The sequence below is a fragment of the Robertmurraya kyonggiensis genome (genome assembly GCF_005116465.1).
GTDB classification, from domain to species: Bacteria; Bacillota; Bacilli; order Bacillales; family Cytobacillaceae; genus Robertmurraya; species Robertmurraya kyonggiensis.
The window spans coordinates 115,343-230,685 of the sequence record NZ_SWBM01000003.1 but is presented as its reverse complement, the minus strand read 5'-3'; the positions used below and the strand labels follow the sequence as shown (position 1 = coordinate 230,685).

120 protein-coding genes, 1 pseudogene, 3 riboswitches and 1 other annotated feature (2 of these 125 running past the window's edge) are annotated in these 115,343 nt (G+C 39.7%); of the genes and pseudogenes, 97 read left to right on the top strand and 24 right to left on the bottom strand.

The annotated features are described in order from the left end of the window. Positions 1 to 307 carry the end of an IS1595 family transposase gene (locus FA727_RS14890; RefSeq protein ID WP_048717987.1) on the top strand. Its footprint begins 722 nt before the window's first position, so 307 of the gene's 1,029 nt are visible here — the last part of the coding sequence; the start codon falls outside the window, past its left edge; the stop codon is at positions 305 to 307. Between the two features lie 193 nt (positions 308 to 500). Here the strand turns inward: FA727_RS14890 and FA727_RS14885 are convergent, their stop codons facing one another. From FA727_RS14885 to FA727_RS14870, 4 genes are all read right to left on the bottom strand, one after another. Beyond that, the gene (locus FA727_RS14885) at positions 501 to 815 is read right to left on the bottom strand and encodes a DMT family transporter (protein ID WP_281280905.1); all 315 of its coding nucleotides are present in this window, start codon (positions 813 to 815) and stop codon (positions 501 to 503) included. A 42-nt stretch (positions 816 to 857) separates the two neighbouring features. After that, complete coding sequence (locus FA727_RS14880; protein ID WP_048717989.1) at positions 858 to 1,172, bottom strand: DMT family transporter; 315 nt, start codon at positions 1,170 to 1,172, stop codon at positions 858 to 860. Between the two features lie 4 nt (positions 1,173 to 1,176). After that, entirely contained in the window at positions 1,177 to 1,707 is a 531-nt protein-coding gene (locus FA727_RS14875) for a TetR/AcrR family transcriptional regulator (protein ID WP_048717991.1), read from the bottom strand. Positions 1,708 to 2,163: 456 nt separating this feature from the next. Then, complete coding sequence (locus FA727_RS14870) at positions 2,164 to 2,763, bottom strand: TetR/AcrR family transcriptional regulator (protein WP_015926218.1); 600 nt, start codon at positions 2,761 to 2,763, stop codon at positions 2,164 to 2,166. A 103-nt stretch (positions 2,764 to 2,866) separates the two neighbouring features. Between FA727_RS14870 and FA727_RS14865 the strand changes: the two genes are divergently transcribed. From FA727_RS14865 to FA727_RS14630, 49 genes are all read left to right on the top strand, one after another. After that, complete coding sequence (locus tag FA727_RS14865; RefSeq protein WP_048717993.1) at positions 2,867 to 3,580, top strand: GAP family protein; 714 nt, start codon at positions 2,867 to 2,869, stop codon at positions 3,578 to 3,580. Between the two features lie 25 nt (positions 3,581 to 3,605). Continuing rightward, positions 3,606 to 3,824 (top strand): hypothetical protein, encoded by a 219-nt coding sequence (locus tag FA727_RS14860; protein WP_000658732.1) that lies wholly within the window; start codon positions 3,606 to 3,608, stop codon positions 3,822 to 3,824. Between the two features lie 385 nt (positions 3,825 to 4,209). Beyond that, on the top strand, positions 4,210 to 4,962 hold the full coding sequence (locus FA727_RS14855; RefSeq protein ID WP_136832120.1) for a phage antirepressor KilAC domain-containing protein: 753 nt from the start codon (positions 4,210 to 4,212) through the stop codon (positions 4,960 to 4,962). Continuing rightward, entirely contained in the window at positions 4,962 to 5,396 is a 435-nt protein-coding gene (locus FA727_RS14850; protein WP_048717998.1) for a DUF7768 domain-containing protein, read from the top strand. The genes FA727_RS14855 and FA727_RS14850 overlap by 1 nt, the downstream gene beginning before the upstream one ends. Beyond that, positions 5,393 to 7,759: a virulence-associated E family protein gene (locus tag FA727_RS14845; protein WP_136832117.1), complete on the top strand. Its 2,367-nt coding sequence runs from the start codon at positions 5,393 to 5,395 to the stop codon at positions 7,757 to 7,759. The genes FA727_RS14850 and FA727_RS14845 overlap by 4 nt, the downstream gene beginning before the upstream one ends. A gap of 218 nt (positions 7,760 to 7,977) precedes the next feature. Beyond that, positions 7,978 to 8,259 carry a VRR-NUC domain-containing protein gene (locus FA727_RS14840; protein ID WP_012103000.1) on the top strand — a complete coding sequence of 94 codons (282 nt, stop codon included), beginning with the start codon at positions 7,978 to 7,980 and terminating at the stop codon, positions 8,257 to 8,259. Beyond that, positions 8,240 to 9,601 carry a DEAD/DEAH box helicase gene (locus FA727_RS14835; protein ID WP_220096740.1) on the top strand — a complete coding sequence of 454 codons (1,362 nt, stop codon included), beginning with the start codon at positions 8,240 to 8,242 and terminating at the stop codon, positions 9,599 to 9,601. The genes FA727_RS14840 and FA727_RS14835 overlap by 20 nt, the downstream gene beginning before the upstream one ends. Next, entirely contained in the window at positions 9,601 to 9,819 is a 219-nt protein-coding gene (locus FA727_RS14830) for a hypothetical protein (RefSeq protein ID WP_000338537.1), read from the top strand. The genes FA727_RS14835 and FA727_RS14830 overlap by 1 nt, the downstream gene beginning before the upstream one ends. Beyond that, a complete protein-coding gene (locus tag FA727_RS14825) occupies positions 9,816 to 10,229 on the top strand; it encodes a DUF1492 domain-containing protein (protein WP_136832115.1) in 414 nt (137 codons plus the stop codon). The genes FA727_RS14830 and FA727_RS14825 overlap by 4 nt, the downstream gene beginning before the upstream one ends. 155 nt (positions 10,230 to 10,384) lie before the next feature. Further along, entirely contained in the window at positions 10,385 to 10,744 is a 360-nt protein-coding gene (locus tag FA727_RS14820) for an HNH endonuclease (protein WP_044037701.1), read from the top strand. Positions 10,745 to 10,855: 111 nt separating this feature from the next. After that, on the top strand, positions 10,856 to 11,407 hold the full coding sequence (locus FA727_RS14815; RefSeq protein ID WP_012102995.1) for a P27 family phage terminase small subunit: 552 nt from the start codon (positions 10,856 to 10,858) through the stop codon (positions 11,405 to 11,407). Positions 11,408 to 11,427: 20 nt separating this feature from the next. After that, positions 11,428 to 12,594, top strand: coding sequence for a methionine adenosyltransferase (gene metK, locus FA727_RS14810; protein ID WP_136832113.1), 1,167 nt, complete (start codon positions 11,428 to 11,430; stop codon positions 12,592 to 12,594). Next, a complete protein-coding gene (locus tag FA727_RS14805) occupies positions 12,584 to 13,825 on the top strand; it encodes a site-specific DNA-methyltransferase (RefSeq protein ID WP_055742204.1) in 1,242 nt (413 codons plus the stop codon). Before metK ends, FA727_RS14805 begins: the two co-directional genes overlap by 11 nt. Then, positions 13,818 to 15,977 carry a DNA cytosine methyltransferase gene (locus FA727_RS14800; protein WP_136832111.1) on the top strand — a complete coding sequence of 720 codons (2,160 nt, stop codon included), beginning with the start codon at positions 13,818 to 13,820 and terminating at the stop codon, positions 15,975 to 15,977. The genes FA727_RS14805 and FA727_RS14800 overlap by 8 nt, the downstream gene beginning before the upstream one ends. Before the next feature lie 100 nt (positions 15,978 to 16,077). Further along, positions 16,078 to 16,770, top strand: a complete 693-nt coding sequence (locus FA727_RS14795) for a hypothetical protein (protein ID WP_055742202.1) — start codon at positions 16,078 to 16,080, stop codon at positions 16,768 to 16,770. Beyond that, positions 16,767 to 16,994: a DUF4314 domain-containing protein gene (locus FA727_RS14790; RefSeq protein ID WP_055742201.1), complete on the top strand. Its 228-nt coding sequence runs from the start codon at positions 16,767 to 16,769 to the stop codon at positions 16,992 to 16,994. Before FA727_RS14795 ends, FA727_RS14790 begins: the two co-directional genes overlap by 4 nt. Positions 16,995 to 17,017: 23 nt before the next feature. Then, positions 17,018 to 17,206 (top strand): DUF5049 domain-containing protein, encoded by a 189-nt coding sequence (locus FA727_RS14785; protein WP_136832108.1) that lies wholly within the window; start codon positions 17,018 to 17,020, stop codon positions 17,204 to 17,206. 88 nt (positions 17,207 to 17,294) lie between these two features. Further along, positions 17,295 to 18,899, top strand: a complete 1,605-nt coding sequence (locus FA727_RS14780; protein ID WP_136832106.1) for a terminase large subunit — start codon at positions 17,295 to 17,297, stop codon at positions 18,897 to 18,899. Between the two features lie 43 nt (positions 18,900 to 18,942). After that, positions 18,943 to 20,187: a phage portal protein gene (locus FA727_RS14775; RefSeq protein ID WP_001048933.1), complete on the top strand. Its 1,245-nt coding sequence runs from the start codon at positions 18,943 to 18,945 to the stop codon at positions 20,185 to 20,187. Next, on the top strand, positions 20,188 to 20,877 hold the full coding sequence (locus FA727_RS14770) for a head maturation protease, ClpP-related (RefSeq protein ID WP_136832104.1): 690 nt from the start codon (positions 20,188 to 20,190) through the stop codon (positions 20,875 to 20,877). Positions 20,878 to 20,897: 20 nt separating this feature from the next. Next, complete coding sequence (locus tag FA727_RS14765) at positions 20,898 to 22,091, top strand: phage major capsid protein (RefSeq protein ID WP_055742198.1); 1,194 nt, start codon at positions 20,898 to 20,900, stop codon at positions 22,089 to 22,091. Positions 22,092 to 22,103: 12 nt separating this feature from the next. Further along, the gene (locus FA727_RS14760; protein ID WP_000121277.1) at positions 22,104 to 22,316 is read left to right on the top strand and encodes a head fiber protein; all 213 of its coding nucleotides are present in this window, start codon (positions 22,104 to 22,106) and stop codon (positions 22,314 to 22,316) included. A 26-nt stretch (positions 22,317 to 22,342) separates the two neighbouring features. Then, a complete protein-coding gene (locus FA727_RS14755) occupies positions 22,343 to 22,663 on the top strand; it encodes a head-tail connector protein (RefSeq protein WP_063442158.1) in 321 nt (106 codons plus the stop codon). Position 22,664: 1 nt separating this feature from the next. Further along, positions 22,665 to 23,000, top strand: coding sequence for a head-tail adaptor protein (locus FA727_RS14750; RefSeq protein ID WP_136832102.1), 336 nt, complete (start codon positions 22,665 to 22,667; stop codon positions 22,998 to 23,000). A 5-nt stretch (positions 23,001 to 23,005) separates the two neighbouring features. Further along, positions 23,006 to 23,437, top strand: coding sequence for an HK97-gp10 family putative phage morphogenesis protein (locus FA727_RS14745; RefSeq protein WP_136832100.1), 432 nt, complete (start codon positions 23,006 to 23,008; stop codon positions 23,435 to 23,437). Then, complete coding sequence (locus tag FA727_RS14740; RefSeq protein WP_028988110.1) at positions 23,434 to 23,775, top strand: hypothetical protein; 342 nt, start codon at positions 23,434 to 23,436, stop codon at positions 23,773 to 23,775. The genes FA727_RS14745 and FA727_RS14740 overlap by 4 nt, the downstream gene beginning before the upstream one ends. Before the next feature lie 3 nt (positions 23,776 to 23,778). Then, complete coding sequence (locus tag FA727_RS14735; RefSeq protein ID WP_136832098.1) at positions 23,779 to 24,369, top strand: major tail protein; 591 nt, start codon at positions 23,779 to 23,781, stop codon at positions 24,367 to 24,369. A gap of 11 nt (positions 24,370 to 24,380) precedes the next feature. After that, a complete protein-coding gene (locus FA727_RS14730; RefSeq protein ID WP_136832095.1) occupies positions 24,381 to 24,767 on the top strand; it encodes a hypothetical protein in 387 nt (128 codons plus the stop codon). 47 nt (positions 24,768 to 24,814) lie between these two features. Then, entirely contained in the window at positions 24,815 to 24,955 is a 141-nt protein-coding gene (locus tag FA727_RS24425; protein WP_170209274.1) for a hypothetical protein, read from the top strand. 120 nt (positions 24,956 to 25,075) lie between these two features. Continuing rightward, positions 25,076 to 25,507 carry a hypothetical protein gene (locus FA727_RS14725; protein ID WP_206663843.1) on the top strand — a complete coding sequence of 144 codons (432 nt, stop codon included), beginning with the start codon at positions 25,076 to 25,078 and terminating at the stop codon, positions 25,505 to 25,507. Positions 25,508 to 25,575: 68 nt separating this feature from the next. Continuing rightward, positions 25,576 to 28,104: a phage tail protein gene (locus tag FA727_RS14720; RefSeq protein ID WP_246041905.1), complete on the top strand. Its 2,529-nt coding sequence runs from the start codon at positions 25,576 to 25,578 to the stop codon at positions 28,102 to 28,104. Beyond that, positions 28,094 to 28,969 (top strand): phage tail family protein, encoded by an 876-nt coding sequence (locus FA727_RS14715; RefSeq protein ID WP_246041903.1) that lies wholly within the window; start codon positions 28,094 to 28,096, stop codon positions 28,967 to 28,969. The genes FA727_RS14720 and FA727_RS14715 overlap by 11 nt, the downstream gene beginning before the upstream one ends. A 2-nt stretch (positions 28,970 to 28,971) precedes the next feature. Then, a complete protein-coding gene (locus FA727_RS14710; RefSeq protein ID WP_000424787.1) occupies positions 28,972 to 30,909 on the top strand; it encodes a siphovirus ReqiPepy6 Gp37-like family protein in 1,938 nt (645 codons plus the stop codon). Positions 30,910 to 30,926: 17 nt separating this feature from the next. Then, positions 30,927 to 31,430, top strand: coding sequence for a hypothetical protein (locus tag FA727_RS14705; protein WP_000415659.1), 504 nt, complete (start codon positions 30,927 to 30,929; stop codon positions 31,428 to 31,430). Between the two features lie 16 nt (positions 31,431 to 31,446). Continuing rightward, the gene (locus FA727_RS14700; RefSeq protein WP_041184639.1) at positions 31,447 to 33,801 is read left to right on the top strand and encodes a hypothetical protein; all 2,355 of its coding nucleotides are present in this window, start codon (positions 31,447 to 31,449) and stop codon (positions 33,799 to 33,801) included. 76 nt (positions 33,802 to 33,877) lie between these two features. After that, complete coding sequence (locus FA727_RS14695) at positions 33,878 to 34,318, top strand: phage holin family protein (protein ID WP_000659472.1); 441 nt, start codon at positions 33,878 to 33,880, stop codon at positions 34,316 to 34,318. A 31-nt stretch (positions 34,319 to 34,349) separates the two neighbouring features. Then, positions 34,350 to 35,051, top strand: coding sequence for an N-acetylmuramoyl-L-alanine amidase (locus FA727_RS14690; protein WP_000776688.1), 702 nt, complete (start codon positions 34,350 to 34,352; stop codon positions 35,049 to 35,051). 178 nt (positions 35,052 to 35,229) lie between these two features. Then, a complete protein-coding gene (locus FA727_RS14685; protein WP_001071508.1) occupies positions 35,230 to 35,469 on the top strand; it encodes an SHOCT domain-containing protein in 240 nt (79 codons plus the stop codon). 61 nt (positions 35,470 to 35,530) lie between these two features. After that, the gene (locus tag FA727_RS14680; RefSeq protein ID WP_136832089.1) at positions 35,531 to 37,093 is read left to right on the top strand and encodes a recombinase family protein; all 1,563 of its coding nucleotides are present in this window, start codon (positions 35,531 to 35,533) and stop codon (positions 37,091 to 37,093) included. Beyond that, complete coding sequence (locus FA727_RS14675; RefSeq protein WP_000267062.1) at positions 37,057 to 37,506, top strand: recombinase family protein; 450 nt, start codon at positions 37,057 to 37,059, stop codon at positions 37,504 to 37,506. Before FA727_RS14680 ends, FA727_RS14675 begins: the two co-directional genes overlap by 37 nt. A 3-nt stretch (positions 37,507 to 37,509) precedes the next feature. Then, a complete protein-coding gene (locus tag FA727_RS14670) occupies positions 37,510 to 39,081 on the top strand; it encodes a recombinase family protein (RefSeq protein ID WP_000301253.1) in 1,572 nt (523 codons plus the stop codon). A gap of 150 nt (positions 39,082 to 39,231) precedes the next feature. Beyond that, positions 39,232 to 40,008 carry a MerR family transcriptional regulator gene (locus FA727_RS14665; RefSeq protein ID WP_000062149.1) on the top strand — a complete coding sequence of 259 codons (777 nt, stop codon included), beginning with the start codon at positions 39,232 to 39,234 and terminating at the stop codon, positions 40,006 to 40,008. After that, positions 39,992 to 40,888, top strand: a complete 897-nt coding sequence (locus FA727_RS14660) for a DUF2268 domain-containing putative Zn-dependent protease (protein ID WP_001167590.1) — start codon at positions 39,992 to 39,994, stop codon at positions 40,886 to 40,888. The genes FA727_RS14665 and FA727_RS14660 overlap by 17 nt, the downstream gene beginning before the upstream one ends. 140 nt (positions 40,889 to 41,028) lie before the next feature. Then, positions 41,029 to 41,268, top strand: coding sequence for a single-stranded DNA-binding protein (locus tag FA727_RS14655; protein ID WP_000567890.1), 240 nt, complete (start codon positions 41,029 to 41,031; stop codon positions 41,266 to 41,268). A 59-nt stretch (positions 41,269 to 41,327) separates the two neighbouring features. Continuing rightward, positions 41,328 to 42,152: a hypothetical protein gene (locus FA727_RS14650; RefSeq protein ID WP_136832087.1), complete on the top strand. Its 825-nt coding sequence runs from the start codon at positions 41,328 to 41,330 to the stop codon at positions 42,150 to 42,152. A gap of 38 nt (positions 42,153 to 42,190) precedes the next feature. Beyond that, a complete protein-coding gene (locus FA727_RS14645; RefSeq protein ID WP_000998178.1) occupies positions 42,191 to 43,105 on the top strand; it encodes a hypothetical protein in 915 nt (304 codons plus the stop codon). A 27-nt stretch (positions 43,106 to 43,132) separates the two neighbouring features. Next, positions 43,133 to 43,711, top strand: coding sequence for a hypothetical protein (locus FA727_RS14640; protein WP_001286136.1), 579 nt, complete (start codon positions 43,133 to 43,135; stop codon positions 43,709 to 43,711). A 100-nt stretch (positions 43,712 to 43,811) separates the two neighbouring features. Then, positions 43,812 to 44,306, top strand: coding sequence for a nucleotidyltransferase domain-containing protein (locus FA727_RS14635; protein WP_000253894.1), 495 nt, complete (start codon positions 43,812 to 43,814; stop codon positions 44,304 to 44,306). 191 nt (positions 44,307 to 44,497) lie between these two features. Next, positions 44,498 to 45,493: a tRNA dihydrouridine synthase gene (locus tag FA727_RS14630; protein WP_136832085.1), complete on the top strand. Its 996-nt coding sequence runs from the start codon at positions 44,498 to 44,500 to the stop codon at positions 45,491 to 45,493. A gap of 388 nt (positions 45,494 to 45,881) precedes the next feature. Here FA727_RS14630 and FA727_RS14625 read toward each other — a convergent pair whose 3' ends face one another. Continuing rightward, complete coding sequence (locus FA727_RS14625; RefSeq protein WP_136832083.1) at positions 45,882 to 47,057, bottom strand: SH3 domain-containing protein; 1,176 nt, start codon at positions 47,055 to 47,057, stop codon at positions 45,882 to 45,884. A gap of 301 nt (positions 47,058 to 47,358) precedes the next feature. Between FA727_RS14625 and FA727_RS14620 the strand changes: the two genes are divergently transcribed. The 5 genes from FA727_RS14620 to FA727_RS14600 all read left to right on the top strand — a co-directional run bounded on the left by FA727_RS14620 (position 47,359) and on the right by FA727_RS14600 (position 52,339). Then, a complete protein-coding gene (locus FA727_RS14620; protein WP_136832081.1) occupies positions 47,359 to 47,760 on the top strand; it encodes a transcriptional regulator in 402 nt (133 codons plus the stop codon). A 123-nt stretch (positions 47,761 to 47,883) separates the two neighbouring features. Continuing rightward, positions 47,884 to 48,029, top strand: a riboswitch (cyclic di-AMP (ydaO/yuaA leader). Between the two features lie 307 nt (positions 48,030 to 48,336). Next, entirely contained in the window at positions 48,337 to 48,957 is a 621-nt protein-coding gene (locus FA727_RS14615) for a TetR/AcrR family transcriptional regulator (RefSeq protein WP_136832079.1), read from the top strand. Between the two features lie 12 nt (positions 48,958 to 48,969). After that, a complete protein-coding gene (locus tag FA727_RS14610) occupies positions 48,970 to 49,878 on the top strand; it encodes an ABC transporter ATP-binding protein (protein ID WP_136832077.1) in 909 nt (302 codons plus the stop codon). Further along, complete coding sequence (locus FA727_RS14605; protein ID WP_136832075.1) at positions 49,878 to 51,479, top strand: ABC transporter permease; 1,602 nt, start codon at positions 49,878 to 49,880, stop codon at positions 51,477 to 51,479. Before FA727_RS14610 ends, FA727_RS14605 begins: the two co-directional genes overlap by 1 nt. A gap of 224 nt (positions 51,480 to 51,703) precedes the next feature. Beyond that, the gene (locus FA727_RS14600) at positions 51,704 to 52,339 is read left to right on the top strand and encodes a hypothetical protein (RefSeq protein ID WP_136832073.1); all 636 of its coding nucleotides are present in this window, start codon (positions 51,704 to 51,706) and stop codon (positions 52,337 to 52,339) included. A 406-nt stretch (positions 52,340 to 52,745) separates the two neighbouring features. Here FA727_RS14600 and katG read toward each other — a convergent pair whose 3' ends face one another. From katG to FA727_RS14575, 5 genes are all read right to left on the bottom strand, one after another. Beyond that, complete coding sequence (gene katG / locus FA727_RS14595; RefSeq protein ID WP_136832071.1) at positions 52,746 to 54,947, bottom strand: catalase/peroxidase HPI; 2,202 nt, start codon at positions 54,945 to 54,947, stop codon at positions 52,746 to 52,748. A 519-nt stretch (positions 54,948 to 55,466) separates the two neighbouring features. After that, complete coding sequence (locus tag FA727_RS14590) at positions 55,467 to 56,189, bottom strand: amino acid ABC transporter ATP-binding protein (protein WP_170972170.1); 723 nt, start codon at positions 56,187 to 56,189, stop codon at positions 55,467 to 55,469. A gap of 70 nt (positions 56,190 to 56,259) precedes the next feature. Then, entirely contained in the window at positions 56,260 to 57,462 is a 1,203-nt protein-coding gene (locus FA727_RS14585; protein ID WP_136832069.1) for an amino acid ABC transporter permease, read from the bottom strand. A gap of 10 nt (positions 57,463 to 57,472) precedes the next feature. Then, positions 57,473 to 58,639 carry an amino acid ABC transporter permease gene (locus FA727_RS14580; protein ID WP_136832067.1) on the bottom strand — a complete coding sequence of 389 codons (1,167 nt, stop codon included), beginning with the start codon at positions 58,637 to 58,639 and terminating at the stop codon, positions 57,473 to 57,475. Positions 58,640 to 58,899: 260 nt separating this feature from the next. After that, the gene (locus FA727_RS14575; protein ID WP_136832065.1) at positions 58,900 to 59,997 is read right to left on the bottom strand and encodes an amino acid ABC transporter substrate-binding protein; all 1,098 of its coding nucleotides are present in this window, start codon (positions 59,995 to 59,997) and stop codon (positions 58,900 to 58,902) included. Between the two features lie 271 nt (positions 59,998 to 60,268). On the opposite strand from FA727_RS14575, the gene FA727_RS14570 reads away from it, so the two are divergent. From FA727_RS14570 to FA727_RS14545, 6 genes are all read left to right on the top strand, one after another. Next, the gene (locus FA727_RS14570; RefSeq protein WP_136832063.1) at positions 60,269 to 60,604 is read left to right on the top strand and encodes a hypothetical protein; all 336 of its coding nucleotides are present in this window, start codon (positions 60,269 to 60,271) and stop codon (positions 60,602 to 60,604) included. Further along, on the top strand, positions 60,601 to 61,110 hold the full coding sequence (locus tag FA727_RS14565) for a hypothetical protein (protein ID WP_246041901.1): 510 nt from the start codon (positions 60,601 to 60,603) through the stop codon (positions 61,108 to 61,110). The genes FA727_RS14570 and FA727_RS14565 overlap by 4 nt, the downstream gene beginning before the upstream one ends. A 94-nt stretch (positions 61,111 to 61,204) precedes the next feature. Then, complete coding sequence (locus tag FA727_RS14560) at positions 61,205 to 61,795, top strand: TetR/AcrR family transcriptional regulator (RefSeq protein ID WP_136832059.1); 591 nt, start codon at positions 61,205 to 61,207, stop codon at positions 61,793 to 61,795. Positions 61,796 to 61,809: 14 nt separating this feature from the next. Next, on the top strand, positions 61,810 to 62,715 hold the full coding sequence (locus FA727_RS14555; RefSeq protein ID WP_136832057.1) for a macrolide 2'-phosphotransferase: 906 nt from the start codon (positions 61,810 to 61,812) through the stop codon (positions 62,713 to 62,715). 30 nt (positions 62,716 to 62,745) lie between these two features. Continuing rightward, a complete protein-coding gene (gene mle / locus FA727_RS14550) occupies positions 62,746 to 63,600 on the top strand; it encodes an alpha/beta fold macrolide esterase (RefSeq protein ID WP_136832055.1) in 855 nt (284 codons plus the stop codon). A 154-nt stretch (positions 63,601 to 63,754) separates the two neighbouring features. After that, positions 63,755 to 65,392 (top strand): SWIM zinc finger family protein, encoded by a 1,638-nt coding sequence (locus tag FA727_RS14545; RefSeq protein ID WP_136832053.1) that lies wholly within the window; start codon positions 63,755 to 63,757, stop codon positions 65,390 to 65,392. 38 nt (positions 65,393 to 65,430) lie between these two features. On the opposite strand, the gene FA727_RS14540 is transcribed toward FA727_RS14545, so the two are convergent. The 6 genes from FA727_RS14540 to FA727_RS14515 all read right to left on the bottom strand — a co-directional run bounded on the left by FA727_RS14540 (position 65,431) and on the right by FA727_RS14515 (position 70,071). After that, positions 65,431 to 65,745 carry a DMT family transporter gene (locus tag FA727_RS14540; RefSeq protein ID WP_136832051.1) on the bottom strand — a complete coding sequence of 105 codons (315 nt, stop codon included), beginning with the start codon at positions 65,743 to 65,745 and terminating at the stop codon, positions 65,431 to 65,433. After that, positions 65,745 to 66,086: a DMT family transporter gene (locus FA727_RS14535; RefSeq protein WP_136832049.1), complete on the bottom strand. Its 342-nt coding sequence runs from the start codon at positions 66,084 to 66,086 to the stop codon at positions 65,745 to 65,747. Before FA727_RS14535 ends, FA727_RS14540 begins: the two co-directional genes overlap by 1 nt. Before the next feature lie 60 nt (positions 66,087 to 66,146). After that, positions 66,147 to 66,246, bottom strand: a riboswitch (guanidine-I (ykkC/yxkD leader). A 54-nt stretch (positions 66,247 to 66,300) separates the two neighbouring features. Next, entirely contained in the window at positions 66,301 to 67,494 is a 1,194-nt protein-coding gene (locus tag FA727_RS14530) for a M20 family metallopeptidase (RefSeq protein ID WP_246041899.1), read from the bottom strand. 60 nt (positions 67,495 to 67,554) lie between these two features. Then, positions 67,555 to 68,382, bottom strand: a complete 828-nt coding sequence (locus tag FA727_RS14525; RefSeq protein ID WP_136832045.1) for a MetQ/NlpA family ABC transporter substrate-binding protein — start codon at positions 68,380 to 68,382, stop codon at positions 67,555 to 67,557. Positions 68,383 to 68,399: 17 nt separating this feature from the next. Continuing rightward, positions 68,400 to 69,050, bottom strand: a complete 651-nt coding sequence (locus FA727_RS14520) for a methionine ABC transporter permease (RefSeq protein WP_136832043.1) — start codon at positions 69,048 to 69,050, stop codon at positions 68,400 to 68,402. Next, entirely contained in the window at positions 69,040 to 70,071 is a 1,032-nt protein-coding gene (locus tag FA727_RS14515; protein WP_136832041.1) for a methionine ABC transporter ATP-binding protein, read from the bottom strand. The genes FA727_RS14520 and FA727_RS14515 overlap by 11 nt, the downstream gene beginning before the upstream one ends. Positions 70,072 to 70,161: 90 nt before the next feature. Continuing rightward, positions 70,162 to 70,267, bottom strand: a riboswitch (SAM riboswitch). Between the two features lie 308 nt (positions 70,268 to 70,575). Here FA727_RS14515 and FA727_RS14510 point away from each other — a divergent pair. From FA727_RS14510 to FA727_RS14500, 3 genes and pseudogenes are all read left to right on the top strand, one after another. Next, positions 70,576 to 71,403 (top strand): DUF1835 domain-containing protein, encoded by an 828-nt coding sequence (locus tag FA727_RS14510; protein ID WP_136832039.1) that lies wholly within the window; start codon positions 70,576 to 70,578, stop codon positions 71,401 to 71,403. Positions 71,404 to 71,415: 12 nt separating this feature from the next. After that, positions 71,416 to 71,742: pseudogene (locus tag FA727_RS14505) on the top strand (YnfA family protein). A gap of 59 nt (positions 71,743 to 71,801) precedes the next feature. Next, positions 71,802 to 72,467, top strand: a complete 666-nt coding sequence (locus tag FA727_RS14500; RefSeq protein WP_136832037.1) for an HAD family hydrolase — start codon at positions 71,802 to 71,804, stop codon at positions 72,465 to 72,467. A gap of 56 nt (positions 72,468 to 72,523) precedes the next feature. Here the strand turns inward: FA727_RS14500 and FA727_RS24790 are convergent, their stop codons facing one another. The 3 genes from FA727_RS24790 to FA727_RS14490 form a co-directional block, all read right to left on the bottom strand. Next, the gene (locus tag FA727_RS24790) at positions 72,524 to 73,351 is read right to left on the bottom strand and encodes an MFS transporter (protein ID WP_246041897.1); all 828 of its coding nucleotides are present in this window, start codon (positions 73,349 to 73,351) and stop codon (positions 72,524 to 72,526) included. Positions 73,352 to 73,404: 53 nt separating this feature from the next. Beyond that, positions 73,405 to 73,968 carry an MFS transporter gene (locus FA727_RS24785; protein WP_246041895.1) on the bottom strand — a complete coding sequence of 188 codons (564 nt, stop codon included), beginning with the start codon at positions 73,966 to 73,968 and terminating at the stop codon, positions 73,405 to 73,407. 145 nt (positions 73,969 to 74,113) lie between these two features. Then, a complete protein-coding gene (locus FA727_RS14490; protein ID WP_136832035.1) occupies positions 74,114 to 74,503 on the bottom strand; it encodes a MarR family winged helix-turn-helix transcriptional regulator in 390 nt (129 codons plus the stop codon). A 157-nt stretch (positions 74,504 to 74,660) separates the two neighbouring features. On the opposite strand from FA727_RS14490, the gene nirB reads away from it, so the two are divergent. From nirB to FA727_RS14465, 5 genes are read left to right on the top strand one after another with little or no spacing between them, the layout of a single operon-like run. Further along, positions 74,661 to 77,069, top strand: a complete 2,409-nt coding sequence (gene nirB, locus FA727_RS14485; protein ID WP_136832033.1) for a nitrite reductase large subunit NirB — start codon at positions 74,661 to 74,663, stop codon at positions 77,067 to 77,069. Between the two features lie 16 nt (positions 77,070 to 77,085). Continuing rightward, on the top strand, positions 77,086 to 77,400 hold the full coding sequence (gene nirD, locus FA727_RS14480) for a nitrite reductase small subunit NirD (protein WP_136832031.1): 315 nt from the start codon (positions 77,086 to 77,088) through the stop codon (positions 77,398 to 77,400). Between the two features lie 15 nt (positions 77,401 to 77,415). After that, on the top strand, positions 77,416 to 79,590 hold the full coding sequence (nasC, locus tag FA727_RS14475) for an assimilatory nitrate reductase catalytic subunit NasC (RefSeq protein WP_136832029.1): 2,175 nt from the start codon (positions 77,416 to 77,418) through the stop codon (positions 79,588 to 79,590). Next, positions 79,590 to 80,378 (top strand): uroporphyrinogen-III C-methyltransferase, encoded by a 789-nt coding sequence (gene cobA, locus FA727_RS14470; RefSeq protein ID WP_136832027.1) that lies wholly within the window; start codon positions 79,590 to 79,592, stop codon positions 80,376 to 80,378. The genes nasC and cobA overlap by 1 nt, the downstream gene beginning before the upstream one ends. A gap of 47 nt (positions 80,379 to 80,425) precedes the next feature. Continuing rightward, on the top strand, positions 80,426 to 81,235 hold the full coding sequence (locus tag FA727_RS14465; protein ID WP_136832025.1) for a uroporphyrinogen-III synthase: 810 nt from the start codon (positions 80,426 to 80,428) through the stop codon (positions 81,233 to 81,235). 95 nt (positions 81,236 to 81,330) lie between these two features. On the opposite strand, the gene FA727_RS14460 is transcribed toward FA727_RS14465, so the two are convergent. Beyond that, the gene (locus FA727_RS14460) at positions 81,331 to 81,747 is read right to left on the bottom strand and encodes an RrF2 family transcriptional regulator (protein ID WP_136832023.1); all 417 of its coding nucleotides are present in this window, start codon (positions 81,745 to 81,747) and stop codon (positions 81,331 to 81,333) included. Positions 81,748 to 81,888: 141 nt separating this feature from the next. Between FA727_RS14460 and FA727_RS14455 the strand changes: the two genes are divergently transcribed. Next, a complete protein-coding gene (locus FA727_RS14455) occupies positions 81,889 to 82,647 on the top strand; it encodes an SDR family NAD(P)-dependent oxidoreductase (RefSeq protein WP_136832021.1) in 759 nt (252 codons plus the stop codon). A gap of 47 nt (positions 82,648 to 82,694) precedes the next feature. Here FA727_RS14455 and FA727_RS14450 read toward each other — a convergent pair whose 3' ends face one another. Continuing rightward, positions 82,695 to 84,368, bottom strand: a complete 1,674-nt coding sequence (locus FA727_RS14450; RefSeq protein WP_136832019.1) for an FAD-dependent oxidoreductase — start codon at positions 84,366 to 84,368, stop codon at positions 82,695 to 82,697. A 177-nt stretch (positions 84,369 to 84,545) separates the two neighbouring features. Between FA727_RS14450 and FA727_RS14445 the strand changes: the two genes are divergently transcribed. The 23 genes from FA727_RS14445 (at position 84,546) to FA727_RS14340 (ending at position 107,530) form a co-directional block, all read left to right on the top strand. Then, positions 84,546 to 85,109 (top strand): TetR/AcrR family transcriptional regulator, encoded by a 564-nt coding sequence (locus FA727_RS14445; protein WP_158318880.1) that lies wholly within the window; start codon positions 84,546 to 84,548, stop codon positions 85,107 to 85,109. A gap of 10 nt (positions 85,110 to 85,119) precedes the next feature. Continuing rightward, positions 85,120 to 86,064 (top strand): Gfo/Idh/MocA family protein, encoded by a 945-nt coding sequence (locus tag FA727_RS14440; RefSeq protein ID WP_136832015.1) that lies wholly within the window; start codon positions 85,120 to 85,122, stop codon positions 86,062 to 86,064. A 104-nt stretch (positions 86,065 to 86,168) separates the two neighbouring features. Then, positions 86,169 to 86,732 (top strand): hypothetical protein, encoded by a 564-nt coding sequence (locus tag FA727_RS14435; RefSeq protein ID WP_136832013.1) that lies wholly within the window; start codon positions 86,169 to 86,171, stop codon positions 86,730 to 86,732. Positions 86,733 to 86,908: 176 nt separating this feature from the next. Then, positions 86,909 to 88,228 (top strand): peptidoglycan-binding domain-containing protein, encoded by a 1,320-nt coding sequence (locus tag FA727_RS14430; RefSeq protein WP_136832012.1) that lies wholly within the window; start codon positions 86,909 to 86,911, stop codon positions 88,226 to 88,228. 109 nt (positions 88,229 to 88,337) lie between these two features. Then, positions 88,338 to 88,610: a binding site (T-box leader), on the top strand. A 136-nt stretch (positions 88,611 to 88,746) separates the two neighbouring features. Further along, on the top strand, positions 88,747 to 89,604 hold the full coding sequence (locus FA727_RS14425; RefSeq protein WP_136832011.1) for an SAM hydrolase/SAM-dependent halogenase family protein: 858 nt from the start codon (positions 88,747 to 88,749) through the stop codon (positions 89,602 to 89,604). 39 nt (positions 89,605 to 89,643) lie between these two features. Then, the gene (locus tag FA727_RS14420; protein WP_136832009.1) at positions 89,644 to 90,201 is read left to right on the top strand and encodes an ECF-type riboflavin transporter substrate-binding protein; all 558 of its coding nucleotides are present in this window, start codon (positions 89,644 to 89,646) and stop codon (positions 90,199 to 90,201) included. Positions 90,202 to 90,218: 17 nt separating this feature from the next. After that, complete coding sequence (locus tag FA727_RS14415; protein WP_136832007.1) at positions 90,219 to 91,925, top strand: ABC transporter ATP-binding protein; 1,707 nt, start codon at positions 90,219 to 90,221, stop codon at positions 91,923 to 91,925. Next, a complete protein-coding gene (locus FA727_RS14410) occupies positions 91,916 to 92,746 on the top strand; it encodes an energy-coupling factor transporter transmembrane component T family protein (RefSeq protein WP_136832005.1) in 831 nt (276 codons plus the stop codon). The genes FA727_RS14415 and FA727_RS14410 overlap by 10 nt, the downstream gene beginning before the upstream one ends. Before the next feature lie 191 nt (positions 92,747 to 92,937). Further along, the gene (gene rlmD, locus FA727_RS14405) at positions 92,938 to 94,332 is read left to right on the top strand and encodes a 23S rRNA (uracil(1939)-C(5))-methyltransferase RlmD (protein WP_136832004.1); all 1,395 of its coding nucleotides are present in this window, start codon (positions 92,938 to 92,940) and stop codon (positions 94,330 to 94,332) included. 169 nt (positions 94,333 to 94,501) lie between these two features. After that, a complete protein-coding gene (locus tag FA727_RS14400) occupies positions 94,502 to 95,041 on the top strand; it encodes a sigma-70 family RNA polymerase sigma factor (protein WP_136832002.1) in 540 nt (179 codons plus the stop codon). Then, on the top strand, positions 95,034 to 96,437 hold the full coding sequence (locus tag FA727_RS14395; protein WP_136832000.1) for a DUF4179 domain-containing protein: 1,404 nt from the start codon (positions 95,034 to 95,036) through the stop codon (positions 96,435 to 96,437). Before FA727_RS14400 ends, FA727_RS14395 begins: the two co-directional genes overlap by 8 nt. A gap of 404 nt (positions 96,438 to 96,841) precedes the next feature. Then, the gene (locus FA727_RS14390) at positions 96,842 to 97,174 is read left to right on the top strand and encodes a hypothetical protein (RefSeq protein WP_136831998.1); all 333 of its coding nucleotides are present in this window, start codon (positions 96,842 to 96,844) and stop codon (positions 97,172 to 97,174) included. 138 nt (positions 97,175 to 97,312) lie between these two features. Next, complete coding sequence (locus FA727_RS14385) at positions 97,313 to 97,597, top strand: type II toxin-antitoxin system Phd/YefM family antitoxin (protein ID WP_136831996.1); 285 nt, start codon at positions 97,313 to 97,315, stop codon at positions 97,595 to 97,597. Positions 97,598 to 97,738: 141 nt separating this feature from the next. After that, positions 97,739 to 98,443, top strand: coding sequence for a response regulator transcription factor (locus tag FA727_RS14380; protein ID WP_136831994.1), 705 nt, complete (start codon positions 97,739 to 97,741; stop codon positions 98,441 to 98,443). After that, positions 98,440 to 99,438 carry a sensor histidine kinase gene (locus FA727_RS14375; protein ID WP_136831992.1) on the top strand — a complete coding sequence of 333 codons (999 nt, stop codon included), beginning with the start codon at positions 98,440 to 98,442 and terminating at the stop codon, positions 99,436 to 99,438. Before FA727_RS14380 ends, FA727_RS14375 begins: the two co-directional genes overlap by 4 nt. Before the next feature lie 85 nt (positions 99,439 to 99,523). Beyond that, positions 99,524 to 100,288 (top strand): ABC transporter ATP-binding protein, encoded by a 765-nt coding sequence (locus FA727_RS14370; protein WP_136831990.1) that lies wholly within the window; start codon positions 99,524 to 99,526, stop codon positions 100,286 to 100,288. Then, positions 100,263 to 102,122: an ABC transporter permease gene (locus tag FA727_RS14365; protein ID WP_136831988.1), complete on the top strand. Its 1,860-nt coding sequence runs from the start codon at positions 100,263 to 100,265 to the stop codon at positions 102,120 to 102,122. Before FA727_RS14370 ends, FA727_RS14365 begins: the two co-directional genes overlap by 26 nt. Positions 102,123 to 102,335: 213 nt before the next feature. Next, positions 102,336 to 102,479 carry a hypothetical protein gene (locus FA727_RS24075; RefSeq protein WP_158318879.1) on the top strand — a complete coding sequence of 48 codons (144 nt, stop codon included), beginning with the start codon at positions 102,336 to 102,338 and terminating at the stop codon, positions 102,477 to 102,479. 7 nt (positions 102,480 to 102,486) lie between these two features. Then, positions 102,487 to 102,954 (top strand): cytochrome c oxidase subunit II, encoded by a 468-nt coding sequence (locus tag FA727_RS14360; protein WP_136831986.1) that lies wholly within the window; start codon positions 102,487 to 102,489, stop codon positions 102,952 to 102,954. A gap of 14 nt (positions 102,955 to 102,968) precedes the next feature. Next, the gene (locus FA727_RS14355; protein WP_136831984.1) at positions 102,969 to 104,666 is read left to right on the top strand and encodes a cbb3-type cytochrome c oxidase subunit I; all 1,698 of its coding nucleotides are present in this window, start codon (positions 102,969 to 102,971) and stop codon (positions 104,664 to 104,666) included. A 126-nt stretch (positions 104,667 to 104,792) separates the two neighbouring features. Continuing rightward, complete coding sequence (locus FA727_RS14350; protein ID WP_136831982.1) at positions 104,793 to 105,428, top strand: SCO family protein; 636 nt, start codon at positions 104,793 to 104,795, stop codon at positions 105,426 to 105,428. Next, complete coding sequence (locus FA727_RS14345) at positions 105,425 to 105,985, top strand: hypothetical protein (protein WP_136831980.1); 561 nt, start codon at positions 105,425 to 105,427, stop codon at positions 105,983 to 105,985. Before FA727_RS14350 ends, FA727_RS14345 begins: the two co-directional genes overlap by 4 nt. 84 nt (positions 105,986 to 106,069) lie before the next feature. Continuing rightward, positions 106,070 to 107,530 carry a protein adenylyltransferase SelO gene (locus FA727_RS14340; protein WP_136831978.1) on the top strand — a complete coding sequence of 487 codons (1,461 nt, stop codon included), beginning with the start codon at positions 106,070 to 106,072 and terminating at the stop codon, positions 107,528 to 107,530. Between the two features lie 259 nt (positions 107,531 to 107,789). Here FA727_RS14340 and FA727_RS14335 read toward each other — a convergent pair whose 3' ends face one another. Continuing rightward, positions 107,790 to 108,626, bottom strand: coding sequence for a MurR/RpiR family transcriptional regulator (locus FA727_RS14335; RefSeq protein ID WP_246041924.1), 837 nt, complete (start codon positions 108,624 to 108,626; stop codon positions 107,790 to 107,792). Between the two features lie 163 nt (positions 108,627 to 108,789). Between FA727_RS14335 and FA727_RS14330 the strand changes: the two genes are divergently transcribed. From FA727_RS14330 to FA727_RS14315, 4 genes are read left to right on the top strand one after another with little or no spacing between them, the layout of a single operon-like run. Then, positions 108,790 to 109,662, top strand: a complete 873-nt coding sequence (locus FA727_RS14330) for a DUF8171 family membrane protein (RefSeq protein WP_136831974.1) — start codon at positions 108,790 to 108,792, stop codon at positions 109,660 to 109,662. A 4-nt stretch (positions 109,663 to 109,666) separates the two neighbouring features. Continuing rightward, complete coding sequence (locus FA727_RS14325) at positions 109,667 to 111,358, top strand: ABC transporter ATP-binding protein (protein WP_246041893.1); 1,692 nt, start codon at positions 109,667 to 109,669, stop codon at positions 111,356 to 111,358. Continuing rightward, positions 111,348 to 112,166 (top strand): energy-coupling factor transporter transmembrane component T family protein, encoded by an 819-nt coding sequence (locus FA727_RS14320; RefSeq protein ID WP_136831970.1) that lies wholly within the window; start codon positions 111,348 to 111,350, stop codon positions 112,164 to 112,166. The genes FA727_RS14325 and FA727_RS14320 overlap by 11 nt, the downstream gene beginning before the upstream one ends. A 12-nt stretch (positions 112,167 to 112,178) precedes the next feature. Continuing rightward, the gene (locus FA727_RS14315; RefSeq protein ID WP_136831967.1) at positions 112,179 to 112,949 is read left to right on the top strand and encodes a PHP-associated domain-containing protein; all 771 of its coding nucleotides are present in this window, start codon (positions 112,179 to 112,181) and stop codon (positions 112,947 to 112,949) included. A gap of 757 nt (positions 112,950 to 113,706) precedes the next feature. On the opposite strand, the gene nagB is transcribed toward FA727_RS14315, so the two are convergent. Continuing rightward, complete coding sequence (gene nagB / locus FA727_RS14310; protein ID WP_136831965.1) at positions 113,707 to 114,438, bottom strand: glucosamine-6-phosphate deaminase; 732 nt, start codon at positions 114,436 to 114,438, stop codon at positions 113,707 to 113,709. Between the two features lie 5 nt (positions 114,439 to 114,443). Next, positions 114,444 to 115,343: the 3' portion of an N-acetylglucosamine-6-phosphate deacetylase gene (gene nagA / locus FA727_RS14305; protein WP_136831963.1), read on the bottom strand. It continues 264 nt past the right edge of the window; 900 of the gene's 1,164 nt are visible here — the last part of the coding sequence; its start codon lies off the right edge, out of view; it ends in the stop codon at positions 114,444 to 114,446.

The following is a 115,343-nucleotide window of genomic DNA, read 5'->3' as shown; positions in this document are numbered from 1 at the left end:
AACCTATGCAGATGAAAGAGGGATAGAACATTATCGCATTAAGTCTGACGATGGAAAACACGTTATTAAAGGCTTATACCATATCCAAAATGTAAATGGACTCCATTCACGTTTAAAACATTGGATACATCGTTTTAAAGGTGTTGCTTCTAAATACCTTGATAATTACCTTGCTTGGTTTTTATTAGTAGATAGTCATAGCAATGAAAGTACAAAACACAATATCAAAGAATTACTTTTGACATCCTTTGTTTTTGAAATGACAGAAACCTATCGAAGTTTAAGGCTATCGAAATTCAATATGTAATGCTTATTTGACTGTTAGGGTGACTAAATCAAAATAGAGTTCTGGCAAATTTTTGCGGATTTACAACGTTAAACAATAAAGTTTACAAACGACACTTTGGGAATATTTTTGAAGGTGTTTTAGTAATGCATCGAGAAAAAAATATCACAATAGCTCTCAATTTCAAAAGGTAGAGTGCTACTGTGATTTTTATTTAACTTGATTTTACAACTGGTTCCTCTTGATTTGAAAAGTTTAAAATCACAACGCCCACGATAATTAGTAGAATCGCAGACACCTTTAACAATCCTAATGGTTCATCCCAAATAAGGAATCCAACAAAGGCTGTAAGAGCTGTACCTACACCCGCCCACACCGAGTAAGCAACGCTTAGCGACATTCCTCGTAAGGTTAACCCTAAAAATGTGAATGATAATAAATAACCAGCAACTGAGCCTATTGATGGTAATAAGACTGTAAATCCTTCTGAATATTTCATCATTGTTGTGCCAAATACCTCTGTAACAATCGCTCATACTAAATATATATATTTTGCCACGAATACAACCCCTTACTTACTTAAATTTAGCAGTACAACACCTAAAATGATGATTGCAATACCAATTAGTTTTTTTCTGTCAAATCCTTCTTTAAATATGACGACACCTATCGTAGCAGCTAAAGTTGTACCGACCCCTGACCAAATGGCATATGCTACACCAATCTCAAGTTCTTTTAAAGTTAAAGATAGAAAATAAAACGCTGCTGCATAGCCAACTGCAACACCAATGTATGGACCATAGTTCTTTGTCATACTTGTCACTTTTAACATCGCACTTCCAAAGGCTTCAAAAAGAATTGCAATACCTAATAAAACATATGTCATTTCCTTATTCTCCTTCTGCTAAACGGTATAATTTTTGCTTGATTTCATCCATTTCGACCGCTGTTAAGGGTGCGATTGTTGAAAATTTGTTGTAATAAACACCATCGATTGTTAGACGAATTAAATTGATTGTTGTCTCATCTAATTCATCTTTTTTCAAATGTTCTAGGATGTTTTGGTAAATGTCCTGCACCTGTTTATTTTCTAAAAATGGTACCTCCATCGAACCAACATATAAGTCGCTGTGTTTACTTAAATCATTGAAGCATAACTCAATGAATGCTTTTGTATAACGATTTCTTGTTTCTTTTTCAACTAGAATAAAGAATTCCTCCGAAAACTTTTCGTAAATATCTTGCACTATGCCTTCAATCAATGCTTGTTTATTTGGAAAATGATACAGTAGCCCACCCTTACTTGTGTTCGCTTTTTTTGCAACAGCATCAAGTGTTAGAGCATTTACACCTTCTTCTTGCAATAATTGAATTGCACTATTTATTAGTGTTTCGCGTTTTTCTTTTGCTTTTTGACTCATACAAAACCTCCTTCTCCAATCTCTATAATACCGTCTGGACGGTCTTTTTTCAAGCCTTTTAAATCATCCGTATTCAAAATAACGTTCCCAAATCAAAGTTTAGGGACAGTTTAAAAAGGCACGAACGTTGATTTAACATCGTTTCGTGCCTTTTCTTGTGAACATTGTTTATACCGTATTTTATACAGATGGCTCAAATTGTTGATGCAACTGTATTTGTACTTGATGGGTATTTTCGCTATCTTGCATAAAATTGTGTATATTCCTTATTGTTGTAAATACATATTTCTCTTACTATACCTAAAATGGGGGAACCACAATAAATCAAGTTCCCCCAATTATTTATTTAAAAAACAACAATTAAATTTAACAGAGCCAAGTTAATAATAAATCAAGGGGTAAGACTAAATCTATTAAAAACAAATGGGACAATAATTGATACATCGACCGATTAGCTTAATTGATTTTATTGCAGAGTGTCTCTAAATGATAACGAATAACTTCCTTCACCTTTTCTGGAGAGTATACATCAGGTCTTAATAAAGCATGAATCGACAATCCCTCTATTAATGCCGTTAACCTACTCTTTTCTAATTCTGCATTCATTGAATCTGATAATACGCCTTTTAGAGCTAAGATTTCAATCATTGAATTTGCTAATTCATATGTACCGTCCGTCATTTCATCTTTTTTGTCCTTTATTGTATCACTTGTAAGTGAACGTAATGCAAGAATCCACCAAACACTCGTTTCAATTTTCTTTTCTTCATCTATTGGTACTAGCTCTAATAAAACTTCTTCTACTGCCTGCACTGGGTTTTCTGACCATTCTTTATTTTGAGAACGTTTTTTCCCTTCTTCTAAGTAGTAATTCATAATAAATAATAACATTTCATCTTGAGTTGAAAAATAATGTCTTAACGCACCAGAAGACATCCCTGCCTCAGCTGCAACTCTTCGTATAGACGCTTTCTCAACCCCTTCTTTCCTAATAATATTCCATGCAGCCTCAGCAATTTGTTTGCGCTTTTCATCATGATCAACAATTTTTGGCATTATAAAAATCACTTCCTTTATTTAGCACAGTGTGTTATTATCTTTTTATAGCACGATGTGTTAAATAGATAATACCACAACATTTAAAGGAGGACTAGTTTGTTTGATCGAAACTATTGAAGCATTGATGCCTTCTTCATCATTAGACATTTCTTCAGCATTATTGATTATTTCTTTGTGTGCTTTAATTGATATTTTAAGTCCCGGTGTACTGACTGTAACAGCCTATTTATTACTGACACAACCGAATCAGTTATCTTCTCGTTTATTTGTGTTTTTATTCATCACGCAGTTAGGCTATTTCATCACGGGTTTATTACTCTACTTTGGTGGAAATTCATTATTGAAGAGAATAGAACAATTGTCTCAGTTTGACTTTATCAATTGGTTTTATATCCTACTTGGAGCAGTTCTTGTTCTAATAAGCTTCAGTAAACCAAAAGAGACTACAAAAAAACGTTTAATTTCATTTATCCCCAAAAATACAACAATTAAAGGGATGATTATACTAGGAATCATTGTTTTCCTAATTGAATTTGTAACGGCATTGCCTTACTTTTATTCAATCTTTTTAATGAATCATCAAACAATTGAGACTACACCTGCTATCTTAATTATAATTGGATACAATCTAGTAATGGTGCTTCCTTCTCTATTACTGTTAGGGGTTAATATTATATTTAAAGAAAGATTGCAACAATTTCTTATTAAAATCAGGTCAAAATTAAATGAAGCTCCAATCTCTTCACTCTTGGTAGCGACAGGAGTCATAGGTGCAGTTTTTTTTAATATCGGTCTTAGAGGCATATTAAATTAGAAAAAATATTAAAGAGGTGTTCATCATGAAAGAAATTATCAGTGGTCTCAGTCTACTTTTTATTATTCAGGGAATAGGCGGATTAATCAATCATTTGACTAATGGGGGAAAAAGTTGGTTTTTAGTAAATTATATTGATGCGTTTCAAGGGTTTGAAATCGTTTTGGACATTGTATTTATTGCAGTTGGTGGAATCATAGCTTTAGCCACTCGTAAAATAACATCAAGTAAAAGCAATAAGTGAATGATGTAAAATAAAAAATACAGAGTGAGAATTTCTCGCTCTGTATTTTTTATTTTAATTGATTCTCCTCGAGGCTCTACCAACCTTACTCATCCAGGTCATAGATAAAATATGATACCAAAATGATTGTTTTCCTCTTCTCTTATTAGCTCCAAATCCTATAGGCCTATTACAGTTTACGTTACCATTTTTTGTTCATCAATCTAGTCCGTTTGTAAAAGTAGAAAATTACTGAATCAGCTTTTAAATCTATTTTACATACACAAATTTCGAACAAAAATCCGGATGTATAATTTATTTTTTCAAAATCCTCAACATTCATTACCTCCTGTGGCTATTAGGTAGAGGGGTTTCCTCTCTGACTATATTGCAGGAGGTAATTCGTATGGACGAATTAGTAAGAATCAATTATGAAAATGACCGCCCCACAGTGCTTGGCCGTGATTTGCATGCAGTTTTGGAAGTGAAAACACCCTATGATAAATGGTTTCCAAGAATGTGTGAGTATGGATTTGTGGAGGGTACGGACTTTTCGACATTTCTGTCGGAAAGTACAGGTGGAAGACCAGCTGTTGACCACCAAATAACAATTGACATGGCAAAAGAGCTATGCATGATACAGCGTACTCCAAAAGGGAAAGAGTGTCGCCAATACTTTCTTGAAATAGAAAGAAGATGGAATTCACCAGAGGCAATCATGGCAAGGGCACTACAGATTGCCAATCAACAGCTAACTCAAGTAAGGAAACAAAATAAAGTGCTTGAAGGTACGGTTGCTGTTCAGAATCAGCAAATTGCAGAAATGAAACCAAAAGTCTCCTATTATGATGTGGTTTTAAATTGCAAAGACCTCATTTCTACATCAGCAATTGCCAAAGATTACGGCAAGTCAGCTATTTGGATGAACCGCTATCTTAATAAAAAGGGCATCCAATTTAAACAAGGTGGTATCTGGCTTTTATATCAGAAGTATGCAGAAAAAGGCTACACCAGCACCAAGACACATAGCTATCTTGGCAGTAACGGCCAGCAACATACAAAGGTCCATACATACTGGACTCAAAAAGGCAGACTCTTCATTTACGAACTGTTGAAGGCAGATGGTATTTTGCCGCAGATAGAAATGGAGGGTGTGTAATGGGAATTGATAAATTCAATCATGAAGGATACCATGACCCAACTCCCCATGAGGCACTGACCAACATAATAAGAAAGAAAAAGGCAGAGAAAAAATCTGCCTTTAAGCCACTTGTATATATTTGTTCTCCCTATTCCGGTGATGTAGAAGGAAACATTAAAAAGGCTCGCAGTTTTTGCAGGTTTGCATTAGACCAAAACTGTATTCCGATTGCTCCCCACCTTATGTTTCCACAGTTTATGGATGATGAAAATCCAGAGGAACGGGAACTTGCCATATTTATGGACATCGTGCTTATGGGCAAATGCTCCGAGGTTTGGGTGCTAGGCAATACCATCTCAAGCGGTATGGCAAGGGAGATTGAAGTAGCCAAGAAACGCAGACAAACGGTCAGATATTTTAGTCCAGAGCATGAGGAGGTCGAAAGCTTATGAAAATCGCTGTGGGCAACAGCCGGATGGACAAGAAATGGAAAAACAAAGATATCTCGTGGGAGGATTTTTGTGCCCGAGTAAAGACAACACAACGTACTACGGAAACAGTAGAAGAATATCGGAAATTAAAAAGAGGTCAACAAGATGATATCAAAGATGTGGGTGGTTTTGTTGGAGGGCATTTAAAAGGAGGAAGGCGAAAGAAGGGCAATGTTTTATGCCGTTCTTTGCTTACCCTTGATATGGATTACGGTAGACCGGACATCTGGGAACAAATCAGTATGCTTTTTGATTTCAAATGCTGTGTTTATTCCACCCATAAGCACACACCGGAAAATCCAAGACTTAGGCTAATAGTTCCTCTTGCTCGTGAAATCAGCGAAGAAGAATACGCAGCCGTTGGACGTATGGTGGCAAAAGAAATCGGCATAGATCTTTTCGATGATACAACTTATGAAGCCCATCGCCTTATGTATTGGCCATCCACTTCCTCTAACGGTCAATTTGTCTACGAAGAGCAGGATGGAGCATTACTTGACCCAGATATTTATCTTTCAAAATATCAAAACTGGCGAGATACAACAACTTGGCCCGTATCAAGCAGGCAGTCTGAAGTTATAAATCGCAGTCTTAAAGAGCAAGCAGACCCGCTTTTAAAGGAAGGTGTGGTAGGAACATTCTGTCGTGCCTACTCCGTTCGTGAAGCAATTGAGAAATTCTTAGGTGCAGTTTATGCACCTTCTGCTATGGAAGGGCGATACGATTATATTCCAGCTGATAGTAGTGCCGGTGTGATTATCTACGATGATAAATTCGCATACAGCCATCATGCTACAGACCCAGCAAGTGGATTACTCCTCAATGCTTTTGATCTCGTTCGTATTCATAAATTCGGTTCTTTAGATGATAAAGCTTCTACCACTACAGCTCCTGGTAAGATGCCATCTTTTGTGGCAATGTGCGAGTTTGCTATAAAAGATGAAAGAGTAAAAGCTGAGTTTTCTAAGGAAAGACAGGCACAGGCTGAAGAGGAGTTTAGTGATGAGGATTGGCAGACAGCTTTGGAATTGGATAAGCAAGGCCGAATAAAAGACACTCTAGACAACATCGTTTTGATTATTCGTCATGACAAGGAATTACAGCATATAGCTTTTAATTGCCACCGTGATGGTATTGATGCCAAAGGTGGCCTGCCTTGGGAACAGATCAAGGCGGGTTGGAATGATTCAGATAATGCACTTCTTAAAGTGTATTTAAGCAGCAAATACGGAGTCTATTCCCCTACAAAGACCAAAGATGCTGTGTTAGCTGTAGCGTCAGAACGAGCCTACCATCCTGTTAAGGAGTATCTCGACTCACTGCCAAAATGGGATGGTATTAGTCGAGTGGAAAATCTGCTCATTGATTATTTCGGTGCAACAGATAATTCTTACACAAAAGCGGTGATTCGCAAAACGATGGTTGCAGCGGTAGCACGCATTTATAGACCCGGTACAAAGTTTGATAGTGTTCTAATCTTAAACGGGCCTCAAGGTATCGGTAAGTCAACCTTCTTTGCCAAACTTGCTGGAGACTGGTTTTCAGATAGTTTGACTATTACAGATATGAAGGATAAATCCGGGGCTGAGAAACTTCAGGGATATTGGTTACTGGAACTAGGAGAGCTTGCTGGAATGCGTAAGACGGATGTGGAGGTTGTGAAGTCCTTTATTTCAAGGGCGGATGATAAGTACCGTGCCAGTTATGGGGTCAATGTCGAAAGCCATCCCCGTCAGTGTGTAATTGTAGGTTCAACGAATGCAGAAAGTGGATTTCTTCGAGATATTACGGGCAACCGCAGATTTTGGCCAGTCCGCATTAGCGGCGACGGTAAAAAGAAAGCTTGGCAGATGACCAAAGAGGAAGTACAGCAGATTTGGGCAGAGGCACTAGTGCTTTATGAGAAGGGCGAAAAACTCTACCTTGAAGGTGATGATGTATCCATGGCAACTAGTGAACAGGCAGATGCGATGGAAACAGATGAACGTGAAGGATTGGTTCGTACCTATCTGGATACGCTCTTGCCGGATGATTGGGACACGATGTCTTTGTACGAGCGTAGAAATTTCCTCGGCGGTAGCGAATTTGGCGGCGGCACCCGTGTTGGAACAGTAAGAAGAACCCTTGTCTGCAATATGGAAATTTGGTGTGAGTGTTTCGGTAAAGAGGCATCTATGTTAAAACCGTCGGATTCCTATGCCATCGGTGCCATTATGAGAAAGATCAGTGAGTGGAACAAGTACACTGGGAACAAGAATGGTGTTGTAACGTTTCCTGTCTACGGAAAGCAACGAGCTTATTCCCGAGTCGAGGAACAACGCTAAGTTGTACCTTACCTTGTTCCCATCCTGGTTCTTTCCCCAAAGCTAGTAATCAAAAGGAAAATCTACGGTTCGGAACAAGTGGAACAAGAAGTAACCTATTTATTTATAAATAGTAAAAAGAAGTAATAGTAGCCTGTGCGTACACGCATACACGCGCGTATAGGAAAATTGGTTCAAAGTTGTTTTCTTGTTCCGGCCTTTTTATATGGGAGGTATTTATGCTTGAAAAATATATCGAAAAGAAACTGGTGGCTGAGGTAAAAAAGATGGGAGGCATCGCTGCGAAGTTTGTTAGCCCAGGTTTAGATGGAATGCCAGACCGCCTAGTGCTTTTACCGCATGGGAAGATGGCATTTGTGGAATTAAAGGCTCCCGGAAAGAAACCTCGCCTGTTACAGATTAGAAGAATAAAACAATTACAGAAGTTAGGCTTTGCCTGTTATGTCATTGATGATGTTAAGCAGATTGGAGGGATACTCGGTGAAATACAATCCTCATAAATATCAAACCTATGCAACGAACTTCATTCTAGAGCATCCCATTGCTGCGGTGTTTTTAGAAATGGGTCTTGGCAAAAGCGTCATTACTCTAACTGCTATATTCGACCTATGTCTTGATCGTTTTGAAATTGGAAAGGTTCTGGTCATTGCCCCACTTCGAGTAGCTAGGGATACGTGGCCTGCTGAGATAAATAAGTGGGAGCATTTAAAAGGACTCAAGTTTTCGGTAGTAATCGGTACAGAGCAGGAGCGATTGGCGGCTCTAAGGAAACCTGCAAGTGTCTATCTTATAAACAGAGAAAATGTTGACTGGTTAGTAAATAAAAGTGGTATACCTTTTGATTATGACATGGTGGTCATTGATGAGCTTTCATCTTTTAAGTCCTATGGAGCAAAAAGGTTTAAAAGTTTACTAAAAGTAAGACCGAGGGCAAAACGGATTGTGGGTCTTACGGGTACACCATCGAGTAATGGATTAATGGATTTGTGGGCAGAGTTTCGTATTCTTGACATGGGTAAAAGACTCGGCAGGTACATAACTCACTACCGCAATTCCTTCTTTACACCAGATAAACGTAATCAGCAAATCGTATTTTCATATAAACCATTGCCAGGTGCTGAAGATGCCATATATCAGCTCATTTCGGATATTACCATTTCCATGGAGTCGGTGGATTTTCTCAAAATGCCAGAGTGCATGATCAATGAAGTGCCTGTGTATCTAAATGACAAAGAACAATCCGTATATGATCGCTTTCGTGAAGAGATGGTTCTTGAATTTGCTGATGAAGAAATAGATGCCATGAATGCAGCAGTCCTTTCTGGCAAACTCCTGCAAATGGCAAATGGTGCTATCTATGATGATGATAAAAACTCTCATATTATCCACGACCGCAAGCTAGATGCTCTTGAGGATTTAATTGAAGGTGCTAACGGCAAACCCGTGCTTATTGCCTATTGGTATAATCACGATTTAGAGCGTATTAAGGCAAAATTCAATGTCAGAGAAATTAAAACTTCCAAGGATATTAAGGATTGGAACAACGGTGATATTTCTGTGGCAGTTATCCATCCTGCATCAGCAGGACACGGTCTCAACTTACAAAGTGGAGGTTCAACGCTTATCTGGTTCGGACTTACTTGGAGTCTGGAACTCTATCAACAAACAAATGCGAGACTTTGGAGACAAGGACAAAAAGAGACAGTGGTAATCCATCACATCATTACTAAAGGCACAATTGATGAAGATGTGATGAGAGCCTTGAAACGAAAGGAAAAGACACAATCCGATCTTATTAATGCGGTCAAAGCAAATCTTGGGAAAGCGAGGGATGCTGTATGATGGATGCATTTGAAAAACTGGCAAATGCCATTATTCTACAGGCAGTCAAGGATTATCGTTTTGCTTTAAAAAGACTAGCAAAACACCCTCGCAATGATTCTGCTTTATATACAAAACGTGAGGTTGAGTGCTTCTTTCATTCTGAATTGTTCAATGTCCTTACCTCTCTCAACCCTGACATGTTAATTCAACAGCTACAAGAGGAGGTGGTGCGATGATGACAGCTAAGGAATTCTTAAAACAGGCTTACCGTTTGAATGAATTGATTAACTCCGACCTTGAAGAGTTGCAAAACTTAAGGGATTTATCAAGAAGTGTTTCATCCCCTGTGCTTGATGAGAAAGTCAGTCGAACCAAGAGTACTGACCCACCCTTTGAAAAGTATGTGATTAGGATAATAGATTTGGAGCAACAGATACAACATGAGGTTGAACGATTAATAAAGCTGAAATCAGATATCCGTGAAGCGATTAACCAGATGGAAAACGTGGATGAGAAGCTGCTCCTTCGCTACCGATACATTAACTTTCTTAACTGGGAAGAAATCTGTGTCAATCTTAATGTTTCTATGAGAACCGTTCATAGACTTCATTCATCCGCTTTGCAACACTTAAAGGTCCCCAATTAAAAGTTGGCACACTTTGGCACAGTTTGGCATATGATGACACTGTTTGTCCGTGGTGAAAGTTATATAATGGTAGTATGGAATATTAGTAAACGGAAGCCTTCACGGGAGCATTTCTCCTGCGAGGGCTTTTTGTATGGGCAAAAGGAGGTGCAAGTATGCCAAAGAAACCTAAGCGACCGTGCTCTTACCCCGGTTGTCCAGAGCTAACTGACAAGCGCTTTTGTGAAGAGCATAGCAAGAAGGAAGCTGCACGGTATGAGAAGTATCAGCGTGATCCAGCAACCCGTAAACGTTATGGTCGTGCTTGGAAAAGGATACGTGACCGTTACATTGCAGCCCATCCTCTTTGTGAGGAATGTAAAAGACAAGGAAAGCTGACCCCAGCGGCTGAAGTGCATCACATTCTTCCTCTTGCAAGAGGAGGAACTCACGATAGAAGTAATCTGATGGCTCTTTGTACTCCTTGCCACTCTGCAATCACTGCAAGAGATGGAGACCGTTGGGGAACCCGGTAGGGGGAGTCAAATCTCTACAGCTTTTCATTTGTGTAACGGGCGTGGGGTAACGCGTGAAAATTCGCGGTTTCAAACGGGGTAATAGGCCCATCGATGAAAAGAGGTGAGTGAATGGCCAAAGATGGAACAAATCGAGGCGGTGCCCGTATAGGCTCCGGTCAAAAGAAAAAACCACTTGCTGACAAAATTGCAGAGGGAAATCCCGGTAAAAGAAAGCTTGAAGTAGTCGAGTTCAAGAATACTGCAGACCTGAAGGGGCAGGAAATGCCAAAACCAAGGGCCATGCTCTCCGCAGTGCAAAAGGATGGGAAAACCTTAGAAGCGAGTGAAATCTATGAAATTACATGGAAGTGGCTTGAGGAGCGAGAATGTGCCCATTTGGTACTTCCACAGCTTCTAGAACGGTATGCCATGAGTGCGGCCAGATGGATACAGTGTGAGGAAGCGGTAACTGAGTTTGGTTTTCTAGCCAAGCATCCAACTACCGGCAATGCAATTCAAAGTCCTTATGTAGCGATGAGCCAGAGCTTTATGAGTCAGACAAACAGGCTATGGATGGAGATATATCAAATCGTTAGGGAGAACTGTGCTACAGAGTACTCTGGTTTAAACCCACAGGACGATGTGATGGAGCGATTGCTATCTGCCCGCAGAGGAAAATAAAGATGAGGAGATATGATGTAATGAGTAAGAGATATTTAACAGCAGAAAGTGTATGTGCTGGACATCCTGATAAACTATGCGACATTATTGCAGATAGCATTTTGGAAGCATGCCTACGTAAAGATAAGGCATCACGTGTCGCTTGTGAGGTAATGGCAACCAAGGGAAAAATTATCGTGGCGGGCGAGATCTCCTGCAGCGAGAAAGTGAATATTAGAGACATTGTAAAAACTGTACTAAAGGATGTGGGATACAATCCTCTAAAATTTTTGATTTATGTATATGTACATAATCAAAGTGTAGATATTGCGGCTGGTGTGAACACCGCACTGGAAGCACGAAATGGGATAAACGAACAGTACGGTTCCATCGGTGCTGGAGACCAGGGAACTATGTATGGCTATGCTACAAAGGAAACAAGAGAAATGCTTCCCCTGCCCCTTGTACTTTCCCACAGAATCGTAAAGAGACTGGATGATTGTCGCAAAGGAAAACTGATAAAAGGGATTCTTCCTGATGGTAAAGCACAGGTAACTGTGGAGTATGAGGATGACACTCCAGTAAGAATAAAGACGATTGTGATTTCGGTACAGCATGATAAGAATAAAACACAGGACGAACTTAAGGCGGATATCCTTAACAACGTCTTATGGCAGTGCTTTGAGGACTTCCCTTTTGATGATGAAACCGAACTTCTCATCAATCCGTCGGGGCAGTTTGTTCTTGGTGGTCCCGCTGCCGATACGGGTTTGACTGGAAGAAAAATCATGGTCGATACCTATGGAGGGCTTGCATCCCATGGGGGTGGTGCTCTTTGTGGCAAAGACCCAACCAAAGTTGACCGAAGCGGTGCTTACATGGCTCGGTATATTGCTAAACATATCGTTTGGTGTGGTTATGCCAAGAAATGTGAAGTGAGTATTTCCTATGCTATTGGTAAGGCAAATCCTGTAGCCTTTACTGTAAATACCCTTGGCACTGGAACTGTTTCTGATGAAATATTAACTCTGGCTGCTCAGGAGACTTTTAACTTAAGACCTGCGGCCATCATTGAAAAACTGCGTCTAAGAAATGTGATTTATTCTGATACAGCGGTTTATGGTCACTTTAATAGCTGTCTGTTCCCATGGGAGGATGTAAATAAATACAGTGAGTTTAGAAAGGCGGTGGAAAAGTATGTTGATTGAAAAGATTAAAACGAAACAACTCATCCCCGCTGACTATAACCCAAGGAAGGATTTAAAACCAGGTGATCCAGAGTACGAGAAACTTAAGCGTTCCCTTGAAGAGTTTGGGTATGTAGAACCCGTTATATGGAATAAGACCACAGGCAGAGTTATCGGAGGTCATCAACGCTTGAAAGTCCTGCTGAGTATGGGCATGGATGAAATAGAATGCGTAGTAGTTGAAATGGATGAGCAAAAGGAAAAGGCCCTGAACATTGCACTAAATAAAATAAGTGGTGATTGGGATAAAGATAAATTGGCGCAACTTATCACAGACTTAAATGCTTCTGACTTTGATGTATCTCTAACAGGTTTTGACCCAGGAGAATTGGATGATCTTTTTAAGGATTCCCTTAAGGATAATATAAAAGAAGATGATTTCGATGTAGATAGCGAGCTGAAAAAGCCCGCTATTTCACATTTAGGGGATGTTTGGATACTTGGACAGCATCGATTGGTCTGCGGAGACAGTACAAGGAAAGACACCTTTGATGTCTTGATGGATGGGAAAGCTGCCAATCTAGTAGTTACAGACCCTCCATATAACGTCAACTATGAAGGTTCTGCTGGAAAAATAAAAAATGACAATATGGGTAATGAAGCGTTCTATGATTTCCTGCTTGCAGCATTTCAAAATACTGAAGCAGCGATGGCAAAGGACGCTTCTATTTATGTATTTCATGCCGATACGGAAGGACTCAATTTTAGAAGAGCGTTCTCCGATGCAGGATTTTATCTTTCCGGTACTTGTATTTGGAAGAAACAGTCCCTTGTTCTCGGCCGATCCCCTTATCAATGGCAACATGAACCAGTACTTTTTGGATGGAAAAAGAAAGGCAAGCATCTCTGGTATTCAGACCGCAAGCAGACCACCATCTGGGAGTTTGAGAAACCAAAGAAAAATGGCGACCATCCAACCATGAAACCATTGGCACTTGTAGCATACCCCATTATGAATTCGAGCCTTAGTAACTGTATCGTGCTTGATCCCTTTGGTGGTTCAGGAAGTACACTGATTGCTTGTGAGCAGACCGATAGAATTTGCTACACCATTGAACTAGATGAAAAGTACTGTGATGTCATTGTGAAAAGGTATATTGAGCAAGTCGGAAACTCGGATGGTGTGTTTCTTTTAAGAGATGGTTCGAAATTCAGATATGGTGACCTGCCGGAGGTGAATGCAGATGAGTAAATTGACACTCGGTTCCCTCTTTGATGGCAGTGGTGGTTTTCCTCTAGGTGCTTTGCTTTGTGGCATTGAGCCGTTATGGGCTTCTGAAATTGAACCGTTTCCTATAAGGGTTACGACTAAACGCATCCCACAGATGAAGCATTATGGAGATATAAACAAATTAAATGGTGCGGAGCTTCCGCCTGTAGATATCATAACCTTCGGTTCTCCATGCACGGATATGAGTGTGGCGGGTAAAAGAGCTGGTTTGGACGGAGAGCAATCCGTCCTTTTTTATGAAGCAATCCGAATTATTAAGGAAATGAGGTGTAAGACCAATGGACAATATCCAAGGTACGCAGTCTGGGAAAATGTCCCCGGTGCATTCTCGTCGAATAAAGGAGAAGACTTCAAAGCAGTCCTCGAAACGGTCATCAGTGTCAAAGAACCGAATACCTCGGTGCCTTTACCTGAAAAAGGACGATGGCCATACGCTGACATCTATATGGGAGACGGATGGAGCGTGGCTTACCGAACTATCGATGCGCAATATTTCGGAGTCCCCCAACGTCGTCGTAGAATCTACCTTGTCGCAGATTTTGCAGACGGATGTGCCGGAGAAATACTATTTGAGTCCGAAGGCTTGTCAAGGGATTTTACGCCGAGCGGCAGCCCGTGGCAAAGAACTGCCGGAAATGCTAAAAACCGCTCTGGAAAAACAGGCGATAGCATAATTTGCCTAAATGACCAAGGCGGAAGAGTGATGTCTGTTTCGAAGGATATTACAGCAACACTTCGAGCAGAGGAACATGGACATCAGCCTTGCGTAATGCAGTCAAGCGGATTTTGTACTGAACACAGTGCCAAGAGCAGAAGTGTAGGATATGAGGAAGAACGTTCCCCTACACTTAGAACAGGTGTTGTCCCAGGTGCAGTCATGTCCTTTGAACCGGGTGCTGCTTCTCGAGTTGGTGGCCATACTGACGAAAACTTAAGTGGATCACTTCGTGCAAACATGGGAGATAATCAAACAGCTGTTGTAATAGAAAACCATCCAACCGATAGCCGTGTGAAACTCTCGGAGGATAATAAAATACAGACGCTAACCTCTCGGATGGGAACTGGTGGCGGGAATGTACCCCTTATTATGAACACTCCTAAAACGTTAAAAATCCGCTCTGGCTGTGAAGGCGGTGGTAAGGGTGCATTGATACAAGATGATAAGTCTGCAACTCTTGGATGCAATAATGATCAAACCGTTTTTGTGCCTACCGCATATGGCATATGTTCTGATAAAAGCAATTCCATGCAGTCAAGCAATCCACATAGCGGTATATATGAAGCGGATACTTCTAGAACTATTGATGCCAATGGAGGAAATCCGGGGTGTAATCAAGGTGGTATTGCAGTAGTTGCTCTGCAAGGCTCGATGATTGGTAGAGAGGATAAAAACGGTCCCCAAGGAAGCGGTATAGATGAAGATGTTTCTTTTACGCTTAATACCGCTGATCGTCATGCTGTTGCCTATGCCATGACTACCGGAGCCTATGCACAGGTTGAAGAAGATAAAGCACCTACTCTATTGTCGAGAGATTATAAGGATGCTCCTGTTGTGACTCAGCCTTCTTACGGTATTGATCGGGCGGCTTTTAATCAAGGACAGAACGCTCTTTATAAACCGACTATAGATGAAGAACAGCAACCTACGCTTACAGCAAAAGGTCCTGGAGCAGTGGCACAACCAGCATCATTTTATCCTCAGATGAAAGCTGAAAGTCAATGCTACAGACAGGACGGTACATCAAATACGATTATCAATGGCACCAATCCAGGCTATCAAAATGGATTGGTTGAACCGGACTATATTGTTCGAAGGCTTACACCAACGGAATGTGCAAGATTGCAAGGCTTCCCCGATGATTGGTGTGATGACCTTGGTACGGAAAATCCTACAGAAGATGAAATTTCATTCTGGACGGAGGTTTGGGAAACCCACCGCAAAATTATAGGTAAAAGTAAAAAGCCAAAAACAAGAAATCAGATTATAAAATGGCTTAACAATCCTCATTCTGATTCAGCTGAATACAAAATGTGGGGTAATGGTGTAGCACTTCCATGCGTTTGTTTTGTGCTGACTGGCATTGTGTTATCTACACAAAATACCGCCGATTAATGGAGTCCTATTTTCTACAGAAAGATGCTCTAAATGACTTGATAATAACAGCTTTTAGAGTGATATATGTACGTACCGAAAGTAGAAAGGCGGTATGAAAATGCAGATTAACTATAATGTTACAGGACCAAAAAGAAAAGCACTGGTTAACGCAATCAGCCAAGAACTAAATGCCCCTGTAAAATATCTCGGAGCACCTACATTTGCATATGAGGTGGCAGACTACAATGTTAACAAAAACGGAGTTCTAAGTGGACCAGACAATAAGGAACTGGTCGATGATCTATTGAGATTTCACGATCTCAAAGCAATTTCAGAAGAATTTGACACACCACTTCCGAAAGCAGAAGTAAATGAAAGGGAAGAATCTATCAATCTGATAATTCAAATGCCACGGGCGGATTTTACCGACACGGCAATCGAGAACCTAAAAGGATTAGTAGAAAGTAAAGCTACTCTTATAAAGAAAGCACTTGATACGGACTCCATTCCCATCATTGAAGATGAGGAATATGTCACCTTCCCTTGGTTTCAAGGTAAGTGCGCCTCAGAGGAGGTTAAGGCATACACCCATTTTGTCACGGCACTTTGCGAAATGGCGAAAAAACAGACCCGTGTCAATTCCACCGAGAAATCAGTAGAGAATGAAAAGTACGCTTTCCGTTGCTTCCTGCTAAGGCTCGGCTTTATCGGACCAGAATATAAGATGGGACGAAAGATTCTCCTCTCGAAGCTTTCAGGTAGCTCCGCTTTCAAAAGCGGAACGTTCAAGCAGGAGGTGAGTGAACAATGAATATCATTCACCCTGAAATGCTAAAGCAACTTAGAAGCTATTACACTCCAGGAACACGTGTGATGCTACTTAAAATGAACGACCCTTATACTAAACTTCAGCCTGGATCTAAAGGTACGGTTACTAGTGTTGATGACATAGGAACGATTCATGTCAGTTGGGATTCGGGTGGTTCCCTTGGAGTAGCCTTTGGTGAGGATTTATGCAAGAGAATCGAAGAGTAAACATGAATCGGGGGAGGTAATAAATGAATGAGATAATCAAAGAACAAATCCTTTCCATCCGAGAAAGTGGAGTCACAAATATGTTTGATGCAAATCGAGTCCAGTATGAAGCAAATGAACGAGGGTTTTATGAATTGGTAGTTTATATAATAGACCATAAAACGGAATATGCTCATTTCATACTGACGGGGGAAGTGGATGAAAATAAGTAAATAAAATTAAACTAGGATAAGAAGTAGGGCTTCATCTATAGGATTGAGGCTCTTTTCTTTTGTCCTTTTTCATAAAGGGGCGGTGTTTATGCGGAAACTGAAGAAATATAAGCCGACCGCCTTTATAGCTGATGGTTCATATTACGATGAGGATGCTGCTGATTACGCTGTAGCTTTTATCGAAGCACTCTCCCATACGAAAGGTTTATGGGCAGGTAAGCCTTTTGAACTTATCGATTGGCAGGAGCAAATAATCCGTGATTTATTCGGAATTTTAAAGCCAGATGGATATCGGCAGTTTAACACTGCTTATGTAGAGATACCTAAAAAGATGGGAAAAAGCGAGCTTGCCGCAGCAATTGCGCTTCTCCTCACTTGCGGTGATGGTGAAGAACGGGCAGAGGTGTACGGTTGTGCCGCTGACCGCCAGCAGGCATCAATTGTATTTGAAGTAGCAGCCGATATGGTGCGGATGTGTCCAGCGCTGAATAAACGAGTAAAGTTGCTTGCTTCAACTAAGCGATTGGTGTACCTGCCGACCAACAGCTTCTATCAGGTATTGTCGGCTGAAGCCTACTCCAAACACGGCTTCAATATACATGGTGTTGTTTTTGATGAACTTCATACTCAGCCAACTCGGAAACTATTTGATGTTATGACCAAAGGATCTGGGGATGCAAGGACCCAACCGCTGTATTTTCTTATCACCACTGCGGGGACGGATACTCAGAGTATCTGCTACGAAACACACCAAAAAGCGGTTGATATTATTGAGGGCAGAAAATACGATCCTACCTTTTATCCCGTAATCTATGGTGCCAAAGAAGAGGATGATTGGACAGATCCAAAAGTGTGGAAGAAAGCAAATCCAAGCTTGGGAATTACGGTGGGGATTGACAAGGTAAGGGCTGCTTGTGAAAGTGCAAAGCAGAACCCAGCTGAGGAAAATAGCTTCCGGCAATTGCGCTTGAATCAATGGGTTAAACAGTCTGTCCGTTGGATGCCAATGGCAAAATGGGATGCCTGTGCATTTCCAGTTATTCCAGAAAGTCTTGAAGGGCGGGTATGTTATGGAGGTCTTGACCTATCTTCTACAACAGACATTACAGCCTTTGTGTTGGTGTTTCCACCGGAGGATGAAACAGATAAATACGTTGTTCTTCCGTATTTTTGGATGCCAGAGGACAACATTGACCTCCGAGTCCGAAGAGACCATGTGCAATACGATCTTTGGGAGAAGCAAGGGTATATTCTAACTACAGAAGGCAATGTAGTACATTACGGCTACATTGAGCGGTTTATTGAGGAACTTGGAGAAAAGTATAACATTCGAGAAATTGCTTTTGACCGTTGGGGAGCTGTTCAAATGGTTCAGAACCTTGAAGGATTAGGCTTTACTGTCGTTCCTTTCGGTCAAGGCTTTAAAGATATGTCACCACCAACCAAAGAACTGATGAAATTGACATTAGAAGAAAGAATAGCGCACGGTGGGCATCCAGTACTTCGTTGGATGATGGACAACATCTTTATAAAAACTGATCCGGCGGGCAACGTGAAGCCGGATAAAGTAAAAAGTACAGAAAAAATAGATGGCGCGGTGGCAACTATCATGGCACTTGATCGTGCTATTCGTTGTGGCTCAGGTAATAGTGGAGATTCGGTATATGACGAGCGAGGTTTGATTGTCTTTTAAACCTTAATGGTTAGCACAATGTTTATATTCGGAGGTGATGCCTATGAATCTAATAAAAGGACTGTTTCGTTCAAGAGACAAACCGCAAAATCGTGTGGGTAGTGCGTTCTCCTTCCTGTTTGGCGGTACGTCATCTGGCAAAATGGTTAATGAACGTACTGCAATGCAGGCAACAGCAGTGTATGCCTGCGTAAGGATATTAGCTGAAGCGATTGCCGGACTGCCACTTCATGTATATAGATATCGTTCTGATGGAGGTAAAGAAAGGATTCCTTTCCACCCGCTGTATTACCTTCTTCATGATGAACCAAATCCAGAGATGACTTCATTCGTGTTTCGAGAAACACTGATGAGTCATCTTTTACTTTGGGGAAATGCCTATGCACAGGTGGTCAGAAACGGTCGTGGGCAGGCAGTTGCACTTTATCCCCTACTTCCTAACAAGATGGAAGTTAGTCGAGCAACAAACGGAGAGCTGGTCTATACCTACTATCGTGATACTGATGAAAGTGGCCTAAACCCAAAAGGTGGCTATGTCACACTCCGTAAAGATGAAGTTCTACACATACCTGGCTTAGGTTTTGATGGACTCATTGGCTATAGCCCGATCGCTATGGCGAAAAATGCAATCGGTATGTCACTTGCTACTGAAGAGTACGGTGCGGCATTCTTTGCCAATGGTGCTAATCCCGGAGGTGTGCTGGAACACCCAGGAGTAATCAAAGATATACAGAGGGTCAAGGATAGTTGGAATAGTGCCTACCAAGGCACAGGCAATGCTCACAAAATTGCTGTGTTGGAAGAGGGGATGAAGTTTCAAGCCATCGGCATCCCTCCAGAACAGGCTCAATTTCTAGAAACACGGAAGTTTCAAATTAATGAGATTGCGAGAATTTTCCGTGTGCCGCCCCATATGGTGGGAGATTTAGAGAAATCCAGTTTCTCCAATATTGAACAGCAGTCTTTGGAGTTTGTAAAATACACCCTTGATCCGTGGGTGGTGCGATGGGAACAAAGTCTCCAGCAATCGCTTATTTTGCCTTCTGAGAAAACTTCACTGTTTATCAAGTTCAATTTGGACGGTCTGCTTCGTGGTGATTACCAAAGTCGTATGAATGGCTACGCTACAGGTCGTCAAAATGGCTGGATGTCAGCCAACGATATCCGTGAACTGGAGGACATGAACAGAATACCAGCTGAGGAAGGTGGCGATTTATATCTGGTTAACGGAAATATGACAAAACTGGCTGACGCAGGTGCGTTTGCCAAAACCGAAGGAGGTCAGTAAATGAGGAAGTTTTGGAACTGGGTGCGAGATTCTGATGAAGAACGTACCCTCTATTTAAATGGAGTGATATCCGAAGAAACGTGGTGGGGGGATGAGGTCACACCTAAGATGTTTAAGGATGAACTGCTGGCAGGCACTGGCGATATTACGGTGTGGATTAATTCCCCTGGTGGTGATGTGTTTGCAGCAGCTCAGATTTATAACATGCTGATGGAGTATACCGGAAAAGTTACTGTAAAGATTGATGGGCTTGCGGCAAGTGCGGCATCCGTTATTGCAATGGCAGGTGGGGATGTGTATATGTCCCCAGTTTCCATGCTTATGATTCATAATCCATCAACCATTGCTATCGGTGACAGTGAGGAAATGATGCGAGCAAAGGCTTTATTGGATGAGGTTAAGGAAAGCATTATTAATGCCTATGAGTTAAAGACAGGTCTTTCTCGAACAAAACTCTCCCATCTGATGGATGCAGAGTCCTGGATGAATGCCAATAAAGCGATTGAACTTGGTTTTGCAGATAAGATCATGTTCATGGAAAGTGAAACACCGGATTTGACAGATAGTCTTATCTTTAGCAGGATGGCGGTTACTAACTCGCTTATCAGCAAACTGCCAAAACAACCAAAACAGAAAACAGGTACACCCATTGAGTCGCTGGATAAGCGGCTTTCTTTAATTTCGCACTAATTTTAAGGGAGGAAATAACAATGAGTAAAATTCTTGAATTGCGTGAGAAACGCGCTAAAGCTTGGGACGCAGCAAAGGCATTCCTTGATTCAAAACGTGGTGGTGATGGACTGTTATCCGCCGAGGACACGACAACCTATGAAAAAATGGAAGCCGATGTGGTGGCTCTTGGTAAGGAAATTGAACGTTTGGAACGCCAAGCATCTATCGACTTGGAACTGTCGAAAGCAACCAGTAACCCAATTACCAATGAACCTACTAGAACTGGAGAGGAAAAGACCGGTCGTGCAAGTGCTGAATACAAAAAAGCTTTCTGGAATGCGATGCGTGATAATGTCAGCTATGAAGTAAGGAACGCTTTAAAGATTGGCACTGATTCCGAAGGCGGATTCCTCGTGCCAGATGAGTTTGAGCGTACGCTTGTAGAAGCCCTAGAGGAAGAAAATATCTTCCGTAGGTTGGCCAATGTAATCACTACATCTTCTGGTGACCGCAAGATTCCTGTTGTTGCAAGCAAAGGCACTGCAAGTTGGATCGATGAAGAGGGAGCTATACCAGAGAGTGATGACAGCTTCGGTCAAGTATCGATTGGTGCTTATAAACTAGCAACGATGATCAAAGTCTCTGAGGAACTGCTAAATGATTCCGTGTTTAATCTCGAAAGCTACATCACAAGAGAATTCGCCCGTCGCATTGGTAACAAGGAGGAGGAAGCCTTCTTCATAGGTGACGGTACAGGAAAGCCAACAGGAATTCTGAATGCTACTGGTGGTGGTCAAGTTGGGGTTACTGCGGCAAGTGCCACTGCCATCACTTTGGATGAGGTATTAGATTTATTCTACAGCTTAAAAGCACCGTATCGAAATAAGGCAGTATTCGTAATGAATGACGCCACTATAAAAGCTATCCGTAAATTAAAGGACGGAAACGGACAGTACTTATGGCAACCTTCTGTCCAAGCGGGGACACCTGATACGATTCTTAACCGCCCGCTGTACACCTCATCATATGTACCTACTATTGAAGCAGGTGCAAAGACTATGGTATTCGGTGATTTTAGTTATTACTGGGTGGCAGACCGTCAAGGACGCGTATTCAAACGATTAAATGAACTCTATGCTGTTACAGGTCAAGTAGGATTTATTGCGACTCAGCGAGTTGATGGAAAGCTTATCTTACCGGAGGCCGTTAAGGTACTCCAACAGAAAGCCTAACGGAGGTGCTTTATGAGTTATAACACGAAGAATTATACCGAACAAGGCGGAGAAAAAACTGTCATCGGAGGTGTTTTAGAAATTAAAGAAGGGGCCTCGGTTATGGGGCTTCCTGTTGCTGAAAACCAGGCAGACAGCACCGCCACCGATGTTGCTGGTCTAGTTACGGACTTTAATGCCCTGCTTGCCAAACTAAAAGCAGCTGGGCTTATGGAGGCTGACTAAGGTGGAATGTAAAGGAGGTTGGTGGTATGGCAGTGGCAGATAATCTCTTGCCTAAAGTTAAAGCGAACTTAATTTTAGCACATGATCAGGATGATGCCCTCCTTATTGGATTTATCACTGCTGCAGTCTCCTATGCACAGAGCTATCAGCACGTTCCTGAAAACCATTATGAAACACATGCTATGCCTCCAACAACAGAACAAGCAGTGATCATGTTGTCGAGTCATTTCTATGAAAGTAGAGATGGCTCGACGGCAGGTTTCTTTGCTGATAGTGTACAGGCGGGGCAACAAGTATGGAACACAGTGAACTTGCTTTTACGACTTGATCGAGAGTGGGGTGTTTAGCGTGAGCTTTGGGAAGATGAACACCTTCATCGATATCATTAGCACGATACCCATAAAGGATGCGGAAGGCTTCGCCACAAAAGGTGACAACATACTCGCAAGTGTACTTGCTTACAAGGAAGATCGGCATGGCAGTGAGCGATGGACGAATATGGCATCATTTTCATCTGCAACTTCCCTATTCAGGTTTAGGAAAATCTTCGGACTTAAGGTGACCAATGAAATGGTTATCGTCTGCGATGATGGCAGATATCAAATTTTAAGTGTTGAGGATGTAAGAAATCGAGGTATGTATGTCGAGGTTTTAGCCGAAAAGCTAGAACCAACTGTGAGGTGATGAATATGGCAAAAGCGAATATAAAGATGCCAGAAGAATTCCTTTTAAAGGTATCCCGATTAGCTGACCAAACCGATGTGATTCTTCCTAAGGTTTTGGAAGTTGGCGGTGAAGTGGTGCTAGATAAAGTCAAGGGAAATCTAAGTAAGGTGGTTGGCAAGGACACGAAATATCCATCCAAAAGTACTGGAGAATTGCTATCTTCACTGGGCCTTTCTGGTGCAAAGCAGGATAGAAACGGTAACTTCAATGTAAAAGTTGGCTTTGCAGAGCCACGTTCTGATGGTGAGAGCAATGCTAAACTTGCCAGCATCATCGAATATGGGAAGCATGGTCAGCCTGCAAAACCCTTCCTAAAGCCTGCGAGGAATGCATCTAGGAAACCCTGCATCAACGCAATGGTTGCCAAGCTGGAGGAGGAGATCGACAAAATATGAATATCTTAGAGGAACTTAATACACTTGTGACCGCCATACCGCTCCCCGTGGAAACCGGGGTTTTTTCAGGTTTGGCACCAGATGAGTATGTCGTGATTCTCCCTCTTTCGGATATTTTTGAAGTTCATGCGGATAATCGTCCAGGCTTTGATGTGCAGGAAGCGAGGATATCACTGTTCTCAAAAAATAACTACCTAGAGCGGAAATGGCAGCTCACAACTGCTTTAATAAATGCGGATTTTACTGTGACTGAACGAAGATATATCGGTCACGAGGATGATACTGGATATCACCATTACGCCATCGATGTGGCGAAAAACTATAGAATGGAGGAATAACAAATGGCAACGATTGGTCTGGATAGACTGTACTATTCAAAAATAACAGAGGACGCTAACGGTGAGGAAACTTATGCCCAACCTTCTGTACTTGCAAAAGCCATCACTGCTGAACTTTCGGTTGAACTAGTGGAAGCCATTCTGTATGCTGACGACGGTGCGGCTGAGGTTGTGAAAGACTTTAACAGTGGTACTCTCACTCTCGGTGTAGACGACATTGGTCCAACGGTCGCAGCGGATTTAACTGGCGCTTCTACTGATGACAACGGGGTACTAATCTCAGCCAGTGAAAACGTGGGTACACCTGTTGCAGTGGGGTTTCGTGCGCAAAGGGCTAATGGAACATATCGCTATTTTTGGCTGTATCGCGTTAAGTTCGGACTACCAGCAACAAACTTACAGACTAAAGCTGACTCCATTACCTTTTCCACACCCACCATTGAAGGAACCGTTATGCGCAGGAATAAGCTGGATGGATTGGGCAAACATCCATGGAAAGCTGAAGTTACAGAAGGTGATCCTGGTGTTTCATCGACCACCATAACAGGTTGGTTCACTGAGGTCTATGAACCTGTTTATACACCTGTACCATAGGAGGAGAAATCATGGATAATGAGAGAAGTGCCACAATTAACATAGGTGACAAAGAGTATGAACTGGTTTTAACTACACGAGCTACAAAGGCCATTGCCGGTCGTTATGGTGGTCTTGAAAACCTTGGAGAAAAACTGATGAAATCAGAAAACTTCGAGATGGCACTTGATGAGATTGTTTGGCTAATCACGCTGCTTGCAAACCAGTCCATTTTGATTCGAAACCTTAAGAATAAGAACGCACCAGAAGAATTGCTGACAGAGGAAGAAGTGGAGCTTCTTACCTCACCACTTGACTTAGCGGCATATAAAACTGCAATTACCGAGGCGATGTTCAAAGGTACAAAGCGAAATGTAGAAAGTGAGGAGGGGACTCCAAAAAACGTGGAAGTCGGGTAACAGACGCTGAGGTCTTTACCCGGCTTCTTTATTATGGAACGGTTCAGATGGGCATGGAAGCAGAGGAATTCTGGCTTATGCCAATTGGACTGTTTTTTGATTTATGGACTTGCCACAAGCAATGGCATGGGATTGAAAAAACAAAGAAAACTCGAACCATTGACGATATTATCCCACTTGGCATATAAAGTACATTATTTTCTAATTAGATATTGTTTTAATGTAACGTATATGATACATTAATTGCATAGAAATATTTTAATGTAACGCATATGTAACATTAAATTGATATTAAAAGGAGAATGATGATGGGTATTAAAGAAGAATTTATGAAAAAGACAAAGATGCTTGATGTCCATAATGGAAAAAATGGGGTTGAAGAGGTTATGGATTATTTGGTAGATCCAGCAATCGTGTTCAAAATGATAATTGCATCAGAAATGGAATTACCAGTATTAACATTAATAGCAAAGGATTTAGAAAATAAGTTTAATGAAAATTCTAATTTCCCTGTTGTTGTTACTGATGATAACAAAAATACAACTGCCAGACAGAATGTTGGACGAATGATTAAATTTATTATGTCAAAATATGGATACACCCCTGTTGATGGAGGATTATCAGAACGAGCAAGAATACCTGCTATATCAGGTTCAGAGTATTTTTCTACAAGCGGCATCTATAAAAAAACAGATGAAGCTAAATATCAAATTGAGGTAACAGCTAGAAAAATTGGGTAAGAGTAGTAGCTGTAAACAGGAATATAGATTCATACAGTTGTTCTTGTATTAACAGTAGATTGGTATTTGTGGAATTTACTCCTAAGGAAATTAATGAAAAAATAACTAACATTTTATTTTGGAGCAATCAAAAGATTGCTCCTTTTTCATGTACTCTAAAGCTGGGAGGTGGAGGGATGGCGGACAATTTTGGATTAAAAATAGGTGTCGAGGGTGAGCGAGAATTTAAGAAGGCGCTCTCGGAAATCAATCAATCATTTAAGGTACTAGGTAGTGAAATGGCCCTTGTAACCAGTCAATTTGATAAGAATGATAAATCCATTCAATCGATCACGGCACGAAATGCCGTTTTAAATAAAGAAATTGACGCACAGAAAGAAAAGATTTCAACCCTTAAGGCTGCCCTTGACAATGCCTCCTCCTCTTTCGGTGAAAATGACCGCCGCACCCAAAACTGGCAGATCCAATTAAATAGGGCTCAGGCAGAACTGAATCTAATGGAGCGTGAACTAGAAGAGTCCACAATTGAAGCGGATAATCTCGGTGAAGAGTTAGAGGATTCTGGTAAAAGTGCAGAGGATGCTGGTGGCAGGTTTGAAAAGCTTGGGGGTGTACTTAAGGGAATTAGTGTGGCGATGGGTGCGGTTGCCGTTGCCGCTGGAGCCGCGGCTATTAAGTTAGGTAAAGAGGTAGTTACTCAGTTCGGAGAATTAGAACAAAACCTAGGTGGATCGGAGGCAGTTTTTGGTGCATACGCTGCATCGATTCAGAAAACGGGTGAGGAAGCTTATAAAAATCTTGGGGTTTCCCAAAGTGAGTATCTTGCGACCGCCAACAAAATGGGTGCGTTGTTCCAAGGTTCTGGTATACAGCAACAGAGAAGTCTTGAGCTAACTGAAAAGGCTATGCAACGTGCGGCAGACATGGCATCTGTTATGGGTATTGATATGTCCTCGGCATTGGAGGCAGTCACTGGGGCGGCAAAGGGTAACTTTGATATGATGGATAACTTAGGTGTTGCGATGAACGCTACAAACATCGAAGCCTATGCTCTCGCAAAGGGTCTGGATTTCACTTGGAATACTGCAACACAAGCGGAAAAAGCCGAAGTAGCAATGCAAATGTTCTTTGAGAACACAGAGCAGTATGCAGGTAACTTTGCAAAAGAATCAACCGAGACAATCTCCGGTTCTATTGGGTTACTACAGGCCGCACTTGGTTCATTTACAGCTGGACTCGGTAATGCCAATGCTGATATGACGAATCTGACTGAGAATCTTGTTGATGCTTTCGAGGCGGTTGTCACTAATATTGTACCGGTTTTAGAAAATATCGTAGCCGCCTTGCCAACAGCGACAGGCGCAATATTAGCGGCGGTTGCAGAATTGCTACCAATGCTTCTTGAATTAGTTACAAATATATTCACGCAAGTACTGGAAACAATGTTAAATCTTTTACCGGAACTTATCCCAGCTGCAGTAAGTGCTCTAATGACGATTGTCGGTGCATTAATTGATAACCTTCCACTGCTAATAAATGCAGCAATTGAATTAGTAACAGCACTTGTGGAGGGAATCGGCATAGCGTTACCACAACTCATCCCTGCGGCAGTTTCTGCAGTTATGCAGATTGTCCAAGGATTGATGGATAACCTACCGCTCATTTTGGATGCCGCTTTGCAGTTGATTTTAGGATTAGCACAGGGATTGGTAGATGCCATACCACAGCTTACTTCTGCATTGCCTGTCATCATCAAAGCAATAGTGGATTTTATCATTAAATCTATTCCGCAGATTATTGAAGCGGGTATTCAATTATTGACCTCACTGGTTACAGCTTTGCCTACCATTATTACAGCAGTTGTGGAAGCAATACCGCAAATTATCGACAGTATCATCAGTGCTGTTATTGGGTCGATTCCTTTGATTATTGATGCAGGTATCCGGCTTTTGGTATCTCTAATCCAAGCATTGCCGCAGATTATTACTACTGTTGTAGGTGCTATTCCCAAGATTGTTAGCTCGCTGGTCAATGCCATTATTGGTAACATCGATAAGATTATCTTAGCGGGTGTACAACTGTTTGTGGCACTGATTGCAAATCTGCCAAGGATAATCGTGGAGATTGTTAAAGCAGTACCGCAGATTATATCTGGACTAGTCAGAGCCTTTACTGGTTATATCGGTCAAATGTCTCAAGTAGGCGGAAATTTAATTAAAGGATTGTGGAAGGGGATTTCAGACGCAGGGGCATGGCTATGGAATAAAATCTCTGGATTTTTCGGTAATGTGGTATCGAAGATTAAAGACTTCTTTGGTATCAAATCCCCCTCTGCTCTGTTTGCTGGAATTGGTCACAACATGGGTGAAGGTATCGGTGTGGGTTTTGAGGATGCAATGACAGCAGTTTCAAAGGATATGCAAAATGCAGTACCAACCAGTTTTGATTTTAATTACAGAGGTGTATCTGGACAAGGTAATGCCACGGGTTCAAGTATCACTCAAAATATTTCAGTTGTGACACCTAAAGCTCTATCAGAAAAAGAATTAGCACGGGAGTTTAAGAACCTATCCCGTAAACTGGCACTTGAATTGTAAAGGAGGTACGGAAATGGAGCTAACATACACCAATAGAGATGGAGAGAGTATTACGCTTAAGCAAAGCCGACCGTACTTTCTTACGAAGGTAGACGGTACTGGAAATATTCGTCAAACCGTCAACACTTTCAAGGCGCCGGATCAGGATGGCGCTTTTTATATTTCCTCCACACTAGATATGCGAAACATAACGATTGAAGGTACGGTTGTTGCTGATACTCCCGATGAAGCTTATAAAAGGAGACAACACTTCCTTCAAATATTCAGCCCAAAGCTACTAGGAACCCTTCAATACCGTGAGAGACAGATTTCCTGTGTGGTAGAGGAAGCAGGTTTTAGTGTTTCTAATCGGCAACGAATACCAAACTTCTTTGTCAGTCTGCTCTGCCCATCCCCTTTCTTTGAGACATTAAATGAGGTGCGCGAGGAACTGGCATCATGGATACCGCTATTTGAGTTTGAATTGGAAATTCCAATGACTGGGATGGAGTTCGGAATGCGTCAACCTAGCCAAATCATTACGGTGGAAAATATAGGGGATGTATCTTGTGGATGCGAGATAGTGTTTAGGGCCTTAGGTACTGTGTCGAACCCTGAACTATTAAACATAGACACGGGAGAATATATCCGACTTCTCACTACAATGAGCGCTGGGGATGAACTTCGTGTATATACCCATTTCGCTGGTAAGCGTGTGATCCAAGTTGATGGTTCAACGGTTACAAATGCTTTTTCACTGTTGGATACCAATTCGGTGTTCTTTCAACTGGCGGCAGGCCTTAATACACTGAGATACGATGCTTCTGTCAATATGGAATTGTTAGAGGTTAGTATTTACTTTCGTCCGCAGTTTCTGGGGGTGTGAAAATGGAACTGTATATCTACAATTCAAACCGGGAGCTTGCAGGCATTGTTGAATCCTTCGAGTACTTACGCTGGACGAGACGCTATTCCCAGTGTGGCTCATTTGAGTTAAAGGCGATAGCAACTCCAGAGAATACAGAACTCTTAAAGGAAGGGAATATCATCTGGAAAAATGATGATGAGGAAGCCGGGATCATTGAGCATCTGGAACTTTCTCAAACCGAGCATGAAATTATTACTGCAAGTGGACGCTTTGCAACTTCCTTCCTCTCCCGCCGCATTGTTTGGCAAACGGAGAAATTGTCTGGTGACATATCTGTCTGTGTGGAGCAACTGATAAATAATAATCTCATCAATCCTTCTGATACAGCAAGGAAGATTTCGAACCTATCCTTTTCTGCCCCAAACTTAAATGTTCCTATTAGCACACAGGTATCGTATCGAAATTTAATGGATGCCGTGACGGGACTATGTGTTGCTTCGGATATTGGCGTTAAGACCGTATTCACTCCTGCGACAGGGATTTTTACTGTGGCGTTGTATAGAGGAACGGAATCACAAGCGGTATTTTCTAAGGAATTTGAAAACCTTACGGAACAGATTTACACAATAAGTGCTGGAGATTATGCCAACACTGCCCTCGTTGGTGGCGAAGGAGAAGGTACAGACCGAACTTTTGTTGCAATTACAAGTGGCTCAGGTGAGACAAGACATGAAATTTTTGTGGATGCTAAGGATCTGCGAGAGGAAGACTTTGGCTCTGATTACATTGATACACTAATCTTTCGGGGTCAAAGTAAGCTGAGTGAGCAAGCGATACGCTATTCATTTGATACATCGGTCAATCCACACGGCAATTTGACATATAAGATAGACTTCGACCTTGGGCAGAGCGTCAAAGTCATTTCCAAAGCATGGGGTGTATCCATGACGACGCGCATAACAGAAGTTGAAGAAACCTATGATGCAGACGGTCAGAGTATCAGTGTAGTATTCGGAAAAGCTGAGTTAACGATAGCACAAAAAATCCGCTCCGACTTGATTGAAGTTAAAACAGCAATAATGGCACCAACTGGCATATCCGAAATTGCCCAAGCTTTAGGAACTGTGGAGGAAACGCTGGGAACTGTAGAGGAAACCTTGGGTGACTTGACGGAGGTAGATTTAGAGATTCAAGGAGACAATGTTGCATCTACTTTCAACAATCTGTATGGAAAACTACCTGCACTCGAAATTAATGTGGGAGCAGGTACTGTATCGATTGGTCAATATGCGTTGCACCAGATGAACCCTGGAGATGCCTTTTATTTCACTTCATGGAATGGCAATAAGTTTAGTGACCAGCCAAGTGATGACGGTCATGTCTTTTTGGTAAAGCATAACGGGGATAACACGGGGAATGGCTTTCAGAGGGCGATGGGTTTCTTTATTTCTCGTAATACCATGACATTTTATGTGATTTCTATTTTCGTATTTAACAATCCTTCTGGTCAAGCAAACTGGCTTAATATCAATAATGAACCTGTCACTACTTCAAGGATTGCCAATGGAGCAGTCACCGGTTTGAAAATGGCAGACCGAACAATTACAGCTGCCAAAATGGTATCCTCCTTTAGCGACTACTCAACTACAGAACAAAACACAGGGCGGCTATGGATAGATGGCAAGACGATTTATCGTAAAGAGATAAATCTCGGTTCGCTTACGGATACAACACCAAAACATGTACCTCATGGTATAGCAAACCTCAGCACTGTTGTCAGTTTAACCGGTTTTGTCACGAATGGGAGTGTTTTCTTGCCACTGCCCCTTGCTCGTTACAACAACTTTGCATCTCAAATCGGACTCTTCGTGAATATGACCGACATTGTAGTCGAACCAGGCAATGATAGAACTGCATATACAGGCTATGTAGTTATAGAGTACACAAAAACCGTTTAGTAAGGAGGGAATAGTTTATGGAGAAAAGTGGATTTTTCAACTCATCTGATGGAGATAGAATCTATGACGCAACAGATTTCGCTGCATATTTTGGAAGCCTTGTCTCGAATGGTGTATTTTATTCTACACCAACAAACCTTCTGGTGTCTCCAGGGATTGGGTTGGCAGTGAGCATAGCAGCGGGCAGTGCATGGATTAATGGTTATCGATATGAAAATACAGATGTTTTAAATAAACCCCTCGCTACAGCAGACGGAAGCAATCCTCGCATAGACAGGGTTGTGGTTCGGTTAAGTCAAATTACGAGAAACATTCAGCTTGCCATTGTCACGGGTACTCCCACAGCATCACCCATAGCCCCAGAGCTGACAAGAACAAGCGATGTCTATGAACTTGGCATTGCTGATGTTCTAGTACCTTCGGCGGCTACATCGATTTCAGCAAATAACATTATAGATACCCGATTGAATACTAGCCTTTGTGGGCTGGTAAACTCGCTAGTTTCGGCTGTTTATGAATAGGAGGAGGTGAGTGTAAGTGGCGGATATTAATGGCATCACTCTGCAGGCGGGTTCTAGCCCGACCGTCCATTACACAATTACTTATACCAAAAGCCGTCTAAATAATAGTCAGATGAGATACAACTTCACCATATCCGCTGCGTTGGGTTCATCAGGTTCCTTTATCCGTAGTGGTTATGCATTGCTTTGCACTATGACTGTAAATGGTTCTTCTTCACAGGTACGTATTAAAGCGGCGGACGGAGATAACTGGGAAGGGACCACACCAAGGCTCAGATATGTTTCGGTGACCTGTGCTTCTACTACAGGTAATGCAACACAGCCAGTCACATTCAAAGTGGTATCTGATGGACGATTGCCATTATCCTCTGGGGTAATTACCAATTCAAGCTATACGGTATTAAGTTCTCCATTGCTTACTACAGCTTGTGGAGCCCCAACATCTTGTACGGTTTCTCCAACACTTGCGGAAGGGAATGTGACTCTTTCTTGGAGCGGTGCTTCTGGGGGGATCAATAATACAATTTCTAGTTACGAGATTCAATATAGCGATTCCACCGATAATGTCACATGGGGAGCATGGACTGCCTTGACTACGCTGACCACCACAGCAACAAGTGGTAGTGTATCCGTTGCACCGCCTCCCACCCGAGGTAATTATCGAAGGTTTCAAGTACGAACCCGTGGTACAGCAGGAGCTAGTTATTACTCTAGCTGGAAAGTATCCACAAACAGTGTCCGTAGAAATACTGGGCCAAAGCCAGCGACGACTGCTGTTGCCTCCCCTGCGGCATATAGTAATGAGACTATCACACTTACTTGGAGCGGAGCATCTAGCGGTACCAGTCCAATTAAGGGATATCAAATTGCCAGTCGCACATCTACGGATAATAATACTTGGAGTGCGTGGAATGTGTTGACCACGTTGACACTGGCGGCAAGCGGAGGGAGCTATAACCCAATAGTTTCAAGGACTCCAGGAACATATACTCAATTTGGTATTTGGACAATTGATACATTGGATGTTTATTCAATAGAAAAAGTCAGCAATAGTATCTATTGTAATGTCACAGCTTGTGCAGCACCGACCCTTTGCACGGTAAGTGCAACATTATCTGAAGGAAATGTCACTCTTTCTTGGAGCGGAGCATCTGGCGGTGCAGGTAACCCTATCACTTCCTATGAAATACAGTACAGTGATTCACACGATAACATCAATTGGGGTGCCTGGTTGGCATTGGCTATAGTCAATACTTCTGCAACAAGCAGTATTTTAAATGTCAGTCCACCTGCTATACGTGGCCATTATCGTCGGTTTCGAATAAGAACTCGTGGTACGGCTGGTGAGGATTATTACTCAGACTGGACTATTTCCAGCAATACTGTTCGTAAAAACATACTGCCCATACCACCGACTATTTTTGCCGCAAACCCTCCTATATATGAAGCTAATACAATAAATCTTTCATGGAGTGGGACGGTACCTGGAACCAGTGCGATTAAGCAGTATGTCATACAACAGTCTACATCGACAGATGGTGTGAATTGGTCGGCATACGTAGCACTGACGACTATTATTTCAAGCAATACCTCGGGTAGCCTTCAGGTAAATGCTTCACAAATAGCTGGTCGGTATACCCGTTATCGAATCAGCGTCACAGATGCTCTTGATGCAGTGTCTGCCTATGTTGTCAGTAACTCGGTAAAGAAAAACAGCCCGCCTGTAGCACCGATAGTGGACTGTCCAAGGTCTGGCAATTTTACTTATAACGCCACACCACGTTTTATGATTACAACTGGTATCGAACCAGATGGCCAAACGCAAATAGTAGAGGTGAAAATTGATTCAGGTGAATGGCAAAACAGCGTAGACCAACCTGAGCGGTTTTCCATAAGCGGCTACCTTGGTAATGGGGTCAAGACGGTTTACCAAGCTGAACCGCTTTCAGTAGGAAATCATACGGTTACTGTCCGTTGTCTTGACAGTGATATCGAATCAAAAAGTACAGAAGTTGTTCGTACCTTTACTATATTGGCATTACCTTTTGAAATCATCACTCCAAATGTGACACACGTGAAGGCAGCACATATTCAGACGCTTCGAACTGCTGTAAATAGAGTGCGTAGCTATTACAATCTATCTCCTGTGACTTGGAAAGAGGAGATCATCACAGGAAAGACCACTGTTAAGAATTGGCCATTTCATATCGTTGAAATACGCAAGGCTATTGATTCAATTATTATAATGATTAATGGCTTTGATTCTTCGCAGGCATTCGATATACCACCAGTCACATGGCTACCTTTCGGTACAGGACGACCAAAGGCGGATGTAATGCAACAAATTCATGATCTAATTCAAATAATGTAAAGGTAATATTCAGCGCTCTTGTCATCTGCAAGGGCGCTTTTATATATGGAAATACACGAAATGGAGGTGTCTATTAATGAAAGAGATTTGGAATTGGATACAGCTGGCTATTGCCGCAGTCGGTGGATTTCTTGGATGGTTTCTCGGAGGTTATGACGGATTTCTCTATGCACTGGTAGCCTTTGTGATCATTGACTACCTGACAGGTGTCTTTTGTGCAATTGTAAACAAAAAACTGTATAGCGAAATCGGTGCTAAGGGAATTTTCAAAAAGGTACTCATCTTTATAATGGTAGGCATCGCTCATATTATCGATACACAAATTTTGGTTAGTATTGGAGAAAACAGTGGCATTTTACGAACAGCAGTAATCTTTTTCTACCTAAGTAATGAAGGAGTATCCATTTTAGAGAACGCTGGACATATTGGACTGCCTATTCCAGAAAACCTAAAATCGGTTTTACAGCAACTACATGGACGTGATGGGGAACCGCCTAAGCCTGGTGGTGGAAGATGATTGACTTAATATTTGATTAGAGGTGATTTTAATGAAGTTACGCAAACTATTACTTACGAACAATGCCTGCTTCAAAGCGGGTAAAACCATAACGCCAAAGGGTATTATGGTTCACTCGACCGGAGCCAATAACCCGTGGCTCAAGCGATATGTTGGCCCAGACGACGGTTTGCTTGGAAAGAACCAGTACAACAACCATTGGAATCAAGATAAACCTGGAGGTCGTCAAGTTTGTGTTCATGCCTTTATTGGTAAATTAGCAGATGGCTCTATTGCCACCTATCAAACATTGCCTTGGAATCACCGAGGTTGGCATGCTGGCGGAGCTGCGAACAATACTCATATAGGATTTGAAATCTGCGAGGACAGTCTAACCGATGCCTCGTATTTTTCTGCCGTTTATAAGGAATCTGTAGAGCTTTGTGTATATCTCTGCAAACTCTATAGGTTTAGTGAGAAGGATATCATCTGCCATAGCGAAGGTTATAAACGAGGCATTGCCAGCAATCATGGGGATGTGATGCACTGGTTTCCTAAACATGGGAAGAGTATGGACACCTTTCGAGTGGATGTGAAGAAACTATTAAGTGCTGAAAATAAAACAGTTGAGCTGGTGAATAAGAAATATTACCGTGTGCAAATTGGTGCATATTCGGACAAAGCAAATGCTGAGGCACAGCTTGCCAAGGCTAAAAAGGCAGGCTTTACGGATGCATTTATTAAGTATGATTAACAAATTGAGCGAGTTAAAAATCATCGAGATTCCTAAATAAAATATTAAACTATTAATTTATCTAGCCTGCGGGGGTTCTTCCCTTGCAGGCTCTTTTTTTATGCCTTGATTTAATTAAATTCTACAAATCCTCAACTTCGACCTGTTCCCACGGCTATTAGGTAGGAGGTGATTCCTAGTGAATCAGCACGAGGATAAAAAAGTTACGAAGATCTCGGATGAGGTTATAGACAAAAACACCACCGCACTTAAGAGAGTGTCACAGGAACAGTTACAACGTGAGTTTGATTATATTCAGGCAGAAAAATTGCTGAGAAAGATGCTCGAAAAAGGCTTAATAACTGAAGTAGAATTCAACAAGATAGATGCACTCAATCGCCAAACATTCTCCCCCTTTTTAGCTGAGATAATGCCCTGAAACCGTTGATATATAAGGGTTTCAGAGGTAATATGTGACCTACCAAGAAGGAGGTGAGAGGATGAAAAAGATAACGAAAATAGAAGGGAATCTAGCCAACTCTTTTATTAAGCCAAAAACACGAGTAGTTGCCTACTGCCGAGTTTCAACAGATAGTAATGAACAGCTAGTCAGCTTGCAAGCGCAAAAGGCTCATTATGAGACTTATATAAAGGCGAATCCAGAATGGGAATATGCAGGCTTATATTATGACGAGGGAATCAGTGGCACGAAAAAGGAAAACCGCTCTGACCTGCTTAGAATGTTATCAGACTGTGAAACTGGAAGGATTGACTTAATTATTACAAAGTCCATCAGCCGATTTGCGAGAAATACTACAGACTGCTTGGAGATGGTTCGAAAACTGATAGACCTTGGGGTTCATATCTATTTTGAGAAGGAAAATATCAATACGGGTTCAATGGAAAGTGAATTGATGCTCTCCATTTTAAGTGGGCTTGCAGAAAGTGAGTCAATTTCCATTTCAGAAAATACTAAGTGGGCAATTCAAAGACGATTTCAAAACGGAACCTTTAAAATTTCCTACCCACCATATGGGTATCAAAATATTGACGGTCAGATGATAGTAAACCCCAAGCAGGCTGAAGTTGTGAAGTATATTTTTGCAGAGGTATTATCGGGAAAAGGTACACAGAAAGTTGCAAATGATCTTAATCAAAAGGGTATCCCTTCAAAAAGACGCGGTCGTTGGACAGCTACTACGATTCGAGGGATTCTGACCAATGAAAAATATACTGGCGATGTTATTTTACAAAAGACTTATACTGACAGCCATTTTAACAGGCACACTAATTATGGTGAGAAAAATATGTATCTAGTAGAAAACCATCATGAGGCAATTATCAGCCATGAGGATTTTCAAGCAGTAGATGCCATTCTTAATCAGAGAGCAAAAGAAAAAAGCATCGAAAAACGCAACAGCAAATATCTAAATCGATATTCTTTCTCCAGTAAAATTATTTGCTCTGAATGTGGCAGTACCTTTAAAAGACGGATTCATTCATCTGGAAGAAAATACATCGCTTGGTGTTGCAGTAAGCATATAAGCAATATAACGGAATGTTCTATGCAGTTCATACGAGATGATGATATAAAGACTGCATTTGTTTCGATGATGAATAAACTCATATTCGGTCAGAAGTTCATATTAAGACCACTTTTGGAGGGGTTACGTAACCAGAACAATGCAGCGAGTTTTCATAGAATTGAAGAGTTGGAAATTAAGATTGAAAACAACATGGAGCAGAGCCAGGTGCTTACGGGTTTAATGGCCAAAGGATATCTGGAACCTGCTCTTTACAATAAGGAAAAGAACTCACTGGTACAAGAAAGAGAAAGGCTTCTTGCTGAAAAGGATCAACTTACTCGTTTCGTCAATGGAAATCTTGCTAAGGTAGAGGAAGTTAATCATCTACTTAGGTTTGCCACTAAGTCCAAAATGCTCACAGCCTATGAGGATGAGCTGTTTGAAAATTACGTAGAAAAGATTATTGTTTTTTCACGAGAGGAAGTCGGATTTGAATTAAAATGTGGAATCACATTGAAGGAAAGGTTGGTGAATTAATGGGTCACACACCCTATGGATATAGAATTGAAGATGGAAAGGCTGTTGTAGATGATATAGCAGCGGAAAAAGTAAGGGAATTATTTTCAGGGTACTTGGCAGGACTTTCTTTGAAGGGGGCTGCTAAAAAAGCCGGGATAGACTGCTACCACGCCACAGCAAGTAAGATGTTGCAAAACAAGCACTACCTTGGCGATGAATTCTACCCTCCAATTATTGATGAGGAGACCTTTGAAAAAGCAAGAGTAGAAAAACGAAAACGAGCAAAAAAGCTAGGAAGGATATGGGAACCTAAAGACGAACCGGAAACGGATTATCCTATAAAGTTCAAAGCAAAACCTCTAGTGCAAAAATATGACGACCCATACAAGCAGGCGGAATATGCCTACAGTTTGATAGAAAGCGAGGTGTAACAAGTGGCAGTGAGTAGGAATGTAACAGTCATTCCAGCAATTAAACGAATCGGAAATAATAAAAATAGTGAAAGCAAACCCAAAATACGAGTGGCCGCTTATTGCCGTGTTTCAACGGATAGTGAGGAGCAAGCTTCAAGTTATGACATACAGATTGAACATTATACAAATTATATTAAGAAAAACAAGGAATGGGAATTGGCAGGGATTTTTGCGGATGATGGCATCACAGGTACAAATACCAAAAAGCGAGATGAATTCAACCGCATGATTGAAGAGTGCATGGCAGGAAATATTGATATGATCATCACAAAATCCATCAGCCGATTTGCCAGAAACACGTTGGACTGCCTTAAATATATCCGGCAGTTAAAGGATAAAAACATCGCCGTATTCTTCGAGAAAGAGAATATCAACACACTAGATTCCAAGGGCGAAATCATGCTGACCATTATGGCATCCCTTGCCCAACAGGAAAGCCAGTCCTTAAGCCAGAACGTAAAGCTGGGTATTCAGTATCGATATCAGCAAGGCGAAGTCCAGGTGAATCACAAGCGTTTCCTTGGATACACCAAGGATGAAAACAAGCAATTAGTGATTGACCCAGAGGGTGCTGAGGTTGTTAAACGGATTTACAGGGAGTACCTAGAGGGAGCCAGCCTTTTACAAATAGCAAGAGGACTAGAAGCAGACGGTATTCTAACAGCGGCAGGCAAAGCCAAATGGAGACCAGAAACACTGAAAAAGATACTGCAGAATGAAAAATACATCGGTGATGCCCTTCTACAAAAAACATATACGGTTGATTTCCTTTCTAAAAAGCGAGTCAAGAATAACGGCATCGTTCCCCAGTATTATGTGGAAAACAGCCATGAGCCTATCATTCCACGCGACCTTTTTATGCAGGTTCAAGAAGAGATGGTTCGAAGAGCGAATCTTCGGGGTGGCAAGGGCGGTAAAAAGAGAGTATATAGCAGTAAGTATGCTTTATCGAGTATTGTTTACTGCGGACAGTGCGGTGATATTTACAGACGGGTACATTGGAATAACCGAGGATACAAGTCAATTGTTTGGCGATGCGTCAGCCGTCTGGAGGAGAAGGATTCTGAATGCACTGCCCCTACCATAAATGAGGAAACATTGCAGACAGCAGTGGTTAAGGCTATTAACGAACTTTTGGCTAACAAAGAACCATTCCTCTCAACCTTACAGAAAAACATAGCTACTATATTTAATGAAGAAAATGATCATACCACCGATGATATTGATGGCAAATTGGAAGAATTACAGCAACAGCTTCTTATCCAAGCAAAGTCAAAGAATGACTATGAGGATGTGGCTGATGAAATTTACCACCTTCGTGAATTGAAGCAAAATGCACTTGTAGAGAATGCAGAGCGAGAAGGGAAAAGGCAACGAATCGCTGATATGACTGATTTCTTGAATGAACAATCCTGCGAATTGGAGGAGTATGATGAACAGTTAGTAAGGCGACTTATTGAGAAAGTAACGATATATGAAGATAAGCTCACCGTTGAATTCAAGTCTGGGATTGAGATAGGCATAGAAATATAACATTAGTGGCTGACCGTCAGTCAGGAGATAAATCATTCTCTTGGTTGGTGGTTTTTCTGCAAGATCAGGGTTTGAATTACCTCATTTAACTATTGACCCTTACGTTACGTGATACTTTATAATGACAACTGAAGGAGGTGCATATAAGACATGAGTATGAAAGTAAAAGAAGTAGCTGAATTGGTTGGTGTTAGTGTTCGTACACTTCATCATTATGATCAGATTGGGTTATTAACTCCAAAAGAAACCACCTATTCTGGCTATCGGCTTTATTCTGAAGAGGATCTTGAAAAATTACAGCAAATTTTATTTTTCAGAGAGCTTGATTTCTCCTTGAAGGAGATTAAAACGATTATCAATAGCCCTTCATTTAATCAACAGGAAGCGTTAATCTTACAACGGAAAATGTTAATTGAGAAACGAAATAGAGTCGATAAAATGATTGAAACCATTGATAAAACGATTAAACACACGATGGGAGAAATTAAAATGTCGAACGAAGAAAGGTTTGAGGGTATTAACTTTAGACTCAACCAGTATGAACAAGAGGCTCGCATGCGTTGGGGGGATCAACCTGTTGATGAGATAAGCGCAAAATTAAGAGACATGGCTATAGATGAACAACAAGATTTATCTCAAAATTGGGATGTGATTTTCAATAAACTTGTACAACTTCGCAATTATTCTCCTAACTCGCAAGAAGTACAAAAAACGATTAAAGAATGGTATGACTTTTTAAATAAGAATTTTGGTAAGTATTCTCTTGATGCCTTCCAAGGATTAGGCCAACTCTATATTGAAGATGAACGCTTTACACAAAACATTGATCAGTATAGTGAAGGATTGGCCAAGTTTATGAGTGAGGCAATGAAAATTTTTTCAGTAAATCAAAAGAAGAAAGGTGGTAGCAATGCAAATAGTAATTGAAGATACAATTAAACAATATGAAAAATTATTTAGTATGGAAGAAGAGAGAGAAGACTTCTATCGATATTCAATGATGAAGCCCTTTGAAAAAATGTGGAATATCATTAACGTTCCATTAAAGGCAAATCAACCTAATGGATATGACGTAATAATGGCTACAAAAATGCTTGGTTACCTTGATATATCAAATACCGAAACTGGAAAGATTGCGTTAGAGATGCTAAAAGAAATTCAAGCTCTTCAAACTGCCTATGACACTTTGAAGATCTGTGTTAATTTTATTCAAAAAAATAATCTGAAAATAAATGCCGATGAGTTAAAATTTGGAATGTATATAGCTGATCCAAAAAAGCTCGAATTGCAAAAGGGATATTGTGGGTTCGGTGGAATCCCAGGTTTTATTCAAGTATCTATTTATCCTAATTCCTATAATATTCCGAAGATACCTGCTGTAATTGCACATGAATTTCATCATAATATCCGTTTTTCATATTTTGATTGGGATCATGGGAACGTTACTGTTGGTGATTACTTAATTATAGAGGGGTTGGCAGAGTCTTTTGCAAGAGAACTGTATGGTGATGAATTTTTAGGACCTTGGGTTACTTCTTTTGACAAAGAGGACTTGGAATATTCAACAGAGATAATAAAGGAGTCACTAGATGTTAAAGGATTTGCTGAGGTTAGTAGTTATATGTTTGGTGACACTATTGCAAAAGAACAGGGCTATCAACCTGTTGGCTTATCACCATTTGCTGGTTATGCAGTGGGTTACCAAGCGGTACAATCCTTTATGAAAGTCAATAATGTAGGAATAGAAGAAGCTACCTTACTTGATACAAAGGAAATATTATACAATTGCGAACTATTTACAAAATAAATAACTCATTTGTGACCGTTAATCAGGAGATAAATTCTTTTGGTTGGCGGTTTTTATTTTGTAATTGAAAAAAGTTAGTAGTGTGTATATAATATTATTAACAATGTTGTTGATATTATTATTGATAAGGAGAGGACAAGATGATTGATGTTAACGAGTTACTAGAACAAGCTATCAGAGAAACTGAAAAGTTGAATGAAGGTGAAGTCTTTCTAGTTAAGGATCTGTTTAAGGGTTACGTATGGAACAGGATACCAAGAAAGGACCGGCTTTTGCTTGGAACTTTATTTCTTAATCGGGTTAGTAAAATGAATGATAATTTAAAGGCTATTGAAAAGACTTCTTCAAATCAGCAAAGATACAAAAAGATTAATTTGTAATGAGTTTTTATAAATCTCATTAATGAATAGAAAAATCATATATGAAAGGCGGTGAATACATGCTAAGTATAGAGGAATACATTGCACGCAGAAAAAAAGAGGATAAGCTCAATGAATTTGACATTGATGCCCGTACACAAAATATGAGAATTTGCGTTGATTATGTATTCGAGTATTTTAGTAATTATTTGAATATTACCGAGGCCGAAGAAAAAACGGTACTCCATGATCAAAAGCTAGATAAGTATCGGAAGCAGCTTAGGGAGTATGACCCTGAAGTTCGAGAATGGGTTGTTGGTATTTACAATGAATACGGAAAGCAAATACACAAACACATTGGAAATATTATGAAGGCGAATGAGTTTTTCTTTCTGTATAGTACTGATAGTGAATTTAGAAATGCTTCCTATGATTGCTATTCGCAGCTCATTAAAAAGTTGCCGTTTCTTAAGGACCAAACAGAGATGCTTTTTATTTTTATAAAAGACTATCATAGGGTAGAAAGCGAACAAAGGTTTAATTTCGGAATACCATCAATAACAGAAGAAATAACTGATTGGATCGATAAAGCCTGGGCAAAGTATCAGGTTAATATTCTTGCCTTTGCCTATGGTTGGATAAGTAGTTTTTATGACAACGAGGATCTTTGGCCATCAACGCATAGAAAGAAGAGTCAATATACTTGGAGGAAGTACGACTACGATTATAAGCAGAAAAGTAATCTCTTTAACCTTGATTCACTATATAGAAAGATGCCGAAAAAATCCTTCACAAAAGGAAGAAAGCAAGAATTTGAAATACTGTTAATGTATTATTGGCTTTACGACATAGAAGGCGATAGTGATTATTGGCAGGAGTATTTGGAGATGGTTTTATTGCTTTGAAAAAGCAATAGATTTATGAACATAGATGGGGTGAAAAAATGAATGATAAAGAAATAATTCTTTCAAAAATTGCAGAGATTGTTAGCAGACCAGGATTTTTTATAAAGAAAAATTCAGAATTTAAGGCCAGATTAAAATGCTTGGGGCTTAATGACCTTTACGAAAAATATATAGACTACCTAGTACCTTATTTCTACAATCAAGGCTATGCACACAAATTTGAGAATAATAACGAGGAATACGATGTGTTTCTAGGTTTAGATAGTATTTTCTCGGATTTATATAAGGAAAACAGGCATGAGGATATCATCAATCTGCTAAAAGAAATAACTAAATCTTTCAATGTAAGATATATTTCTGAAGAAAGCGATGAAGACTTTGAAGAACTAGCTAAACTATACGAGATTTTAGGGTTAAGTATAACCATTGAATTTGATAAAGTTAAAGTTTCTGCTTGCATGGAAAGTGATTTTGCCAGAGTAAGTGAGATGTTTTCTGTTGAATCATGGATAAAAAGTAACCACAAAGAAGTATATGATGCTTACAAATCGGCAATTGATGCTTATACACAAGGTCATTCAGGAGCTTGTATTGAATCATGTAGGACAAGTATCGTAAGTATATTTTCAAAATATAAAGGGACTGAAAATTTCGCAAAGTGGATGAGAGGTGTATTTAACACTAGCGGAGACAGTGCAACTGCAACGGTCGCCGACTTAGATAGGGCTCTTAAATCAGATCTAAAAAAAGAAGATTTAGCAGATTTTTTTAACGAAAATAAAGATGGAAAGCTGACAAAGACCAAAACAATTTATATGATTTACTCTATGATGTCTGATTACGGGACTCATAGGAATGAGAATACTATTGAATCGCCAACAATTGAAGATGCACTGTTTTGTTTGAGACTAACAGATAGCATTTTATTTTGGGTATATTCAAAAAACAAATAGTGATTTTTGAATGAAGGGGTGAATAATATGTCCGACGTAAAAAATGCATATGATCAGATTATTGATTTCTTGAACAATGAAACAGAAAAAACATTATTACTACGAGGTATTGCTGACAAGGAAAAGCATCAGGCTCTTCTTAAAGCTTTGAATTCTCAAGGGAACTTGAAAGGACTAATTAATTTAATTCATACAACAAAAGATGGAATGGATAATTTTTTTCGATGGGCGGAACTTTATAAAGTTAACGTACCGAAGAAATATGGGCAAGGAATGAAATTATCCAATCTTACAATCTTCTTTGATAATCTAACCACTAAAGGCAATAGTGAAAAATACGATAATTATGAATTTGACTTTATGATTATATGGCCGATTCAAAGTGTAACAAAAAATGAAAAAGAAATTCAGATGTTAAAAGAAATGGCTGAACGTCAAAAAACCAAAAAAATCATATATCTTACAATTAAGGAGCCTTGGTACAACCCTGATTCTTTAGACCCTATTGTGGATCGAGTGATAAAACTGGACTGTGAGAATGATGACCCAAAAGAATATCAGCGTATTCTAGCCGCCTACGAAGAGGATATGAAAAGGCGCTATTAAGTTAGATTATGTGAATTAACAGTATTACCTGGGAGGAATTTAGCATGGCTACTTTTCGGGATGTTATGAAATTAGATAGAAATTTGAACGGAGGGATTACATGGTAAGTAAAACTGACGCCATTGAGATAATAACATACGCTGAAGAAAATGGAATTAACATATGGATTGATGGAGGTTGGGGAGTAGATGCATTATTAGAAGAAGAAACAAGAGCACACAACGACATTGATTTATTTGTGGAGGAAAGTAATAGTAAAAAGTTTGTTGAGATATTAAAAGAAAAAGGTTTTGTTGAAGTTACAGAAGCATATACCACCACATCTCACACGGTTTGGAAGGATACTAAAGGTAGGATAATTGACCTTCATATATTTAAGTTCAACGAACAAGGATACATTGTTTTTGAAGGAGAAGCATATCCTCCAAAAGTATTTAGTGGTATTGGGAAAATAGGCGATAAAATGGTCAGATGTATTGATGCTGAAAATCAAGTGTTATTTCATCTAGGCTATGAGCATGATGAAAATGATATGCATGATGTAAAACTATTGTGCGAGAGATTTAATATTCCTGTTCCGAGTGAATACAAGTAACAAACGGATTCCAATTTTAAGCTGAAGAGCACGTTCAATTTAACTAAGCTAATGTAGTCGATATGTTCCCGTCTACCGATAGTGTCAAAAATGCAGTGGATATGTTTCCGAGAACGGACATACTCAAATGACATTCATTCTATCCTCTCGAGCCATGTAGAAGTAGTGACGAAGTTGGTATTGAAATAGTAATGAGAGGATTTGAGTTTGAAGTGATAGAGAATTTTTGGCGTGAATTGCCACAACCGTTTTTTGTACTTGCACCAATGGAAGATGTGACGGATGTTGTATTTCGCCATGTAGTAAGTAAAGCAGGTCGACCAGATGTATTTTTTACAGAGTTCGCCAATACGGAGAGTTACTGTCATCCTGAGGGAAATCGAAGTGTGCGAGGACGCTTACTTTTTACAGAGGATGAACAACCAATTGTGGCGCATATTTGGGGAGATAAGCCTGAATATTTCCGACAAATGAGTATTGGTATGGCTGAACTTGGATATAAGGGTATCGACATCAATATGGGTTGTCCGGTGCCAAATGTAGCATCTAAAGGGAAGGGGAGTGGCCTTATCCTTCGTCCTGAAGTTGCTGCAGAAATCATCCAAGCGGCAAAAGCAGGAGGATTGCCTGTAAGTGTGAAGACTAGACTTGGATACACGGAAGTCGGTGAGTGGCAGGAATGGCTAACTCATATATTGAAACAAGACATCGCGAATCTTTCTATTCATTTGCGTACTAGAAAGGAAATGAGCCTAGTAGATGCCCATTGGGAGCTGATTCCTGAAATCAAGAAGCTTCGTGACGAAATTGCTCCAGATACACTTCTGACGATCAATGGGGATATCCTTGACCGTGAAATGGGCTTGAAGCTTGTGGAACAATATGGTGTTGATGGAGTTATGATTGGCCGTGGTATTTTTAAAAATCCATTTGCCTTTGAAAAAGAGCCGAAAGAACATGGTAGTGAGGAATTGCTTGATCTCTTGAGATTGCATCTCGATCTCCATGATAAATATTCACAAGAATTAGAGCCACGTCCATTCACAGCTCTTCATCGCTTTTTCAAGATTTATGTTAAAGGATTTAGAGGAGCGGGCGAATTGAGAAATCAATTGATGAGCACAAAGTCAACAAATGAAGTGCGTGCTATGCTCGATAGCTTTGGAAAAGAAAGTGTGGAAGTGTAGAATGATATAAGGAAAGGGCTGACATGAATGCGGGATTGAACTCGACTCATGTCAGCCCATTTTTTCCTCCAAAAATTGTTTTGGTTCAACACCATGATATTTTTTAAAAACGTTAGAAAAGGAATAGTGGTCAGAATATCCAAGGGATGAAACCGGATTTGCCCGAGAAATGTAGAAGTTGTCCATATTTAAGATTGTGTTAAGGTGGTTGTCCAAGAAATAGAGCTATAGATGTGGAATCTGAGACGCACGACAGGGATTACTTCTGTCAGAGTTATCTACAAATCTATGAGTATGATCATGACCGGATGGTTCAACTTGCTAAAAAGGTTAGTGCTAACTAGTAGAGGAATGAAAAAAAGCCCGCAAATGCGGGCTATAAAGAGTCTTAGTAATTTGCTAACTGTTGTGTAGGAGTCATGATGATGGTTGGATTCTTAGCAGGGTCTAACCATTTTAAAATCGACACTACATTTGATTGAGATGTAGCGACACAACCTAATGTGTAGCTGCTTCCGGTGTGAAAGAAGATGGCGCTACCCTTGTATGGAGTACGAGCTGTATTGTAATTGATGACAAACCCGTATACATAAAGTCTGTGAGTCATATCTTCTGCACTTGTCCATTGACCTTGTGTGGCGCTTCTTGATTGCCAAGTGTTGTAAAGAGAGGATTCGGGGTCATCTACCCAAACATCATCCGAAGTGATATTTCTCCAAGGGAGTTTCGTCCCAGGACTCCCTTTTTGTCCAAAGGCTGTGCCGATTGTGAATTTTCCAATTGGTGATTTACCATCGCCTTCTTTGGTTTTACCAAAACCATTCTTTCCAATGAAACCTGTAACATTCATGACACGTTTCCATTTTCCGTTCCCGTCTTTTTCAAATGTTTGGATTGTCGCATTTCTTGAGCTAGTACCATTTGTTGTAACAAGAATAAGTTGACGATTTCCACTTATTGATTTCAATTTATCAGCATCGTTTTGAGGGGCTGAAGGAGCTGGTGTGTTTGAAGTAGTTGTAGACTGTTTTGGAGCTTCTACTGTCTTCACAACTGGTTTCGTATCCGATAGATATTTGCTAGAAAGCCAACCTGTTTTGCCGTTTACACTCGCTTTACTCCAAGAATCACTTAACTCGGTAATGGTTACGGCTTGTCCTTCTGTAACGCTTTGGATGACAGCGTGATTTGTACCCGGACCACTTCGCATATTTAATGAACTAATATTTACATATTTGGTTACGGGTTCAATAGCTTTAGTTACAGGAGCTACAGTTTGAGATTCTGTTTTTTGTTCTTTATTTGTAGTTTTCGCTGCTTCTTCTTTTGCCTCTACAGGTTCAACCTTTGTTTCTTCAACTGTTTCTTCCTTCTTGCCTTCAACTTTATCAGCTTTTTTGACATCCTCATTCTTCACATCGGATTTTTCAGTTGCCTTTGTTTGTTGAGTTGAGGCTACTTCTTGCGTGTTGTTTGTGACTATTTGAAATAAACCAAATGCCAATGCTGCAACTACAAGAATAGTAGAGAAACCAATTAATAGTTTTTTCTTAGTGCGTTTCATATTTTAGTTTTCCCTTCTTGTGAAAAAGTCTTAAAACTTTCCAAAAATTTGGTAATACTAACCTCTTTATATCAAAATACTAGACTCTAATCAATGGTAACATAAACCATCCTATATAGAGCCAACAAATAAGGAATCATGAAGAGTCGACATCTTTAAATCAGTCCGCTTATTGACAAAATACGTACTTGAGGACGTTTTTTAACCTACATTATCGTGCACTTAAAGTGGGGGTGATTGACTTGAATTTTGTTATCCTTCTTTCCTAGAGTATAATTTTTTTGTCAAGGAGGTTGGAAAATTGGAAACGCTCGTTATTGAAAATGACATTAAAGTAGTCTACGTAACTGCAACATCTTTTCCAGAAGGTATTCAGGAGGCTCATGAGAGACTTCATGAGGTGATTCCATATTCAAATGAGAGAAGGTACTTTGGGCTATCAAGACCAGAGATGGGAGTGATAGTTTATAAGGCAGCTGCAGAACAATTTGAAAAAGAGAAAGATTCTAATTGTGAAGCTCTTATTATTGAAAAAGGAAAATACAGATCCATCACGGTCATGAATTATAAAAATGCTCCTCAAAAGATTTCGGAAGCATTTGACGAGCTTATTTCCTATTCTGACATTGATCCGAATGGTTATTGTGTCGAATGGTATCAAGGAGAAGAAGATGTGAAGTGTATGGTAAGACTGAAAGGCTAAGAATTATGATTTATAGTCGCGAAAACTAGTTTTTGGGATGGGAAGTTCTGGTGAAAAAATTATTGACAAAAGAAAAAAATGGGAGTATTTTTTAGTTGAATTCAAAATTAAATATTTCCGAACACCTTTTATTCGCTGAATCAATTTTGAGCGGGGGAACCATTTTCGATAGATATTTATCTATCTTGGGGTGAGTCTTACTAAGTAAGAGGGGATACTCTCAATCCCTAATCCGACAGCTAACCTCGTAAGCGTTACAAGTTAATCCGAGGGAAAGGTCTAAGGGTTATCCCAAGACCATTCTTATTTGTGATGGTCTTTTTTTCATGGGCGAATATGTTTTTTAGGAATTGAAGGGAGGAAGACTAGCAAGAGAAATAGTGCATAGGGAATGGGACAACTGAGGCTGCGAGAAAAGTTTTTTCTTTGTCCCTGACTGCAACGTTCGACACAGTGAGTAGCTCATGCATGTGGATTATCTCTTAGTTCCTGTTGAATCTGATTGACCACTTTGGTCATGTGTTAATCTTAAAATGACCACTATGGTCACTCAGAGCAGAGCAGAATAGAAAGGAGATGGTCATCATCAATTCGATTTTTAAAAGTTTAAAACCTGACAAACAAGAACGTATTATTAACGCCGCAATTAAAGAATTTGTTCAAAGCGGTTTTGAAAAAGCATCCACAAATGAAATAGTCAAAGAAGCTAAGATCTCAAAAGGATCATTATTCAATTATTTTAATAGTAAGAAGGAGCTTTATCTGTATTTAATTGAATATGGTGTACAAGTGATCGAGCATATTTATGACCAAATCGATTTGGATGAAACCGATATTTTTAATAGGCTTGAGAAATTAGGGTTAAAGAAGTTGCAGATTCAAAAAAAATTCCCCCAGGTGTTTGATTTTTTACTGTCGATAATGAAAGAGGAATCGATTGAAGTGAAAGATATCATTCAAAAAAGAGTTCAATTAATCTATGGCAAGGGCTATGCAAAAATATACGAGAATATTGATTACACTATGTTTCGTGAGGACATCGATATTGAAAAGGCGATTGAAATTCTTAATTGGACGATGTTTGGATTTGGGGATAAATCACTTAAACAATTAACCACAATCGGAGAAGTTGGAGAACATTATCTTACAGAGTGGGAGAGTTATTCGAAAATCCTAAAGTATAGCTTTTACAAATAAGGAGGATACATGATGAGCGTCTTGGAAGTAAGAAATTTAGAGAAGAAATTTGGAAAGTTTACAGCTTTAGATGGCGTTAATTTTGAAGTGCGGAGTGGCGAGGTTTTTGGCTTTATTGGGCCGAATGGTGCTGGGAAATCAACAACTATACGAGTATTACTTGGGATTTTGAAGGCGAATGAAGGGGAAGTGAAGATCTTTGGCAAAGATGCCTGGAGTGATGCAGTAGAGATTCATAAAAGATTGGCCTATGTACCAGGCGATGTTAACTTATGGCCGAATTTAACAGGAGGAGAGGTTATCGATTTATTTGTTAAATTAAGGGGCGGAAATAATAAAAGTAAGAGAGAAGAATTGATAAAAAAATTCGATTTAGATCCTACGAAGAAATGTCGCACTTATTCGAAAGGAAATAGACAAAAGGTAGCGCTAATTGCTGCATTTTCATCAGATGCGGATTTGTATATATTAGATGAACCAACTTCAGGACTTGATCCATTGATGGAAAAAGTATTTCAAGAGTGTGTATTGGAGGCCAAGAATGAAGGGAAAAGCGTCCTTCTTTCAAGTCATATCCTTTCTGAAGTGGAAAAATTATGTGATAGAGTGGGAATCATTCGACAGGGCCAAATTATCGAAACTGGTACGTTAAATGAGTTACGTCACTTAACTCGTACACATATTCTTGTTGAAACGAAACAACCGATTGCATCGCTAACGGAATTGAAAGGAATCCATGAAGTAGAAGAAACAGAACAAGGCTTGTCTTTCCAAGTGGATACGAAAGAATTGGACATTATCATCAGACATATTAGTCAATTTGGGATTGTAAAGCTAGAAAGTGCTCCACCAACTCTTGAAGATCTATTTATGAGCCATTATGAAAACAAAGGAGAAAGGGAAGTGGGAGGTGTTCGTTAATGGGACAGAATGCATTCACTAACACTGGCAAGTTAACGAGATTAATTTTCCGTCTTGATCGAATAAGAATCCCATTATGGATTATTGGATTGGCGATCTTTACGTTTATCGTACCTCCTACTTTTGATGGCCTATATCCGTCTCAGCAGGATCGTGATGCTATCACTAGTACACTAGCAAATCCTGCGATGACTGCTATGTTAGGACCTGGTGATTTGGAAAATTATACGATTGGTGCAATGACAGCCCATGAAATGCTCTTAATGACGGCAGTAATCACTGGATTAATGGCGATATTGCTTGTTACAAAACACACAAGAGCAGATGAAGAGGATGGTCGTATTGAAATGATTCGTTCTTTACCGTCAGGTCGCCTATCGTATTTAAATGCCACATTAGCAGTAACAAGCGGAGCATTTCTCTTGTTAACGCTTGTTATCGGGTTTGGATTATTTGGCTTTGGAATTGAGAGTATGGACTTAGAAGGTTCATTACTTTACGGTGCGGCATTAGGAGGGACAGGGCTCGTTTTTGCAGGTGTGACGGCCGTTTTCGCCCAGCTTTCAGAAAGCTCGAGAGGTACAATTGGATGGTCGGTTGCCATATTGCTTGGTGCTTATTTGTTTCGGGCTATTACGGATCTTAGTAATGAAGCATTATCGTGGCTTTCTCCGTTAGGATGGGTAACGAAGGCGGAAGTGTACTCATCGAATAATTGGGGACCCATCGTATTAATGCTGGCTGTTGCCATTTTATTATTTGTCATAGCAAACTATTTAAATAGTATTCGTGACTTGGAACAGGGTTTTATTGCATCTAGGCCGGGTAAAAGAAATGCTTCCCGATTGTTACAAAGTCCAATTGGTCTAGCATTTAGGTTACAGCGGACAGGTTTTATCTCATGGGCAATAGGCATGTATGTTCTCGGAGCATCTTATGGATCCATTTTCGGAGATTTAGAATCATTTTTTGAGGGGAATGAAATGTATCAACAAATGTTGCAACTCTCTGAAGGGGCTTCTTTAGTTGAACAATTTATTCCAACATTAATGGTCGTTATTTCTCTAATCGCAACCATTCCTCCTATCATGGCGATAAACAAACTTCGTGGTGAGGAGAAGAAAGGGCGTCTGGATCATTTATTAGGTAGAGCAGTATCAAGGTCACGCCTTCTTGGCTCTTACTTAATACTATCGGTTGTAAATGGATTTGTTATGCTTTCCCTTAGTGCGATTGGGTTGTGGTCTGCTGGGAATGCAGTAGTGGAGAATGGTATGGATTTTGGAATGCTCTTCGGTGCAGCATTTGTCTATTATCCTGCAATGCTTGTTATGATTGGCCTAGCTGCATTCCTTAATGGATTTCTGCCAAAACAAACGTCTTTGGTTTGGATTTATATTCTCTATTCATTCTTCGTCCTTTATTTAGGAAACATGATGCAATTTCCAAATTGGGTAGGGCAGCTATCGCCATTTGGTCATGTTCCGCAAGTGCCGATAGAGGACGCGACATTTATGCCGTTGTTCATTTTAAGCGTCATTGCGGTAGGATTAATGATTTTGAGTTTTATCGGCTTCCGGAAGCGGGATATAGCAAATTAATAGTGTAAAAAAGTTCGTCCTTTTTAAAGAGGAAGTAATCAATGATTGTGATTTTATCCTGATTTCGTAGGAAAATATTCTATGGAATCGGGATTTTTTTAGACTTTTCACGCCTATTTTCCTGTTAGTCTATCTTTCTATTAAAAAACGAATGCTAATATATGGAACTTTTCTTTGTGTTTTCCCGTAATACCATATTATCTAGCGGAAATGGGGGAACAGACATGAGGAAGAGGCTCAAGAAAAAGAACGAGAATATCATAAAAGTTACTAAAAAAATGAAATACTCACTTCTAATTTGTGTAGCTTTATTTGCGATATGGGCGATAATTAGTTTGATATTCTCTGATATGGGATTTTCTAATCTTTGGAATAAAGAAGAAGCACCATTTATATATTTTCACTTGAACAGAGTGATTAGCCCTGGAGTTTGGGGAGGTTTGTCTCTCTTTATTGCGCTAATTACTCTTATTGGAAGTTTCTATTTGATTTTTACTAAAAAGGCAGCAGAACCAAAGAAACTGGCAGTAATAGCACCTTTGTTTGCTCTTATGTTTTTTGGTTTTGCTTCACTTTGTTTAGGCCTAGGTTGGAGTGATGATGTATTAGATTCTAAAGATTACGAGCAATATGGAGCTAAAGAGAAGGTCATTGTTCTGGAAGATTATCAAGAAATCATTCCCTCTGGGATGTATGGGGGAGCAACAGATTATGTGTATATAAGTAATGATGGGGAACGTTTCTCAACCAATACAAATTTTACAATGGACGTATACAAGGGTGAAAAATATAAAGTTCGTTATTTACCAAGGAGCAAATACGTCATTGGGATTGACCAGATAAATAACGGAGAAAATTGAGAGTGATTAGTAGGAGACCATAGTTAGAGTTCTGTAGATAAGAAATATAATTTTCTTTGTAAAAAGCGCCGTTAAAGGTGGGTGTTGAATTTATTACATTGAAAAATAGGCGTAAAAATTCCCTCTAAATCAAGAAATTTACCTGTTTTTCTATAAATAAGCGAGATTTTTCCGGTTAAGCTATATATTTTTCAAGATTTAAAGGCCTTTTAGACCCAATTAGCGGAAAATCTCCGCCTATTTCACCTGATTTCCATTAATACTTCAAAATAGACGGAATTTGTCCGGTTAAAGTGGGTGCACCACCTGTCGCAGATCAAAAAGTCAACAATGAACAATAACAGAGCATTTTTAAGAGAAAAACCGCCGTTCATAAGCTGGCGGCGGTTTCTCTTAATCTATCTTATTATGCTAATTGACCTTCTTTAAGTTCTTGACGTTTAAGGTCGAAGCGATCTGCATTCATAACTTTAACCCATGCAGCGATGAAGTCATTTACAAACTTCTCTTTATTGTCGTCTTGCGCATAAACTTCGGCAATCGCACGTAGGATGGAGTTTGAACCGAATACTAGGTCAACACCAGTAGCTGTACGAACTACTTTTCCAGTCTTACGATCGTGAGCTTCAAACACATCTCCACCTACAGGGGCCCAAGCTACACCCATGTCAAGCAAGTTAACGAAGAAATCGTTTGTAAGTGCTCCAACACGGTCAGTGAATACACCATGAGCAGTACCACCGTAGTTTGTACCAAGAACACGTAGACCACCGATAAGGACAGTCATTTCTGGCGCAGTTAGACCTAGAAGCTGTGCCTTGTCGATTAGCAATTCTGCTGAGCTTACACTAAATTGCTTCTTCTGATAGTTACGGAAACCATCAGCTACTGGCTCAAGTACTGCAAAGCTTTCAACATCTGTTTGCTCTTGTGTAGCATCACCACGTCCAGGAGCAAATGGAACTGTTACATCAAAGCCAGCCTCTTTAGCAGCTTTTTCTACTGCAGCAGTACCAGCAAGTACAATCAAGTCAGCCAAGCTAACTTTGTTATCTAAATGACTTTGAATACCTTCTAATACAGCAAGAACCTTTTCAAGTTGCTCTGGCTGATTTACTTCCCAGTTCTTTTGTGGTTCAAGACGGATGCGAGAACCGTTAGCTCCTCCACGCATATCAGAACCACGGAATGTGCTTGCTGAAGCCCAAGCAGTTGTCACAAGTTCACTGATTGTAAGTTCAGAGTCTAGAATTAATGTCTTAATCTTAGCTACTTCTTCTTCACTTAGATCATAATTACCAGCTGGTACTGGATCTTGCCAGATGAAGTCCTCTTCTGGAACTTCTGGACCATAGTATCTTGCTTTAGGACCCATGTCGCGGTGGGTTAATTTGAACCATGCACGAGCAAATGCATCTGCAAACTCTTCTGGATTCTCATGGAAACGACGAGAAATTTTTTCGTATGCTGGATCATGACGTAATGCAAGGTCAGTTGTAAACATGACAGTCGGAACTTTAACAGATGGGTCCTCTGCATCTGGTGCAAGGTCTTTCTCAGCAGGATCAACTGCTTGCCATTGATATGCACCCGCTGGACTCTTTGTTAGCCACCATTCATATCCGAATAATAAATCAAAGTAGCCATTATCCCATTGTGTAGGGTTAGCTGTCCAAGAACCTTCAAGACCACTCGTGATTGTGTCACGGCCTTTACCAGTACCATGAGAGCTTACCCAGCCTAAGCCTTGTGCTTCAAGAGGAGCAGCTTCTGGTTCAGGACCTACTTGAGATGCATCTCCAGCACCGTGAGCTTTACCAAATGTATGTCCGCCCGCAATAAGGGCAACAGTTTCTTCATCGTTCATTCCCATACGTGCGAATGTTTCACGAATGTCGTGAGCAGCTGCGATTGGATCCTGCTTCCCGTTTGGACCTTCTGGGTTTACATAGATAAGACCCATTTGAACGGCAGCAAGTGGATTTTCAAGTTCACGTTCGCCTGTGTAACGATTATCCCCTAACCATTCTGTCTCTTTACCCCAGTAAATATCTTCTTCTGGATGCCAAACGTCTGGGCGACCTGCTCCAAAACCAACAGTTTTTAAGCCCATGTCTTCAATTGCAACAGTACCGGCTAAAACAAGTAAGTCTGCCCAAGAGATTTTGTTACCATATTTTTGTTTGATTGGCCATAGAAGGCGACGTGCTTTATCAAGGCTAGCGTTATCTGGCCAGCTATTAAGAGGAGCAAAACGTTGGTTACCACTGTTGCCACCTCCGCGGCCATCACCAGTACGGTATGTACCTGCAGCATGCCAAGACATACGAATAAAGAATGGTCCATAATGACCATAGTCAGCTGGCCACCAATCTTGACTGTCCTTCATTAGGTCTTTTAGATCCTGCTTAAGAGCATCGTAGTCTAGTTTCTTAAATTCTTCTAGATAGTCGAAGTCTTCCCCCATAGGGTTAGATTTTTTATCATGCTGACGTAGAATGTTTAAGTTTAATGCGTTTGGCCACCAGTCCTTATTTGTCGTACCACTAGTTTTTGCACTAGTCGCACCACCATGAAACGGGCAACCTTGGATGTCTTTAGTATCCATATTATTTTTCCTCCTCAGTGTACATTTATTAGTTAATAATTACGCTTCTAGTTGGAGAAAACTCAAATAACTAGAATTATAATTATTATAAATATGTAATTATTATAATAAAGAATGAAGAAAAATGAAAGAAATATAGTCTAATTGATAATAATTTTATTTTAACACTTGGGAAACTTGAAATGTTGATAAAAGAAGCACAATATTATGAATTTTGAAGGTGAGAGAGTGACATAAGTCTGGAAAATACCAGAACCATTAGAAAGACTAGCAAAAACAAACTTTTAAAGTGAGTGTTAGAGGCTAGTAATCATTTTGAAGAATGAGGAACGGGATAAAATGATTGAATTTTAGTAGAAGATTACCTAGTACAATCCAGTTCTCATTCTCATTATAATGAAAATCAATGATATTAGGCAAGGAAAACGATTTTGCATAAATTTAAGTAAGCAGAGAGAAAGCATGCTTTCTCTCATTTGAAAAAGCATGCCTTTATTTGTATTTATGAATGTCTAGAATCTATAGTATCTGTGACAAAAACAGTTTCGTTCTATCATGCTGCGGATGATCAAAGATTTGTTCAGGAGGTCCTTCTTCGATAATTTCGCCGTAATCAAATAGAACAATTCTATCGGCAACTTGGCGGGCAAATCCCATTTCATGGGTGACAACTAACATCGTCATCCCAGATTCAGCCAATGTCTTCATAACATCAAGCACCTCTTTAACCATTTCTGGATCGAGAGCAGAGGTAGGCTCATCGAACAGCATGATTTTTGGTCTCATTGCTAAGGCTCGGGCAATGGCAACTCGTTGCTGCTGACCACCTGACAGTTGACCAGGGAATTTATGAGCTTGCTCAGGAATTCCAACCCGTTCTAATAATTCCAATGCAATTTGTTCTGCTCTTTGTTTTTTCCATTTACGAACCCAAATAGGGGCAAGTGAGATATTTTTTAAAATCGTCATATGAGGGAAGAGATTAAAAGATTGAAAGACCATTCCGGTTTCCATCCGAATCTCTTCAATATTTTTCAAATCATTTGTTAAGCTAATTCCATCAACAACAATCTCGCCAGTCTGAAATTCTTCTAATGCATTAAGTGTTCGGATAAAAGTCGACTTTCCAGAGCCAGATGGGCCCAAAATAACGACGACTTCACCTTGCTTTACGGTAAGATCCACATTTTTGAGGACATGCAAATCTCCAAACCATTTATTTAACCCTTTTACCGTGATCATGTCATCACGCTCTTCAAGAGGCGTGGACAATCGTTCTACTGCAAAGAGACTCTCCATCTGTTATTCCTCCTTATCTTTCGCCAACTCCTAGTTTCACTTCTAAGCGACGACTCACATGTGCCATTAAAAAACAGAAGATAAAGTAGATGAACCCGATAAATAGAAAAACTTCCATCTGTTTCCCGAGAAACTCAGGGTTCGCGACTAGCTTTTGTCCCATCCCTAGTAGATCGGTTAATCCTACAATGGCGACTAAGGATGTATCCTTAAAGATGGAAATAAATTGACCGACACAAGCCGGAATTACGGCCTTTAATGCCTGTGGTAAAATGACAAAGGTCATCATATGGGCTTTGCTCAAACCTAAGCTTTGAGCTGCTTCATACTGTCCTTTTGGAATCGACTGCAGCCCACCACGAATATTTTCAGCTAAATAGGCGGCGCTGAAGAGGGTCATTCCAATCATTGCCCGCATGACATTGCTTATTTCAATGCCATTTCCTAAAAATAAGGGAATCATTAATTGCCCTATAAATAAAACGGTGATAAGCGGAATGCCACGAATAAACTCGATGTAAATCACACAAAAATATTTTACAACTGGGAGTGTACTTCTTCTTCCGAGAGCTAATAGCAAGCCGATTGGAAAAGAGACTATAATCGAAACACTTGCGATTAACATGGTTAATAAAAAGCCACCCCAAATATTCGATGATACAGGTTCAAATACCCCGAATCCATTTAAGATGAAAATCGTGACCGGGATGAATAGTAGCCATACTAGAAGTACCGGCACTTTCAACTTTGGCAATTTTGTTCCAATGAAAAAGGTGAGGAACAGAAGAACGATATTTCCTCCAAGAATCAACCTCGTATTCATTTGAATAAACGGCATTACTAGCATGACTACCATAATGGCTAAGATGGAGACCGCAACGTGTGCCATCGAACCTTTCCAGAGACCCCATGACAATCCGAGTAAAACAGTCAATAGTCCAAACGCTGTCCAAATCCGCCAAACCTCTTCAACAGGAAATTGTCCAATCATGAGTAGGCGAAAATTGACAGCGATGACTGACCAATCCTCTGTGAAAATGAATTGGATTGAATGAAAAAGGATGTATCCTGTAACAAGTGCTGAAACAATTGTTAAGAGGGCATTGAACCAACCGCTAAAAAGATTTTCCTTCATCCATCTCAGGGCTTTTGATTGTGTTTTAGGAGGTAACAAAATGTCAGGCTCCTTATTCGTTTCAAAACTAATCTCTTCCATCTCTCATCACCTACCTTTCCACCAACTGGACTTTTCGATTGAAGAGATTCATCAGACCTGAAGTGATTAAACTAAATATTAAATAGAAAGCAATCATCATCACGATGGATTCCACAGCTCTTCCTGTTTGGTTCATTACCGTTCCACCTACACTAACAATGTCCTGAAAACCTACTGCTACCGCCAAGCTTGAATTTTTCACTAAGTTCAAGTATTGGCTTGTTAAAGGAGGGATGATGATCCGAATCGCCTGTGGGAAAATAACTAAGCGTAATGTTGTTGAATTTTTTAAGCCTAAAGCTTTGGCTGCTTCAATTTGACCCTTTGGAACACCCAAGATTCCTGCACGAATAATTTCAGCGATATAGGTAGACGTATAAATCACAAGACCAACTAAGATGGCCGAATATCCAGGGGATAAAGTGTAGCCCCCGACAAAGCCTCGTCCTTCTACTGCAGGGGTATGAATGGTAATAAGGCCAGTTCCTGTGAAAATGATGGAGAAAATAACGATTGCGGCAAATAGACCAATTGCCGAAATAAAAGGATATCTCCTTTTTCCAGATTCCATTTCCATTTTCAAAAGAACCTTCGATAATAGATAAGCAAGAATGAGCCCCAATACAATTGTAACGATCCAAAAAACGGTGTTTGAATGTGTTTCAAACCAAGGAATGGCAATCCCGCGATTAGATAAATAGACGGGACCTAATGTTACTGCCTCTTGAATTTTTGGAAGTGGAAGGAAGACCGCAAAAAACCAAATGAAAATTTGTACAAGGAGAGGGGTGTTACGAAATAATTCGATATAAACGGTTGCCAACTTACTTAAAAGCCAGTTATTAGATAGCTTTGCGATTCCAACAAACAATCCAATGATGCTTGTAAGGATGATTCCGAAAAAGGCAATCCGCAATGTATTTAATATTCCAACAAGAAGGGCCTTCCCATAAGTATCGGTTGGTTGAAAATCAATCATCGATTCAGATATGGTAAATCCAGCTGTGTTCTTTAAAAAATCAAATCCTAATTTAATGCCAATTTGTTGAAGCCCTGAAATAGCATTTGTAATAAAATAATATCCCGCAATCAACACCAACGCTGAAAACAGAACTTGTAAGAGGATAGGGACAATCCTTTTATCACGCCAAAAAGGTGTTGTAATAGCTTTCTTCAAGTTTGGTCACCTCTTTTTTAAAAAATAGGTCTGCTGTTGAGAAGAAGCCTCCCAAAAGCAGACCTTTTACTTTAGGATACAGAAAGTAAATTTAACTTTGAGAGTTGTCTAGCTCAATCCGCCTATCGTCTAGCAAACTTCAGGTCACCTCCCTACGATAAGTCAATCTCGTTTCGCTAACGCTCATCGGATTTCCTATATCTCAGTCGATGCCCTTCCAGTTTGTACGACGATGACCAAGGCGGTTGCGCTTTTCGATGTTAACGGAATGGAGCAGCGTACAATAACCCGCCATTTGTATACAGAGCATTCAGTCCACGCTCAAGCTTGAAGACTGTATCAGGACCTAGGTGGCGATCATAGATTTCTCCATAGTTTCCAACTTGCTTGATCACTTGGTAGCCGAAATCAGCTGGTAATCCAAGCTGTTCTCCAAGATTTCCTTCAGTTCCAAGCAAACGTTTGATATCTGGGTTCTCGTCATCTAAGAAGTCATCTACATTTTCTGAAGTGATGCCGAACTCTTCCGCTTGAATCGTCGCGAACACAATCCAAGTGACTGCGTCGAACCATTTATCATCTCCACCTTTAACAGCTGGGGCTAAAGGTTCTTTTGAGATTGTTTCAGCTAAGATTTTGTGTGCAGAAGGGTCAGCCATAATGGATTGGCGTGATACTAAACCTGATTTGTCAGTTGTCCATGCATCAATACTGCCAGCTTCATAGGCAGCAACAACAGCGTCGGCACTATCAAATACTACGGCTTCAAAATTAATTCCACGTGCACGCATTTGGTCGGCTAGGTTCAACTCAGTAGTTGTACCAGTTTCAACCCCGATGCGAGTTCCTTCTAAATCTTCTAAACTATTAATGCCGCTATCAGCTGGCACCATGATACCCTGACCATCATAGAACGTAACTGGGGCAAAATTTAATCCTACTTCGGAATCGCGGTTGGTTGTCCATGTTGTATTTCTCACTAACACGTCGACTTCTCCCGTTTGCACGGCAGTAAAACGTTCCTGAGCGGATAATGGGCGATATTCTACAGCCTCTGCATCCCCAAGGACACCAGCTGCGATTGCTTTTGCAAAATCAATATCGAAACCAGCGTTTTTTCCATCTGTTCCAACATAACCAAAACCAGGTAAGGCATCATTAATCCCTGCAACTAATTTTCCTCTACTTAACACTGTGTCCATAACAGAAGTGGCGGATGCAGTATCAGTTGCGGTCGTGTCAGTAGTCGAATCATCTTTCTTCTCTGTTCCAGCTTCCTCATCCTTTGTACACCCAACTAATGCCAAGACAAAAAACAATAACAAGCTAAATACCCATAACGATGACTTCTTCTTCATTCTTTTCCCCCTTTATTTTTGGTATCCAATGAGGGATACCTTTTTTAATATGTATGTTACGATAAATGACATCGTCAATCTGATATTTCAGAAATGTCAATTTATATAACATATTATGTTACTAATTATACCTATTTTTTTAATTGATTCAATGATGTTTTTATAAAATTCAGAAAATTCACGTAAGATAATCTGACAAGTTGTTATTTGAGATGCCAGTTGAAGCAAGCATGCTATAATTAAGAAAATATTGGAAAAATGAGGTGAGAGTATGTTTATGAAAATGTATCAATACCATATACGTCCAGACAAAGTAGAAGAGTACCTTCAAATACAGGAACAAGCATTTGAAATATATAGTAGATATTTACAGATCCACACTATGTATTTTAAAAGCAACGAGGATGATACAAAATGGGTAGAAATCTCGAGGTATAAAGATGAAACAGAGTATAAAAAGAGCATTGCGATCATCAATGAACACGCAGAGATTCAAGCATTATTTGCTCAATTTCAATCACTTTTAGACCCTACAAAAAGTGAAATTAGAGAAGAAGATTTCATTGAAATGAAAAATTTTAGTAAGGATATTGGGGGATGGATATGAACGATACGATTTCTTCATTAATATCAAGAAAAATCATTTCTGCTTCAATAGCAGGTTCCGTATTTGCAATACTATGTGGGTTTGTTTTTCCTAGTTTCGTAGGTGAAGATGCTGACACAATGCGAGAGTATATGTGGGGCGTTGTTTCCATGATACCGGTTTATCTTATGTATAGTTTTCCTATTATTTTGGTATATGCAACTGTAACTTCTATTATAAGTGATTTTCTTGCTGGTTTGATTTTGAGAGGGAAGCTTAAGAAACTAGAAATCTATGTTTCAGCGATTTTTCATTTGCTTTTTGGCTCGATCTTGCTTTGGGTTAGTCTGCTTGCTTCTATTATATATTTTGTCGTAGATAGGTTTTGGGTAAAAAAGAAAGGCAGTCACAAATGGAGTCAGGCTTTGTTAAGTTTGGCATTACCTTTACTATTATGGATCATATTTATGGGGATTATCTGGTTCGCAGATTTCTCTAAGAATTGGACGGAGTATTTGGTGAATTAAGTATAGAACGTTTCCTTGACAAATGGATTCGTTTTTACTATTATAAAAACAAATTAACAAACTGTTTTTATGTTTTATAAAGAGGTGGAAGTTCATGCCAAAGTTTACGGATATAGAAAAGGAAAGTATTAAGCAAGATATGTTAAAGGCTGCACATCAGTGTTTTATTGCAAAGGGATTAAAAAATACATCGATTGAAGAAATTACTTCTGCAGTATCGATTGCTAAAAGTAGTTTCTATGTTTTCTTTGAGTCAAAAGAAAAACTTTACTTTGATTTATTAGTTTTAGAAGGAGAAGACATAGAAAAAAGAATTTGGCCAAGGGTAGAAAAGGCAAAGAAAATACGTGAAGCCATTAAGGTGTATCTACAGGAAATGTCTGCTGCGTTGGAGTCTAATATCTTAACACAAAGACTAATTACCAATCTGGAAGAATACAACTTAGTTTCCCGCAAGTTAGGACCTGAGTATTCGGCAACAAAGACGTTGAGAAGTATTGTTCCTATATTGGAATTTATCGAGAAGAATAAGAAACAATTAATAGATGAGGATATTGAAGTAATTGCGGGTAGCATTCGAGCTTGCTTGGCGATGATTATTCATAAAAAGGATATTGGTGAAGAGATTTACCCTAAAGTGCAGAACATTCTTTTTAACGCTCTAGCAAATGAACTTACAATTTAGGAGTGATGAAGGATATGAGTAAAACGATACAAGAAGTTATGGAACTTGCCGCAAAAAATGGGTTGGATTTAAAGGAAGATACTTTAGTATTTAATGAATCAGGACTAGATTTTCAGGTTGTATTTGCAGTGGATGTGGAAGGGAATGAATGGGTTCTTCGCATCCCAAGACGTGAGGATGTTATGCCTCGAACGAAGGATGAGAAGAAAGCTTTAGACTTAGTGAACGAAAATGTAGCAGCTTTTCAAGCACCGAACTGGACTATCTATACAAATGAATTGATTGCCTATAAGAAACTAGTTGGGGTTCCAGCAGGTACGATTGATCATGAGATCCAGAATTATGTATGGGAGCTTGATCTGAACAATGTGCCGGATTGTTTTTACGTGACACTTGCAAATGCGTTAGTAGCATTGCATCGTGTTCCAAAGGAGAAGGCAATCGAGGCAGGTCTAACAGTTCATACTCCTGAAGAAGCAAGACAGTCAATGAAAGTACGAATGGCTGCTGTAAAAGAAAAAGTTGGTGTTGGTGAGGAACTGTGGACTCGATGGCAAGCATGGCTCGGAAATGATGAAATGTGGCCGAAAAAAACAGGTCTAATTCATGGTGATGTACATGCAGGGCATATCCTAATTGATGATGCTCGAAACGTAACCGGCTTAATTGATTGGACGGAAACGAAGGTAACCGATGTGGCGACAGATTTTGTAGTGCTTTATAAGACTTTCGGCGAAGAGGGCCTCGATAAGCTCATTAAGGCTTATAGCGAAGCAGGTGGGAATGCGTGGCCAAAAATGAAAGAGCATATTATTGAATTAGAGGCGGCCTATCCAGTGGGGATTGCAGAATTTGCAATGATTTCTGGTAGTGATGAGTATATGCAAATGGCTAAGCAAGCGTTGCAGGTGAACGATTGAGTACAGGGGAGTTTTTGGAGGGATTCAGGAATGAGTGAAAAGATGATCTCGATCAACGATGTTGAGATTTGTACAGAAACCTTTGGAAATCCTAGAGAACCAGCTGTTTTATTAATGATGGGAGCGAAGAGCTCCATGATCTGGTGGGATGAAGAGTTTTGTGATAGGTTAGCTGGAAAAGGAAGATTCGTGATCCGCTATGACAATCGAGATGTTGGAAAATCTACCGTGTATGAACAAGGAAAAATAGGTTATTCACTCGTTGATATGGTGGATGATGCTGCCGGAATTCTTGATGCTTATCACCTCAAAGCTGCCCATATTGTTGGGATGTCTCTGGGAGGAATGTTAGCACAAATCCTGTCGTTAAGATATCCTGATAGAGTCTTAACAACGACAATGATTGCCACATCAATGATTGGGCCGCATCGGTCAGAACTGCCAACAATGGATCCTAAAATACGAGAATTTCATTCTACGGCAAATTCATTAGACTGGAATGACCAAGAGTCTGTCGTAGAATATACGGTTGAGAGCTGGAGACTTCTACATGGTTCAAAGCATGATTTTGATGAGAAGCGGATTTACACTCTCGCAAAAATGGATTACCATCGAGCAAATAATCTGCAGAGTCAATTTAACCATGCTCTCGTGCAAGGCGGAGAGGAGTATGTTGGAAAAATAAATGAGATCACGGCTCCTACATTGGTAATTCATGGAACGGAAGATCCAGTCCTCCCTTATGATCATGGAGTAGCCCTTGCAAAAGAAATTCCTGATGCGAAACTATTAACTCTTGAAGGAGTTGGGCATGAGCTTCATTATGAGGATTGGGATACAATCATAGCTGCGATTGTTGAGCATACAGAAATAATTAAAAATTAAATCAGACCCCGAATTCGTAATCGTTTTTACGTTTCGGGCTTTTTTTTACCCTTCACCAATTTAGTTTGATTTTTTTGAAGTCATTGAATAACTAATATTAAATCAACTATCCTAGGAGTAGAAGGAAAATAGAGATCTGGGTGAGGGAGCAGAAATGAATATTAACAATTTCAAAAGTTACATAAATAAAACCATTCTAGATAGAGGTCACGATTATTTTCTTGAAGGACGTGTCGAAAAAGCGATTGATAAGGGTGAACAAGAGTACATCTTTCATATTGAAGGAAGCGATAACTATGAAGTGCTGGTAGAGTTAGACGAGGACGGGGACATTTTATATTCCGAGTGCGACTGTCCATACGATTTTGGACCAATATGTAAACACGAAGTGGCAGTATTTTTTCAATTAAAAGAGATGCTAAATCAAGTGAATGTGAAGGACAAAAACTTTCGGAAGGAACCAAAAATTCAGGAGGTACTAAAGGATCTTCCGAGAGAAGAATTGATAGATATTATCCTAAATATCGTAAAAAAAGATGATAGGCTAGAAAGTAGTCTTAGGCTTAAATACTCCAAGGTAGATCATAAACAGGAGCTTAAGAGAGCCCAACAGTTGATTAAGGAGATTGTGAAGGAATATAAAGGTAGAGAAGGTTTCATCAAGTATCGTGATACTGGAGATTTTGTAAGAGAGATGATGGATATTGATGAAATAGCTAGGACAACTGAAGATGTACTTCTAGCATTGGATATTTCGTTCCTTTTACTAAAGGAAGCAATTGATGCTTTCCAATATGCAGATGATTCTGATGGCAATATTGGTTATCTTGTAACAAATACATTAGGGGCAGTTGAAGAAATCGCTTCTAGAGGAACTGGAGTAGAACATGTACAAATATTTGAGAAGCTATTTGCTCAACTAGATAAGCAGTACTTTGATGGCTGGGAAGATTTTAAGTTTGATCTATTAAATATTTGTATTGGAATGGCCACAGACGTAAAGCTTAGAGAACAGTTAAGATTTAAGTTGGAGTCTATGCTTAAAAAAGAATCTGATCGATATATGCAAGAACAGATACTCCAACTTTTGCTTGGGTTGATCGAGCAGTATGGAACTAAGGAAGAAGAGGATGAATTTATCAGTAGGCATCTACAATTTACTTCATTTAGGGAAAGAGTGCTAGCTAAGTATCTTCAAGAGGGAAAATATCAACAAGTGATTGAGTTAGCGGATGAAGGGGAAGAGAAGGATTTAAAATATCCTGGGTTAATATCGAAGTGGAAAAAATTTCGATATGAAGCTTACAAAAAACTTCAGCTGAGTGATGAACAGAAAGTGCTAGGGAAAGAATTATTTTTTGATGGTAACTTTGAATATTACCAGGATTTGAAAGAATTAGCGTCAAGAGAGGATTTTTATGCTAATTTGAAAAGAGAACTGAAAGACGCAGATGGATGGTATTCAACTCGTATGTTCCTACGTTTAATAGAGGAAGAAAATGATTTAGATGAAATTTTAGAATTTGTTAAGAATAATCCCAGTTATATTGAACAATACGAAAAGAAATTATTAGGACAATTTAAAGAAGAGGTCATAGAAATCTATCAAGATTATATAAAAGCAGAAGCTGCAACGTCATCAAATCGGAATCAATATAAGGAGATTTGCCGAAAATTAAAGAAGTACAAGGTGATTGCTGGAGATGAAAGGCTACAGGAGTTAGTAGCTTACTTTAAAAGTCTATATATTAAAAGACCAGCTTTTATCGATGAACTAGGGAAAATCAGATAAGATAATGGGCTCCCATAGATTTTGGGAGCCCATATATATTATGATACTAACTTTAATCCAACAACCGCACACAGAACCAGAGCTATAAAAAATAGACTTCTCCAGTCTCTTGATTCCCCATAAAATACCATGCCGATTAGGGTGCCACCAACAACACCAATTCCTGTCCAAATGGCATAAGCTGTACCCAAAGGTAAAAATCGTAATGAATAGCCAAGTAATAAGAGACTAGCACCAAATCCAGTCACTAATAGAACGATGGTTTTCCAGTTTCGCTTTACTTGCAATTGATTGATCATCGCAACCCCAAATGCTTCAAGTAATCCTGCCAAAATTAAAGTTAACCACGCCATTAGGATTCAGCTCCTTTCTTAGGCTTGTTGGCTGTAACCAACTTCAAGCCGACAATACCGATTAATAATAGAAGAATTAAAACGATTTTTTCCCATTTGAAAGATTCGCCAAAGAAAAGAATCTCCGAAATGACCGTGCCTGCCGTTCCTAATCCAACAAAAACAGCATACACAGTTCCTGCAGGAAGAACTTGCCCAACTGTAATCATTAAATAGTTGCTGATGATAAGAGCAATAATGGTTACGATCCATGTCCATAGGTCATGTGAGTGGGCTAATCCAATTACCCAGAACACTTCCAAAACAGACGCAAAAATTAACTTTATCCAGTTTCGATTCATCGAAAGCACCTCCAAAAAAATTCAAACAAAAAAGCCCTGAGAGAATACTGGTAATCCAGTTTCTCCCGGGCTTTTATCCCTCCGTGACACAGCAAGGCTGTGAGTTTTCTCTCGGTCCAGTCCAAAGATAAAACTTTGCGGAACCCTAGAAAACATTTAAGATATATAATTGATTTCTATTATACACGGTTTTAAAAAAAAGGAAACTTAAAGCTTAATTCGTTTCAGCTGCTTTTCTCTCCTGAAACTCAGCTTTAATTTCCTCAAGTGTTTCAGGTTCTGTTACAAGCTTCAGTGCAGTAAGAGCAAGTGCTTTTGCTCCAGTGATTAGAGCCTTGTCCCCTCTAGCGGAAGCAGCTGCTTCTCTGAACGGAACTGTATGTGGAATAAGGTCACTTGCGCCAATTTTAATATAAGGATGGATGGTTGGAACAACTTGACTGATATTCCCTGCATCCGTTGAACCAATTCCTTTTCGGTCTTCCAATACGTTTTCGCCTAATTCAGAAACCACTTCTCTAAAAATAGCATCGTATTTCTTATTGAGAAGGAGATTATCTACTTCGTTTTGGAAAGCGATAATGTTTAACTTGGCTCCTGTTGCCAAGGCTGCACCTTTTGCAACAGCTTTGACTTTTTGTGTTACTTCGTTCAATCCTGCTCTTGATGCGGCACGAATGAAAAATCTTGCTTTTGCATATTCAGGGATAATATTTGGTGCATCTCCACCATGTGTAATGATCCCGTGGATTCGGACATCATCTGTGAGTTGCTGTCTAAGAGCATTAATTCCATTGAATAATTGAATGACTGCATCTAATGCATTGATGCCTTCGTGTGGAGAAGCAGCGGCATGTGCTGGCTTTCCGATATATTCAAAATCAAGAGGATCAACAGCCAGTGATGGACTAGTCAATCGTGTTTCACTGTTTGGGTGGACCATCAATGCAGCATCAATTCCTTCTACTAAACCATGTTTTACAAAGCTTCCTTTTGCACTGCCGTTTGGTCCACCTTCTTCAGCAGGGGTACCAAAAACGACTGCTTCACCACCAGTTTCGTCTAGGACTTTACTTAAGGCGATTGCAGCTGCCACACTAGTTGTACCGATGATGTTGTGTCCGCAAGCATGGCCAATACCAGGAAGGGCGTCATATTCTGCTAAGAAAGCAATGGAGGGACCCAGCTTATCCGACTTTTTGCGAGCCACAAAGGAAGTTTCATGTCCGGCTACTGCTTTTTCTACTGAAAAGCCTTCTTTTTCAAGGAGCTCTGTTAGAAGAGAAGAAGCAATAAATTCTTCATTCCCGATTTCAGGGTTTTCGTGGATTTTATGGCTAGTCTCTAAATATAACGCTTTGTTCGTCTCGACGTTTGTGATAATCGTTTCTTTTAATGATGCTGTCATTGGTTTCTCCTCCATTTATAGAGAGGTCTTTGCTCTAAGAGCAAAAAACTCTAAAAGTTATTACCAACCGATATTATCTAATGGAACAAATGTCGGAATTAAATTGCCGTCATATTCTTTTTCAATAAATGCTGCTGTATCTTCTTCTTGATAAAGCTCTGCGATTCGCTTAAGTGTTTTGTTATCCTTATCTTCTGCTCTTGTAGCGATGATGTTGATGTATGGAGTTGCTGTTTCACCTTCATAGTAAATCGCATCTTTTAGAGGTGTAAGACCTGCATCTTGTGCAATTCCGTTGTTGATTAGAGAAGCAGCTACATCTGGTAATACTCTTGGTGTTTGAGCTGGTACGACTTCAACAAATTCAAAGTTATGTGGATTATCTGTTACTTGCTTAACGTTTCCGTTTGGATCAAAATCTTCTGGTAAACCAATTAGACCAGCTTCTTGAAGAAGTAATAGAGCACGACCTTGGTTTGAAGCATCGTTTGGTAGGGCAATTTTTGCGCCATCTGGGATGTCTTTTACATCTTTGTATTTGTCAGAGTAAATACCCATTGGTGCTAAAACAGTTGTAGCAATCGGAACTAAGTCAAGATTATGTTCTTTAATAAAAACGTCAAAGTAAGCTACGGTTTGGAATGCATTTACATCTAATTCACCTTCTGCAAGAGCTGTGTTCGGCGCAACATAGTCAGAGAATTTAACTAGTTCAATCTCAATGCCTTCTTTTTCAGCCTTTTCAGCTATAAAATCCCAGATTCGTGTATCAGTACCGCTAATTCCTAATTTCACTTTCGTTGTTTCTTTACCTTCAGAATCGGAAGAGCATCCGACTGCAAATGCTGCTAGTGCAAAAATAATGATGGATAATAATAGCTTTTTCATGTTGTATTTCCTCCTAGTTATCTTCTTCTAATTTTTTTTGCTAATATATTGCCTAATGATTGTAGCCCTTGCACGATCACAATCAGTATAGCTACAGTAATGAACATCGTAATTGTATCGAAACGTTGGTAGCCATATGTGATGGCTAAATCGCCAATTCCACCGCCACCAACTGCTCCTGCCATCGCAGATGCGCCAACAAGCCCAATTGTTGCAATGGTGAGGGCAAGAACGAGAGAGCTGAGTGCTTCAGGTAAAAGAAACTTTGAAATAACCTGCCATGGTGTTGCGCCCATAGCTTCTGCTGCTTCAAGTACCCCAGGGTCGACTTCGAGTAGAGAGTTCTCTACTAATCTTGCAATATAAGGACCTGCGTAAAAAACGAGTGGAACAACGGCTGCTGCAGTACCTATAGATGAACCAACGATGAACCTTGTAACAGGAATCATTGCCACCAATAAAATGATGAATGGGACGGAACGGAAAATATTGATAATCCCGTTTAGTACATTGAAAACTACCACATTCTCAAGTAAGTGGTCCTTTCTTGTCACAACGAGCAGGATTCCTAATGGAATTCCAAGAATGGCTGAAAACAAAAGCGAGAAGGAGACCATTTGGATGGTTTCGAATAAGGCTTCAATAATTTGCTCTGTATTAACTAGCATGTGCGATCACTTCCTTTATGCTGATATTCTTCTCGTTGACATATGCCAGCACTTTTTTGATTTCATCATCATTTCCTTGGAATTCAACAATTAGATTTCCAAAAGGAGTCCCTTGTAGCTCGGTTATATTGCCAAACAATACATTGATATCGATGTCAAATTTCTTCGCTAATTCTGAGAGCAATGGCTGACCTGCAGAATTCCCAACAAAATTGATTCGGAAGATTTTTTGTTTTCCTTCCTGTTTTTGAATTAATTCTTTAATGGAGTCAGGAAGCTGGTCATTCATGACCGTGCTAACAAAGTTACGAGCAGTTTGTGTTTTTGGAGAAGAAAAGACATCAAATACAGAACCTTCCTCGATAATCTCTCCACCTTCGATTACTGCTACCTTGTCACAAATTTCTCTAATCACGGACATTTCGTGGGTGATAATTAGAATCGTGATGTTGTATTCTTTATTAATTTTTTTCAATAGCTGTAAAATAGAGCTCGTTGTCTGCGGGTCTAATGCAGAGGTAGCCTCATCACAAAGTAGGATGGATGGTTGAGTCGCAAGGGCTCTTGCAATTCCAATTCGCTGCTTTTGTCCTCCAGATAGCTGGTCAGGATAGTAGTCTGCTTTATCGGCCAATCCAACGAACTCTAGTAACTCGTGAACACGCCTTTTGATTTGCTCTTTCGGAAGCTTTGCTAGTGTGAGTGGCATTGCCACATTCGCAAAGACCGTTTTTGAGTTTAGTAGGTTAAAGTGCTGGAATACCATTCCGATGTTTTTCTTAACCTCACGAACTTCTTTTACAGAAAGGGAAGTGAGTTCGTGCCCATCGACAATAACTTTTCCGAATGTTGGCCGTTCGAGTAAGTTCACGCAACGAATCAATGAACTTTTACCAGCGCCACTGAAACCAATAACGCCAAATATTTCACCTTTATTGATTTTCAAGTCTATCCCATTGAGTGCATGAACCTGTTGTCCGCCACTCTCGTATACTTTTTTCAAATTCTGAAATTCTATCATGATGTTCATCTCCTTATTTCAGGTAAATAAAAAGCCCTCTTCTTTGAAAGAAAGAAGAGGGCATGTAAATGCAACCATAAAAGGACTCTCTTCTTATCTTTCAAGCTTTGTTAGCTTGCTGGATTTGGCACAGTCTCCAAAGGATTCCGCTGCCGAGGTGTCATAGGGCCAGTCCCTCAACCTCTCTTGATAAGAAAGTTTTGCGTATTCGGTTTTTTAACTTGTTTCTAAATTTATCTCATATACTGATGTAAGTCAAACACTTTTTTGAAAAAAGTATTTTTTAAGAATAATGTTATCTGACTGGGAAGTAGAAATCATCGTATGAGAAATCCTTGTTTTTTAAGCCTTTTCGTCAGCAAAATCCTCTGTAAATTATTATTAATTTTTGGTTATTTAGACCTATTCGAAAATTGATAGCAGTTAGCAAATCTGTTAATTTTCAGGTGGATAGTTTAGGATATATATAATTATCTTATTGAAGTATGAAAAGGGGAATGATGAATGATTCACATTCTATTCGATATGTCAGCTTCAGGAAGTTTGAAATGGGTTTTCAGAGAACTAGGTATAGATAGAAAAGAAAAAGTTATCGATTTTTGCGATACGTTCTCCATTGGGCCAATTTATCAGTTGGAAAAAGAAGAAGGAAGAAAATTGAGGTTTGAATGGATGAAAAAATGGTTGAATAATGAAAATGATGAGTTGTCTGAACTAGAACAAAGGTTTGAAAAGACAATCTCTCAAATCATTTCGATACCAGACGGCTCCCATATAACCCTTTGGACTTCTGAGAACGCACATGAACAAACAGGATTACGCTTTGTGGTGAATTTTCTAAAAGGAAAAAGTGTTGATATTACGATGATCAATACAAGGAGAGAATATAAAAAACCTTTTCCGGTAAAAAAAGAAAAATATGCTCCCTTGAGTACGGGTGAGATTTTGTTAGAGAAGCTTCAATTAGTCTATGAGCAGGGCAGCGGAATATTTTTCACGGACCACGATCGGGAAAATCTAGAGAAAGAGTGGCAATCACTAACAGATAATCAAGAAACATTAAGAATATGGCGCAATGGTAGAATACATAGCGTTCCTGATGATTATTATGATGAATTTATAATTAAAAAGGCAAAGAAACTCCATTGTAAGCAAAAGACAAAAGATTTCATGCAATCAGCCAGATTAATCGGAGAAGTGCTCGGCTATTTAGACCAATATGTGGGAGATGGTTTTTTAGAATATCGTCTTAGGAAATTGATTGAGAGAGGAGTATTCGTGAAGGAAGGTAGCACGGCAGCGATGAGGTATTATAGTGTGAAACTAGAATAGGAAAGGTGAAATATGTTTTATACAATTTTTATATTTATACTTGCAGGCATAGCTGAAATTGGTGGTGGATACTTAGTTTGGCTATGGCTACGGGAAGGAAGGCCCTAGTGGTATGGAATAGTTGGTAGTCTTATTTTGGTGCTTTACGGAATCATACCAACTCTACAAAAATTTCCTTCATTCGGGAGAGTGTATGCTACTTATGGTGGAGTTTTCATTAGTCTTTCCGTTTTGTGGGGCTGGGGAATTGATAAGAAGACACCAGATTCATACGATTGGATAGGTGCGATGATCTGCTTGGTTGGGGTTTCGATTATGCTTTGGGCTCCGAGGCAGTAGAAGAGCAGGTGATAATAATTTGTGCCTACTCTAAAAAATGGCTTTCCAGGGGGAGAAACATGATAGAATCAGTTGCGTTTGACTTAGATGGTACATTATTAGACCGTGATGCTTCCGTACGAAAGTTTATCGTAAAACAACATGAGCGGTTGCACACATTTGTCGGGCATATTCCTAAAGAAATTTACAGTTCTAGATTCATAGAGCTAGATTGTCGTGGCTATACGTGGAAAGACAAAGTGTATCAACAAATGATAGAGGATTTTGAAATTGAGGATTTATCATGGGAAGAATTGCTTGAAGACTATATAAATCAGTTTAAAAATGATTGTGTGCCTTTTCCGAATCTAATAGAAACTCTTGAAGTGTTAAAAAGTAAATCACTTAAACTTGGAATTATTACAAATGGGAGAGGGAAGTTTCAACTTGATAATATAAAGGCGCTAGGGATCGAGAAGTATTTTGAGACCATTTTAATATCCGAATGGGAAGGGGTGAAAAAGCCTGGACCTGAAATATTCGAACGCTTGCTGGAAAAACTAAAACTTTCTGCTAATGAGTGTGTATTTGTTGGCGATCACCCTGATAATGATGTGAAGGGTGCACAAAATGTGGGAATGATTGGTGTATGGAAGAAAGACCATCAATGGAAAAATGTTCGTTCTGATTTTATCATTCATGATTTAGCTGAAATACCTAGCATCATTGAAAAATTTAATTGTTAAAATAAGCAGGCGAAGTTGCCTGCTTCTTTCAGATTTGAGCAAGCGGTCGCTCAGACTTACATATCGATAGCCATTTTTTCCTTAACATTGACCTGAACCATCGTCTCTTCACCAGGGTTCTTGAGGAAGAAAGAACAGATAAAGCAAACTAAAGTGGCTACCCCAATGGTCGCAAAAAAAGCAGAAGGACTGACAAAGCTAAATACAGTTAGGAAAACAGTTCCCCCGATGTTTCCGTACGCGCCTACCATACCTGAAATCTGGCCCGTCATATTTTTCTTTACTAATGGTACCATTGCAAAAACGGCGCCGCATCCAGCATTGACGAAGGCAGCACAAGAAATGGTGACAGCAACAGCTAGCCAAACTGGCCAACTCGCATTAATTTGAGACATAGCAAGGAATCCAACAGCAACTCCAGCTAAAACCCATATCAATATTTTCTTTCTCCCAAATTTGTCGCTGAGCCAACCACCTCCTGGACGAAAAACGAAGTTGAATATGGCGAAGCTACTGCCAACAAGACCAGCTTCTTTTAATCCAAGCTTGAAGGTATCACTAAAGAACTGTGGTAGCATCGAGATAACCGCGAGCTCTGAACCGAAAGTTACAAAATAGGCAAAATCAAGAATGGCTACTTGTTTAAAAGAGTATTTTTCAGTCTCCGAGATTGGTTTACGCAAATGTTCTTTATTCACATTCCAAATGACAGAGATTTGATACAGATAGAGACCGGCAAGAACAAAGTAAATCAGAATTCCAATCCAATGGTTATATAAATGCAATTCTGCATACAGTCGCCAATTTAAAAATCCTAAAATGGCATACATCGGAAACGTCATAACCATTTGCCAAATTAAGTCTTGATAGCTCGATACGATCATGGCGCCACTCTTTTTTGGACGATTATAGAAAATACCAGCAGGAGTATCCTCAACTAATCGATAATAGAAAAACCGTATACGAGAGAAATCAAACCTGTTAATCCGACGGCATAGCGCCAGCCATCTTCCCCTCCGAACAAAAGAGCAAGAGTAGGGAGTGCTACTGCTGCAGCGGCTGAACCAAAATTTCCCCATCCTCCATAGATACCTTCCGCTGTTCCGACTTGTTTTGGAGGATACCATTCTGAGACAATTCGAATCCCAACAACAAATCCGGTTCCAATTAAAGCCAAGAATAATCTTGAAATCAATAGCTGCCAATACTCAGTGGACAATGCGAAGGTGAAACAAGGGATGCTCATCGTAATGAGGAGGATGGAATAGATTTTTTTTGCCCCGAACTTATCCACTAGCATGCCAATTACGACACGCCCAGGAATCGCTAAAGCAAGATTGGCCACGAGCAAAGTCGCTAACTGCTCTTTTGACAGTTGGAACGCCTCAACCAACGTGCTATTAAAGGGGGCCATATTAAACCAAACCATGAATGAAATGAAAAAGGCTAGCGTCGTGAAAAGTAGGATTTTTGTATTTCCTTGATAAACTTCTTTCTCCATATGCGTTCCTCCTTAAAAAATATCTCAATACGATAAAATTATGTCCTTTATTACTTTAAAGCATTTTATAAATTAGTCATCATTTCTGTCAGGTTTTCTAACGTGGTTTTTAAAAGAAGGCAAAATAAAAAACGGGCTGGGCCCTTTAGTTTTCCTTAAAGAACCCGATCCGTTTTATTTCTTCTAAGTGTATTTCAGATAAAGTTCTTAGTACATCTAGGCCTTTATCCGTAACTTCGATAAGTACACTTCTGCCATCTTCAGGATTCGGTCTACGAGTCACAAGCCTAATTTGCTCACAGCGATCAATCAGACCAACGCATGCGTGATGGGTAATTTGTAGACGTTCCGCTAATTCACTAGGCGTGACATAATCCCGCCCCGGATACCCTTTTACGGACAAGAGAAGCTGATGCTGCTTCGGTGTCAGTCCTTGGCTTCTAGCTGCTGATTCGCTAAACCGAAGGAATTTACGAATCCGGTATCTGAAATCTGCTAAAAATTCATAAACATCCTTGGATAAAGGTGGTTCCACAACGTTGTCCCCCAATCATTTTTCTATGTATATTTTACCATAATTATAGTAAGAAAACTTTAAATTTTATAAAAACTACGCGAGATTATCTAACATGATAATAGATTTCTGAATTTGCAATCTTTTATAATGAAGACCAAATGAGGAGGCTGATCAATTGGATAAAAGAAAACTTGTATTAGTCGGGAATGGCATGGCAGGAGTAAACTGCATTGAGCATATTTTGAAGCTCAAAGAACAATCATATGAAATTACGATCTTTGGAACAGAGCCTCATCCTAATTACAATCGTATTCAGTTGTCATATGTTCTTGGGGGGAGTTCAAAGTTTGAGGATATCGTTTTAAACGATTTGGAATGGTACGAGAAAAACAACATCCATTTGTATACAGGCCATACGGTTACGAAGATCGACCATGAACATCGCGTCGTTCATACCGATAAAGGAATCGTTGAAAGCTATGATGAGCTTATTCTAGCAACCGGTTCGAATCCTTTTATTCTTCCAATTCCAGGTGCTCATTTATCGAATGTTATATCGTATCGAGATATAAAAGATTGCGAAAAGATGATTGAAGCATCAAAAACGTATAAAAAAGCTGCAGTAATCGGAGGGGGACTACTGGGACTTGAAGCCGCTCGTGGTTTATTAAATTTATCGATGGATGTCACCGTTATTCATGTGATGGATACGTTGATGGAACGTCAATTGGACCCGATTGCTAGTAAGCTTTTACAAGCGGAACTGGAAGCACAAGGAATGAAGTTTCGCATGAATGCAGCGACAGAAGAATTAATAGGCGAGGACAGAGTAGAAGGGCTTCGATTTATGGATGGGAGTGTACTGGATGCTGACCTTGTGGTAATGGCAGTTGGAATTCGTCCGAATGTCGAGTTAGCAAAAGAGCACGGCATTGAAGTAAATCGAGGTATCGTGGTGAACGATTATTTAGAGACGTCGGTGCCTAACATATATGCTGTCGGCGAGTGTGCCGAGCATCGTGGCAATGTATATGGATTAGTAGCACCCCTTTATGAACAAGGGCAGGTCCTTGCAAAACGATTAGCGAAAGTTGAAACAAAGCCATATGAAGGTTCGGTTTTATCAACAAAATTGAAGGTGTCTGGAGTAGACGTATTTTCAGCCGGGGAATTCATCGATCAGCCTGACACAAAGGCGTACCGTTTTCAGGATGACTTTCAAGGGGTTTATAAAAAGGTGCTGGTGAAGGATGAAACAATTATCGGTGCCGTTCTATTTGGTGAAATTGATGAGGGTGTCCGCTTGTTTCAAATGATTCGAAACGGTGCTCATGAAAAAGAGCTGAAAACCATTTTTAGCCGAGCAAAAACAGAAAAAGAATCCGGTACTTCCCAAGTGATGGATATGGCCGACGATGAGCTCATTTGTGGATGTAACGGAGTTTCTAAAGGAACGATTGTGCAGGCAATTAACGAATTAGGGCTTGATTCAGTTGAATCGATTAAAGGCTGCACGGGGGCAACTCGCTCTTGTGGAGGCTGTAAACCGTTGGTGCAGGACTTGTTGCAATGCACACTCGGAGATAACTTCCAAAAGGTGGAGAAGGAGCCGATTTGTTCTTGTACAGCATTAAGTCGTGACGAGGTTGTGGAAGCGATTCGCTCGATGAAGCTTACAACGACGAAGGAAGTCATGAATGTATTGGAATGGAATCAGGAAAATGGCTGTTCCAAATGCCGACCAGCACTTAACTATTATTTGGGTATGGCGTGGCCAAAAGAATATGAGGATGAGCGAACATCACGATTTGTTAATGAACGGTTACATGCCAATATTCAAAAGGATGGCACTTACTCGGTTGTTCCTAGAATTTATGGTGGGGTAACAAGTCCAGAACAAATGCGGAAAATTGCGGATGTGGCTGACAAATATGAAATTCCGATGGTAAAAATTACAGGTGGTCAACGCATCGACTTACTCGGTGTGAAAAAAGAAGACCTACCGAATGTGTGGGCGGATTTAGATATGCCATCTGGCTACGCATATGCGAAAGCACTACGTACTGTTAAAACATGTGTCGGTGAAGACTTCTGCCGTTTCGGAACGCAGGACTCCATTCAAATGGGGATTGATATGGAGAAGCGATTTGAACGTTTATGGACACCGCATAAAGTGAAAATGGCAGTATCTGCTTGTCCACGAAATTGTGCCGAATCAGGCATTAAAGATATTGGTGTTGTCGGTGTAGATGGCGGTTGGGAGCTCTATGTAGGCGGAAATGGTGGTGTCCATTTACGTGGTGGTGATTTATTTATTAAGGTGAAAACGCGTGAAGAAGTGCTTGAATGGTCATCGGCTTTTATTCAGTACTACAGAGAAACAGCGAAATATCTAGAGCGGACTTCTCATTGGGTAGAACGAGTGGAGCTAGAGCATATTCAAGAAGTGTTGAAGGACGAAGGAACACGTGCTGAATTGATTAAACGAATGGACGAGGCTCTAGAATCAAGCAAGGATCCGTGGAAGGAAGCGATCGAAGAACGAAGTGTAAGGCAGATGTTTGAAAAAGTAACCATCTCATAAAAAAGGAGGAAATTCTATGAGAGTTTCTACACTAATTAAGATTGGAACAGTCGATGAATTTCAAGTCAATGTTGGGAAGCTTGTCGAAATCGAAGATCATGCGATTGCTGTTTTCCGTCTTGCTGATCGCAAGTTCAACGCTGTTGAAAATCGTTGTCCTCATAAAGGTGGTCCGTTGGCAGAAGGAATCGTCTCTGGTGATTATGTTTTTTGCCCGCTCCATGATTGGAAAATCGATTTGAAGGATGGAAATGTCCAAGCGCCTGACCATGGATGTGTAAAAAAGTTTGATGTAACGATTGAAGGAGAGGAAGTATTCATCACACTATAAGAAGGAGCGAGAAGGATGTCTGACTTTTTAAAGGGATTTCGAGAACGGGAATATCCACGGCAAAGGGAATACCATTATGAGACACAATGCCCTTTTTGTAGCATGCAATGCAAAATCAATCTGGACGAAGACCGCTCTGGTCAGAAACCACGATACAAGGCGACGCCGCTAAAAAGTGATCCAGTATCTGAAGGAAGACTTTGTCCAAAGGGCATTTACTCTTATTCCCATGCGTTCAGTGCTGCTCGTTTACGCACCCCTTTATTAAAAGTAGGCGAGACATTTACTCCTGTTTCGTGGGAGGAGGCGTTTGACTGGGTCAGTCAGAAAATTACTTCCCTGCAAAAAAACTATGGCAAAAACGCCATGAGTGTTTATGGAAGTGGAGCGTTAACGAATAAAAAGGCCTATCTTCTTGGTAAATTTGCTCGCATTGCGATAGAAACGAAATATATTGATTACAATGGCCGTTTCTGTATGTCTTCTGCAGCAAGTGCATCTAGTCAAGCGTTTGGTGTTGATCGTGGAATGACCAACCCTTTGAGTGAAATTCCTGAAGCGGAGTGCATCATTTTAGCCGGAACGAATATTGCTGAGTGTCAGCCAACGATGATGCCTTATTTTCGTAGGGCAAAAGCAAATGGGTGTAAAATCATTGTCGTTGATCCGAGAGAGACGTTGACGTCGAAAATTGCGGATATTCATTTGAAAATAAAGCCTGGGATGGACGCCGCTCTTGTGAACGGAATGCTCAAAGTGATTGTGGATGAGGACTACGTGAACCATACTTTTTTACAAAAATCGGTGAATGGTGGAGGGGAATTGCTGGCCTATGCTCGCACGGTTGATTTAAACAATATTGTGAGTATCACCGGAGTGGAAAAGGAATTGCTGGTGGAGGCAGCGCGTCTTTTTGGAAGAGCGAAAACCGGGTTTGTTTTTACGGCTAGAGGGGTTGAACAACATGCCAAAGGGGTTAAAAATGTCCGCAATTATATTAATCTTGTTCTTTTAACAGGGAAGATTGGGAAGAGCGGCTGTGGATTTGGGACGATTACTGGACAGGGCAATGGGCAAGGAGGGCGAGAGCACGGACAAAAAGCAGACCAATTACCGGGATATCGTTCGATTGAGAGCCCAGAGCACCGAGCCCATATTGCGAAGGTTTGGGGGATTGAAGAAGCTACCTTACCTGGTAAAGGAGTCTCTGCTTATGAGATGTTTGAAAAAATAAATGACCAAGAGATTCGTGGTTTGCTCGTGCTTGGGTCAAATCCTGCTGTATCGAACCCGAATACAAGATTCGTTAAAGATGCGCTTAAAAAACTAGATTTCTTGATTGTGATTGATCCTTTGCTGTCAGAAACAGCGACGATGGCAGATTTGATTTTACCAGGATCCACTTATTTAGAAGATGAAGGGACGATGACCAATCTAGAAGGAAGAGTTGTATTGCGTCGTGCAGTCAAAAAACTTCCTGGTGAAGCCAGACTAGATTGGAAAATTCTTTGTGAAATAGCTTCTGTTTTGGGGAAAGAACCATATTTTTCGTATGAAACTGCGGAAGAAATATTTGAAGAACTACGGTTAGCAAGCAAAGGGGGGATTGCCGACTATTCAGGCATTTCATATGAACGAATTGAAAATGAAAAAGGCGTTTTTTGGCCGTGCCCGAGTGAAGAGCATCGAGGGATCTCAAGGTTGTTTTGTAAAGGAATTTTTTATCATGAGGATGGAAAGGCGCAAGTTCTACCGATTCCCCATCATTTCCCTGAAGAAAGAACCGATGAAGAGTACCCGTTGACCCTTACGACAGGTAGAATTTTATTGCACTATCAAACTGGGGTGCAGACAAGAACTGCACCGGAGTTGAATAAAATCTCGGAGCCTTATGTAGAGATTCATCCTGATACGGCATCTGACCTTGGTTTGACGGACAAAGGTCTTGCACGCATTGTTTCACGACGAGGGGAAATCGTTCTTCCTGTTAAATTTTCAACAGGGATTCGTGAAGATACCGTGTTCGTCCCTTTTCATTGGGAAGGAGATATGAATATAAACAACTTAACTTTACCAAAGCTCGATCCTGAGTCTCGTATGCCAGAATTCAAGGCTTGCGCTGTGAGAGTAACCACGCTTGAGACGGAAGGTATGGAAAAACAATTGGAGAAAAGGGAGGTGCTCGTCTAATGAAAGGTTCTGGAAAAGTATTTTTTGTAGGAGCAGGTCCTGGAGATCCGAAATTAATTACCGTACGAGGAATGGAATTGTTAAAGGCAGCAGAGGTTGTATTATATGATCGATTAGTCAATGCGAAGCTACTAGACTACGTTTCTAAAGATGCGCTCATAATTGATTGTGGGAAGGAAAAAGACAATCATCACATTCCACAGGAAAACATGAATCAGCTTTTGCTTCGTTTTGCAAGGAATGGAAAACAGGTTGTACGATTAAAGGGTGGGGACCCAAGCATTTTTGGACGTGTTGGAGAAGAGGCGCAAGTCTGTGCAGAGCATGAAATTCCTTTTGAAATCGTTCCTGGCGTCACATCGGGAATTGGCGCTTCGATTTATGCGGGGATACCTTTGACTCATCGAGATTATGCTTCATCTGTGACATTTGTGACGGGACATCGCCGTGGGGATAAAAATACGCAGGAGCTAAATTGGGAGCATTTAGCGAATGGCGTTGATACGGTGGTTTTTTATATGGGCATGCACAATCTTCCCTTTATTCAAAAACAACTAATCTTCCATGGGAGAGACGCAAGAACACCTGTCGCTCTTATTCGACATGGGACACTCGATAGGCAAGAAGTACTGACAGGGGAGTTGTGGAATATCGCTCAAGAGGCAGCAAAAGCTTCCTTCAAAGCCCCTGCCATTATTGTTATCGGAGAAGTGGTCCAACTCCGAGATAAATTAAAATGGTGGGATAAAGAAGGTTCAAAAAAGGTTGAGTTCCTCCTACACAATTAAATTTTAAGTTTGGTAGAATGGATCTATCAATAGGAGGAGGTAGGAGGATGGCAAAAGGTTTGGCAGGGAAATGCGTTGTCATTGGGGCATCGCGCAAAACGGATGAGATGAGTCTGCTTATCGAAAAGCAAGGCGGGGTGCCGATTGTTCGTTCACTCCAAGGGACGGTATTTTTAGCAGAGAAGGAAGTAGAGCCGGATCTTAAGAAGCTTATTCAAGAGGGTACCGATTGGTTTATTTTAACGACAGGGATTGGAACAGAGACTCTATTAAATCTCTCTGAAAAATTGGGCGTTCAAGAACAATTTAAGTCTATTCTTCAACAGGCAAAGATTGCTGCTAGAGGCTATAAAACCTTTGCTGCATTGAAAAAATTAGAACTAGAGCCAGTAGCTGTCGATGATGATGGAACGACGAGGGGATTAATGAAGGCGTTGGAGAATGTAGACTTTACTGGTAAAAAAGTGGCCGTTCAGCTTCATGGGGAAAAGGCTCCTAGGTTAATCAATTTTCTTAAGGAAAAAGGCGCAGAAGTCCTAATGATTCTCCCTTATCAACATATCCCAGCAGAAACAGAAACACTCACTACATTGTATGAAGAGATTTCTGAGGGGAAGGTGGACGCGGTCTGTTTTACGACTGCCATTCAAGTCCGATCGCTTTTTGATTATGCAAGGGAAACGGGACAATTGGCTTCTTTGGTTGATTATTTTCAGTCGAATACGCTTGCTGTGGCAGTCGGAAAAGTTACAGCAGAGGCGTTACGAGAAGAAGGAATCGAGCGCATTGTTATGCCTGAAAACGAAAGGATGGGCGCGATGGTGATAGAGTTGTCCCGATATTATTTGGAAAATTGACCTTCAGTAGAGGCCTCATCTTGGAAAAGGTGGGGTTTCATTTATATTGCTAACTCATTCACTGAGCCCGCAAAAATGGTAGGGCTCAGTGGCATTTATCTTGTAATTGTTTTTTTTATATCTGCAATTGTGTATCGGTTTAAAACGGTGCTAAATTGCTGTTCTGCCTCTGTAATGATTTCGGCAATCAATTGATCGGTTTTATTTATAATCAAACGTTGTTCTTTGATATAGCTATCTTTCACTAGGGCGAGGTATACATTAAAAATGGTTGTTTTAGTTGGATCAGCGATGATTTTGTAACCGCCGTAACGCCCGCCGATTCCTTCCACTAAGTTTTCCGCTATTAATTTAGCTAACACTTTACGGATAAAACTAGATTCTACACCAAGTTCATCTGCTAATTGGTTACTAGAAACTAATTCATCGGTTGATGCTAGAATCGCTAGAGATTTAATGGCTGTATTAAACCATGTTGGACCAATATCTCCGTAACGTGCAACCTCCTGCATATGGATCACTTCCTTTACGATTCGATTCTATATGAAATTTAAAGTATGTCAAATCAAGAGTAAATAGATTGACTTAATAGATGTAATCGCCTACATTTTAATTGTGATAATAAATCACAATTAAAACTGGGAGGTATGAACATGGGGAGATTAGAAAACAAAGTAGCGGTTATTACTGGTGCAGCAAGTGGTATGGGGTTAGCTGCTGTAGAATTATTTGTGAAAGAGGGAGCCAAAGTTGTGGCAACTGATATAGCTTTTACACAATTAGAAGCAGAAGTTGCAAAGATTGATGGGGAAATCCTTGCACTAGAGTTAGACGTAACTTCCGAAGAACAATGGAAAAACGTTGCGGACCGTACGATCGAGCAATATGGGAAAATTGATATTTTAGTAAATAATGCTGGTGTGTCCACTCATAATACATTATTAGAGGAAACTTTAGAGGGTTGGAATAAAGTTCTAACACTCAATCTAACATCTGTATGGTTAGGAATGAAGTCTGTCATTCCTCATATGCAAAATAGCGGCAAAGGATCGATTGTAAACTGTGTTTCACTAGCAGCAATTATCGGTTCAGCCGACAATGGAGCAGCGGCGTACAGTGCAGCAAAAGGAGGCGTGCGTGCCCTTTCCAAGCATGCATCTGTTAACTTTGCGAAAGACAATATTCGAGTGAACTGTGTTTACCCAGGCGCAATTTTAACAGGAGCAGCCAAAAGACATGGGGTGACTTCTCAGGAAGTACTTGGACAAGCTTTCAAGAACACGATTCCACTACCTCCACATGCTGGTGAGGCAAATGATATTGCACAGGCTTACTTGTACTTAGCTTCTGATGAATCTAAGTTTGTGACAGGTGAAGAACTGGTTGTAGATGGTGGTTGGAGCGCGGTTTAAAAATGAAATAAGGATCGCCCACTTGTTTGGTCGATCCTCTTTTACTTTTAACCGATTATTGATGTAGTTTTTTCTAATTGTTTGATGTTTTCTTTGATATGATTTGCTGAAATGTAACCAAATACAGTAGTTGGTCCTAGTGTAGAACCTGGTCCAGGATAGACACGTCCCATAACGGATGCAGAGCAATTTCCTGTCGCATATAGCCCTTCAATTGGAGTATTATTGCACAACGCCTGACCATATTCATTGGCTACGATGCCACCTTTTGTGCCTAGATCCCCAGGGAATATTTTGCATGCGTAAAAAGGTGGTTTTTCAATGGTTCCTAAATTAGGATTCGGGTAAGTAGGATCGCCGTAATAATTATCATAGGCGGAGTTTCCGCGTCCAAAATCTTCATCATGGCCATTCTTAACAAATGTATTAAAACGTGTAACCGTTTCTTTTAAGCCTGGATAATCAATTTGGCATTTCTCTGCTAGTTCTTCAATGGAATCTGCTTTAATTATGAAACCGCTTTCAACAGCTTCCTTAGGAGTCCGTTTCGGTAGCATATCTCCGAACAAATACTTATTTCGATTTCGACTTTCCATGATCAGCCAAGAAGGAATCGCTTTGCCGTTCATTTCCTGTCTTTCAAGTATGGCGTGTCCTGCATCTGTGTAAGATTGGGATTCATTGAAATAGCGATCTCCTGTTTGATCGACAATGATGCAGTGTGGCATAGAGCGTTCATAAACCATAAACTTACGTGAACCGTTTGCATCTAGAGTAGTTGGGCCCCACCATGCATCGTCTAATAAGGCAGTATCAATCTTATGTTTTTGAGCAATCAACAGTAGATCGCCTGTATTATCTGGGTTTGCAGATGTCCAATCGGTACCAACATTATGATATTTTTTCCGGAGCTCTGGATTTCGTTCAAATCCTCCTCCTGCTAAAATAACCGCTTTGCCTTTAATATGAATGGATTTACCCTTATGCTTCGCTTGTATACCAAGGAGCTTATTATCTTCCATGATTAAATCTGTTAAAGGTGTTGAGAGTTTTATATCTACTTTATGCTCAAGTGCAATTTTTAATAATCGCCCAATCAGTCCAGCCCCAATTGAGATTGCATGACTGCCTTTTAACTTGTGCTTGAATCCATTAAGAAACATGCCAATGACAGTGCTAAAGTCTTTCGCATTGGTAAAAGCCTTCGGCAACGATGCAACCTTACCAGAATATAAAGGCAGTGGTGCTTTAATTTCTCCTGAGCGTATTAAGTTCTCATACTCACCTAGTAATCTAGCATCAAAGATTTCACCTTCGATTGAACGGCCAATTTTCCCACCAGGCTTTTCCGGATAGTAATCAGGATATAATATACCCGCAACCCATTTCATTCCTAAGTCTTCTAAAAACTTCACCATCCGATGTCCATTTTTAATATAGGCTACTTTACGTTCATACGTAGAGGCTGGCCCGGTATCTTCAATCACTTCTTGCATATAAGTAAGAGCTTCTTCTTCACTGTCCTGTAAACCGGCATTTTTTGATACATGATTATTTGGTATCCAGAGCCCACCTCCAGAAAGAGCTGAAGAACCACCTAATACAGAACCTTTTTCAATAATGACTGTTTTCAACCCGTGATGAGCAGCTGTAATGGCTGCCACTAGTCCGCCGGCGCCACTACCAACGACTACAACATCGTATTCCTCATGCCAGTTCATATAATCCCTCCTAATAGACGTTACTTATTTATCTCTGTGAAGTTATTTGAATTTTTAGAATAAATAAGTTAATTTTATTATACAGGTGTATAATATCTTTGTCATTATTTAATCTAAATTTTCTGATGATTTTGTGCGATAATGAAGTCATGAACATGCAGCATGAGGAGGGTTAAAATGAATGCGAAGGATTTACGTGTAATTAAAACAAAACAAAGTCTTCAAAAGGCAATCATTGAATTACTGAGGGACAAGCCACTTGAAAAAATTACCGTATCGGACCTTTGTCGACAATCAGGAATAACAAGAAAAACTTTTTATATCCATTATGAAAATGTTCCAAAATATTTTGAGGAGTTTATCGAACTGCTCTTGGTAGATCTTGAACAAGCAATGCAAAAATCCTCGAATTATATAACGGAGAAGAACTACCAATTGGAGCCTAAAATGATTCATCTTTTTGAACATGTTTACAATCACAAAGATTTTTATCAATTTATTTTTAGTAGCAATTCGAATATTGCCTACTATAAGTTGTTTTTTGAACGAATAAAAGCCTTCGTAAAAAGCTCTATGCAATCAAAGGAACTATTAGATGAACCGACAGAGTTTATCGATTCCTTTCTAGCGAACGCCATATTGGGCGTTATTATGGAATGGTATAATGAGGGCTTTCAAAAATCGATAGATGAAATGAATAACATATTGCTGAAACTTTTAAAAATTAAAGCGTTAAAATAAGGAGGATATCATGATACATATTGGAATTATTGGCTTAGGTGCCATTGGACAACGATTAATCAAACAATTTACAGAGCATCCTGAAGTGGAAATTGTAGCGGTATGTGATCAATTGGAGTCACTTGCAAACGAAACAGCAGTCTCTCTTGGGGGAGCACAAGCTTATACTCATTATGAAAGCTTAATAGCTGATGAAAAAGTAGACCTTATTTATGTTGCAGTCCCACCGAAATTTCATCATGCCATTGTTTTAGAAGTGTTAAGAGCAAAGAAGCATGTTTTATGTGAAAAGCCTTTAGCGAATTCTTTGGAAGAAGCGCAAGAGATGTATGAGGCTGCAAAAGAGGCGGGAGTTGTCCATGCCATGAATTTTCCGCTTAATTATGGACCAGGAGCAACGAAATTCTCAGATATGATTGCCGAAAAATATATTGGAGAATTAAGAAGATTACAGCTGACGATGCATTTTCCCCAATGGCCACGGGCTTGGCAGCAAAATGATTGGGTAGGTAAAAGAGAGCAAGGTGGATTTGTTCTAGAAGTAGGGGTTCATTTTATCCAACAAACCTTGAAGATATTTGGGAACATAAAGAATATCCAAACGCGATTAGAATTGCCAGTTGACCGAGAAAAGTGTGAGACTGGAATCATTGCAACTGCAGAGCTAGAAGACGGGACTCCGGTTCTAATTGAAGGACTGAGCCAAGTAGCTGGCGAAGAATATATTGGTTTTATCGCATATGGTTCGGAAGGGACTTTATCCCTTGAAAACTGGGGCCAACTAAGAGGTGGAAAAATTGGTGAGGAGCTCAAGCCGATTTTGGCTGAGGATGTTATACCAAACAAAATAATCGATGAGTTGGTGAAGGCGGCAAAGGGAGAAGTCTCGGAATTATATGATTTTGAAGTTGGATATAAGGCGCAGCGAGTGCTAGAGGAATTAAGAAAGATTTAAATAGTTGAATCTGAAACGGAAAGCATGTGGTAGGAGTCTAATTTAGAGATTCCTTTTTTTTTTCGTGTAAGGAAGAGTCAGTAAGAAATTCAGGAGATGGTCTAATGAAGAAGTTCATATCGATTTTCGCAGTGTGTTGCAGTTTCTTGTTCTTAATGGTGTCTTTTCCTTCAACTTCAAGTGCGTGTTCATGTGCAGAACAACAGAGTGTGAAGGAAGAATTTAAACAATCGAAGGCAGTGTTTAGTGGAAAAGTGATAGAAGTAAAAGAAAATCGAAGGAACAATGGAAGTATAGTAAAATTGGTGCTCTTTGAAGTTACTGAGACGTGGAAGGGTGTTGATGAAACACAAATTATTATTACAACAGGTGTTAGTGATGGAGATTGTGGGATTGAGTTTAAAAAAGGTGAAGAATACCTCGTTTATGCGACAGAATCTACAATGTACGGGGAGAATAAACTTGTATCGACTATCTGTGATCGAACTGGAAAACTGCAAACATTAAAGGATGATTTGGCATTTCTAGGTGAGGGAAAATCGCCAGCCCAAAAAGTAGATTTAACAAATGAACTTGAAGGTAATCATATTTATCTAATAATCGTATCTACGGTCATTGTGATGGTTTTGATAGTAGTATTCATTGTTCAAAAGCGAAAAAAAACATAACTGGGAAAAAATGCCTAATACAAGGAACCTATTAGAAATAATGGGTTCTTTTTTCATGCTCGGATAGATTCATTAGACATGCTGAAATTCATCCGTTTTCTACGCAATAAAGTGAGAAAATATGGGAACAGTAACTTTGTCTAAATAGACAAATAAATTTAAGGATGGTGAATCAAATGAAAAAACCAAAATCTACATATGACTCAGCAAAAAAACGAGCTCTAAAGATTTTAGGTAAAAGTATTGGTACTTTTGTACTAGCGCTTACTCTGTTGTTTTCAATGGCGTCCGTAAGTTTAGCTGTTGGCAAAGGAGCACAGGGACCGGATGTATTTGTGATCCAAGGAATGCTGAAATCAGTAGGCAGCTATTCAGGTAAAATCCATGGAAAATATGACGCTCTAACCGTAAAGGGAGTGAGATATTTTCAAAAGAAACATGGTTTACCTGTAACAGGTTCAGTTGATAGTCGCACACTACAATCAATTGTGTATTCCTATGCAAATCAAAAAGCTCCTAGCGGAGCAGCTGGTGGAGGCAAAGCTCCAGGAGTCGGTGGCCCGGGGGCTGGAGCAGGTGAAGGCCCAGGAACCGGTGGAGGAGCCGGTGGCCCGGGGGGTGGAGCAGGTGAAGGCCCAGGAGCAGGTGGAGGAGCCGGTGGTCCGGGGGCTGGAGCAGGTGAAGGCCCAGGAACCGGTGGAGGAGCCGGTGGCCCGGGGGCTGGAGCAGGTGAAGGCCCAGGAACCGGTGGAGGAGCCGGTGGCCCGGAGGCTGGAGCGGGTGAAGGCCCAGGAACCGGTGGCCCAGGAGCTGGCGGAGGAGCCGGTGGCCCGGGGGCTGGAGCAGGTGAAGGCCCAGGAACCGGTGGAGGAGCCGGTGGCCCGGAGGCTGGAGCAGGTGAAGGCCCAGGAACCGGTGGAGGAGCCGGTGGCCCGGAGGCTGGAGCGGGTGAAGGCCCAGGAGCCGGAACAGGTGAAGGCCCAGGAACCGGTGGCCCAGGAGCTGGCGGAGGAACTGGAGCCGGCCAAAGTGAAGAAGAGGAAGGAGAAGGTCCAGGAGCTGGACAAGCTGAAGAAGAAGAAGAAGGAGAAGGTCAAGGTGCTGGACAAGCTGAAGAGGAAGAGGGCCCAGGAGTTGGTGAAGAAAAGCCGATAAAAGGACCACGTAAAGCACCTTTAAAAGAAGCACCAATTAAAGAAGAACCAGAAAAAGCACCAGCTGAAGAAGAGCCGATCAAAGAACCAGAAAAAGCACCAGCTGGAGAAGAGCCAGTCAAAGAACCAGAAAAAGCACCAGCTGAAGAAGAGCCAGTCAAAGAACCAGAAAAGGCACCAGCTGAAGAGCAACCAATTAAACAACCAAGTAAAGCGCCTGAACAGGCACCAATTAAGCAACCAAGCAAAGCACCAGAACAAGCACCAATCAAACAGCCGATTAAAAAGCCAGCTGAAGAACAACCAATTAAACAGCCAATCAAACGACCAGCTGGAGATTAATATGGAACAAATGGATAGACCCAAATGGCTCTATCCATTTGTTTTTTTACAATTTTTTCTTGCATTTTCTTTAAAGACCTACTATAATCATCTTTAAATTAAAAATTCTGAAAAAACGATGAAGAGAAAAAGTAGGATTATGTTATTTTTCAAAAGAGAGCTTCGGTAGCTGAAAAGAAGCAAAAATACGAATCTGAACAATGGCCTCTGAGTTTCGTACTGAACGTGCTACAGGCACAAGTAGGTTCTGACGAGTGTTGGTACTCGTTATCAAAACCACAGTATACAAAGGGAGTTTGCCCTAAGTACTTGTTGAGGCTGTTTTGTGAGAGCAAACAGTGAAGTAAGGTGGTACCACGTGATATAGAACCGCGTCCTTATCCAATTGGATAGAGGCGTGGTTTTTTGTATATTTAAGCACGTCTCTTTTCTCAAACTAAGTTGCTTTTGTAAGATTTTAACATCAATCTTCACGAGAACAGCCTTAAGCAAAAATAAATCAGAATGGAGGAGCAAGCATGAAGAATTTTTTAGTGTTGCAAACAGATTTTGGCATTAGTGATGGTGCGGTGAGTGCTATGTATGGTGTTGCTCTGACTGTTAATCCAACGATACGAATTTTTGATCTGACTCATGATATACCCCAATACAATATTTGGGAAGGAGCGTATCGTCTTTACCAAACCATTTCTTACTGGCCGGAAGGAACGGTATTCGTATCTGTTGTTGATCCAGGTGTAGGTTCTGAGCGTAGAAGTATTGTTGCAAAGACCACAACAAATCAATATATCGTGACACCTGATAATGGAACTCTTACTCAAATCAAACAGCAAATTGGAATTATTGAGGCGAGAATTATTGATGAAAAAGTCAATCGTCTGCCATATTCAGGAGAGTCTTATACGTTTCACGGTCGTGATGTATATGCGTTTACTGGTGCAAGGCTCGCCTCAGGGATTATTACTTTTGAGGAAGTAGGTCCTGAAATTCAAGTTGAATCCATTGTTGAATTACCCTTTCCCGAAGTGACCCTTAGTAAAGGGGCGGTATCAGGTCATATTGATATTCTTGATGTTCGTTTCGGTAATCTATGGACGAATATCGACCGCGAGCTCTTTAAGCAATTAAATATTGAGTACGGTGATTCTTTTGAGGTAGTGATTGAAAATGAAAGACGCCAAGTCTATAAGAGCATCATGACCTTTGGTCGATCTTTTGCAGACAGCCATTTAGGTGAGCCGCTTCTTTATATAAACTCACTAGATAAATTAGGAGTTGCCCTAAATCAGGGTTCATTTGCTAAAGTCTACCATGTTGGATCAGGTGCAAATTGGAAAATTTCTATTCGCAAGGCCCAAAATATCATATATAATTAAAAATTATCTATATTCTAAAAATTAGAAGGGGTTGAAGTTGTGTTTAAAAAGCAATTATCTATTAAAAACATTGTTGCTATCGGGATTGGGGCTGCAGTATTCATCATTTTGGCAAAGTTTGTATCACTTCCTTCACCGGTCCCGAATACGTCTATCCAAACATCTTACGCCTTTTTGGCATTGATGGCAGTCGTATTTGGTCCCATTGCTGGCGCATTAATCGGTCTAATTGGTCATGCTTTAAATGATGCGATTTCTTATGGATCCGTTTGGTGGAGCTGGGTGGTTGTATCTTTGTTTGTTGGATTTATAATCGGTCTAGTTGCGAAAAGAATCAATATTGAATCAGGCGTATTTAATAAAAGCAAGCTTATTACGTTTAACGTAGTTCAAATTATTGCACAAGCAATTGGATGGTTCTTGATTGCACCAGTGCTAGATATTTTGGTATATGCGGAGCCTGCTAATAAAGTATTTGTACAGGGTCTATTTGCAGGGGTATCAAATATGGTCACTGTCGGTGTCATTGGTTCTATTTTATTATTTGCTTATTCTAAAACACGCACCCAAAGCAATAGCTTGCACCGAGAATTATAGATTGCTAGGAGAAGCAAATGAAGAAACCGGTCATAGAATTTAACAGCTATAGTTTTAAGTATCATAGTCAAGTAGATCCTACATTACAAGACCTTAATCTAACCATTTTTGAAGGGGAGAGGGTGTTGATCGTTGGGCCATCCGGTTCTGGGAAGAGCACGATTGGTCACTGTATCAACGGGCTTGTCCCCTTTTCCTATAAAGGTGATGTAGACGGCAACTTGAAGATTAAGGGGCAAGAGGCAAAGGATTTGGATATTTTTTCTCTTTCAAAAATAGTAGGAACTGTTTTACAGGATCCTGATGGTCAGTTTATCGGACTGACAGTAGGAGAGGATATCGCATTTTCCTTAGAAAATGATTGTATAGAACAAACTAGGATGGTTGAACTTGTAGATGAGGTAGCAAAAATGGTAGAGATGGACAGGTTCCTTTCAGCGTCTGTGCATCATTTATCTGGAGGACAAAAGCAGCGAGTTTCATTGGCAGGGGTTATGATAGATCAGGTAGACGTTCTTTTATTTGATGAGCCATTAGCAAATCTTGACCCTGCGACAGGAAAATATGCAATGGAATTAATTGATCGGATTCAAAAAGAAACGAATAAGACAATTGTTATTATAGAGCATCGTTTAGAGGATGTATTACATATTGATGTAGACCGAATTATTGTTATGGATGATGGAAAAATCATTGCCGATATGAGTCCGGACAAGCTCCTAGCTAGTAACATTTTGGAAGAAATTCATATTCGTGAGCCTTTATATGTGAAAGCTGCAAAATATGCCGATTGTGTGGTTACTGAGGAGATGAAACCTTCTAAACTCCAGTTATTTGCAGTCGATAAAGAAAAGTTAAATCTATGGTATGAATCTGCTGATTCCATCATTCCCAGAGAAAAATCTCAATCGATTTTAGAACTGAATGAACTAACCTTTCAATATCATCCTGGTCACGAAACGATTCAAGGCGTCTCTTTGTCGATTGAAAAAGGTGAGATGGTTAGTTTAATCGGTAAAAATGGAGCAGGTAAATCAACCATCTCCAAGCTAATTTGTGGCTTTGAAAAACTCAGTTCAGGAACAATCCATTTTGATGGACAAGATATTACGAAGGATACGATTAAAGAACGATCGGAACGAATTGGGATGGTGCTACAAAATCCAAACCATATGATTTCCAAGCATATGATTTTTGACGAAGTGGCATTGGGGTTAGTTATTCGAGGTGTACCTGAACAGGAGATTCAGGAACGAGTAGAAAATGTACTCAAAATATGTGGGCTTTATCCATTTCGTAATTGGCCGATTTCTGCATTGAGCTTTGGTCAGAAGAAGCGAGTCACGATTGCTTCTGTTTTGGTACTGGACCCCGAAATCATCATTCTCGATGAGCCGACAGCTGGTCAGGACCTCCGCCATTATTCAGAGATTATGGACTTTTTAGTGGAGTTAAATCGCAATGGAAAAACGATTATCATCATTACCCACGATATGCACTTAATGCTTGAGTATACACCACGTGCCATTGTGATAGATGCGGGTAAAAAAATTGCCGACGAGTCCGCAATTACGGTCTTAACAGACGCAGAAATTATTAGGCAAGCAAGCTTAAAGGAAACCTCTCTATTTGAATTAGCGAAACGGGCAGGTATAAGGGAGCCAAAAGAATTCATTGGACGCTTTATCCAATACGATAAGGAGGTCCGAAAAAAATGGCAGTAGAGATGTTATCGTACATAGAAAGAAAATCTCCGATACATCAACTGGCGGGTGTTACCAAGCTTCTCTGTTTTATTATTTGGTCGACTGCGGCGATGTTAACGTACGATACTAGGATACTCCTGTTTTTGTTTGTCTTAAGTATTGTCATTTTTATCACTTCAAAAATAAAGATAAAAGAAATTTCATTTATTCTCATTTTTATTTTAGTATTCTTATTCCTGAACAATATTGCGATCTATATGTTCTCACCGCAAGAGGGAGTAAAGATTTATGGAACGAGTTATATTTTGTTCGAGATTGCGGGCAGATACAATGTCACCGTTGAACAAATTTTTTATCAGATCAATATTACGTTAAAATATTTCACGGTAACTCCTGTAGCTTTGCTTTTCATTGTGACGACACATCCAAGCGAATTTGCGGCTTCCTTGAATAAAATTGGGGTTAGCTATCGAATTTCGTATGCAGTTGCTTTAGCACTTCGGTACATACCCGATGTGCAACGGGACTTTCGCAACATCGCTTTGGCACAACAGGCTCGGGGAGTAGATCTATCTAGTAAAGAAAAATTATCAAAGCGCATAAAAAATGCTGCCTCCATTATGATTCCACTAATATTATCGAGTCTTGATAAAATTGAAACGATCAGCAATGCCATGGAGCTTCGTGGTTTTGGGAAAAATAAAGAAAGAACATGGTATAGTGCCCGTCCATTTCAATCAAGGGATTACATAACCCTTGTCATATTTGTCCTGTTGCTCATTTTCGCACTAGTCATCACCTTTCATGATGGCAATCGATTTTACAATCCATTTAAATAATCCTAATGCGTCTGAGTTCAGGCGTATTTTTTTATGAAAAAGATGTACATAGCCCGTAGTATTTTGTTAATATCTACTAGGTATGAAAGGTTTCAAATTGGGTTTGAGTCCTTTATACTAATTTAGTATGCAAAATGAATGCTAATGAAATTTTAAATAGATCGTTTGAATGGAATATAAGGAGGTACAGCATGACAGTTACGAATGAAGAAATGATTGTTGAAATAAAGAGTTTTGATGAAAAAGGTTCAGGTAAGGGAAGCGTTTGGCGCGAAGATGAAAAAGGAATTCAGAAAAAGCTAAGACTTACAATTCCACAAACGTTGCCTGGAGAAAAAGTGCGTGTACTCGTTGATAAGCCAGACCGTAGAAGAAGAAGAGCTGATGCTTTGGAGATTCTGGAGGCTCACGAAGAAAGAATCGTAGCTCCTTGTCCTCATTTTGACAAATGTGGTGGCTGTGTATGGCAGCATTGGGAATTCCAAGGTCAATTAAAGGCTAAAACGAACCATGTGAAAAGTGCGATTGAAGCTCAAGGCTTTGATCCAGCGCTTGTTAAAGATACGATCGGCATGGACAATCCATGGCATTATCGTAATAAAATGGAGTTTACTTTTTCACCAGATGGAGCTCTTGGATTGCATGAACAAGGGAATTTCCGTAAAATTATTTCACTTGAAACATGCTTAATCGCTGGAAAAGAAATGGTCGAAGCGGCAATGGAAGTAGCAGAGTGGGTCAAAGACCATCAATTAAAGGGTTATAACAAAGACCTTCACGAAGGACTATTGCGTCATTTGATGGTAAGACAATCTTTTGCCACTGGAGAAATGATGCTTGCTCTATTTGCAACAGAGGGACCAACAGGTGAGCTTGAAAAGCCTGTGGCTGACTTAATTAAGCGTATTGAAGAAAAGTTCCCACTAGTAAAAAGCTTAATGTGGCTTGAAAATACAGATTGGGCAGACCGTACTCAATCAGAGAAGAGTCATGTGTTAGCTGGTCGTGATTTTATTTATGATGAAATGGACGGCTATCGTTTCCGTCTTTGGTTCGATACATTCTTCCAAACGAATCCGACACAAGCACAAAAGCTAGTCGACTTAGCAGTTGAAATGGGTGAACCGAAGAAGTCAGAAAAAATGATTGATCTTTTCTGTGGTGTTGGTACATTCTCTCTTCCATTTGCGAGTCGAGTTGGACAGCTTGCAGGAATCGAAATTGTGGAAAGTTCAATCGAATCAGCAAAACGTAATGCAACTGATAATGGACTAACAAACACTTATTTCTTAGCAAAAGATGCAAGAAAAGGAATCGACGAAGTGTTGGAAAGCTTTGGTCGTCCAGAGCTACTTTTACTAGACCCACCACGCTCAGGTGCAGGTGGAAAAGTAATGAGAAGAATTGGCCGTTCACAGCCTGAACGAATTGTCTATGTGTCATGTAACCCAGATACATTTGCAACTGATATTAAAGAGCTAGAGCCATTCGGTTATGAACTAAAAACGGTTCAACCAGTGGACTTATTCCCGCATACTGTGCATGTGGAATGCGTGGCATTGCTTGTTTTAAAAGAAAATAACTAAACTCTATGAACTGCACTTTCGATTGTTAGGCAACGAACAATTGGAGGTGCAGTTTTTTTATCTACCATCATAAACTTATTTCCATGATATTCTAATTCAAGAAACTTTTAAAATTTGAAACTTTTTATAGAGATAGATTCCACTAATTAGTAAAGGGGGCGAAAAAGACATGGAAACCGATAACCATAGGGTTGTTATAAAAGCAGTCAAAGGGAACAAAAAAGCCTTTGAAAAGTTGGTCCGCCAACATTATGAACAAATCTATCGAACGGCTTATCTTTATGTACATAACGAAGAGGATGCCCTAGACGTGGTTCAAGAGGCAACCTATCAAGCTTTTAAATCTATCCATTCTTTAAAACATCCAGAGTATTTTACTACATGGCTAACGAAAATCGTTATTCGATGTTCAGCGCAATTGCTTAAGAGAAAAAGCAATTTTGTTCCAATAAGTGATGAAATTTTGTCGAATCTATCAGAACCAATTTCTACAGACCATGTTGAATCCATGCAGCTTTTAACGGTCATTCAGGAGTTAAGAGAGAGTCACCGTACTGCTATTATTCTATTTTATTACTACGATTACTCGATCAAAATGATAAGCGAACTAATGGAGGTTCCCGAGGGTACTGTAAAAACTTATTTAAATAGAGGGAAAGCAGAATTAAAAAAGTCCTATACAAATAAGGAGGGCGAGTCACATGGATAATAAGGAAATTAAGAATGCAATTGACCAAATACCTGTACCGAAAGAAAAAGTCTCTAACGCTATAAATGCCGGTCTAAAAATGTCAGGACATAGTAAAAAACGGAGAGTTCTTTTAAGTATAGGAACAGCGGCAGCTTTACTCGTAATTACTGTTACTTCAGGGTTTGTTAGTCCCACTATGAATCAAGTTTTGGCGAAAGCACCTTTTATTGGTGAACTGTTTAAGGAGTTTGATGATTCGATAGGGTTAAGTTTGGCGAACCAGGAGGCAGTTACAGAATTAAATCAATCCTTAACCAAGAATGGAGTAACTGTAAAACTGACAAGTGCTTACTTTGATGGCAATGTGGTATCCATTACGGGATTTGTGGACGAAGGTGTTGACAATGGAAGTAACGAAAAAGGAGAAGTAAGTTTTGAAGTGAACTTCGAACATAATCAAGGAGATAATGACCCGTGGTTAAGGGGAAAGTCAAATGACATTATGAAAGTAGAGAATGGATATAACTTTCAATGGAAAATGGAATATCCATATAAATCATTTAAGGAAAATTTTACTCTCCCAATTACGATTCATAATATAAACGGGATACAAGGAGAATGGAAATTTGATATTCCAATTCAACAAGAAAAAGGTCGTACACTTGTTATTAATGAGGAGCAAGAATATCCAGAAGATGAAGTTAAAATCCGTATAAAAGAGATTCTTACCGCAAAAGCGTCTTCTTCATTTGTTTATGAAACGGTGCGAAAGTATAATGGTGATGAAGTTTATTTAGATGTAGTTGATAATAAAGGAAAAAAGTATAGTGTTGGAGATCAAACATATCTCGAGGAATCGAAACAAGAAGATGGCTATCATAGTACCATTCGGACAGAGATGACTAAGTTCAATTCAGATGTGACTTCCCTTACTTTTTATCCACAGGTAAATTTCACAGATTCAAAAGGAGAGCAGTTATTGGATAAGAAATCATTTACATTAAAAAGCACACGTTTCAATGTAGGCTTGCAGGTAAATGATGTTACTCAAAAAGGAGAGCAACTAGTAATAGATTATCAGCTTACAGGGCTGCCGAAGAATTTGAGTAAAAAAAGACTTGAAACAATTACCTATAATTTGGAATACCTATTCTGGTTGGTTGATAAGGAATATTTAACCGAAATTGACCCGGAAAATGCATGGCCACCTGAAAATCACGGTATTTCTTTTAATAAAGTAAAAATGATCGATAAAGAAAAAGCACATTTCCAATCTACTTTTGATTTAAATGGAGAAGAAAAGATTGAGAATTTTAAGTTGGAAAATACAATGTTACTATTTGATTTTTCCAGCTTTGCTCCAAGTAAGAAATTAGAACCATTTACTATAGAACTTCCAGCAGAGAATGAATAAATACGCAAGTATCTCGCGTGTGGCATTACTTGTATTAAAAGAAGGTAACTAACCCTTTTGGGCGAGTTGCCTCTTTCTTTGTGAAATTGTCGAATTATAGGATATTGACAAGGATGATGGAACATGAAATTATAATATTAACACCAAGCATTTCCTCTCTTTTTAACCACCATTCACTAGAAATCTTTGAAAAAAATCTAATCATTCCTTCGTAATTAAAACCCTTGTTCAATTCTTCACATTGCCTACTTTACTCCATCATTTTTCAATACTGATTCAAACAAAAAACTATTAAATAACCTGAAAACCTGAAAGGAGTGATAAACCTTCAATTGAACTATTAATAATCTTTTAGTCTAAATAGTTGCTGGTAAAAACTCGAAAATTTAAGGAGGATAAAATTAATGGGTCATGATATTTCGGGTTACAATAAGGCAGGGGAAGAAATTGCCTATGCTCGTTTTAGTATGTGGAATAATAATGCTATCTTACTTTACAGATTACTTGATGCAAATCAATATTATGCTGGAGTAAGTGGCTCAGGTAAGATTGCAACTTTGTCAAAAGGAAAAATAGAAGTAGCCATGAGTGCTTACTGGAGAATATTCAATAAAAGCGATAGTTCTGCGCCAAAAAGTGATTTTGTAATATGGGATCAAAAACAAATTCTGGATTTCATACAAAATTGTTTAGCCACCGCACAAAAAGAAGGGAGTGTTAGAGTGTATTTTGGCTAATTCATTTAAAAAGATTGCTTAATTCCCCAAATTTTCGACTCACTCTAATTTCCATGAAAAAACACCCTCTAGATTTAGACCACAATATTTTCTCACATTGCATTTAAAGTCAGAATAACTGATAAAGGAGGAATATTAGTGAATATCAAATCTTCTACTACAATACTGCAAGATTATAACGGGTTTTCGAAATACTGCCATGAACTGGATGAACCAGTTATACTCACTCATAATGATGAAGCTGATTTGGTCATAATGAGTTATGAGACTTATAAAAGAATGGGAGCATGTAATGCGTTACAATCTGAATTATTGGTAGCAGAAAGGCAAATTTCTGAAGGTACTAGTATAATGATTCATGTTGATGTTATTGAAACGATGCGGAGAAAAATAAATGATAAAAAAGAAAAAAATAACTGTTAGTAATAAATTTCCGTGCCTAACCATTTAATTGGTTGGGCATTTTTTGTCTTTATAAGTAAATATAAATTTCTCAAAGTATCAAATTTTGTTGCCATTTTCAATCTGTGACATAATGGTATTTGATACAAGGAGTGATGGAACATGCAAAAAATAATGATTGTTGAAGATGATCCGAAGATTGCAGAACATTTGAAAACACATATTGAAAAATACGGCTATGCTGTCACTTGTGTGACTGAATTTGAACATGTAATGAACGCATTTCATGAGATAAACCCAGAGTTGGTACTATTAGATATTAATTTGCCAAGCTTTGATGGGTATTATTGGTGCAGGCAAATTCGGACAGAGTCGGTGTGTCCCGTCATTTTTATCTCGGCTCGAATTGGAGAGATGGATCAGGTGATGGCTCTTGAAAATGGCGGAGATGATTATATTACGAAGCCATTTAGTGCAGAAATTGTCATAGCTAAAATTCGTAGCCAGCTTCGCCGTGCTTATGGAGAGTATGCGACAAGGCAGGAGGATAGGGTATTAGAAAACGCGGGTCTTACATTTTTTCCAGAAAGATTGGAGTTGAGCTTTGGCACCAAGAGCATTTCTCTATCTAAAAATGAAGCATATATTATTGAAAGTTTAATGGAGCGTTATCCACGAGTAGCTGGTCGGGAGGCTTTACTAGAGAAGCTATGGGATGACCAGAGCTATGTTGATGAAAATACATTGAATGTGAACATCACAAGGGTTCGGAAAAAGTTTCAGGAAATTGGTATACAAGATGCAGTGGAAACAGTAAGAGGAGCAGGGTATCGGTTACGCATTTCGTGGAAGGAAGATGAGGAATGAGACTGTTTTTTAAGGAGCATTCCTTGCTGATTCTTGTACAGGCTGTTCAAATGCTCGTCGTTCTTTCAATCTTTTGGTTTGATGGATATCGAGATATTCGATTATTTTTTTATACAACTTTTCTCAACTTCTTCATTCTTGGCTGTTATTTGTTCTACTATTATTTATCACGCCGGAAGTTGTACAAGCGCTTAGAGAAGCCTTTGGAATCACTTGATGACAGCTTACAAAAAACAGATGATGCACCGATTTCTATCGCTTTCGATCACTTGTTACATAATCAGTACAAACTGTTTCAAAGTCAATTAGAATTAGGTGAAAAAGAGCAGGAGGAACACCGAAAGTTCATGGATCAATGGGTTCATCAAATGAAAACTCCTCTGTCGGTCATTGAACTCACTGCCCAAAATCTAGACGAACCCGACTCCTCCAATATCCGAGAAGAGACGGAACGGATGAAAACGAGCTTGAACATGGTCCTTTACATGGCACGCCTGAGAACAATTGAACAGGATTTTCATATTAAGCCGGTTAATCTTGCGAAATTAGTAGATGAAGTGAATGGAGAGAATAAAAGATTTTATATTCGCAACAAAGTCTATCCTAAGTTAGAAGTGGAAAAGGAGCTATTGGTTGCGACTGATGAAAAGTGGTTGTTCTTTATCCTTTCTCAGCTTATCAATAATGCCGTTAAATATTCTTCCGAAATCAGTAATCGGATTGTCATCTCCATTTATGAAAGAGGGAAAGAAGCCATTTTAGAAGTAAGAGACTTTGGCATTGGCATTCCTGAAGTGGATAAACGACGGATATTCGATCCCTTTTATACAGGAGAAAATGGCAGGAAATTTCGAGAATCCACGGGTATGGGACTGTATTTGACGAAGGAGACACTAGACACCCTCGGGCACCGAATCGAAATGGAGTCAGAAGTAGGGAAAGGTACGACCTTCCGAATTATTTTTTCAGAAACTCAAAACCTTACAAGCTTGTAAGGAAAGTGAAAGAAGAATCGATAGTTAAGGTTATAACGCTCAAGGTATACTAATCACAGATCAGAATGAGGAAGGGGATCATGTGATGTTAGAAGTAAAGCAGGTTAGTAAAATATATGCAGGTAAAATTGTCTATAAGGCATTAAACGATATTAATTTTTCTGTTGAAGATGGGGAATTTGTTGGAATTATGGGTCCATCCGGTAGTGGAAAAACAACCCTCTTGAATATGATTGCGACAATTGATGAACCCACAACAGGTGAGATATTAATCAATGGAAGGAATCCACATCGCCTCAAAAAAGAGGAATTGGCGAAATTCCGTAGACGTGAACTCGGGTTTGTTTTTCAGGATTTTAATTTGCTTCATACCTTAACGGTGGAGGAAAATATCGTCCTTCCATTGACGCTCGATGGAAAAAAAGTTAAAGAGATGAAAGATAAAGCACAGGTAATTGCTGAAAAATTGGGGATTACTTCTATTATGAACAAACGTACCTATGAAATTTCTGGTGGACAGGCACAAAGGGTAGCTGTGGCTAGGGCGATGATTCATGTACCGAAGATGTTACTCGCCGATGAACCGACTGGAAATCTCGATTCAAAGTCATCAAAGGATGTCATGGAAATGTTGGAGTCCATCAATAAGAATGAACGTGCAACAATGTTGTTGGTAACCCATGATCCCCAAGCGGCAAGTTATTGCGATCGGGTAATTTTTATACGAGACGGAAAGTTCTATTCAGAAATTCATCGAGGGAGTAATCGCCAAGCCTTTTTCCAAAGAATAATCGATACACTTTCTTTGCTAGGAGGGGATGGCCATGACCTTTCGCAGATTCGCGTTTAATAATGTCATTCGCAACAAAAGGTTGTATGCCGCATATTTTCTAAGCAGCATATTTACGGTAATGGTATTTTTTACTTTTGCGATTTTCGCGTTCCATCCAGCTTTAGCTGGAAGTGATATGAATTCAAGTGTACAAAGAGGGATGAATATTGCAGCAGGAATCATCTATGTCTTTTCCTTTTTCTTCATTTTATATTCAATGAGTTCATTCTTGAATACGCGGAAGAAAGAGTTCGGGTTATTGATGATGCAAGGGATGTCGGTTCGGCAAATTCGCTTAATGGTTTTCATGGAAAACATGGTGATTGGCTTTTTCGCAACAGTTGGTGGGATATTACTGGGCTTGATTTTTTCCAAAGGAATCTTATTGATTGCGGAGAATGTACTTGTCATGAACGATGCATTAAACTTTTATATTCCGATTCAAGCACTTGTCATTACCTTTGTTCCCTTTATCTTGTTGTTTTTCTTTATTTCGTTATTTGTGTCCTATGTATTACGCAGTCGAAAGCTGATTGACCTAATTAAAGGAAATAAGAAGTCGAAAGGCGAACCAAAGGCAAATCTTTTTCTCACGATTTTAGCCGCACTCTTAATTGGCATCGGCTACGCAGTTGCTTTAATTGTAGAGGGAGTCGCTGTAATAGTCGCGCTGTTACCAGTAGTTATTGTTGTAATTCTTGGAACTTATCTATTATTTACTCAGCTAAGTGTTTATTTGATCCGCAAAATTAAGAAGAATGACAATATCTTTTGGAAAAAAACGAACATGATTTTACTATCTGATCTTGCTTTCCGAATGAAGGACAATGCTCGCACCTTTTTCATGGTGGCGATTGTTTCCACTGTTGCATTTAGTGCAATTGGGACGTTGTTTGGTTTTCAAACTTTTCTTACGGCAGGGTTGAAAAATAGAAATCCTTATACGTTCTCATATTCAGCTGTTGAGCAAAAAGAGCAGGATATAGAGCTGATTAATAGAACGATTAAGGAAGAAAATATGAAAGCTGAACAAGAGCAAACAATGCTTCACTATTATGAGATTGCTCAAGATTCCATCCTTATCGCTCGCGAATCAGATTTCAATCAATTTGCTAGTTTGCTGGGTGAAGATACAATCGATATTAAAAATGGGCAGGTTAAAGTCGTTGAATTTACTGGGAATGAATTTGGACAAACGGAAGAATTACTCGAGCAATCCATTAAATTGAATTCTGGTGTTAGCTTAAAACCAGAGGAAGTAATTTATTCTAGAGCTTTACCAGCGACGGATTCTTATTATGTTGTTTCTGATCAGGATTTCGAGGAACTGCCATCACCAGAAAGAGAAAACTACTATCAGGCGTGGCAAGTAACGGCTGGGGAAGAAAATATCTTGTCTGCTTCCGAAAAGTTAACGGAAGAACTTTCTCCTGGTGAATTTTATGCTAAGGACTATGATGTCTATCAATTAAATAAGCAATATGGTCTAGTTTTATTCGTAGGGTTATTTATTGGAATTGTCTTTTTTGTTTCGGCAGGAAGTTTCCTATATTTCCGACTATATGCGGATTTAGATGAAGACAAACAAAAATTCCGTTCTATCGCTAAAATAGGCTTAACGGAGAAAGAATTGAAAAAGGTTCTTTCGAGACAAACGGCTCTTCTTTTCTTCACACCGATTCTTGTGGCATTGATTCATGGAGCAGTAGCACTGACTGCATTGTCACATTTTTTCTATTTTGATTTAACCAAGATATCTGTTGTGGTTCTAGGTGTATTTTTAGTCATCCAAATTGCGTATTTTTACATTGTCCGCTTTTTCTACACGAAGCAGGTTAAAACTGTTCTTTGATGTAGATGGTGAATTAGGTAGGCAGAGAAAACTGATTTGTTTTCTCTGCCTGCCTTTTTTAATTTTGTCCTCCGATTACACCCATATCACTTCAGTAAAATTCAAACTCTTGACATTTCCTCGAACAAATTATTCCTCATAGTGATCTTACTCACTACACTGATTCTCATTCGCAATTATGCTGTATGTGAGAAAGCTAAGGAGGGGAATTCAATGAAAACCACATATCCTCAAAATGAGAATAAGGATGGTCAGGCTTCATCAAAGGTTGGAACATGGATTTCTGTTGGAGTGGTTGCATTAGTCATTTTAGTTACTTATTTTACATTATTCGGTCTATACATGGACAGAGTTTAAGGGGGGAATGAACATGCATCTTGATGAAAAAATCTGGCTCACGCTGAGCTTCGGAATGATTATGGCATTCATGGTTATCACAGGCTATCAAACATTTGCCTTAGAAATGGGACCGCCAAGTAATAATGAACTTATTGATCCGCAAAAAGTGGATGAAACGGCACCATTTAATGAGCCTGGTATTAAACAAATTGGTGAAAATGAATACGAAGTCGTCATGACTCTCCAAGTATTTAGCTTTAACCCAATGGATATTGAGGTACCTGCAGGTTCAACAGTTCATTTTACACTGACATCAAAGGACGTTGTACACGGATTTGAAATCGCTGGCACAAATGTAAATGCGATGGTAATGCCAGGGCATATTCAAAAAATTACACAAAAATTTGATGAACCAGGTAAGTACTTGGTGTTATGTAATGAATATTGTGGTGCAGGTCACCAAGTCATGAGTACAACAATTACGGTTAAATAAGGGAGGGAAGAACCGTGCAAACAAGTGTATCGCAAAATAAGGTAGTTTCAGGTTTTAAGGATAAAGCAAATAAAGCGCTTGGTATTTCAAGACAAGATGCACTCATCTCGAAATCTTATTTAGCCGTGGCTTTTATTGCATTGCTTCTAGGTGGATTACTTGGATTGTTACAAGGGTTAAACCGTGCAGGCTTGCTCGAACTACCTGCTTGGTTAAATTATTATCAAATCTTAACGGCGCATGGAATTTTATTAGTTGTTGTGCTTTCTGCATTTTTCACAATTGGTTACTTTTATGCAGGACTTTCCCATACGTTAGGGGGACTGCTTCCTAAGGTTCGAAAAATTGCATGGATTGGCTTCTGGACAAAAATTGTTGGTTTCGTTTTAGTCGTGATTCCAATTTTAATGAATGAAGCATCTGTTATGTATACGTTCTATCCACCGATGGCAGCTCACCCGATGTTTTATTTCGGATTAGCGCTAATTGTAGTCGGTGTGTGGTTCCTTGCTGCTGGAGCATTTATCAATGTCGCTCATTGGAGAAAGAATCATAAGGGTGAGCACCTTCCGATTTTAGCGTTCTTTGCAACGGGTGTATTTGTTCTATTAGTTGGTGCAACTGCATTTGTTGCCGTTGAAGTTTTATTCATGATTATCCCATGGTCACTTGGATGGGTAGATACAATTAACGTTATGGTTGCTCGTACATTGTTCTGGGCTTTCGGCCATACAGCGGTTAACATTTGGTATTTAACAGCTGTTTCTGCTTGGTATGTCGTGATTCCAAAAGTAATTGGCGGAACACGCTTCAATGACTACTTAACACGTGTAGTTGTTATTGCATTAGTTATTATGAATATTACAGGTGGATTTCACCATCAAATTATTGACCCAGGTATTTCATTACCAATTAAATTCATGCACGTATTCATGAGTTTAGCAATCGGATTCCCGTCATTAATGACTGCGTATGCGATGTTTAGAGTATTCGAACGTACTGGAAGAAGAAAAGACGCCAAAGGTGCTCTTGGTTGGATTAAGAAATTGCCTTGGGGCGATGTTCGCTTCTTATCACCATTTATCGCGATGGCAGCTTTTGCTCCAGCTGGTGCAGGTGGTATCGTACAAAGCACAAACCAGTTAGACCAAGTGGTTCACAACACAATGTGGATCGTAGGGCACTTCCATTTAACACTTGGTATGTCAGTTATCATGACATTCTTCGGAGTGAGTTACTGGTTAGTACCATATATCTCAAATCGAGTTTTAACACCAAAAATGAACAAATTAGGCGTCATTCAAACAATTATTTGGACTATTGGTATGGTTATCATGGCATTCTCCATGCATACTGCAGGATTATTTGGAGCCCCAAGAAGAACTTCTTATACAACCTATGGAGATTTCTCATCATCATTAGGTTGGGATCCATATATGGCTGCAGTCGGTGTAGGAGCGACATTATTACTTGTTGCGGTTATTATTCAAGTGTACGCAGTATTTAACATGATGTTCTTTGCTCCTAAAGGTACAACTGAATTCCCAATTGCCGAAGTGGAAGAAAATGAAGCAAAAACTCCATATATGACAGAGCGTTGGGGAGTTTGGGTAGTGGTTATGTTAATCGTAATTGCGATGGCGTATGTACTTCCACTCACAGACATGATTGTAAATGCACCACCAGGATCACCACCGTTCAAGACGTGGTAAAACGAAAAGCGGAAGCGGCTTATCGTTTCTAGCCGCTAAATTTTTCAAAAAAAGAGATAGAACCACTTGTGGGGCTGTCTCTTTCTACTTTAAGAACTTGCAATAAAGATTTGGGAAGTGATTTCGATGTTCAAAAATCGACATACGAATATATCCTTACTTGTTGTCATCTTGTTTGGCTGTGTTTTGTTTTATATTGGGACAGATGGGTTTAAAGCTTTTACCGAAGAAACAGCAAGGGTAAATAAGCTTGTGGATGAACAACCAGAGTTCCCGGATGTCACCTTAGAGGACAGTAAAGGAAGAACCTACTCGCTTTCTGAGTTTGAGGATAAGTATCTTTTTATCACATTCCTTTATACCTCATGTAACACGGTTTGTCCCCAATTGGAATATAACATGGCTCAAGTGTACGATTTACTACCACAGAAATATATCGGAGAAGATATCGTATTTCTAAGTATCAGCTTTGATCCAGAAAGAGATGATCCGTCAACACTAGAAAGATATCGTAAGGCTTTTAAAAGTGATGGGGAAACTTGGAGGATGGCAAGAATTAAGGACCAAAATGAACTCGATTCATTGCTTGAAAAATTCGGTGTGATTGTCATTCCCGATGGAAGAGGGAACTTTACCCATAACTCAGCTTTTTATCTTGTTGATAAAAATAGGCGACTAATTGATGTGATGGATTTTACAGAAATTGAAGCGGCTGCTGTTAAAGTGACAAGCATTCTAGAAAAGGAAGTGGGTGTGAAATGATGACACAATTCATCTACGGACTTCTATTCTACATTTTCTTAATGCTGCCTCCTGTTGCCAATTTAGTAGAATCAATCATGATTACCCATATGCATATGCAAATGCCGATGCTTGTGATTTCTGGATTTTTAATGGCTGGTATTTTTCTAAAAAGGTTCCCTCGCTTTTTTGAAAAATGGAATAGTAACGGCATACCAGGTATTACGTTGTTCATGATTGTCATTATTTGTTGGACGATTCCAAGAACGATGGATGAAGCATTAACCCTTCAAGCGATCGAAGCTTGGAAGTTTATCAGCTTGCCGTTTTTAGCAGGATTTCCTTTACGAGATAGTTGGAAAAAGCTCACGAAAGCAGGAAAAAATTTGATTATCATTATTTTTACGGTGAAATATTTTGGAATGGGGGCCCTATATATTTGGTCAGAGGATCAGCTATGCAACAACTATTTAGTCATTGATCAATTAACGCTTGGCTGGGGATTCATTACAACAGCAATTTGTCTTGTCATCTATTTAGTCTATGCCTTTACGGTTGATCCAACAAAATATGAGTAAGTCTGGCGAATCGAAATCCTAATATAAGTTGAAAAAGTAATCTATAATAGTAAGTAGATTACTTTTCTAAAAAGGAGGGTTTCGATGACGGAGGAAAATAAGGTCAGTTGGAACTTTGACAATAGTTATGCGGAATTGTCCAAATCATTTTATAGTAAGGTCAACCCAAGTCCAGTCAGTTCACCTAAGTTAATCAAGCTCAATGAGTCGTTGGCAGGAGAGCTTGGATTAGATATTCAGGCATTAAAGTCTGATGAAAACATAGAAGTATTTGCTGGCAACGAAATTTTTGACGGAGCATTCCCTATAGCTCAAGCCTACGCAGGTCATCAATTTGGCCATTTTAATATGTTAGGGGATGGAAGAGCAGTTCTGATAGGGGAGCATATTACACCAAATGGCAAAAGAGTGGATATCCAGCTTAAAGGTTCAGGGCGAACACCTTACTCACGTGGTGGAGATGGACGTGCCGCACTCGGTCCGATGTTACGGGAATACATTATTAGTGAAGCGATGCATGCATTAGGGATTCCTACAACGCGAAGTCTTGCTGTGGTCACAACTGGGGACCCTATCTATCGTGAAGATAAGCTCCAGGGGGCAATCTTAACCCGAGTGGCTGCAAGTCATATTCGGGTCGGCACTTTTCAATATGTTGCTGCCTTTCAAGGAGAGAAGCTGAAGGAGCTTTCGGACTATACAATCAAGAGACATTATCCATATATTGAAGATCATAAAGAAAAATATCTGAAGCTTCTTCAAGAAGTGGTCAAACGTCAAGCAAAGCTCATTGCCCAGTGGCAACTAGTAGGTTTTATCCACGGTGTCATGAATACGGATAATATGACAATTAGTGGAGAAACGATTGATTATGGACCGTGTGCTTTTATGGATACGTATCACCCTGAAACGGTGTTTAGTTCGATAGATGTCCAAGGCCGCTATGCTTATGCTAATCAACCATATATGGCAGGATGGAATCTCGCTCGGTTTGCTGAAAGTCTTTTAACACTTCTTCATGAAGATCAAGAAGAGGCAGTTAAAATCGCTCAGGCTGAGATTACGAACTACAATGAATTGTATCAATTACATTGGCAGGCAGGAATGAGAGCAAAGTTAGGACTCTTTAACGAAGAGGAAGAGGATAAAATTTTGATCGATAATCTCCTCGGAATGATGCAAATGAACAAAGCCGATTATACAAATACGTTCAGAGCGTTAACTTTAAATGACCCACAGAAATCTAGTTTATTTAGCTCAAGCGAATTTGCGATTTGGTATGAGAGATGGCGTCAAAGGCTAGGGCGACAGGAAGAGTCCTTAGAAGCTGCACATGAATTAATGCGCAAAACGAATCCAGCTGTCATCCCACGGAACCACCGAGTGGAGGAAGCGTTAGAAGCAGCTGAAAAAGGTGATTACGAAGTAATGGAACGACTGCTAGCCGTTCTTTCTAATCCATTTGCTTATACTCCTGAACAAGAAGAGTATTGCACTTTGCCAGGTCCATCTGACGAGCCTTATCAAACCTTTTGCGGAACATAAAGGCTCTTTTCGCAAAAAATGTTGCTTTTAGATAAAAATTGATTTAATTGAATTGCAATATTTCCTTTTAAAAACAGAAAAGGGCAGCGAAAAGTGCCGAGCAAAAATAATTTGTAGCACTAAACCTTGTAAGAGGTGTAAATGTCGGCTTTAGGACATTTACGAAAAAAACAACAAGTTTTTTTCGTCAGAAAATAAACAATCAAAGAGAAAACAGCGAACATAAATAAATGGAGGAGCCAATTTTAGCTCCTCAATTTTATTTCAGCTTCGGCAATTGTTCCTTATAAAGCTTTCGTAATTCACTTAATTTCTCTAAATTCTCTAGTGATTGCTTTTCTAAGTACTGTCCAATCCCCAGAATAAAGTTCTCTACTAAAAAAGTTGGGGCAATCATCGAGTGAAATTCCCACAGTTCTCCTCGATTTGTATAGAAAATATAATCCCCATTCTCTTGAAAATCAGAAATTAGCAAATCTGTCAGGATGATGGTTTTATAGTTTACTCTTTTGGCGTAATCGAGCAGAACACTTGCCTCGCGATTCATTGCCACAAATCCAAAAATAAACACAACATCTTCCTTGCGAATATGCATGAGCGACTCGAATAATTCATGTCCGCTTTTTGGTAAAAGCTCGATCTCTAAACCAAAGCGGGCGAGTCGATGCTTCATTAAAATCGAAAGACCTTCTGATGAGCTTGGAGCATGAATATATATTTTTCTGCAAATAGACATTAATCTAATTGCTTTATTAAATTTTTCATAATCAATTTCTTGTAAAGTATTAACGAGCTGACTTTTCGTTATGGAAAGCAAATGCTCGTGGATCTGTAGTTCTTGATCCTGAATTTGTAGTAAGGAATTTTTCAGCTTGTTATCAGGTGATATCTGTTCTTTTTCCTTTAGTGCAGCTTTAAACGATTTGAAGTTGTCGTAGCCAATTTGCTTCCAAAAGCGAGAAACAGTAGCGTTGCTTATTTCAAGCGTCTCTGCTAATTCTGTTTCAGAGTAGTATAATATTTGTTTCCCCATTTTTTCGATGAAGTCTGCAATCCGTTTTTGATTGGCAGTCAGCTTTTTTACATCCCATTCCATATCCACAAAAAATCCCTCCTGCAACCATGTTATCACAAAAAGAAAAATATTTTTCATAAATATATAAAATAAAAAAATCTTACAATTATCTAACTATTTCTTAATATTTCCTTTACAATTGCTAACTAGAATAAGTGGTAATAAGAGTTAAGGAGGAAAGGAAATGTTAAAAGAACGATATGTACTCACTCAATCTCAAAAAATGATGGTATTTATTTTGTCTATGTGTCTTTACGGACTAAGTAACATGTTTACCGAACTTGTCCCATCTGTAAATATTGGACCAATTGAATTACAAATCGATTGTTTTGCCTTTATTCCGTTAGCACTATGTATGTTATTCCATCCTTTGTATGCTGCCATTGGTGCCTCAACAGGTGAATTGATTTTTGGAGAGTTAATGTTAGGGCAATTTGGTGGTATTGACGAACTTGAGAAGTTTATTCTATTTTCCCTTGGAATGTGTATCGGAGGTATGATTATCCGCAATGCTCAAAGCAGATCACAGGTTGCTATGGGGGCAATTGCTGGTTATGGTATATTCCTTGTTTTAAGTACAATTGTTGATATCGTAAAAGTCGTTATTGGAGTCGAGGACTTTGAAGCAGTACCTGGTTTAGCAGAGAGTATTTATGTGGTAGAAGGCGTTGAATTCTTAACAGACCTAATTTTCTCGGGGACACTTTTTGCCTTACTACCAACACTGTATTTAGTACCTCGTTTATATGGAAAAATTGAGCCTTTGTTAGGAATGAAGCCTCGTAGCAATAAAGCTAACTATCAAATAAATGAAATCATTACGCCAAAATTTGTTCTTATGAGTCTTGTATTATCTGTGATTGCATTCCTTGCAACTACTTTAGCAGAGTTAGATATTGAGATCGGTGTCTGGGAGCCAGAATTTGTTGATACTTATGGTACACAAGTGATTTGGATTGTGATTGGTGTTGCTGCACTATGCTCCATTGCGATTATCGCTTATTTGTTGAAAAAGGGTAAAGACTCATCAAAAGAGGATATGAGTAATATTGTCTAAGCCATTGATCGAAATTCAAAATGTGACGTTTCAGTATCCAGGCAGTGATGTAAGAGTGCTAAATGGAGCGAACTTGATAGTTGAAGAAGGGGAGTTCTTAGCTATTATTGGAGGAAACGGTTCAGGGAAATCAACGATTTGTAAATTGATGAATGGGCTCATCCCCCATTTCTATGTTGGGGAATTTGAAGGAGAAGTTATCTCAAACGGTCACATTACGACAACTCATGATGTAGCCACACTTTCAAAATCAATTGGCTATGTATATCAAGATTTTGAGAATCAATTACTGCGCCCAACTGTACTAGACGATGCCTCATTTGTTCCTTTGAATTATGGATTGTCTGATTTTAAGGAACGGGGCAAATGGGCATTACAAGTTACGGGTCTTACTCACCTAGCCAACGAATTCGTATGGCAATTAAGCGGAGGTCAAAAGCATTTACTTGCCTTAGCAGGAGCGATCGCGATGAGACCGAAAGTGTTAATTGTGGATGAGCCCGTTGCTCAATTGGACCCTCAGCATGCCAAGCGTATATATGATGTTTTAAGAACATTAAATGAAGAGTACGGTATGACGATTATCGTGATCGAGCATCATACAGAGTTTATTGCAGAATATTGTAAGAGCGTTGCCCTGATGGATCAGGGAAAGGTGCTATGGAAGAAGGATGTTCGAGAAGCGCTTTGTAGTGTGGAGGATTTGATATCACGACAAATCTTTCCACCTCAAGTAACAATGGCTGCACATTATTTGAATCGGGATACAGCCTATCCCATCACGATAGAGGAAGCCGTTGCATACTTTCAGTTGAATTTGCCAGCCCATACATTTTTACCAGAATCGGTTAAAACAGAGAATTCAGCGGTGCTAGCTGTTAAAAATGCTACGGTAAGCTATAAAACGTTGCAAAAACAAATGAAAAAGGCGCTCAATAATGTCTCAGCGACTTTCCACAAAGGAGACCAAATTGCTCTCGTTGGAAATAATGGGGCAGGCAAATCTTCATTATTAAAGCTTCTGACTGGGATTGTAAGGCCAACCGAAGGTTCGATTGAATTGTTTGGAAAGACATTAAAGAAAATTTCTCCTGAAATACTGTCAAATGATGTAGCTTTTGTCTTTCAAAATGCAGAGGAAATGTTTATTGATGATAGTGTAAGAAAGGAAATTGAATTTTATTTAAAGGCACGAAAAGTAGAAAATGCAACGGCCCTTGTTGACCAGATTCTAGAAGACTTTGATTTAACGAGTCTTCAGCATCAAGACGCTAGGCTCCTCAGTGGTGGACAACAGCGTAGAGTGTCATTGGCAATAGGAGCAGCGATGAGGCCATCTGTTGTTATCCTTGATGAACCGACTGCTAATTTAGATATTGCAACGAAAAATAAAGTTGTACTGATGTTGCAACGGCTAAAAAAACATGTAGATACCATTATTGTGGCGACCCACGATATGCAGCTTGTAGCTGAGTGGGCCAATCGCATTCTCGTGATGCATCAAGGAGAATTGATCGCGGATGATACGAGCGAGGTCATTTTTAACCAACAAGAAATCTTAAACTGTGCAGGTCTTGTTCCACCACAAATTGTAACGTTATGCCACGAGTTGAATTTGCCACACTGTGCCACAATTGAGGTATTTCTAGATTGCTGGAGGCAAGTAGAGCAGCGAGGTGTGTTAGTTGGAAACTAGTAAATTGTTAAACGAGAAATTTTCCCTTGAATATGTGAAAGGGGAATTGGTGAGAACGGCATACAGTACGGAGGTCAATCTCTTAACAAAGCTTGATCCGCGTGTCCTGCTCATTTGGTACAGCTACTTTGCTATTGTCCCATGGTTCATTCATAGCCATGTTGTATTAATTGGGTATTTATTATTCATGATTTTTTTGACATACAAAGCAAAGGTGAGCCCGCTCATTCTTGTTGTCCTTGGCCTCGGTTTACTCACAGAGATGGGGATTATTTTTCTAATATCACTTCTTTTTGGAGGGAATTTTGAAACGGTTCTGCCGATGTTCTGGCTCAGTATCAAACTAGGAGGAATTTCTTTAGCAAGTGTAGCTGTTTTTACAAGCCTAAATCCGGAAAAATTTAGCGACGCCTTGTTAAGAATGGGATTTCCCTCAGCCTTTTCATTTAGCGTCGCGTATGGCTATCGCATTCTCCCAACTTTACTAGAAGAATTCCAACAAATCATTTTGTCTTATCGTTTGAGAGGGCAAGCGCCTTCTAAAAATGGTATTTTCTATTGGCGGAAGCTAGCATACTATTTAATTGTTTTTATCCGGTCTTTTTATCCACTTATTTTAAACACGGCTAAACGTTCGCGAACAACAGTAGAAGCTCTTGAAACTAAAGGTTTCAGTTATGCTGCTAAAGATTCAGAGATGATCAAGCTGAAAACAGGCTATTTAAAGCTTACGTATATCGATTACTCGTTTATGATGATTTCTGTTTTATATTTAATCATAGTCCATGCATTGCATTTTGTGTTATAGAGGAGAGTTATCATGAAATTTGATTTCCATACCCATGCAAAATTATCGAAGAAAGTTGATTTTTCTTTGCCATATTTCGAGGAGATGGCTAAAAGTGCTTTGCTTGCTGGTCTAGATGGCATTGCTTTAACCGAGCATTTTAATACGAAAAACTTTCACGAGGTATACGATACACTTGATGAATATTTTACCTATCTGGATGGCTATTATGATATTCATGGTCTAAAAGTATTTCCAGGCATGGAAGTGGACATTTTTGAGGTGGGACACATTTTGTGTATCGGTGACCTTCAAGATGTACGTGACATGCGTGAGAAGTTGAATAGTTACACGGAAAAAGGAGCTTTCATTCCTTTTGCAGACCTGCTGAAGCTACGTTCGAATTATGACATGCTCGTTATTGGGGCACATCCTTATCGACCAGGTACACCTTTGAAGGATTTAGATCCCTCTTTATTAAAACAGTTAGATGCTTTTGATTTGAACGGAAAAGATTTGCATACACGTGGGGTAGCGGAAAATAAGAGGGATGTTCATTCTTTAGCGTTAAAGCTTGATAAACCTGTTGTTGGGGGAAGTGACACCCATCATTTTATGCAGTATGGAGCGGTTTATACGATTCTTGAACAGGATTGTGCGAATGTAAAAGAGTTAAAGAATGCTGTTTTAGAAGGACATTTTTCAGTAGAAGTGGCTGAAGATTTACATTACCGTGTGTCTGAGGCAACTCGTCTAAAAGCAATTGAAAAAGAGAAACAAGAAAATCAAATGGTACTTGAATAGATGAGGAAGCTGTCACAAATGGTGTGTTGTTTAGATGCCCAATTGGACAGCTTTTGTTTTGTAGAAAAAGCGGTCAAGAAGACAACTATTATCAAAAACCTAACAATAGTGTCCGCATGAACTCGTCATGAAGACAACTATAATCAAAAAACTAACGATAGTGTCCGCATGAATTCGTCATGAAGACAACTATTATCAAAATCTCATCAACAATGTCCACATGAACCCGTCATGAAGACAACTATTATCAAAAACCTAACAATAGTGTCCGCATGAACCCGTCATGAAGACAACTATTATCAAAATCTCATCAACAGTGTCCACATGAACTTGTCATGAAGACAACTATTATCAAAACCTCATCAACAGTGTCCGCATGAACTCGTCATGAAGACAACTATTATCAAAATCTCATCAATAGTGTCCACATGAACTCGTCATGAAGACAACTATTATCAAAAACCTAACAACAGTGTCTGCATGAACTCGTCATGAAGACAACTATTATCAAAATCTCATCAACAGTGTCCACATGAACTAGTCATGAAGACAACTATTATCAAAAACCTAACAATAGTGTCCACGTGAACTAGTCATGAAGACAGGATTGTGAAGATAAACAAAAAAGATGTCCTCATGAAAAAATCATAAGGACAAGATTTAGTAGAATATCAAAATAGATGTCTTCATGGAAAGGGAACAAGCACTTTATTTGCCTGTTCCATTAAAATAGTTCTCTAATAGACATCATTTATTATTATTTTGAAAGATGTTTTGATGCAGCTTCATCTGCAATAATGACCACATTAGGGTGGTTTTGAAGGATGGAAGCTGGAAACTCTTCAGATACTTCATTCGTAAATAAACGTACAAGCGCTTCTGCTTTCTGTTCACCTGAAACGAGGAGAAGAATCATTTTACTTTCCATGATGGTTCCAATTCCCATCGTAATCGCTTGAGTTGGTACTTCATCTATACTTTCGAAAAATCTTGAGTTAGCTTCACGAGTAGATTCTTCTAAATCAACGACATGTGTTCTAATCGAAAAAGGCGTTCCTGGTTCATTAAAGCCAATGTGTCCGTTTAAACCAAGACCTAATACTTGAATGTCAATTTGACTTGCGTTTGAGATAAGTTGCTCATAGTCTTCACATTCAGCCTGTAAATCCGCAGCTTTTCCATTGGGTAGGAAGGTTTGACTTGGTGAAATATCAACATGCTTAAAGAAATTTTCCTGCATAAAGGAATAGTAGCTATTTGCATCAGCTCTTTCGATTCCCACGTATTCATCTAAGTTAAAGGTAGTAACATGTTGAAAAGAGGCTTTTCCTTCTTTGTAAGCTTCGATTAAGTAACGGTATAAGCCTTCTGGTGTGGAACCAGTAGCTAAACCTAGAACAGGGTTCTCTTTGCTTTGGATTAAGTCTAAAATAAATGAACTTGCTTTTTGGCTCATTTCATCATAATTTTTTACAGTTATTAGTTTCATAATATTCACCCTTTGTATGCTATTGCGCCACGGCAAATTGTGTATTGGATATTAATATTGTCATCTACAAGTAAAAGGTCCGCATCTTTTCCAATCGCGATGCTTCCTTTGCGGTCAAAGATTCCGATCTGTTTAGCTGGATTGACGGAGGCCATCTGAATAATCTCGGCGATAGAAACTCCGTCAAGCTGGAGCATTTGTTGTGCCCCTTCATTCATTTTTAAAATACTTCCTGCCAAGGTTCCATCTTCTAATACGGCACGGTCAGTAGATACTTTTACTGGTTGACCACCGAGTTCATAATCGCCAGGTTCTAATCCTTTCGCTCTCATAGAATCTGTAATCATAATCAAGCGATCGCTTCCGATGTTGTTATACGCTAGTTGAAGCATTTCAGGAGCTACATGAATGCCGTCACAGATCACTTCTGCACGTAATTCTTTTAGTTGAAAAGCGGCCCCAACGACACCAATATCGCGATGGTGAATTCCAGACATCGCATTACATAAATGAGTGACTTGACGAATACCTTCAGATACTGCTTTTTTCATTCCTGAAAAATTAGTTTCAGTATGTCCTGCAGATACATTTACGCCTGATTTATCAAGTGTACCGATAAAATGGCCATCCACATCATGTTCAGGTGCCATTGTGATCGTTTTAATCAGGTTTCCTGATAATGCCTGCCATTTCTGAAATAATTCCAAATCAGGCTCTACTATATGCTGTAATGGCTGAGCACCGGCACGTTTTTTATTCACAAATGGACCCTCTAAATGGATTCCAATGACTTCAGCTTGGCCTTCTTTGTTTGGATAATTTTTAACATTAATTAATGCCTTTTCGACATTTTCAGGAGCTTGAGTAATTGTTGTGGGAAGGAAGCTTGTTGTGCCTTCACTTGG

What these genes read in the sequence shown, in the direction of transcription:
- FA727_RS14880 (WP_048717989.1), bottom strand. Translation starts at nt 1,172, where the DNA reads ATGACATATGTTTTATTAGGTATTGCAATTCTTTTTGAAGCCTTTGGA.
- FA727_RS14875 (WP_048717991.1), bottom strand. Translation starts at nt 1,707, where the DNA reads ATGAGTCAAAAAGCAAAAGAAAAACGCGAAACACTAATAAATAGTGCA.
- FA727_RS14870 (WP_015926218.1), bottom strand. Translation starts at nt 2,763, where the DNA reads ATGCCAAAAATTGTTGATCATGATGAAAAGCGCAAACAAATTGCTGAG.
- FA727_RS14860 (WP_000658732.1), top strand. Translation starts at nt 3,606, where the DNA reads ATGAAAGAAATTATCAGTGGTCTCAGTCTACTTTTTATTATTCAGGGA.
- FA727_RS14855 (WP_136832120.1), top strand. Translation starts at nt 4,210, where the DNA reads ATGGACGAATTAGTAAGAATCAATTATGAAAATGACCGCCCCACAGTG.
- FA727_RS14850 (WP_048717998.1), top strand. Translation starts at nt 4,962, where the DNA reads ATGGGAATTGATAAATTCAATCATGAAGGATACCATGACCCAACTCCC.
- FA727_RS14845 (WP_136832117.1), top strand. Translation starts at nt 5,393, where the DNA reads ATGAAAATCGCTGTGGGCAACAGCCGGATGGACAAGAAATGGAAAAAC.
- FA727_RS14840 (WP_012103000.1), top strand. Translation starts at nt 7,978, where the DNA reads ATGCTTGAAAAATATATCGAAAAGAAACTGGTGGCTGAGGTAAAAAAG.
- FA727_RS14830 (WP_000338537.1), top strand. Translation starts at nt 9,601, where the DNA reads ATGGATGCATTTGAAAAACTGGCAAATGCCATTATTCTACAGGCAGTC.
- FA727_RS14825 (WP_136832115.1), top strand. Translation starts at nt 9,816, where the DNA reads ATGATGACAGCTAAGGAATTCTTAAAACAGGCTTACCGTTTGAATGAA.
- FA727_RS14820 (WP_044037701.1), top strand. Translation starts at nt 10,385, where the DNA reads ATGCCAAAGAAACCTAAGCGACCGTGCTCTTACCCCGGTTGTCCAGAG.
- FA727_RS14815 (WP_012102995.1), top strand. Translation starts at nt 10,856, where the DNA reads ATGGCCAAAGATGGAACAAATCGAGGCGGTGCCCGTATAGGCTCCGGT.
- metK (WP_136832113.1), top strand. Translation starts at nt 11,428, where the DNA reads ATGAGTAAGAGATATTTAACAGCAGAAAGTGTATGTGCTGGACATCCT.
- FA727_RS14805 (WP_055742204.1), top strand. Translation starts at nt 12,584, where the DNA reads ATGTTGATTGAAAAGATTAAAACGAAACAACTCATCCCCGCTGACTAT.
- FA727_RS14800 (WP_136832111.1), top strand. Translation starts at nt 13,818, where the DNA reads ATGAGTAAATTGACACTCGGTTCCCTCTTTGATGGCAGTGGTGGTTTT.
- FA727_RS14795 (WP_055742202.1), top strand. Translation starts at nt 16,078, where the DNA reads ATGCAGATTAACTATAATGTTACAGGACCAAAAAGAAAAGCACTGGTT.
- FA727_RS14790 (WP_055742201.1), top strand. Translation starts at nt 16,767, where the DNA reads ATGAATATCATTCACCCTGAAATGCTAAAGCAACTTAGAAGCTATTAC.
- FA727_RS14785 (WP_136832108.1), top strand. Translation starts at nt 17,018, where the DNA reads ATGAATGAGATAATCAAAGAACAAATCCTTTCCATCCGAGAAAGTGGA.
- FA727_RS14780 (WP_136832106.1), top strand. Translation starts at nt 17,295, where the DNA reads ATGCGGAAACTGAAGAAATATAAGCCGACCGCCTTTATAGCTGATGGT.
- FA727_RS14775 (WP_001048933.1), top strand. Translation starts at nt 18,943, where the DNA reads ATGAATCTAATAAAAGGACTGTTTCGTTCAAGAGACAAACCGCAAAAT.
- FA727_RS14770 (WP_136832104.1), top strand. Translation starts at nt 20,188, where the DNA reads ATGAGGAAGTTTTGGAACTGGGTGCGAGATTCTGATGAAGAACGTACC.
- FA727_RS14765 (WP_055742198.1), top strand. Translation starts at nt 20,898, where the DNA reads ATGAGTAAAATTCTTGAATTGCGTGAGAAACGCGCTAAAGCTTGGGAC.
- FA727_RS14760 (WP_000121277.1), top strand. Translation starts at nt 22,104, where the DNA reads ATGAGTTATAACACGAAGAATTATACCGAACAAGGCGGAGAAAAAACT.
- FA727_RS14755 (WP_063442158.1), top strand. Translation starts at nt 22,343, where the DNA reads ATGGCAGTGGCAGATAATCTCTTGCCTAAAGTTAAAGCGAACTTAATT.
- FA727_RS14745 (WP_136832100.1), top strand. Translation starts at nt 23,006, where the DNA reads ATGGCAAAAGCGAATATAAAGATGCCAGAAGAATTCCTTTTAAAGGTA.
- FA727_RS14740 (WP_028988110.1), top strand. Translation starts at nt 23,434, where the DNA reads ATGAATATCTTAGAGGAACTTAATACACTTGTGACCGCCATACCGCTC.
- FA727_RS14735 (WP_136832098.1), top strand. Translation starts at nt 23,779, where the DNA reads ATGGCAACGATTGGTCTGGATAGACTGTACTATTCAAAAATAACAGAG.
- FA727_RS14730 (WP_136832095.1), top strand. Translation starts at nt 24,381, where the DNA reads ATGGATAATGAGAGAAGTGCCACAATTAACATAGGTGACAAAGAGTAT.
- FA727_RS24425 (WP_170209274.1), top strand. Translation starts at nt 24,815, where the DNA reads ATGGGCATGGAAGCAGAGGAATTCTGGCTTATGCCAATTGGACTGTTT.
- FA727_RS14725 (WP_206663843.1), top strand. Translation starts at nt 25,076, where the DNA reads ATGGGTATTAAAGAAGAATTTATGAAAAAGACAAAGATGCTTGATGTC.
- FA727_RS14710 (WP_000424787.1), top strand. Translation starts at nt 28,972, where the DNA reads ATGGAACTGTATATCTACAATTCAAACCGGGAGCTTGCAGGCATTGTT.
- FA727_RS14705 (WP_000415659.1), top strand. Translation starts at nt 30,927, where the DNA reads ATGGAGAAAAGTGGATTTTTCAACTCATCTGATGGAGATAGAATCTAT.
- FA727_RS14695 (WP_000659472.1), top strand. Translation starts at nt 33,878, where the DNA reads ATGAAAGAGATTTGGAATTGGATACAGCTGGCTATTGCCGCAGTCGGT.
- FA727_RS14690 (WP_000776688.1), top strand. Translation starts at nt 34,350, where the DNA reads ATGAAGTTACGCAAACTATTACTTACGAACAATGCCTGCTTCAAAGCG.
- FA727_RS14680 (WP_136832089.1), top strand. Translation starts at nt 35,531, where the DNA reads ATGAAAAAGATAACGAAAATAGAAGGGAATCTAGCCAACTCTTTTATT.
- FA727_RS14675 (WP_000267062.1), top strand. Translation starts at nt 37,057, where the DNA reads ATGTGGAATCACATTGAAGGAAAGGTTGGTGAATTAATGGGTCACACA.
- FA727_RS14665 (WP_000062149.1), top strand. Translation starts at nt 39,232, where the DNA reads ATGAGTATGAAAGTAAAAGAAGTAGCTGAATTGGTTGGTGTTAGTGTT.
- FA727_RS14660 (WP_001167590.1), top strand. Translation starts at nt 39,992, where the DNA reads ATGCAAATAGTAATTGAAGATACAATTAAACAATATGAAAAATTATTT.
- FA727_RS14655 (WP_000567890.1), top strand. Translation starts at nt 41,029, where the DNA reads ATGATTGATGTTAACGAGTTACTAGAACAAGCTATCAGAGAAACTGAA.
- FA727_RS14650 (WP_136832087.1), top strand. Translation starts at nt 41,328, where the DNA reads ATGCTAAGTATAGAGGAATACATTGCACGCAGAAAAAAAGAGGATAAG.
- FA727_RS14645 (WP_000998178.1), top strand. Translation starts at nt 42,191, where the DNA reads ATGAATGATAAAGAAATAATTCTTTCAAAAATTGCAGAGATTGTTAGC.
- FA727_RS14640 (WP_001286136.1), top strand. Translation starts at nt 43,133, where the DNA reads ATGTCCGACGTAAAAAATGCATATGATCAGATTATTGATTTCTTGAAC.
- FA727_RS14635 (WP_000253894.1), top strand. Translation starts at nt 43,812, where the DNA reads ATGGTAAGTAAAACTGACGCCATTGAGATAATAACATACGCTGAAGAA.
- FA727_RS14630 (WP_136832085.1), top strand. Translation starts at nt 44,498, where the DNA reads ATGAGAGGATTTGAGTTTGAAGTGATAGAGAATTTTTGGCGTGAATTG.
- FA727_RS14625 (WP_136832083.1), bottom strand. Translation starts at nt 47,057, where the DNA reads ATGAAACGCACTAAGAAAAAACTATTAATTGGTTTCTCTACTATTCTT.
- FA727_RS14615 (WP_136832079.1), top strand. Translation starts at nt 48,337, where the DNA reads ATGGTCATCATCAATTCGATTTTTAAAAGTTTAAAACCTGACAAACAA.
- FA727_RS14610 (WP_136832077.1), top strand. Translation starts at nt 48,970, where the DNA reads ATGAGCGTCTTGGAAGTAAGAAATTTAGAGAAGAAATTTGGAAAGTTT.
- FA727_RS14605 (WP_136832075.1), top strand. Translation starts at nt 49,878, where the DNA reads ATGGGACAGAATGCATTCACTAACACTGGCAAGTTAACGAGATTAATT.
- FA727_RS14600 (WP_136832073.1), top strand. Translation starts at nt 51,704, where the DNA reads ATGAGGAAGAGGCTCAAGAAAAAGAACGAGAATATCATAAAAGTTACT.
- katG (WP_136832071.1), bottom strand. Translation starts at nt 54,947, where the DNA reads ATGGATACTAAAGACATCCAAGGTTGCCCGTTTCATGGTGGTGCGACT.
- FA727_RS14590 (WP_170972170.1), bottom strand. Translation starts at nt 56,189, where the DNA reads ATGATCACGGTAAAAGGGTTAAATAAATGGTTTGGAGATTTGCATGTC.
- FA727_RS14585 (WP_136832069.1), bottom strand. Translation starts at nt 57,462, where the DNA reads ATGGAAGAGATTAGTTTTGAAACGAATAAGGAGCCTGACATTTTGTTA.
- FA727_RS14575 (WP_136832065.1), bottom strand. Translation starts at nt 59,997, where the DNA reads ATGAAGAAGAAGTCATCGTTATGGGTATTTAGCTTGTTATTGTTTTTT.
- FA727_RS14570 (WP_136832063.1), top strand. Translation starts at nt 60,269, where the DNA reads ATGTTTATGAAAATGTATCAATACCATATACGTCCAGACAAAGTAGAA.
- FA727_RS14565 (WP_246041901.1), top strand. Translation starts at nt 60,601, where the DNA reads ATGAACGATACGATTTCTTCATTAATATCAAGAAAAATCATTTCTGCT.
- FA727_RS14560 (WP_136832059.1), top strand. Translation starts at nt 61,205, where the DNA reads ATGCCAAAGTTTACGGATATAGAAAAGGAAAGTATTAAGCAAGATATG.
- FA727_RS14555 (WP_136832057.1), top strand. Translation starts at nt 61,810, where the DNA reads ATGAGTAAAACGATACAAGAAGTTATGGAACTTGCCGCAAAAAATGGG.
- mle (WP_136832055.1), top strand. Translation starts at nt 62,746, where the DNA reads ATGAGTGAAAAGATGATCTCGATCAACGATGTTGAGATTTGTACAGAA.
- FA727_RS14545 (WP_136832053.1), top strand. Translation starts at nt 63,755, where the DNA reads ATGAATATTAACAATTTCAAAAGTTACATAAATAAAACCATTCTAGAT.
- FA727_RS14540 (WP_136832051.1), bottom strand. Translation starts at nt 65,745, where the DNA reads ATGGCGTGGTTAACTTTAATTTTGGCAGGATTACTTGAAGCATTTGGG.
- FA727_RS14535 (WP_136832049.1), bottom strand. Translation starts at nt 66,086, where the DNA reads ATGAATCGAAACTGGATAAAGTTAATTTTTGCGTCTGTTTTGGAAGTG.
- FA727_RS14530 (WP_246041899.1), bottom strand. Translation starts at nt 67,494, where the DNA reads ATGACAGCATCATTAAAAGAAACGATTATCACAAACGTCGAGACGAAC.
- FA727_RS14525 (WP_136832045.1), bottom strand. Translation starts at nt 68,382, where the DNA reads ATGAAAAAGCTATTATTATCCATCATTATTTTTGCACTAGCAGCATTT.
- FA727_RS14520 (WP_136832043.1), bottom strand. Translation starts at nt 69,050, where the DNA reads ATGCTAGTTAATACAGAGCAAATTATTGAAGCCTTATTCGAAACCATC.
- FA727_RS14515 (WP_136832041.1), bottom strand. Translation starts at nt 70,071, where the DNA reads ATGATAGAATTTCAGAATTTGAAAAAAGTATACGAGAGTGGCGGACAA.
- FA727_RS14510 (WP_136832039.1), top strand. Translation starts at nt 70,576, where the DNA reads ATGATTCACATTCTATTCGATATGTCAGCTTCAGGAAGTTTGAAATGG.
- FA727_RS14500 (WP_136832037.1), top strand. Translation starts at nt 71,802, where the DNA reads ATGATAGAATCAGTTGCGTTTGACTTAGATGGTACATTATTAGACCGT.
- FA727_RS24790 (WP_246041897.1), bottom strand. Translation starts at nt 73,351, where the DNA reads ATGATCGTATCGAGCTATCAAGACTTAATTTGGCAAATGGTTATGACG.
- FA727_RS24785 (WP_246041895.1), bottom strand. Translation starts at nt 73,968, where the DNA reads ATGGAGAAAGAAGTTTATCAAGGAAATACAAAAATCCTACTTTTCACG.
- nirD (WP_136832031.1), top strand. Translation starts at nt 77,086, where the DNA reads ATGAGAGTTTCTACACTAATTAAGATTGGAACAGTCGATGAATTTCAA.
- nasC (WP_136832029.1), top strand. Translation starts at nt 77,416, where the DNA reads ATGTCTGACTTTTTAAAGGGATTTCGAGAACGGGAATATCCACGGCAA.
- cobA (WP_136832027.1), top strand. Translation starts at nt 79,590, where the DNA reads ATGAAAGGTTCTGGAAAAGTATTTTTTGTAGGAGCAGGTCCTGGAGAT.
- FA727_RS14465 (WP_136832025.1), top strand. Translation starts at nt 80,426, where the DNA reads ATGGCAAAAGGTTTGGCAGGGAAATGCGTTGTCATTGGGGCATCGCGC.
- FA727_RS14460 (WP_136832023.1), bottom strand. Translation starts at nt 81,747, where the DNA reads ATGCAGGAGGTTGCACGTTACGGAGATATTGGTCCAACATGGTTTAAT.
- FA727_RS14455 (WP_136832021.1), top strand. Translation starts at nt 81,889, where the DNA reads ATGGGGAGATTAGAAAACAAAGTAGCGGTTATTACTGGTGCAGCAAGT.
- FA727_RS14450 (WP_136832019.1), bottom strand. Translation starts at nt 84,368, where the DNA reads ATGAACTGGCATGAGGAATACGATGTTGTAGTCGTTGGTAGTGGCGCC.
- FA727_RS14445 (WP_158318880.1), top strand. Translation starts at nt 84,546, where the DNA reads ATGAATGCGAAGGATTTACGTGTAATTAAAACAAAACAAAGTCTTCAA.
- FA727_RS14440 (WP_136832015.1), top strand. Translation starts at nt 85,120, where the DNA reads ATGATACATATTGGAATTATTGGCTTAGGTGCCATTGGACAACGATTA.
- FA727_RS14435 (WP_136832013.1), top strand. Translation starts at nt 86,169, where the DNA reads ATGAAGAAGTTCATATCGATTTTCGCAGTGTGTTGCAGTTTCTTGTTC.
- FA727_RS14430 (WP_136832012.1), top strand. Translation starts at nt 86,909, where the DNA reads ATGAAAAAACCAAAATCTACATATGACTCAGCAAAAAAACGAGCTCTA.
- FA727_RS14425 (WP_136832011.1), top strand. Translation starts at nt 88,747, where the DNA reads ATGAAGAATTTTTTAGTGTTGCAAACAGATTTTGGCATTAGTGATGGT.
- FA727_RS14415 (WP_136832007.1), top strand. Translation starts at nt 90,219, where the DNA reads ATGAAGAAACCGGTCATAGAATTTAACAGCTATAGTTTTAAGTATCAT.
- FA727_RS14410 (WP_136832005.1), top strand. Translation starts at nt 91,916, where the DNA reads ATGGCAGTAGAGATGTTATCGTACATAGAAAGAAAATCTCCGATACAT.
- rlmD (WP_136832004.1), top strand. Translation starts at nt 92,938, where the DNA reads ATGACAGTTACGAATGAAGAAATGATTGTTGAAATAAAGAGTTTTGAT.
- FA727_RS14400 (WP_136832002.1), top strand. Translation starts at nt 94,502, where the DNA reads ATGGAAACCGATAACCATAGGGTTGTTATAAAAGCAGTCAAAGGGAAC.
- FA727_RS14395 (WP_136832000.1), top strand. Translation starts at nt 95,034, where the DNA reads ATGGATAATAAGGAAATTAAGAATGCAATTGACCAAATACCTGTACCG.
- FA727_RS14390 (WP_136831998.1), top strand. Translation starts at nt 96,842, where the DNA reads ATGGGTCATGATATTTCGGGTTACAATAAGGCAGGGGAAGAAATTGCC.
- FA727_RS14380 (WP_136831994.1), top strand. Translation starts at nt 97,739, where the DNA reads ATGCAAAAAATAATGATTGTTGAAGATGATCCGAAGATTGCAGAACAT.
- FA727_RS14375 (WP_136831992.1), top strand. Translation starts at nt 98,440, where the DNA reads ATGAGACTGTTTTTTAAGGAGCATTCCTTGCTGATTCTTGTACAGGCT.
- FA727_RS14370 (WP_136831990.1), top strand. Translation starts at nt 99,524, where the DNA reads ATGTTAGAAGTAAAGCAGGTTAGTAAAATATATGCAGGTAAAATTGTC.
- FA727_RS14365 (WP_136831988.1), top strand. Translation starts at nt 100,263, where the DNA reads ATGACCTTTCGCAGATTCGCGTTTAATAATGTCATTCGCAACAAAAGG.
- FA727_RS24075 (WP_158318879.1), top strand. Translation starts at nt 102,336, where the DNA reads ATGAAAACCACATATCCTCAAAATGAGAATAAGGATGGTCAGGCTTCA.
- FA727_RS14360 (WP_136831986.1), top strand. Translation starts at nt 102,487, where the DNA reads ATGAACATGCATCTTGATGAAAAAATCTGGCTCACGCTGAGCTTCGGA.
- FA727_RS14350 (WP_136831982.1), top strand. Translation starts at nt 104,793, where the DNA reads ATGTTCAAAAATCGACATACGAATATATCCTTACTTGTTGTCATCTTG.
- FA727_RS14345 (WP_136831980.1), top strand. Translation starts at nt 105,425, where the DNA reads ATGATGACACAATTCATCTACGGACTTCTATTCTACATTTTCTTAATG.
- FA727_RS14340 (WP_136831978.1), top strand. Translation starts at nt 106,070, where the DNA reads ATGACGGAGGAAAATAAGGTCAGTTGGAACTTTGACAATAGTTATGCG.
- FA727_RS14335 (WP_246041924.1), bottom strand. Translation starts at nt 108,626, where the DNA reads ATGGAATGGGATGTAAAAAAGCTGACTGCCAATCAAAAACGGATTGCA.
- FA727_RS14330 (WP_136831974.1), top strand. Translation starts at nt 108,790, where the DNA reads ATGTTAAAAGAACGATATGTACTCACTCAATCTCAAAAAATGATGGTA.
- FA727_RS14315 (WP_136831967.1), top strand. Translation starts at nt 112,179, where the DNA reads ATGAAATTTGATTTCCATACCCATGCAAAATTATCGAAGAAAGTTGAT.
- nagB (WP_136831965.1), bottom strand. Translation starts at nt 114,438, where the DNA reads ATGAAACTAATAACTGTAAAAAATTATGATGAAATGAGCCAAAAAGCA.